Here is a 114,646-nt window from a genome sequence, read left to right as displayed (position 1 = left end):
CCCGCCTGATCGGCGAGTACGCCAGCGATCTGGCCGAGTGGACGCCGCCGTCCTCGCAGGTCGGGACCGGCTCCACGATGTCCGCCGGAGGCACGGCGCTTCACGCCCTCGTGACCGCGCTGCAGCAGCGTGCGCCGATGTCGCAGACTTCGCTCAGCGCAACCGACGCGCCGCCGGGCCAGGCACCGGCCGCGCTCGCGGAGGCGCGTCGCGTGTGGACGCAGGTGCGCACCGACAGCCAGCTGCGCGCCTCGCTCGACGACCTGCCCGGCGACGCCGGCCCGCTCAACTCCGGCAAGCTGGTCCACCGCGCCCTGCACTTCATGCGTGAGGTCTCGCCCGGCTACCTGCAGCACTTCATCGCCTACACCGACACGCTGTCGTCGCTGGAACGCCTGCAGCAGGACCTCGGCCCGCTCGCCGCCGATGGCGCAGACAGCGGCAAGCCCGCCAGCCGCACGCGAAACCGCAAGCGACGGAGCTGACGTCCGCTCAGGGATTGTGGGAGCGACATGCTCAGGCGCGTTCGCTGGTGATCACGGCGCCCTCGCGCATCACCAGCGTCACCGGCCTCTTCGCCACGACCTCCAGCAGCCGGCTCCATTGCGCATCGGTCAATCCGGCGGAGGCGCGAAGCCTGCGGTGCACGTGCAGCTTGCCGGATTCGTCGCGCCGCGAGGACAGCTCCGCGCTGAACTCGCCCAGGTCCCACCCCTTCTTCTCCGCATACATGCGCAGGGTGATCGCGGTGCATGCCGCCAGCGAGGCCAGGTACAGGTCGAACGGCGCCATGCCCCGATCCCGGCCGCCCAGCGCGGCCGGCTCGTCGGCGGTCAGCGCGTGCCCTCGGCTGGTGATGTGGTGGGCGTAGGACGTTCCTGTCGATACGACGTTCACATGGGCCATCGTGTGTCTTCTCTCTGTCGATGATGGGGCGCGGCCGCAGGCCGCCCGGGAGCAGCTCAGGCTGCGAACCTGCAGGCTAACGTCGGTAGCGCGCCACCCGGCGTTCCGTTTCCTGCGACACAGCAGCGCAGCGCATGGTGCTACCGGCACGGACACCGGAGTGACAAGGTAGCGGCTTTCGGGCAAGGCAGCGCATGCAACAACGCACGTGGGTGGCAGGGTCCATCGCCATCGGCGCGAGCGCCAGCGGGCAACGGGAGGCCAGAGCGCGCGCCGTCGTCCGCGCCCTCACGCACATCGAAGCCCGTTTCCATGAACCGCTCACGCTGGGCGGCATCGCCGCGGCCGCCCACGTCAGCAGGTTCCATTTCGCCAGGCTGTTCCGGCAGGAAGTCCGGATGAGTCCGATGCAATACGTGCGCTGGCGGCGCATCCTGGAGGCCAAACGCCTGCTTCGTGCTGGCCAGGTGCCCTTGACTCTGATCGCCACGGGCGTGGGCTTCTTCGACCAGAGCCATTTTTCCCGCGCATTCCGTTCTGCCACCGGGCTCACCCCGCATCAGTACGCGTCCCGTGGCGTCACCGAGCACGATGCGGGCGAGCCGGATGCTTCTCCCCCCGCCATTCTTCTACCGCCCTGGAGCACCCATGTCCCTATCCCCTGACACCCCCTTCGACTACGACCGCCTGATGCGAGCCAACCTCACGCGGGTGTTCGGCGAACGCGATGCGGCGCTGCGCATGCAGGCGATTCGCGAGCTGTATGCCGACGACGCCGTCCTGAACGAGCCGCACGCCGCCGTGCGTGGGCATGCGGCCATCGGCGATGCCGTCACCACCCTGCTCGCCAGCCTGCCACCCGCGTTCGTGTTCACCGCCGCGGGACCGGCCAGCGGCCACCATGGCGTCGGTCGGCTGCAGTGGTATTCCGGCCCGGCCGATGGACCGGCGGTCGTCACCGGCATGGATATCGCGCAGATCGAAGACGGCCGCATCCGCGTGCTCACGGTGTTCCTGGACGGGCCTGCGTCCTAGGCGGATGTGCGTGTTCGCGTTTCGCACGTGGAAACGTAAACGCGTGAACGTCTCGTGCCGGTGGCCTCCTCCCGAGTCGTGGCGCGTTGTCCTTGCAGGATGCCCCCGGGCCTGAAGCAGCGAGGATCGCCATGTCGGACGCCGATACCGCACGCGCGCACGGGCGCGTCCTGCCCGACACGATCCCGCCGGACGAACAGAGCGCCCTGCACGCACGCGAGGACGCGCTGCGTCGCGACGGCGTGCGCACGCCGCTGCGCTCCACCGTCGGCCTGGCCCTGTCCGGTGGCGGCATCCGCAGCGCCACGTTCTGCATCGGCCTGCTGCGCGGGCTCGCGCGAAACGGCGTGCTGCCACGGCTGGACTATCTGTCCACCGTGTCGGGCGGCGGTTATGCCGGCGCGGCGTTCGGCCGGCTGGTAGCGACGCTGGGACTGAAGCGCGCGCAGGAACTGCTCCAGCGCAACGACTCGATGGCACTCGCGTGGCTGCGTCGCTACGGCCGCTACCTCACCCCGCGCGGGGCGCGCGACTACGGCGCCGCGTTCGCCACCTACCTGCGCGCGGGCATCGCCATCCACCTGGAATTCGGCCTGATGGCCATGCTGGTCGGCTGCGTGGTGGTGCTGCCGCACTTCCTGCAGAACGACCTCAACCTGCTGTCGGCCGAACAATGGGAAGGCTGGGCCAGTGCCTGGTGGCCGCTGGCGGCGGCCTGCTGGCTGGCGCTGGTGCCCGGCAGCCTGGTCAGTTACTGGATGCTGCGCGACGTGATACCGGAGCCCGGCAAGCCGGAGCCCCAGGGCGCGCGCATCGCGTTCGGCGATGTCGTCGTCATCGTGGCCACGGCGGTGACAGCGGTCTGGATCGGCGCCGCGCTGTGGGCGCCGGACACCGGCTGGCTGCGCGCGCCACCACTGCTGGTGGCGCTGGTGCTGGCGCTCGCCAGCGTGGCCGTGCACGGGACGGTGCTGCTTGTCCGCTGCCTGCGCTCGCGCGGCGTTGGCCGCAGCGTGGCCAACGCCCAGCTGCGCAACCGCATGACGGCGCAACTGCGCCTGTTCAACCTGGTCACGCTGCTGTTGCTGGCGGCCGGTGCGCTGGATCTGCTCAGCTGGTGGTTCATGAACGTGCTGCAGTCCGGTGGCGCGTGGGTCTACGGCGGTCTGGGCGTGGGCGGCGTGCTGCTGGCCGTGGTGCGCGCATATGCCGATCCGCTGCAGAAGATGGCCAATGCCGACGAAGGTCCATCACTGGGCATCGGCCCCCGCCTGCTGGACCTGCTGGGGATCGGCGTGGCGCTGTTGCTGCTGCTCGCGTGGGTGACGCTGGTGCAGTGGTGGGTGTTCGATGCGGTGCCGGCGGTCGAGCAACTGCCGGTGCTCGATAACCGCGGCGGACGGCTGGGCCTGCTCGCCGCTGCGTTGGTGGGGTGGCTGCTGCTGACCGCTTGGAACGCGGAGACCGCCAACACCTCGTCGATGCACAACTTCTACCGCGCGCGGCTGACGCGCGCCTACCTGGGCGTGGGCAATCCGGCGCGGCATCTGGACGAGATGCCCACCCCGGGTCCGGCGGCACCCGACAATCCCGAACGCGTCTCCGACGTCACCGCCGTGGTGCCGGGCGATGACGTGCCGCTGGCCGATTACCGCCCGGAGCTGAAAGGCGGCCCGCTGCACCTGGTGAATGTCTGCCTCAACCAGACCCGCGGCGGCCGCAGCGGTCTGTACAACGCCGACCGCAAGGGCGAATCGATGGTCGCCTCGGCACGCGGGCTGGAAGTGGCGCGCGAAGGCACGCCGTTCCTGCTGCAATCCGGGCTGGACACGCTGGGGCGCTGGATCGCGATCTCCGGCGCCGCCGCCGCGCCCGGTGCCGGCGCGTACACCACGCGCGGCTGGGCACTACTGCTGTTCCTGGCCGGCGCACGCCTGGGTTACTGGCTGAAGGTCGGGCGCGCGCAGGCGTTCCAGCCAGCCTCGCGCCTGCGCGAAGCACTGCGTGGCTCCAAGGCCGGACGCCTGCTGTCCGAAGCGATGGGCCGGTTCCATGGACAGAGCGCGACCAGCTGGTACCTGTCCGACGGTGGCCACTTCGACAACACCGGCGTGCATGCGCTGCTGCGGCGGCAGCTGGACTTCATCATCCTGGCCGACTGCGGCGCCGATCCGCAGTACCAGTTCGGCGACCTGGAGAACCTGGTGCGCAAGGCGCGCATCGACTTCGGCACCGACATCGAGTTCTACACGCACGAGAGCGCCGGCCGGCTGCCGCTGCCCACCGATACCCAGATCAACATTCTGGCGCCGGAAGACCTGCGCCACCTGTACACCGCGCGCGGCGTGCTGCTGGCGCGCATCCGCTACCCCGAAGTCGACGGCGAACGCCGCGTCGGCACGCTGCTGGTGGTGAAGCCCAACCTGCACTGGGCGCTGGACAGCGACGTGCTGGCCTATGCCAGCCGAAATCCGCTGTTCCCGCAACAGCCGACGTCCGACCAGTTCTTCGACGAGGCGCAGTGGGAGAGCTACCACCGGCTGGGCGAGGACTTCGGCGACGCGCTGCATCCGCGCTGGCTGGCGCGCATTCCCGGCTGGTCCTCGCCGGTGGAAGGCGACGACGAGCTGCCGCCGCTGCGGCGCCTGCAGTTCCGCCCGGCCGAACCGGATGCGCAGGCGGTCCCGTTCTGGCGCGGCAACGCGAAGACGGCGGCGCTCGGGGCGACGCTGGGCCTGGGCGTGCTGGTGACGATGCTGGTGCCGCTGATGCAGGTGTTCGACCGCATCGAGGAAAGCCGGCAGGCGCAGGCGGACCGCACGCAGCAGCACCTCGATGTCGCCACCGAGGCGCTGGACCTGTGGGAAGAGACGCCGGACCAGCCGCCCTTCGCCAGCGATGCGCAGAAGATCGCGATGGCCGCGCTGTACCGACAGGTCGCCGACGTCCGGCTGGAAGACGCCGGCGACAGCGATGCCGGTGCGCTGGTCTATCGCGCGCAGCAACAGTGCAGCATCCTGCCCGGCCAGACGCTGGGCACGTTCTGCCGGCCGTCGACCGCGTTCGAGGACCGCGAGCGCTCGGGGCTGTGCGACTACGTGTGCACACAGCCGGGCACGCGCTACTACGGCTACTGGGGAAAGAGCCGCGACATCACCCCGCAGGTCGAGATGCCGCTGGACGTGTCGCCGACCGTCGGCGCCGTCGCGGGCGCCGCGGTGGGCGCGCAGCCCGTGCCTGCGCCACCACCACCGCCGGACCCTGTCCCCGTTGTGGGGACCGAGATGCCGGTTCCCGCACCACCGCCTCCGCCTCCTCTGCCCGCCGACACCCGCCTGCAGGCCTGCCGCCAGGGCGATCGCGATGCCACGCTCTACGTGCATGTCTATGACGAAGCCACGCGAGCCCGCGTGGCCACGGTGGCGCCGCCCGGCGCGGACAGCGGTGTGCGCATTCCCGGCATCGAGAACGTGGTGAGCTCGGCCACGGCGCGCAAGGCACGGCCGCCCACGCCCTACCGCACGCCCACGCTGATCGTGCACGACCTGCCCCACCGGCAGGCCTGTGCCGAGGCCGTCGCCGCATGGGTACAGCAGCAGATCGAACCCTGGTACGGCCCCGGCAACGCGGTGGCGATCGCACCCCTGCCGTCGCGCTTCAGGCCGGGCAAGGGCGTGATGGAACTGTGGCTGCCGCCGGTGGACAGCACCTACGGCGGCCACCGCGACATCTCCAAATGGGCCAACGAGGCACAGACCCGTTGAACCGGATCAGTCGCGCGGGTCGGACATCGCCGGATACATCAGATGGCGCTGGCGGAGGCGGAGGAAGTCCGCCAGCGGCGCCTGCCAGCGCGCTTCGATGGCGTCCAGCGTGTCGCCGCGTTCGATCGCCTGGCGCAGCCACGGCACGCCGGCCAGCCGGTCGAAGAACGGCGGTTCGCCAGGCAGGAAATCGAAGTCCTGCGGATGCTGGTCGTGCAAGGCCTTCAGCACCGCGATGCCGGTGCGGACCGGGCGGAACGCGGCACGATCAGTGATGTGCAGCTGCACGCCGCCACAGGCCTGGCCGGCGTGCTTGGAGAAGGTGGGCGTGAACCAGGTGGGGCGAAAGCGCACGCCCGGCAACGCCATCGCATTGAGCCGTTCGGCCAGTGCGCGCGCATCCACCCAAGGCGCACCGACAGTCTCGAACGGCCGCGTGGTGCCGCGTCCTTCCGACACGTTGGTGCCTTCCAGCAGGCCCATGCCCGGATAGACCAGCGCGGTATCCGGCGTGGGCATGTTGGGCGACGGCGGCACCCACGGCAGCGCGCCGCGCAGCGGTTCGTCGCCACGTCGCCATCCCTGCATCGTCACCACATGCAACTCGGCGCCGATGCCGAATTCGGCGTTGAACAGCGAGGCAAGTTCACCGATCGTCATGCCATGGCGCAGTGGAACCGGGTACAGGCCGACGAACGAGGCCAGTGCCGGCTCAAGCAACGGCCCTTCGACCAACACGCCGCCGAGCGGATCGGGGCGGTCGGCGACCACGACCGGGATGCCGGCGCGCTTCGCCGCACGCAAGACCCCCGCCAGCGTGTACGGATAGGTGTAGAAGCGCGTGCCGACGTCCTGGATGTCGAACACCAGCACGTCGATGCCGGCCAGCATCGCCGGCGTGGGTTCGCGATGCGCTCCGTACAGGCTGTGCACCGGCAGGCCGGTCGCGGCATCGCGCGAGGACGCGACCTTGTCGCCGGCCTGCGCGTCGCCGCGCACGCCGTGCTCGGGGCCGAACAGCGCCACGAGCGTGAAGTCCGGATGCGTGGCGAAGCGGTCCACGTCGCTGCGCAACCGGCTGTCCAGCCCGGTGGCGTTGGTCACCAGCCCGACCCGCTTGCCACGCAGCAGGTCCAGCCGCTGTTCCAGCAGCACCTCGATGCCCAGGCGTGGCGCCACGGCGTCCACTGCGGCAGCGGCCGCATACGGCGAGAAGGACGCCAGCGACAACAGCGCCAGCAGCACGCAGAAGCGGGCCGGGCGCAGTGCAGCATGCAGGAGACGATGGAACCGGGGCATAGTGTCACGACCGTTTGCTATCGTTGTCACGACGATAGCAGCCTGCGTCCGTCGCCGCGCCATCCGCCGGCAACGCCGCATTCTTCCGTTGTCAGGTGAGCGATCCGATGTCCCGTAGGGCGAAACGCATCATGCGCAGCATGTCTTTCCTTGTCATGGCCGGCGTGCTGGCCCCCGCGGCGGCCCAGCCCGCGTCCAACCGCCTGGGCGTGTCGCCCTCGGCGCAGTCGCAGGATTTCGTGGCGCACAAGCAGCAGTTCCAGTTGCACAGCCTGCTGACCGAGCAGCGCCATCCGCGCAGCTTCGACCTGAGCACGCGCATCGCCGCCGACACCGCCGATGGCCTGGCCTCGCTGCTGGCGGTGGACGAGGACATCGCGAAAGCGTTGCAGGACGTGGCCGACGATCCGGCGCGCCTGGCCTCGCTGGAAGCCGCATCGCGGGACATCACCCGCGCGCTGCGTGAAGGCCATCGGCTGTACTTCTACGGCACCGGCTCCACCGGACGCCTGGCCGAAACCATCGAAAGCGGGCTGTGGCGGCCGTTCTGGCAGCGCACCGCGCCGTCGCCGCTGATGGCGAGGATCGAAGCGCGCTATCCGGCGCTGGGCGAGCGCGTGCGCGGTGAGATCACCGGCGGCGACCGTGCGTTGATCGCCTCGCTGGAGGGCTTCGAGGACATTCCCGAGATTGGCCGCCTGCAACTGCAGGACAACGGCATCCAGCCGCAGGACCTGGTGTTCGCCGTCACCGAAGGCGGCGAGACCTCGGCGGTGATCGGCACCGCGCTGGCCGCCGCCGACCAGGCCGGCGCGGACGCGCGCCGCACGTGGTTCGTCTACAACAATCCGGACGACCTGCTGCGCCCGTTCGAGCGCAGCCGCCGCGTGCTGGACGATGCCCGCATCACCAAGATCCCGCTGCCGACCGGACCGCAGGCGATCACCGGCTCCACCCGCATGCAGGCGACGACGACCAGCCTGTACGTGCTGGGCGTGGTGCTGGAAGACGCCACCCGCGCGCTGCTGCGCGACGTACTGTCGGCCGACGAACTGGCCTCGCTGGGCTTCAACGACGCCGGCATCGCCGAGCGCCTGCGTGGTTTCACCGCCCTGCAGCGGACCACGGCAGCCGCGGCGCCGAAGCTGGCCGCGTGGACCGACCGCGAGGCCGCCAGCTACGCCAACGGCCACCGCAGCACCTATCTCGCCACCCGCGCGCTGATGCCGGTGTTCGTGGACGTCACCGAACGCGCGCCGACCTTCCGCCTCGGCCCGCTGGATCCGGTCGATGCCACCGAGCGCCGCTCGTGGATCCAGGTGTGGACGCCGGCCGCCGATGGCGCGCAGGCCTGGCAGGCGCTGTTGCACCGGCCGTTCCATGGCCTCGACAAGGCGCTGTACCTGCCGCCGTTCGAGAACGGCATTGACGATCCCTACCTGCGCCAGGCCGCGCTGCGCGGCCTGTCGAATGCGGGCGACGAACAGCAGGCGCTGTACGACCTGTCGTACTCACCGGCCAACATGCAGCGCAATGCGCCCGCGGCCGGAGACTCCGGCGCGCTGATCCTGCTCGGCGACGAAGCGCACCAGCAGGCGAACCGGCAGTGGCTGCAGGCCGCCACCCAGGCCGGCGCCGAACTGGTGCTGGTGTCGGTGTCCGCGCGACCGCTGGCCTCGGACGTGCTGCGCGATGTCGCGGCCCTGCCCCGTCCGGTGCCTGTGATCGCGGTGACCGTGCCGCAGCGCGACGCGTTCGAGCTCGACCAGACCATCGCCCTGAAGATGCTGATCAACGCGCACTCCACCGGCGTGATGGCCAAGCTGGGCCGCGTGGTGGGCAACACCATGACCAGCGTGCAGCCGGGAAACCTGAAATTGATCGGCCGCGCCACGTGGCTGATCCTCTCGCACGTCAACGGCACGCTGGAATCCTCCGCGTGGCGCGCCGCGCACGGCACGACGGCGCCGCTGTCGTATGCCGAAGCGAATGCGGTGCTGTTCGACGCCATCGAACAGCGCCGCAACGCGGTGGGCGCGGCCGGCCTGCCGGAAGTCGAACTGTCCGTGGTGGCCGTGCTGGAAGCCCTGAAAACGGACACGCCGGTGGACTGGGGCGCCGCCGCCGCGACGCTGCGAGCGCAGGGCTTGAACCGTTATCTGGCGCCCTACGCCACCACGCAGGAAACGGCACGCTGAAGCCGTGAAAGGGAGGAGCGACTCGCGTCGCTCCTCCACGCTGCTCCGATCAGCCCTGCTCTTTCGCCCGCGCGAACGCCGCCGCCAGCGCATTGTCGGCCGGCGGTGCGCTGGACTTGGCCGGTCCCGGGCCGCGCCGGTGGTCGCGCGACTCGCGCGAGGGGCCGCGCTCCTGACCGCGCGACGGACGCGGATCGTTCGTCCGCGCCTCGCGCGGTGCCTGCGGCGCCGGCGCGTCGTCCAGCCGGCGGGTCAGCGCGATGCGTTTGCGGGCCACGTCGACCTCCAGCACCTTCACCTTGACGATGTCGCCGGCCTTCACCACCTCGCGCGGGTCCTTCACGTAGCGGTCGGCCAGCGCGGAAATGTGGATCAGGCCGTCCTGGTGCACGCCGATGTCGACGAACGCGCCGAACGCGGCCACGTTGCTGACCACGCCTTCCAGGATCATGCCTTCGCGCAGGTCCTTGATGTCTTCCACGCCGTCGGCGAAGCGCGCGGCCTTGAACTCGGGGCGCGGATCGCGGCCGGGTTTTTCCAGTTCCTTGAGGATGTCGCGGATGGTCGGCACGCCGAACTTCTCGTCGGTGTACTGCTCGGCCTTCACCGCGCGCAGGAACACGATGTCGCCGACGATCTGCTTCACCTGCCGGCCGCTGCCGGCCAGGATGCGCTCGACCACCGGATAGGCTTCCGGATGTACCGACGACGCATCCAGCGGCTCGTCGCCGTCGGCGATGCGCAGGAAGCCGGCGCATTGCTCGAAGGTCTTGTCGCCCAGGCGCGGCACGCCCAGCAGCGCCTTGCGCGAGCGGAAGGCACCGTGCTCGTCGCGGAAGCGCACGATGTTCTCGGCCACCGTCGAGGACAGGCCGGACACCCGCGTCAGCAGCGCGGCCGAGGCGGTGTTGACGTCCACACCGACGGCGTTGACGCAATCCTCGACGCGGGCATCCAGTGCGCGGGCCAGACGGAACTGGTCCACGTCGTGCTGGTACTGGCCCACGCCGATCGCCTTCGGCTCGATCTTCACCAGCTCGGCCAGCGGGTCCTGCAGGCGGCGCGCGATGGACACGGCGCCGCGGATGCTGACATCGAGGTCCGGGAACTCCTTCGAGGCGAACTCGGAAGCGGAATAGACCGATGCACCGGCCTCGCTGACGACGATCTTCTCCAGCTTCAGTTCCGCCGCCTGCTTGATCAGGTCGCCGGCCAGCTTGTCGGTCTCGCGGCTGGCGGTGCCATTGCCGATGGCGATCAGCTCCACCTGGTGTTTCGCGCACAGCGCACGCAGCACATGCAGCGACGCGTCCCACTGGCGCTTGGGTTCGTGCGGATAGATCGTGGCGTGGTCGACCAGCTTGCCGGTGCGGTCCACCACGGCGACCTTCACGCCGGTGCGCAGGCCCGGATCCAGGCCCAGCACAGCCTTCGGTCCTGCGGGCGCGGCCAGCAACAGGTCCTTGAGGTTGTCGCCGAACACCGCGATGGCCTCGGCTTCGGCCTTCTCGCGCGCCTGGTTGAACAGGTCGAGCAGCAGGTGCATGTGCAGCTTGGCGCGCCAGGTCAGGCGGCAGGCATCCAGCAGCCACTTGTCGGCGGCACGGCCCTGCGCCGCCACGCCGGCATGCACCGCGACGCGACCTTCGGCCTGCTGGTGACCGGCCTCGGCCTCCATACCCGGGTCGAGGTCGAGCAGCAGGATCTCCTCGCGGCGCGCGCGGAACAGCGCCAGCAGGCGGTGCGAGGGAATCTTCGCCAGCGGTTCGGCATGGTCGAAGTAGTCGCGGTACTTGGTGCCTTCGTTTTCCTTGCCCTGCGCGACCTTGGCGCGGATCACGCCGACCTCGGTCATCCAGGCGCGCAGTTCGCCGACCAGCGCGGCGTTCTCGCCCCAGCGTTCCATCAGGATCGCGCGTGCGCCGTCCAGCGCCGCCTTGGCGTCGGCCACGCCCTTCTCAGCGTCGATGTAGGCGGCGGCCGCGACTTCCGGCACCTGGGTGGGATCGGCCAGCAGGCCATCGGCCAGCGGCTCCAGTCCCGCTTCGCGCGCGATCTGCGCGCGGGTGCGCCGCTTGGGCTTGTATGGCAGGTACAGGTCTTCGAGGCGCGCCTTGCTGTCGGCCGCTTCGATGTCGGCGCGCAGTTCGTCGGTCAGCTTGCCCTGCTCGTCGATGCTGGCCAGCACGGCGGCGCGACGGTCTTCCAGTTCGCGCAGGTAGGTCAGGCGCGTCTCGAGGTCGCGCAGCTGGATGTCGTCCAGCCCGCCGGTGACTTCCTTGCGGTAGCGGGCGATGAAGGGAACCGTGGCGCCTTCATCCAGCAGCGCGATGGCGGCCTTGGCCTGCGCGGTCTGTGCGCCGATCTCGGCGGCGATGGTGGCGGCGATGTGCTGGGCGATCTTGGGATTGCGGTCTTGCATTGCGTCCGTACTGGAAAACCCGATGGACCGGGTGGGACCCCGATTGTGGCAATCGGCGGCCGTGCTGGAAACGGGTTGACAGCACGGCCGGGAATCACCAAAGAAAACGGGCCGCTTGCGCGGCCCGTTCTGCATACGCGGCAACGATGGCTTACGAGCGAACCGGCAGCACGCGGACTTCGACGCGACGGTTCATCGCACGGCCGGCGTCGGTGTCGTTGCTGGCGACCGGGTAACGCTTGCCCATGCCGACGATCTCGAAGCGCTCACGCTGCAGGCCCTGGCCGATCAGGTAGTTGCCGACCGCCGACGCACGCTGTTCCGACAGGCGCTGGTTGACCGCGTCCGAACCGATGCTGTCGGTATGGCCGCTGACTTCCACGATGGTCTGGTTGTACTCGCGCAGCGTGGCGGCGACGTTGTTGAGCGCGGGATAGAACTGCGACTTCAGGTCGGCCTTGCCGAAGTCGAAGGTCACGCCGTCCGGCAGGTTGAGCTTGATGACGTCGCCATCGCGGCTGACGTCGATGCCGGTACCGGCGGTCTGGCGGCGCAATTCGGCCTCCTGGCGATCCTGGTAGGCACCGATGGAGCCGCCCGCCAGGCCGCCCACGCCCGCGCCGACCAGCGCGCGCTGGCGACGCTCGGTGGCGTCGCTGCCGCTCAGCAGGCCGGCGACCGCACCGATGCCCGCGCCGATCAGGGCGCCGGTGCGGGTACGGTTGGGGTCATTCGGGTCGCTGGTCTGGCCGGTGTAGCTGGCGCAGCCTCCCAGCATCGTCACGGTAAGCGCCGCGAGGGCGCCGGTCTTGAGCATCGCGTTCATGGTGTCTCCTGGGTGGCTTGCGGGTGAAGCGAACGGGGGGCAAGCCTAACCAGTGGAATGTTCATGCGACGCGATTTGACCCCTGTTCATTCAGGTGGCGGCGGGGATCAGGACAGCATGCCGCTGGCGGTCGGGGCGTCGAGCGTCCGCTCCCAGTCCCCCATCAGCGACAGGTACAGCAGCTTGTCGAACTCGGGGCCGAACCGGCGGATCACCGCATCCGGGTCGGGAATCAGCTTGGCGTCGGCGATCAGGCCGAAATGCACGCGTCCGTTGTAGCTGAGGATGGACACGCCGATGCCGATGGAACCGGTCTGCGGTACCCAGAACATCATGTCGCGGACCCGCGAGCCGCCCATGTACAGCGGCTGCTGCGGGCCGGGCACGTTGGTCGCCACGGCGGTCGCCTTGCGCGAGAACAGCTCCAGCGCGACGCTCTGGATCGCCGCTGGCGCCATGCCAAGCGCGGCAAGAAGTCCAAATGCAACAATGGCTTGCCGTGAATTCTTCAGGTCACGCATGCACTCTGCGACGCGTTCGAGCCGGCGGATCGGGTTGTCCTCGCCCACCGGCAGATCCAGGAACACCAGGCCGAAATGGTTGCCCAGCTTGCGCGCGTGCTCGAGCGGTCGCAGGTTGACCGGGACGGTCGCGCGCAGGGTCACGCCGTCCAACTGCTCGCCGCGTTCGATCATGTAGCTGCGCAGCGCGCCGGCCGCGGCGGCCATCAGCACGTCGTTGACCGTGCAGTCGCAGGCGCGCCCGACCGCCTTCACTTCCTCCAGGTCCAGCGGCTCGGCCCAGGCCACGCGCTTGCTGACACCCAGCTTGCCGCGCAGCAGGGTGGGCGGATCATCCGACAGCGACAGCGCATGCAGCAGTTCGCGGCCGATCTCGCCGCCCTCCTTCGCCAGCATCGTCGCCAGCGTGGGGTCCTGCATCATCTCCATGCCCTTGCCCAGCACCTTGCCGCCGATCTGCACATAACGGTCGATCGCGCCGACGCGACGCACGACCTCGGCGCCGTCCTTCTTCAGCCATGCCGAGCGCAGGTCCTTGCCGGCATCCGGTTTGCGGCTGGTATCGGTCAGCGACAGCAGCACCTGCACCAGCGCGATGCCGTCGGCATAGCTGTGGTGGATGCGCGCAACCAGCGCCGAACCGGTGCCGTAGCGTTCGATCAGGTGGAACTGCCAGAGCGGCTTGGTCTTGTCGAGTGGCGTGGACGCCATCTGGCTGGTGAAGCGTTCCAGCGCCTTCTTTTCGGATTTGGGGTCATGCCGGCCGGGCAGCGCGGAAATGCGCACGTGCCAGTCCAGGTCGAAGTCCTGGTCGGTGACCCAGGACGCCCCCGCCGGCGTGTCGACCGCCTTCTGCAGGAAGCGCGGATAAGCCAGAAAGCGCTTCTTGATCACCTGCTTCAGGCGATCGAGCGTCATCGGCTCGTCGAACATCAGCACGCCGGTGATCATCATCGGGTTGGTCGGACGACACATCCGCAACCAGGCGGTATCCACCCGCGACATCGGCTCGCGACGCGGCTTTGCCGGCGCCTTCTTCGTGGCCATGCATGTTCTCCTCTCCCGCACCGAGTGAAGCACGCGGTGCCGAAAGGCGTCAAACGCGGCTCAGCTCACGGTCTGGCGGTACGCCGCCAAAGCGCCATCGCGGCCGACCGCCAGATCGGCGATGGGATGGCGCGGATAGTCCGGCGCCAGCCGCGCCAGCACGTCCGGCTTCTGCCATGGCGCGAAACGCAGCGGCACGGGCAGCGCTGCCAGCTCGGGCACCCAGCGCGCGATGTAGGTACCGTGGGGATCGAACTTCTCCGCCTGCGTCACCGGGTTGAACACGCGGAAGTACGGCGCGGCATCGGCGCCGGTGCCCGCGGTCCACTGCCAGCCCAGCGTGTTGCTGGCCAGGTCGGCGTCCACCAGCGTGTCCCAGAACCAGCGCGCACCGTGCAGCCAGTGATAGCGCAGGTGCTTGGTCAGGTAGCTGGCCACGATCATCCGCACGCGGTTGTGCATGTAGCCGGTGGTCCACAGCTCGCGCAGGCCGGCGTCGATGATCGGGACGCCGGTGCGTCCGCGATGCCAGGCCGCCAGCGACGCCGGATCGACCTTCGCCCAGTCGAAATGCTCGAAGCGCGGGTTGAGGTTCTGCGTCGTCGTCTGCGGAAAGTGGTGCAGCAGGTGGTAGCCGAACTCGCGCCAGCCCAGCTCGCGAATGTAGCCGTCCATGTCGGCGCTGTTGGCGGCGGTGCGCACGCGCTCCAGCTCGGCGGTGATCCGCCAGGGGGCGATTTCGCCGAAGTGCAGGTAGGGCGACATCCGTGAGGTGCCGATGCGGTCGGGACGGTCGCGGTCGGTGCGGTAGCCGTTGAGCGCACCGTCGATGAAGACCTCCAGCGCCTCGCGCGCGCCGGCTTCCCCCGGCACCCACGTGTCCCAGAAGCCTGCATCCCAGCCGAGCGACGGCGAGAGTCGCCACGCCTCCAGCGGCTCGCTCTGCAGCGCGTCATCGAACGGCGGCAGTCGCGCCGGCGCCGTCCATGTTTCGGGAGCCCGCCACTGCGCCAGGGCCGCGCGCCAGAACGGGGTGAACACCTTGTACGGCGTGCCCTGCTGGGTGGCGAGGTCCCAGGGCTCGAACAGCAGCACGCCGTTGAAGCTTTCCACCTGCCGTCCGCGTTCGCGCAGCGTCTTCTTCAGCGCGGCATCGCGTGGCTGGGTGGCGGGTTCGTACTTGCGGTTCCAGAACACCGCCTGCGCGCCGGTGTCGGCCACCAGTCTGTCCAACGCCGCGGCGCTGGGGCCGCGCCGCCGCAGCAGGCGCGATCCACGGGCCTGCAGGTCGGCGTCGAGCGCCGACAGCGAGCGGTGCAGCCACGCGTTCGATGCGCCACCGGGCGCCCACTCGCCCTCCTCTTCCGGCGCATGCACGTACACCGGCACGGGCGTGAACCCCTGGTCGAGCGCCGCGCGCAGCGCCGGATTGTCATCCAGGCGCAGATCGTGACGGAACCAGACGAGGGCGTTCGGCATGCGGAAGGCTCAGTGGAAGAACAGGGCGTCTACGCGACGGGCGCGGTCACGGATGCATGGCGCGCGTACTCGCGCGGGATGCGCGCGTTCAAGCCGGTCAGGATCTCGTACGGGATGGTGCCCGCCGCCTGCGCCACCGCTTCGCACGAGATCGCCTGCTCCCCTTGCCGGCCGATCAGCACCACCTCGTCCTCGTTGTAGGCCGTGCCTGCGGGCCCCAGGTCGACCATCAGCTGGTCCATGCAGACCCGTCCGACGATGGGACGACGCGCACCGCGCACGAGCACCTCGCCACGCGAGGACAGCGAACGCGGATAACCATCGCCATAACCGATCGGCACGGTCACCACACGCGTATCGTCCGTCGCGTTCCAAGTGGCACCGTAGCTGACGCTGCGACCCGCTTTCACCACCTTGAAGTAGACCACTTTAGAGACCAGCGAAAGCGCCGGTCGCAGGTCAACGGTCGGGCGCGAGACGGGGTCCGGCAGCACGCCGTACAGCGCGATGCCCGGACGCACCATGTCCAGGCAGGTCTCCGGGAAATGCAGCACGCCGCCGGAGTTGGCCAGGTGGCGGATCGGCATGGGCGCACCGAGCCGGTCGAAACGCGCGCACGCATGCAGGAAGCGCTGCAGCTGTTCGTGCGTCATCGGCGATGCCGGGTCATCCGAACACGCCAGGTGCGAGTAGATGCCCTTTACCGTGCACCACGACGACGCGACGGCGGCGTCGATGAAGGCGCCCGCGTTCTCGCTGTGCACGCCGATGCGCTCCATGCCGGTGTCGACCTTCAGGTGGATCACCGCCTTGCGTCCCAGCGACGCCGCCGCCTGCTCCACCTGCCGCAGCTTGGTGATCGAGGACACGGTCACTTCCAGGTCGTGGGCGAGGAACTGCGCCACCTGCGGCGCGTGGATCCCGCCGAGCACCAGGATCGGCACCGTCACGCCGGCACGGCGCAGCGCGATGCCTTCCTCGACGAACGCGACGCCGAGTTGGTCGATGCCCTGCGACTCGAGATGAAGCGCCACCGGCACCAGGCCGTGGCCGTAGGCATTGGCCTTGACGATGCCCATCACCGGTACGCCGACATGGGTGTGGATCGCGCGCAGGTTGTGCGTCAGCGCGTCCAGATCGACACGGATGCGCGTGGGTCGGTCGTTCGCTTCGGGGCGGAGATCGTGGTCGGGGATCACGTGGGCAGCCGATGGCGTCATGCACAGATTGTAGCCCCGGCCGACGGATTCCCCAGCCAGCGCGATCCGTCACCACACGGCTACACTGGCACCGACGTGATGTTCCAGAGGGAACCGCATGAAACGCAACCAAGGGCTCATCCTGGCCGGCGTCGTGTTGCTGGCAGCCTGCGCGGGATGGTGGGCGTGGAGGCCTGCCGGCACATCACCGATGTCCGATGATGCGACGGGGTCACTCGCTGCGGAATCGCCTGTCCCGCGCATGGACGGACCCGGTGCAGGCGCGAGTGCCCCTGCTCATCCTGCGGGGGATCATTCGTCCCGCATCGCGACTTCCGACACCGGCAGCGCGGCCACCATGCCGGCACCTGTCGTACCGCGCGACGCTAATGCGGGGGCTGCACCGCGCCCGATCACACCCGAGGGCGAAGCGAGGATTGAAGCCCTGCTTGCCGGATTGCGACGCACCGACGACGCGACCGCCCGGGACTACGAACTGCTGGCGCGCTCGGAACCCTCAGACCCCGACACCTCTCCCCGCCTGGAGTCATTGATCCAGCAGGTCATCGACCGTCATGCGCGCGACCTTGGACAGCTGGACATCACGCGCCCACGCTGCAGCAAAAGCTTGTGCATGTTGGCAGCGGTCTCTCATGTGCCGCAGACCCGGCACGCCCAGGCCGATTACTCGCGTCTCACCGGCCACATGTTCGCCGAGCCGTGGTTCCGCGAGGCGTTCTTCGATCAACGGACGACCGTTCATGGGGACCGCCAGGGCGTGGTCTATGTGAGCTACTTCATCCGCAAATAGCGCGCTACTCGAATGCACCGATGTTGTCGTGGCTCAGGTTGTCGAAGCGGGTGTACTCGCCGAAGAACCGCAGCTTGCACGAGCCGGTCGGGCCGGAGCGCTGCTTGCCGATGATGATCTCGGCCAGGCCTTTGTCCGGCGAGGTTTCCTTGTTGTAGTAGTCGTCGCGGTAGATGAAGACGATCATGTCGGCGTCCTGCTCGATGGCGCCCGATTCGCGCAGGTCGGCCATCACCGGGCGCTTGTCCGTGCGCGTTTCCAGCGAGCGGTTGAGCTGCGACAGCGCGATGACGGGGACGTTGAGCTCCTTCGCCAGGCCCTTCAGCGAGCGCGAGATCTCGGAGATCTCGGTCGCGCGGTTCTCGCTGTTGCCGGGCACCGACATCAGCTGCAGGTAGTCGATGACGATCAGCCCCAGGTCGTGCTCGCGCTTCAGCCGGCGCGCCTTGGAACGCAGCACGTCGGGCGAAAGGCCGGGCGTGTCGTCGATGAACACCTTGGCCTGGTCCTTGAGGATGCGGATGGCGCTGGTGACGCGGCTCCAGTCCTCGTCCTCCAACTGGCCGGTGCGCAGCCGGGTGGCGTTGATGCGGCCGACCGAGGAGATCAGGCGCATCGCCAGCTGGCCGGCCGACATTTCCATCGAGAAGATCGCGACCGCCTTCTTGGACTTGATGGCCGCGTATTCGGCCATGTTCAGCGCCAGCGTGGTCTTGCCCATGGCTGGACGTGCGGCCAGGATCACCAGGTCGGTGGGCTGCAGGCCCGCGGTCATCATGTCGAATTCGGTGTAACCCGTCGGCAAGCCGGTCACCGTACCGCCGCTCTCGGAGCGCACGCGCAGGACTTCGAACGCGTCCTTCAGCGCGTCGTTCATCGCCACGAAGTCGGTGCGCCCGCGCGCACCCTGCTCGGCGATGGCGAACACCTTCTGCTCGGCCACGGCCAGCATCTCGTCGCTTTCCTTGCCCTCGGGCTGGAACGCGTCGTTGACGATCTCGGTGCCGACTTCGATCAGCTGCCGCATCACCGCCTTGTCGCGGACGATCTCGGCGTAGGCGGTGATGTTGGCGGCCGACGGCGTGGTGCTGGCCAGTTCCACCAGATAGGCGCCGCCCGCGACCAGCTCCATGTGGCCCTGCGACTCGAACCATTCGCCCAGCGTCACGGCGTCGAACGGCCGGTTGCGCTCGGCCAGTTCGCCGATGGCGCGATAGATCAGCTGGTGGTCGCGGCGGTAGAAGTCGTTGGGCGTGAGCTTGTCGTTGATGCGGTCGTAGGCTTCCGGTGCCAGCATCAGGCCGCCCAGCACCGCCTGTTCCGCTTCGATGGAGTTCGGCGGCACGCGCAGTTGTTCGATGCGCGAATCGTGCGGGTCGGTGCGGAAGCCGGTACGTGCAGGCATGGACAGAGACAACCAGATCGGAGGAACGCCGGACCGGACATGCTAGAGGCCCGGCCTGTGGGCTCGCGACGGAACAACCTGTGGATAAGTGACGCACGTTGACCGCGCGTCATCTCACCCGCTGCGACGGGACGGCCCGCCGGTCCGCAGAAACAGCACGGGCGCCTTTCGGCGCCCGTCTGTCGGCATCACGGAGATGCGCGGGGTGGATCAGGCTTCGGCCTGCACCACGACCTTGACGGTAGTCTGCACGTCGGCGTGCAGCTTCACGACGATGTCGTACTCGCCGATGTTGCGCAGAGCGCCTTCGCCCATGATGACCTCGCTCTTCTCGAGCGGCAGGCCGGCGGCGGTGAAGGCGTCGGCGATGTCGCGCGGACCGACCGAACCGAACAGCTTGCCTTCGGTGGCGGCGTTGGCGGTGATCGTGACGCTGGCGCCTTCCAGCTTGGCGGCGCGGGCTTCGGCGTCGTCATGCACGGCCTTGGCCTTGGCTTCGTACTCGGCGCGCTTGGCCTCGAACTCGGCGACGTTGGCGGCGGTGGCCGGCACGGCCTTGCCCTGCGGCACCAGGAAGTTGCGGCCGTAGCCCGGCTTGACGTTGACCTTGTCGCCCAGGACGCCCAGGTTGGTCACTTTCTGCAAAAGAATCAGTTCCATCGTGTATCTCCAATTCGTTAGCGGCCGCCATGCGCCCGCAACTGGTTGCTGTCCGAATGGACGGGATTTTTGAGGCTGGGAGTGACCAGAGAGGAGTGGGAAGTGAGGGAAAACCACTCACTTCCCACTTCTTGCGGCGCGAGCCGCCACTCACTTCTCCGCTCAGACGTCGTGGTTGTCCGTGTACGGGATCAGCGCCAGGAAACGGGCGCGCTTGACCGCGGTGGACAGCTGACGCTGGTAACGGGACTTGGTGCCGGTGACGCGGCTCGGCACGATCTTGCCGTTCTCGGTCAGGTACTGGCGCAGGGTGTTGAGATCCTTGTAGTCGATCTCTTTCACGCCTTCGGCGGTGAACTTGCAGAACTTGCGGCGACGGAAGAACTTGGACATGGGTGTGCTCCTCAGGCGGCTTCGGCGGTGTCGGAATCGGTCGAGGCTTCGGTACCGGCCTCGTCGTCGTCACGGCGGCGGCGCTCGCCACGCTCGGGCTTGTCGCCCTTCTCGTCCTTGTTCTTCATGATCAGGGACTGCTCGGTGTCCGGGCCATCGCGCTTGATGACCAGGTTGCGCAGCACCGCATCGTTGAAGCGGAAGCTTTCGACCAGCTCGCTCAGCACGGCCTGGTCGGCTTCGATGTTGAGCAGCACGTAATGGGCCTTCACCAGGTTCTGGATCGGGTAGGCCAACTGGCGGCGGCCCCAGTCTTCCAGACGGTGGATGGTGCCGTTGCCCGCCTCGATCAGCGCCTTGTAGCGCTCGATCATGGCCGGCACCTGCTCGCTCTGGTCCGGATGGACCAGGAACACGACTTCATAGTGACGCATCGTTTTTACCTTTCGGATGTGGGTCCGGCCAGGAAAAAGGCCGGACGGAACAGCCCCCCGATGCCCGGATCGGACACGGTGGGGCGAGGAACCGACGGCCAGGCTGGCCCTCGGGAGCCGGAAATTATGGCAGGTCAACCACTTAGGGGCAAGCAATGCCCCGGCGGGACGGTCAGGCGGCGTCGGCGGCCGTGGTGAAGCTCTCGCCGCAGCCGCATTCGGCCGCCGCGTTGGGGTTGCGGAAGATGAAGGTCTCCGACAGCCCCTGCTTGGCGAAGTCGATTTCGGTGCCGTCGACCAGCGGCAGGCTGGCGGCGTCGACGTAGATCTTCACCCCGGCGAACTCGAACACGGTATCGCCGTCGCGCGCATCGCGGGCCAGGTCGGCCACGTGGCCCCAGCCGGAGCAGCCGGTACGGGTCACGCCGAACCGCAGGCCCAGCGCAGCCGGGGTCTGCTCGACGAAGCGCTGCACGCGCTCGAGTGCGACCGGGGTCAGGGTGATGGCCATGCGTGTCTCCTGTGCAACGCGGACGATTATAGCCCCCGGCACGCCGGCGGCTGCGCGGCTCTTGTAAACTCCGCCTTCCCTAAATAAGTCTGTTATCGAAGGATTCAAGCCATGACGGTGGTGAGCGTCGAACATGCACTGGCGGGCAAGCTCCCGGCCGGCGGCGAAGTCACGGTGCGCGGCTGGGTGCGCACGCGACGCGATTCCAAGGCGGGCCTGTCCTTCGTCAACGTCAGCGACGGCTCCTGCTTCGCGCCCATCCAGGTGGTGGCGCCCGACTCGCTGGCCAACTACGAATCCGAGATCAAGCACCTGACCACCGGCTGCGCGGTCGTCGCCACCGGCACGCTGGTGCCGTCGCAGGGCCAGGGCCAGAGTTTCGAGATCCAGGCCTCGTCGGTCGAGGTCGTGGGCTGGGTGGAAGATCCCCTGACCTACCCCATGCAGCCCAAGCAGCATTCGCTGGAATACCTGCGCGAGTTCGCCCACCTGCGCCCGCGTACCAACCTGTTCGGCGCGGTCACTCGCATCCGCAATTCGCTGGCACAGGCCGTGCATCGATTCTTCCATGAGAACGGCTATTTCTGGATCAGCACGCCGATCATCACCACCTCCGACGCCGAGGGCGCCGGCCAGATGTTCCGCGTGTCCACGCTGGACCTGGTCAACCTGCCGCGCGACAAGGGCGGCGCGGTCGACTTCTCGCGCGACTTCTTCGGCAAGGAAACGTTCCTGACCGTCTCCGGCCAGCTCAACGCCGAGGCGTACGCGCTGGCGATGAGCAAGGTCTACACCTTCGGCCCGACCTTCCGCGCCGAGAACAGCAACACCACGCGCCACCTGGCCGAGTTCTGGATGATCGAGCCGGAGGTCGCCTTCAACGACCTGGCCGCCAATGCGCAACTGGCCGAGGACTTCCTGAAGTACCTGTTCCGCGCCGTGCTCAGCGAGCGTGCCGACGACCTGGCGTTCATCGCCGAGCGCGTCGAACCGACCGCGCTGACCCGGCTGGAGGCCTTCGTCAACTCGCCGTTCGAGCGCATCGACTACACCGATGCGATCGCGCTGTTGCAGAAGTCGGGGCAGAAGTTCGAGTTCCCGGTCGAGTGGGGCCTGGACCTGCAGACCGAGCACGAGCGCTGGCTGACTGAGCAGCATGTCGGCCGCCCGGTGGTGGTGACCAACTATCCCGAGCACTTCAAGGCCTTCTACATGCGCCTGAACGACGACGGCAAGACGGTCGCGGCCATGGACGTGCTGGCGCCCGGCATCGGCGAGATCATCGGCGGCAGCCAGCGTGAGGAACGCCTGGACGTGCTGGACGCGCGCATGGCGCAGTTCGGCCTGGATCCGGCGCATTACGGCTGGTATCGCGACTTCCGCCGCTACGGTTCGGTGCCGCATGCGGGCTTCGGCCTCGGCTTCGAGCGGCTGGTGGTGTATGTCTGCGGCCTGTCCAACATCCGCGACGCCATCGCCTACCCGCGCGCGCCGGGCAACGCGGAGTTCTGATGATCCTGTTCTTCGCCCTCTGCTTCGTCGGCGTCGCCATCGCCGGCTTCTGCGCGTTCGTCATCTTCTGGCCGCTGACGCTGGTGCATGTCCGCGACCGTCACGGCGCGCTCGGCGCGCAGTGGGGCGAAGGCGCCTTCCTCAAGCCGGTCGCGCTGCGCTGGCTGCTGTCGGGCGACTACCGCAGCATTCCGGACACGTCGCTGTCAGGCCTGGCCACACCAGCGCGCATCTCGCTGTGCGTCATCATGGTCGGGCTGGCGATGGCCGGCCTGCTGGCCCTGTGGGCGGAGGCGTTCGCATGACGCCTTTCCTCCGTGAAGACTGGTACCTCGCCTCGCTGGGCCGCACGCTGATCTGGGCACGCATGCGCGTGCTGGACGCCGGCACCGCCGAAGTGCTGGACAGCGACGGCAACACCCTGCCCTACGATAGCGAGGACAGTGCGCGGGCCGCGCTGTTCGATGCGGAGTTCGTGTCGTTCGACGGCCTGGACGAAGACGACGCGCTGGCGCGCGGCTTCTCGCTGGCCGGCGTGCGGCCGCCGCACGCCGACGACGATGCCGCACTGGTGCCGAAGATGGTGCAGTCGCTCGGTGCACGCGCCTGATTCCATCATGTATACGCCACGCGCGTTCGTCGAAACCGACCTGGTCGCACTCGACCGGCTGATCGCGCGCGATGCCTTCGTCACCCTGGTGACCGTCGCCGACGGGGTGCCGTGCATCAGCCACCTGCCCGTGCTCTATGCGCGCGAAGGCGACCGGATCGTCATCGAGGGGCACTGGGCGAAACCGAATCCGCAGGCGCGTCATGCCGGCCCTGCCCTGCTGATCGTGCATGGCCCGCATGCCTATCTGTCGCCGGGCTGGTACGCGGACAAAGAGGAAGCCGCACGCGTCCCGACCTGGAACTATGCGGTCGCGCACCTGCATGGCGTACTGGAGCTCACCGACGACACCGCCGAACTGGCGTCAATCGTCGATCGCCTCAGCCAGCTCAACGAAGCCCGGGTGGGCAACGACTGGCGCTTCGAGCACGACCGCGACGACCATGTCCGCCAGCTGCGCGGCATCGTCGGTTTCCGCTTCACGGTCGAGCGCGTGGAGTTGAAGTTCAAGCTCAGCCAGAACCATCCTGCCGCCAATGTCGAAGGCGCTGCCACCGCGCTGAGGCAGCTGGGGGGCGAAGACAACCAGGCGGTATCCGAGCTGATGCGCGAGCGCCTGGCCCGCCGGGCAGAATGATGTGGGAGCGACGTAAGTCGCGACACGATCACTTCACCCTCCACGATGGCCGGGAAAGCATCGCGACTCACGTCGCTCCCACAAGGCTAAACTCGCTCCACTTCCGCCTTGGATCCTTGCATGGACCTCAACCTCGCCGGCCGGCATGCCTTGGTTTGCGGTGCCTCCGAAGGCATCGGCCGCGCTGCCGCCCATGAGCTCGCCCTGCTGGGCGCGGACGTGACCGTGCTGGCCCGTCGTGCCGAGGTGCTGGCGGACGTCTCTGCTGCGCTGCCGCGCGTGGCCGCCGCACAGCACCACGGCAGTCTCGCCATCGACATCGCCGATGGCGCGGCATTGCAGGCAAAGGTCGGCGCACTCGTGGCCGCCCGTCCCGTCCACATCCTCATCAACAACACCGGCGGCCCGCCGGGCGGACGCGCCATCGAAGCCGTCGCCGACGACTATCTGGCCGCCTTCCTGCGCCACCTGCTGGCCAACCAGTGGCTCGCGCAGCTGACGGTGCCAGGCATGCGTGAAGCCGCCTGGGGCCGCATCGTCAACGTGGTCTCCACCTCGGTGAAGGAGCCCATCGCCAATCTCGGCGTCTCCAACACCGTCCGCGGCGCGGTCGCCAGCTGGGCCAAGACGCTGTCAAAGGAGCTGGGCGCGGACGGGATCACCGTCAACAACGTGCTGCCGGGCTACACGCGCACGCAACGGCTGGCGCAGATCCTGCACGACCGCGTGCAGGCCACCGGCAAGGACGAAGCCGCCATCAGCGCCGCCATGCTCGCCACCGTGCCGACCGGCCGCTTTGCCGAAGCGCACGAGATCGCCGCCGCCATCGCCTTCCTCGCCTCGCCCGCGGCGGCCTACATCACCGGCGTCAGCCTGGCCGTGGACGGCGGCCGCATGCAGTCGATCTGACCCCCGGGAACGGGGGGCTTGCCAGCCGGGTTAAGCTAGTAAGCATGGACCGCTTCGGCCACTTCATCGACGGCGAGATGCGCGCTGGCAGCGCCTGGCGTTCCGTGTTCGAACCGGCCTCGGGCGAGATCTATGCCGAGGTCGCCGACGGCAGCGAAAGCGATGTCCTGCTGGCCGTGCAGGCCGCCGAATCCGCCTTCCCCGCCTGGGCCGCGCTGCCCACCAGCGAACGGTCGCGCTGGCTGGAGACGCTGGCCCAGGCCCTGGAACAACGCCGCGATGCGTTCGCCGCGGCCGAATCCCGCGACACCGGCAAGCCGCTGGCACTGGCGCGGGACATCGAGATTCCACGCGCCATCGCCAACCTGCGCTTCTTCGCCCATGCCGCCACCCAGTTCGCCAGCGAGTCGCACCATGGCGAGGCAGGCTTGAACTACACCCTGCGGCCGCCACTGGGCGTGATCGCGGCGATCTCGCCGTGGAACCTGCCGCTGTATCTCTTCACCTGGAAGATGGCGCCCGCGCTGGCGGCCGGCAATACGGTGGTCGCCAAACCGTCCGAGATCACGCCGGCCACCGCCACGATGCTCGGAGAACTGGCCGCGGAGATCGGCCTTCCGCGTGGGGTGCTGAACATCGTCCATGGCGCGGGCCCGGCCGTCGGCGAACCTCTCGTAGTGCATCCCGCGATCAAGGCCGTGTCGTTCACCGGCAGCACGGCGGTGGGTCGGCGCATCGCCGGTCTGACCGCGCCGGAGCTCAAGAAGGTCTCGCTGGAACTCGGCGGCAAGAACGCCACTCTCGTTTTCGCCAACAGCGACTGGCGCGCGCACCTGGACACCCTGCTCCGCTCGGCGTTCCAGAACGCCGGCCAGATCTGCCTGTGCGGCTCGCGGCTGCTGGTGCAGCAGGCGATCTACGACGAATTCCGCGAGGCGCTGCTGGAGCGCGCCGCCACCTGGCAGGCCGGGCCGCTCGACGATCCGAATACCCGCCTGGGCGCGATGGTGTCGCAGGCGCACTTCGACAAAGTGCTGGCGTGCATCGCACGCGCGCGCGTCGAGGGCGGCCGCGTACTGGCCGGTGGCCATGCGCTGGACCGTCCGGGCTGGTACATCGCGCCGACCGTGATCGAAGGCCTGGGACCGGAAGCCGCGACCAACCGCGAGGAAATTTTCGGCCCCATGGTGACGCTGCAACCGTTCGAGGACGAGGCCCATGCGCTTGCGCTGGCCAACGCCGGCGACTACGGCCTGGCGGCGACCGTGTGGACGCGCGACCTGGACCGCGCCCATCGTCTGGCCGCGCACCTGCGCGCCGGCATTGTCTGGATCAACACCTGGATGACACGCGACCTGCGCACGCCGTTCGGCGGCACGGGGGCTTCCGGCCTGGGCCGCGAAGGCGGCCTGGAAGCCATGCGTTTCTTCACCGAACCCAAGAACGTCTGCATAGCGTTGCGCTGAGGAAGATAGAACCGAATGTCCGACCTGACCGAACTCGAGAAACTGCTGCAGAACAACCGCGACTGGGCCGACCGCATCAAGCAGGAGGACCCCGGCTTCTTCAAGCGCCTGTCCCAGCAGCAGTCGCCACGCTACCTGTGGATCGGCTGCTCCGATTCGCGCGTGCCGGCCAACCAGATCCTGGGCCTGGACCCGGGCGAGGTGTTCGTCCATCGCAACATCGCCAACGTGATGTCGCATGGCGACCTCAACGCGCTGTCGGTGGTGCAGTTCGCCGTCGACATCCTGAAGGTCGAACACATCCTGCTGGTCGGCCACTACGGCTGCGGCGGCGTGCATGCGGCGATGACGGGCCTGCGCGTGGGCCTGGCCGACAACTGGCTGCGCCATGTCGCCGACGTGGCGATGAAGCATGCGGACCTGCTGGAACAGGTGGACACCGAGTCGCTGCGTCATGCGCGCCTGTGCGAGCTGAACGTCATCGAGCAGGTGTTCAACGTCTGCCAGACCACGGTGGTGCAGGACGCCTGGGCACGCGGACAGCCGCTGGCGATCCATGGCTGGGTCTACAGCCTGTTCGACGGACGCGTGCGCGAGCTGGGCATGGACGTGAGCGCAGCGGACGAACTGCAACCCGCCTACCAGCGCGCCCTCGCGGGCGTGCCGCCCAAGGGCAAGCGCGATGAGTGAGGCCGTCCACGCCGATGCCGCGCCGAAGCCGGTCGGCCAGTACCCGCACGCGCGACGCGTGGGCGACCTGCTGTTCCTGTCCGGCATCGGCCCGCGCGATCCGGCCAGCAACGCCATCGTCGGCAACGTGCACGATGCGGACGGACGGCTGATCAGCTACGACATCGATGCGCAGTGCCGCGCCGTCTTCAGCAACGTGCGGGCGGTCCTGAAAGCCAGCGGTGCGCGCTGGGAAGACCTGGTGGACGTGACCGTGTACCTCACCGACATGGCGCACGATTTCAAGGCGTACAACCGGGTCTGGGCGGAGCATTTCCCCGACGCAGCCGCCGCGCCCTGCCGCACCACGCTGGGCATCACTGCCCTGCCCACGCCGATCGCCATCGAACTGAAGTGCATCGCGCACCTGCCGGAGCGCCGCTGAGATGCTGCCCAACCCGCTCAATTTCCAGGCCTGGATCGACGAGCATCGCCACCTGCTCAAGCCGCCGGTCGGCAACAAGGTCATCCATGACGGCGACTTCATCGTCATGGTGGTGGGCGGACCGAACGCGCGCACCGACTACCACTGGGATGAAGGCCCGGAGTGGTTCTACCAGCTGGAAGGCGAGATGGTGCTGCGCATCCAGGAGGACGGTGCGGTGCGCGACATCCCGATCCGCGCCGGCGAAATCTTCCTGCTGCCGCCGCGGGTGCCGCATTCGCCGCAGCGCATGCCGGGCTCGGTCGGGCTGGTGATCGAGCGCAGGCGCCTGCCGCACGAGGACGACGGCCTGCTGTGGTTCTGCGAGCGCTGCAACCACAAGGTCTACGAGGAGTACTTCCACCTCAACGACATCGAGCAGGATTTCTTCCGCGTGTTCGAGGCCTTCTACCGCAACGACGACCTGCGCACCTGCAAGGCCTGCGGCCACCTGAATCCCCGGCCGAGCCGCTACGAAATGCAGGCCGACTCGCAAGCCGACATCACCTGAGCTTGCACTTGCCCAATCTGGGCATTATCGTGCCCGATATGGGCATGAACGACATTTCCCGATCCGGCAAGGTGAGCGAAGCGGCCGCGCGCTACGCCACCGCCAGCCTGTCGAGCGCCCTGTTCACCACCACGCAGCAACGCGTGCTGGCCTGCCTGTTCGGCGAGCCGGGACGCAGTTATGCGGTCAACGAGCTGATCCAGGCCACCGGCGCCGGCAGCGGCGCCGTCCAGCGCGAACTGGCCCGCCTGGCCGGCAGCGGACTGCTGACCGTCGAGCACGTCGGCAACCAGAAGCGCTACCGCGCCAACCCCGACGCGCCGATCCACGACGAACTGGTGTCCATCGTCCGCAAGACCTTCGGCCTGGCCGAGCCGCTGCGCGAAGCGCTGGCGCCGCTGGCCGACCGCATCCACGCTGCGTTTCTTTACGGCTCGGTCGCCAAGGGCAACGACACGGCCCGCAGCGACATCGACCTGATGGTGATCGCCGATGAGCTGGCCTACGCCGAGGTGATGCTGGCCCTGCACCCGGTGGCCGAACGGCTGGGTCGACAGGTCAATCCCACGGTCTATGCGCGCGACGAGTTGCGCGCCCGGATCGACGCAGGGAACAGCTTCGTCACCCGCGTCCTGCTACAACCGCGGCAATGGCTGATCGGGGGCAGGCATGACCTCGCCGCTTGAGAACCTGAACGACGACAGTGGCACGCCTGCGCTTCTCCGCCAATGAGACCCCGCGTCGATGTGGCACCGACCGCAGTAGAATCCCCAAAACTCCCGGCCCACCGGAGCAACGCAGATGAACCCACCCGCCGCTCCTGCCCGCACGCCCAAGTCGGTACTGCGCGACGCCATCGAGGCCCAACCGGACGATGCCAGCTACGAGGAAATCCTGCGCGAACTGGCCTTCGAACGGATGCTGGAGCGCGGCCTGGCCGATGTGCGCGCTGGCCGCACGGTCCGCCATGATCAGGCGCTGGAAAGAATCCGCTCGTGGCGGAGCTGAGGTGGTCGACCGAGGCGTTGGCGTGGCTGGAAGCCATCCACGGGTACATCGCCGCCGACGATCCTTCCGCGGCGACCAAGGTAGTGGACGGCATCGTGCACCGGGCTGGACAGTTGCAGCACTTCCCCGACATGGGCGCGCGTCTGCGAACGGAAGCCGACGGAGACCTGCGCGTACTGCTGTACGGGCACTACCGCATCGCCTATCTGCACCAGGCAGACAACCGGATCGTGTACATCGTGGGTGTCTTCCATGGCGCGCTGGACATCGACCGCTATCTGCCATGACACCCGCATTCTCTCCATGCTGAAAATCGACACCCACGCGCATTTCCTACCCCGCGACTGGCCCGACCTGGCGGCCAAGTACGGCGACCTGCGCTTCCCGGTGATCCACCACGGCGACGACGGTCGCCACCGCATCTACAAGGACGGAAAGTTCTTCCGCGAGATCTGGCCCAAGACATGGGACCCGGAGGAGCGCATCGCCGACTACGCCCAGTTCGGCGTGCAGGTGCAGGTGATCAGCACGGTGCCGGTGATGTTCAGTTACTGGGCCAAGCCGCATCACGCGCTGGAACTGCACCAGGCGCTCAACGACCATACCGCCGCCGCCTGCCGCGACTATCCGCGCCACTATGCCGGGATCGGCACGGTGCCGCTGCAGTCGCCGCGGCTGGCCGTGCAGGAACTGGAACGCTGCATGGACCAGTTGGGCCTGCAGGGCGTGCAGATCGGCAGCCACGTCAACGACTGGAACCTGGACGCGCCGGAGCTGTTCGAGTTCTTCCAGGCCGCCAGCGAACTGGGCGCGGCGATCCTCGTGCATCCCTGGGACATGATGGGCGCGGCGTCCATGCCCAAGTACTGGCTGCCCTGGCTGGTGGGCATGCCGGCCGAGCAGTCGCGCGCCGCTTGCAGCCTGATCTTCGGTGGCGTGCTGGAACGCCTGCCCCAGCTGAAGGTCTGCTTCGCCCACGGCGGCGGCAGTTTCCCGTACACCATCGGCCGCATCGAGCACGGCTTCAACATGCGGCCGGACCTGGTGGCCACCGACAACCATCGCAATCCGCGCGACTATCTGGGCCGCGTGTACTTCGACTCCTGGGTCGCCGATCCGCGCGCGCTGCGCTACCTGCTCGACACCGTCGGCCACACCCGCGTCATGCTCGGCACCGACTACCCGTTCCCGCTGGGCGAACAGGAACCCGGCGCCGGCATCGCCGCGCTGGGCCTGGACGAGGTGCAGCAGGCACGCCTGTACCACGGCACCGCGCTGGAATGGCTGGGTCTGCCGGCGTCGAGGTTTTTGTGATGGCGCCTCCTGTAGGAGCGACGTCAGTCGCGACCGCACGGCACAGTGTTGCCAAGGCCTTCAGTATCTTCCTGGGGAACCAGCCCATCCGGCGTCATCTCCACCGACACTCCATGGTCGCGACTCACGTCGCTCCTACAGCCCACTGATCATTCCCAGATTCCACTCCATGACCGACCCGCTGTCCCGCACCCACATCATCGCCCTCGATGCCGCCGATCCGCTGCGCACGCTGCGCAACGAGTTCCTGATCCCGCGCCACAAGCACAACGACCAGGTGTACTTCTGCGGCAACTCGCTCGGCCTGCAGCCGAAGGGCGCGCGCACGTACATCAACGAAGTGCTGGACAAGTGGTCCACCGAAGCCGTCGAGGGTCATTTCACCGGCAACGCGCAGTGGATGACCTACCACGAACTGGTGCGTGATTCGCTGGCAGGCGTGGTCGGTGCGGAGCCGGCCGAGGTGGTGGCGATGAACACGCTGACCACCAACCTGCACCTGATGATGGTGAGCTTCTACCGTCCCACGGCAGAACGGCCGGCGATCCTCATGGAAGCCGGCGCATTCCCGTCCGACCGCCATGCGATGGAGTCGCAGGTGCGCTTCCATGGCTTCGACCCGGCGACCGACCTGATCGAAGTGGAACCGGACCAGCCCGATGGCACGCTGTCGATGGCCGCCATCGAGCGCGCGATTGCCACACACGGTCCGCGCCTGGCGCTGGTGCTGTGGCCGGGCATCCAGTACCGCACCGGACAGGCCTTCGACCTGGCCGAGATCGCCCGCCTTGGCCATGCGCAGGGCGCCATCGTCGGCGTCGACCTCGCGCATGCGGTCGGAAACCTGCCGTTGCGCCTGCACGACAGCGGGGTCGATTTCGCCGTGTGGTGCCACTACAAGTACCTGAACTCCGGTCCCGGCGCGGTCGCAGGCTGCTTCGTGCACGCGCGGCATGCGCACACCGACCGTCCGCGCTTCGCCGGTTGGTGGGGCCACGAAAAGGAAACCCGTTTCCGCATGGCGCCCGAGTTCGTGCCCACGCCCGGCGCCGAGGGCTGGCAGCTCAGCAATCCGCCCATCCTGGGCCTTGCGCCGCTGCGCGCCTCGCTGGAACTGTTCGAGAAGGCCGGCGGCATGGACGCGATCCGCACCAAATCGCTGAAGATCACCGGGCTGCTGGAAGCGCTGATCCAGACGCGGCTGTCGGACGTACTACAGATCATCACGCCCGCCGACACCACCCAGCGCGGCGCACAACTGTCGCTGCGCGTGAGTGGTGGCCGCGAGCGCGGGCGTGAGCTGTTCGAGTACCTACTGTCGGTGGGCGTCGTCGGCGACTGGCGCGAACCGGACGTGATCCGCATTTCGCCCGCTCCGCTCTACAACCGCTACATGGACGTCCACCGCTTCGTCGAGGAAGTCGAGACGTGGCGGGGGTTCTGATCGCACGCCAGTGAATCGTCGTCCCCGCGCAGGCGGGGACCCAGTGTCGTTGCTTCAATGGAGTTGCTTATGGAAAAGCAGCCGGCAACCTACATCCTGGCGAGCCGCACGAACGGCACGTTGTACGTCGGGGTTACCAGTGATCTGGTCGGACGTATCTGGCAACACCGTACGCATGCTGTACCCGGATTTACCCACCGACATTGCGTAACCCGGCTGGTATGGTACGAATTACATCCGACCATGGAAGCGGCCATCACGCGCGAGAAGCGAATCAAGAAGTGGAACCGGATATGGAAGATGAGGCTGATCGAAGAGTCAAATCCCTACTGGAACGATCTCTGGCCTGACATCACCGGTCAGAGCAGAGTCACTGGATCCCCGCCTGCGCGGGGATGACGGAAAGAAGCGTTGGACACAATCAAAAACACTCGCTCGATCACCATCATCGGCGCCGGGCTCGCCGGTGCGCTGCTGGCTACGCTGATGGCCCGCGCCGGCTGGCGGGTGGACGTGTTCGAGAAGCGTGGCGACCCGCGCGTGCAGGGCTATGCCGGCGGGCGTTCGATCAACCTGGCGCTGACCGAGCGCGGCCGCCACGCGCTGCGGATGGCCGACGCCGACGATGCGGTGATGCGGCAGGCGGTGATGATGCGCGGCCGCATGGTGCACGCCCTCGACGGGCGGCTGCAGCTGCAGCGCTATGGGCGCGACGACTCGGAGGTCATCTGGTCCATCCATCGTGGCGATCTGAACATCACCCTGCTGGACCTGGCCGAGCGCGCGGGTGCGACCCTGCACTTCCATCGCCGGCTGGACACCGTGGACTTCGATGCGCATACCGTCCGGTTCGGCGACGAACAGGATGGCAGCGTGCATGCCGTGAATTTCACTGCCCTGATCGGTGCCGACGGCGCCGGATCGTCACTGCGCGGCGCCATGCAGCGACGCGAGGATTTGGGCGAGCGTACGGAGTTCCTGGACCATTCCTACAAGGAACTGGAAATCCCGCCATCGGCCGACCGCGATTTCATGATGGAACCGAATGCGCTGCATATCTGGCCACGCGGACACTACATGTGCATCGCACTGCCGAACGATGAGCGCACGTTCACGGTGACGTTGTTCCTGCCCAATCACGGCGATCCGAGCTTCGCCAGCGTACGCACGGGAAAAGACGCAAAGGCGCTGTTCCTGCGCGATTTCGCTGACGCCGTGCCGCTGATCCCCGAGCTCGAACAAGACTGGGAGACCAACCCCACCGGTCTGCTCGCCACGCTGTACCTTGACCGCTGGCATCTCGGCGGCCAGGCGGTACTGCTGGGCGACGCGGCCCACGCCATGGTCCCGTTCCATGGCCAGGGCATGAACTGTGCCTTCGAGGACTGCGTGGCGCTGTCGCGGCACCTGCTGGCGTCGGACGACCTGGCCGCCGCCTTCGCCGCGTTCGAGGCCGAGCGCAAGCCGAATGCGCTGGCGATCCAGGAGATGGCGCTGGAGAACTACGTGGAGATGCGCGACAAGGTCGACGACAGCGGCTTCCTGCTGCAGCGCGAACTGGAACTGGCATTGCAGGAACGCCACCCGCAGCGCTTCGTCCCGCACTACACGATGGTCAGCTTCATGCGCATCCCCTACGCGCTGGCGCAGCACCGCAGCCACGTGCAGCGCGATCTGCTGGTGCGGCACACCGCAGGCCGGGCGTCGCTCGACGGCATCGATTGGGCGGCGGTGGATGCGGATGTGCGCGAGCGGTTGCCGATCCTCGCAGACGCCGCGGCGACGGCCCACTGACAGGTGACCGCCATGGCCGGCAGCGTCCACTTCCACGATGGCGCCTCGATCCACCCTCCGGCGCGCGTTCAACGATGCCGCCACAACGGCCCGGCACAATGACGTGCCGACGAAGGACTACGCATGGCGGGCACCTTTCTCTTCTACGATCTTGAAACCTTCGGCGCCGACCCGAGGCGCAGCCGCCTGGCGCAGTTCGCGGCGGTGCGCACCACGCCGGCGCTGGACGTCATCGACGAACCGATCAGCTTTTTCGTGCAGCCCGCCGACGACCTGCTGCCCTCGCCCATCGCCACGCTGATCACCGGCATCACCCCGCAGCAGGCGCTGCGTGACGGCGTCAACGAGGCCGAGGCCTTCGCCCGCATCGCCGACGACATGGGCCGGCCGGAAACCTGCACGCTGGGCTACAACAGCCTGCGTTTCGACGACGAGTTCGTCCGCCACGGTCTGTTCCGCAATTTCCACGAGCCTTACGAGCGCGAATGGCGCGGCGGCAACTCGCGCTGGGACCTGCTGGACGTGATGCGGCTGATGCATGCGCTGCGGCCGGACGGCATTGTCTGGCCGAAGCGCGAGGACGGCGCCACCTCGTTCAAGCTGGAGCATCTCGCGCTGGCCAACCGCGTACGCGACGGCGATGCGCACGAGGCGCTGTCGGACGTGTTCGCCACCATCGGTCTGGCGCGGCTGATGCGACAGGCGCAACCCCGCCTGTGGGACTACGCGCTGCAGCTGCGCGACAAGCGCTTCGCCGCACGGCTGCTCGACACCATCGCCATGCTGCCGGTCCTGCACGTCTCGCAACGCTATCCCGCGCACCGGCTGTGTGCCGCACCGGTGCTGCCGCTGACCCGGCATCCGCGCATCGACAACCGCGTGGTGGTGTTCGACCTGGACAGCGATCCGGCGCCGCTGCTGTCGATGTCGCCGGACGATATCGCGGACCGGCTCTACACGCCGGCCGCCGACCTTCCCGAAGGCGAACAGCGCATCCCGCTGAAGGAAGTCCACCTCAACCGTGCACCGGCGCTGGTGGCGTGGTCGCACCTGCGCCCCGCCGACCTGGACCGGCTGGGCATCGATCCCGTGCGCTGCGAGCGCCACGCCGCGATCCTGCGCGAAGCCGGTCCCGAACTGGCCGAGAAAGTGCGCCAGGTCTTCGCCGCTGAACGCGCTTTCCAGGCCGGCGATGTGGACGGATCGCTCTACGACGGCTTCCTGGCCGACGCGGACAAGCGCCGCTTCACCGACGTGCGCACCACCCCGCCCGCGTTGCTGGGCCAGCGCGATTTCGGCTTCCGCGATGCGCGGCTGCCGGAACTGCTGTTCCGCTATCGCGCGCGCAACTGGCCCGACAGCCTGTCCGCCGGCGAACGCCAGCGCTGGGACGACTACCGGCGCCAGCGCCTGGCCACGGACAGCGGGCTGTCCGAATACAGCTTCGAGCGCTTCGATGCGGAAGTGGCCGAGCTGCGGCGCACGCAGGCCGGCAGCACCGACAAACTGGCGTTGCTGGACAAGATCCAGCAGTGGCGCGACGACCTGCAGGCCAGCCTGTAACGGCAGGTCGAGGGCGATCTTGCCGGTTCCATGACACCGGCGTGTCTAGAATGGCGACCATGGCCACCTACTTCTCCGATGCCAGTTTCAAGTTCCTGCGCGGGCTGGCGCGCCACAACGACAAGACCTGGTTCGCCGACCACAAGGCGCAGTACGAAGACCATGTCCGGCAACCGTTCCTGCGCCTGCTGACGGACCTGCAGCCGGACCTCGCGGCGGTCAGCCTGCACTTCCGCTCCGAGCCCAAGACCGTCGGCGGTTCGCTGTTCCGCATCTACCGCGATGCGCGCTTCTCCAACGACAAGTCCCCGTACAAGTCCTGGCAGGGTGCGCGGCTGTACCACGAGCGCCACCGGCAGGTGCCCGCCCCGTCGTTCTACCTGCACCTGCAACCGGGCGAATGTTTCGTGGGCGCCGGGCTCTGGCATCCGGAACCGGATACGCAGCGCCGCGTCCGCCAGTTCATCCTCGACAACCCGGGCAGCTGGAAGAAGGCCGCACACGACCCCGCGTTCCGGCGTCGCTTCGAGTTCGAGGAGAGCGAGAAGCTGGTGCGGCCGCCGCGCGGCTTCCCGGCCGATTTCGCGTTCATCGACGACCTGAAGCACCGCAACTTCGTGTTCTGGCGCCCGCTGGACGATGCCACCATGACCGGGCCGCGCCTGCGCCAGACCGTGGCCGCCGACCTGAAGACGCTGGGGCCGTTCGTCGACTACCTGTGCGCAGCGCTGGAACTGGAATTCTGACCCGGAGATGGCACGGATGAAGAAGTGGCTCGTCGGCGGTGTACTGCTGGCCCTTATGCTGGGCCTGGCGACGTATGTGGTCGCAGGACCCTATCTCGCCTTGCACGGCATCCGCACGGCGCTGGCGGAACAGGACACGGCCAGGCTGCAGAAGCACGTGGATTTCCCCGCGCTGCGGGTCAACCTGCGCGCGCAGGTGGAGGATTACCTGGCGCGCCGGGCCGGGCCGGAAGTCGCATCCAACCTGTTCGGCGCGGCCGCGCTGTCGCTGGCCAACCAGGTACTCGGACGCGGCGTTGACACCCTGGTCACGCCGATGGGGATCGCCGCCATCCTGCAGGGACGGTCGACGTGGAAGCGCGCGATCGGCGAGACGGTCGGTGGCGATACCTATGCGCCACCCGTGCCGGCCGAGCCGCTGAAGGAGGCCGAGCACCGCTACGAATCGCTGTCGCGCTTCACCGCCACCGTGCATGACGGCGACGGCGATCCGGTGGTGTTCGTGCTCACCCGGCAGGGCCTGCGCTGGCGGCTGACCGACATCCGCCTGCCGCTCTGATCCCAGCCCGGGCAACGCGCCTCAGGCGTGGGCGGCGGCCGCGCCGGCCCACTGCACGCCAGCATCCGGAAGCGCCAGCCGGAACAGGTCCGCCACCGTGCGCACGCCGTCGAGCACGTCCGCGCGCGCCGCCTCTTCCGCGTCATCCTGCGGATCGGTATCGCCCCACAGGTGGGCCTGCAGCACGCTCTTCTTTTCGTACGCGTCGATCCGGGTGTATCCGCTCACCCGCTCGATCCGCTTGGTCCAGCTGCTCTGCCAGTAGAAATCGCGGCGGTCGGCGAAATGCTCGCAGCGGCGCAGGAAGTGCAGCGGCCACGCGGCATCCTCCAGCATATCCAGCCCCTCGGTGATGGTGAACGCGTAGATGCGCTCGCCGTCGTGGGCGAAGCGGGTTTCCGGCACCAGCTGGAAGTGCTCGGCGTCGGCGTCCGGCACCCACGCGCCCCGGCAGTACAGCCGCGGGCCGATGCGCGCATAGTGCGGCGACAGCACCTGCAGGTCCTCCTGTTCCGCTCGCGGACGGCGCATCACCCGGATCTTGTTGGGCAGCCAGTAGCTCACGTAGTGCAGGCGGCGGCCACTGTCGACGTAGGCCCAGAAGTCGGGCCCTTCCCCGCCGTGCTTGAGTACGCGAGAACCGGCCGCCGGCAGTTCGAGGTCGTAGATCTTCTCCTCCATGATCCGCTGGCTGCCCCATTCACGCCGGCGATGGACCAGATGCAGGCGACCTTCGCGCTCTTCCAGGCACACGACACGCTCCCCCCATGCTCCGCGCGGCTGCGGAGCGGCTTGTGCCTGTACCTATCGGGGAGCCCTCTGGCGCCCGGACAGGCCCAGCGGGACAGGCGTCACGGATTGGCGACGCCGTGCGGAACGTGACCGGCGGCGACGTGATGCCGCGCACTGTCGATGTTGTGTTGCGAGTCGTCGAAGAAAATGTCGGCGCCGAAGGCCTCCAGGAACGGCCCCTTGTGGCGCCCGCCCAGGAACAGCGCCTCGTCCAGCCGCACCCCCCATTCACGCAGCGTGCGTATCACGCGCTCGTGCGCCGGCGCGGACCGCGCGGTGACCAGCGCGGTGCGGATCGGCGAGCGTTCGTCGGCCGGGAACACCTGCTGCAGCTGGTGCAGCGCCGACAGGAAATTGCGGAACGGCCCGCCGGACAGCGGTTCGCGGGCGCGCGCCTGCTCGTGCTTGCCGAACGCTTCCACGCCCTGCTCGCGCGAGATCCGCTCGCTCTCGTCGCCGAAGATCACGGCGTCGCCGTCGAAGGCGATACGCAGCTGGTGCTCGTGCCGCAACTGCGGCGCGCCCGCCGGCAGGATGGTGGCCGCCGCGATGCCGTGCTCCAGCGAGCGCCGCACCGATTCGGGATTCGCCGACAGGAACAGGTCGGTGCCGAATGGCTTGACGTAGGGCCAGGTCGGCTCGCCCGCCGTGAAGGTGGCGCGCACGATGCCCAGCCCGTAGTGCTGAATCGAATTGAAGATGCGCAGCCCGGTGTCGGCGGAGTTGCGCGACAGCAGGATCACCTCGACGCGTGGCGCCTCGGCCGGCGCGCCGGTGTTCAACGCCAGCAGTTTGCGGACCACCGGAAACGCGATGCCGGGCGCGAGCACGTCGTCCTCGTGGTGGCGCTGGAAATCGCTGTAGACCTGCACGCCCTCGCGCTCGTACAGCGCGTGGCTCTCTTCCAGATCGAACAGGGCCCGCGAGGTGACCGCGACGGTGAGCAAACGGGGGGTGTTGTCGGCCATGCGCACAGTATCGGCGATCCATGGCGCAGCAGGCGAGACGGCTAGCTTCCCGGTGCGGCCGCGATGCGCAGTTGCGCCGGCGGCCCGCGGCGGTTGTCCGCGGTCACCGCACGCACTTCCACCACCAGGTCGATGTTCGCCTGCACGGCCGGCGGTCCGTCCTGCCAGAGGAACACGAACTCACTGCGCCGTCCGTCCACGCGTCCGGCCACCGGCTGGTCGGGGAAGATCGCCAGGGCGTCGTCGCCGACCACGCGGAACTCGAAGCCGAGTTCGCGCAGCTTGTAGTCGGTGCCGCGCGGCCATTCCACACTCAGCGTCAGCAGGCCGCTGGCATCGCAGGAGGCACGACCGTCCACCCCGCGCGTCAGGCTGACCAGTTCCAGCACGGGCGGTTTGAGGCCGGTGTCGTCGACCGCGGGCGCGTCGCCGCGTTTCGCGAACGCGGTGATGCCCGTCGACAGGTTGCAGGCCGTCACATCGGCCACCGCCAGCAAGGCGCACAGCGCCCACGCGCACTTCAATGGCATCGTGACCCCTCCCCGGGTGGATGCGAACCGAACCGCTACGGGGCGCTGGATAACATGTGTGACATGAGGCGGCAAGCCGCACTGCGGCGAAGCCCGGCGTCCATCGACGCACCGCGTCTCAGGTCATGAACTGTTCGCTGAGGATCCGCTCTTCGAGATTGTGCTCGCGATCGAACAGCAGCGTGACCGTGCGGTCGCGCGATTCGCGGATGGTCACTTCCACCACGTCGCGTACTTCGTGCGAGTCGGCGGTGGCGCTGACCGGGCGCTTGTAGGGGTCCAGCACGCGGAAGCGCACCTCGGTATCCGCCTTCAGGATGGCGCCCCGCCAGCGGCGCGGCCGGAACGGCGCGATCGGGGTCAGCGCGATGGTGTGCGAGCCCAGCGGCAGGATCGGGCCGTGCGCCGAGAAGTTGTAGGCGGTGCTGCCCGCAGGCGTGGCGGTCAGCACGCCGTCGCAGATCAGTTCGTCCAGACGGGTCTCGCCATTGAGGTCGATCTGGATATGCGCCGCCTGCCGCGTCTGCCGCAGCAGCGACACTTCGTTGTAGGCCAGCGAGGACGTAGTGGTACCGGACTCGGTGAGCGCCTGCATTTCCAGCGGACGCAGCTTGGCCGGCTCCGCGGCGGCGATCCGCTCGACCAGACCGTCCGAACGGTAGTGGTTCATCAGGAAGCCCACCGTTCCCAGCTTCATGCCGAACACCGGCCTGCCCAGTGCACCGTGGCGATGCAGCGTCTGCAGCATGAAGCCATCGCCGCCCAGCGCGCACAGCACGTCGGCCTGGTCGGGGGCATGCGCCCCATGCTCACGCCGCAGCGTGGCCAGCGCGTCCTGCGCTTCGGGCGTCGGGCTGGCGAGAAAGGCGATGCGCGGGTCGGACATCCGTGGCTCCATCATCTGGCTCGCACAGCGTACAGAAAAAAACGCCGGGAGCGCTTTTTGACAACGCCCAGCGTTTGCCCACCGGGTGGCAAGCATGGAGGGCGGCCAAAAAAGAGGCGGCCCGCAGGCCGCCTCTTTTCAACGCGGGATCATGACAATCAGCCCTGCGAAGCCAGCTGCCCCAACCGCTGCACCGCCACCGACGCAGTCGGATAGTCCAGCGTCTTCTGCGCCGCCAGCTCGTTGAGCATGTTGAGCGTGAAGCGCAGAGCGGCGTCATCGCGGCCGAGCCAGGCCTTGACCTTGGCATCGGCATGGCCGCCGGGCAGCGACAGCACTTGGTTGGCCAGCGTGCGCTGGTGGGCGGCCAGTTCGTCGCGCAGCACGCCGCGGGCGACCGCGTGCCAGCGGCCGTCCACCTTCAGGGCTTCGATCTGGTCCTGCAGCCACGGCAGGTGGAGCGCTTCGCCCAGGCGGTAGTGGACCTTGGACACTTCGACCGGCTTGAGCTTGCGCGCACGGGCCAGTTCGATGATGTCGCAGGACGGCTCCAGGTACGGCAGCGCCGCGATCTGGCCGGCCAAGGCCACAGGCAGCCCCTTGTCCTTCCACGCCTGCAGGCTGGCGTTGTACGCCGGGCGCAGCGAATCCGGCAGCACACCGTCGGCGGCCCGGATCTCGTTGAAGCCGTCGTGGTAACGCTCCACCGCCGTGGCGATCGCCGGGATCGGCCCCTGCCGGGTCAGCAGCCAGCGGGTGAAGTTGCGCTGCACCTGCCAGATCACCTGCAGGGCATCGATCTGCACCGACTCCGGCACCTTGCCGTCCAGCGCATCGATCTGGTTCCACAGCGCCCGCGCATCCAGCGTTTCGCGGGTGATGGTGAAGGCCTTGGCGACTTCCGCCGGCGAGCGGCCCGTGTCTTCCTGCATGCGCAGCAGGAAGGTGGCGCCCATGCGATTGATGGTGGTGTTGGTCACGGCCGTGGCGATGATTTCGCGCTTCAGGCGGTGCTTCTCCATCTCCGAGGCGTACTTCTTCTGCAGCGGCTGCGGGAAGTAGCGCTGCAGCTCCTTGGACAGGTACGGATCCTCGGGGATGTCCGATTCCAGCAACTGCTGGAACGCGACCAGCTTGGCGTACGACAGCAGCACCGACAGTTCCGGACGGGTCAGGCCCTGGCCGCGCGCCTTGCGCTCGGCCAGCTCCGCGTCCGACGGCAGGAACTCGATCTGGCGATCCAGCAGGCCCTGCGATTCCAGCGTCTGGATGAAGTGCTGCTTGGAACCCAGGCGCGACACGCTCATCCGCTCCATCAGGCTGATGGCCTGGTTCTGGCGGTAGTTGTCCCACAGCACCAGCTCGGCCACTTCGCCGGTCATGTCGGCCAGCAGCTTGTTGCGGGCGTCCATCGACAGCTTCTTCGCCTGCACCACGCCGTTGAGCAGGATCTTGATGTTCACCTCGTGGTCGGAGGTATCCACGCCGGCGGAGTTGTCGATGAAGTCGGTGTTGAGCAGCACGCCATGTTGCGCGGCCTCGATGCGGCCCAGCTGGGTCAGGCCCAGGTTGCCGCCCTCGCCCACCACCTTGCAGCGCAGCTCGCGACCGTCGACGCGCAGGCCGTTGTTGGCGCGGTCGCCGACATCGGCATGCGTTTCGCTGGCCGCCTTGACGTAGGTGCCGATGCCGCCGTTCCACAGCAGGTCGACCGGCGCCTTGAGGATGGCGCTCATCAGTTCGTTGGGCGTCATCGCCTTGACGCCGTCGGCGATGCCGAGCGCGGTGCGGACTTCAGGCGTGATCTCGATGGACTTGGCACTGCGCGGATGGATGCCGCCGCCCTTGGAGATCAGCTTGCTGTCGTAGTCCGCCCAGCTGGAGCGCGGGACCTTGAACATGCGGTCGCGTTCCTTGAACGACTTCGCCGCATCCGGATTCGGGTCCAGGAAGATGTGGCGGTGGTCGAACGCGGCCAGCAGGCGGATGTGCTCGGACAGCAGCATGCCGTTGCCGAACACGTCGCCCGACATGTCGCCGATGCCGACACAGGTGAAGTCCTCGGCCTGGCTGTCGCGGTTCATCGCGCGGAAGTGGCGCTTGACCGACTCCCAGGCGCCGCGGGCGGTGATGCCCATGCCCTTGTGGTCGTAGCCGACCGAACCACCGGACGCGAACGCATCGCCCATCCAGAAGCCGTGCGCGATGGCCAGGCCATTGGCGATGTCGGAGAACGTGGCCGTGCCCTTGTCGGCGGCGACGACCAGGTACGGATCGTCCTGATCGTGGCGCACCACGTCCACCGGCGGCACGATCCTGTTGCCGACGATGTTGTCGGTGATGTCCAGCAGGCCCTGGATGAACAGCTTGTAGCAGGCGATGCCTTCGGCCAGCACCGCATCGCGGTCGCCGCCCACCGGCGGACGCTTGACGAAGAAGCCGCCCTTCGCGCCGACCGGCACGATGACCGTGTTCTTCACCATCTGCGCCTTCACCAGGCCCAGCACTTCGGTACGGAAATCCTCGCGGCGGTCGGACCAGCGCAGGCCGCCACGGGCCACCGGCCCGAAGCGCAGGTGCACGCCTTCCACGCGCGGGCCGTACACGAAGATCTCGCGGTACGGACGCGGCTTGGGCAGGTCAGGCACCTTGGCCGAATCAAACTTGAAGCTGATCGTGTGCGCCGGCTTCCCGTCCTTGCCGACCTGGTAGAAGCTGGTACGCAGCGTGGCTTCGATCGCGCCCATGAAGCCACGCAGAATGCGGTCCTCGTCGAGGCTGGACACCCGGTCCATCAGCTTCAGCAGCGACTGGTGCGCCGCATCGACCTGCTGCTCGCGCTTGCCGCCGCGCGCCTCGACCAGCATGGCCAAGGTCTTCTGCGCCGCCTCGTCGTTCCCTGCCAACGGCTTGAGCTGCGCGGCGAAGCGCTCCTGGCCCTCCTTGACCTGCGCCTTGCTCTCGCTGCCGGTCGCCGGATCGAAGCGGGCCTCGAACAGTTCCACCAGCAGGCGGGCAAGCAACGGATAGCGGTTGAGGGTTTCCTCGACATAGCTCTGCGAGAACGGCACGCCGGTCTGCAGCAGGTACTTGCAGTAACCACGCAGCACGGCGACCTGGCGCCAGGCCAGGCCGGCGCCGAGCACCAACCGGTTGAAGCCATCGTTCTCGGCGTCGCCATGCCAAACACGGGCGAACGCGTCCTCGAACGCGGGCGCCAGGCGTTCCACATCGAACGCACCGCTCACCGCTTCGACTTCGAACTCCTGGATGTAGCGCGCACCCTGTGCGGTCTCCAGGCGGAACGGATGCTCGGAGATCACGCGCAGACCCATGTTCTCCATCAGCGGCAGCGCGTCCGACAGCGGGATGTCGGTTTCCTGCCGGTACAGGTTCAGGCGCAGGCGGCCCTGGCCGGGACGCTTGCGGCGCGACTCGTGCAGGCTCAGGCGCAGGTCGTTGGCACCGGACAGCGAGGCGAGATGTTCGACATCGCGCGCGGCGCCCTCCGGCGAGACGACTTCGATGTAACCGGCGGGAAGCGCACGTCCGTAACCGCCCGCAAGCAGCAGGCCCTTGGATTCGCCGTGGCGGCCGATCAGGGTTTCGCGCAGGTCGTCCTGCCAGTTGCGCAGCAGGTGGGCGATGTCGCCTTCCAGCGCGGAGGTGTCCACTTCGACCTGTTCACCGGCCTTCGGGCGGATGGTGATGTGCAGCTGCGCCAGCGGCGACTCGCCGAGCAGCACGCTGCTGTCGACGTACTCGCCACGCATGGCGTCCTTCAGCAGCGACTCGATGCGCAGGCGCACGTCGGTGTTGAAGCGCTCGCGCGGGATGTAGACCAGCGCCGAGTAGAACCGGCCGTAGCGGTCGCGGCGCAGGAACAGCTTGCTGCGCACGCGCTCCTGCAGGCCCAGGATGCCCATCGAAGTGCGGAACAGTTCCTCGTCGCTGGACTGGAACAGCTCCTCGCGCGGCAGCGTCTCCAGGATGTGGCGCAGCGCCTTGCCGCTGTGGCCGCTGGGCGACAGGCCGGACTTCTGCATCACGTACTCGTGGCGCTCGCGCACCAGCGGGATCTCCCACGGGCGGCGGTTGTAGGCGCTGGAGGTGTACAGGCCGATGAAGCGCTGCTCGGCGATCGGGTTGCCCTGCGCGTCGAACTCCAGCACGCCGATGTAGTCCATGTTGCCCGGGCGGTGCACGGTGGAGCGGCGGTTGGTCTTGGTGAGGATCAGCGCATCCACCGAGCCGCCCTGCGGCAGGTAGTGCGCGGCCAGCGTCTTGATGTTGCGCGGCGGCGTGGTGTCGCCCTCGCGCAGCAGGCCCAGGCCGCTGTCCTCGACGGCGGCGAGGATGCCGGTGCGCTTCTCGACGCGGTACTCGCGGTAACCGAAGAAGGTGAAGTGGTCGGCGGCGGCCCAGCGCAGGAACTCCTGCGCCTCGCGGCGGCCGTCGTCGTCCACCGGCATGCGGCGGGTGGCCATGTCGTCGGCCAGCGCCAGCATCTTCTCGCGCATGCTCGACCAGTCGCGCACGATGGCGCGGACTTCCTCCAGCACGTTGCGGATGCGCTTCTCGACCTGCGCCATCTCTTCCGGCGGCAGGCGGTCGATCTCCAGCAGCATCAGCGACTCGTGCTTGCCATCGCCCACCGCGGTGACCTTGCCGGCCTTGTCGCGGGTGAAGCGCACCAGCGGGTGGCCCAGCACGTGCACGCCCACGCCCATCTCCGCCAGCGCCATGCTGACCGAATCGACCAGGAACGGCATGTCGTCGTTGATGATCTGCAGCACGGTGTGCGGGGATTCCCAGCCGTGCGACTTCAGCGACGCGTTGAAGATGCGCACGTTGGCGGTGCCGGGCTTGCGGTTGCGCGCGAACGCCAACGTGTCGGCGGCGATCGCGGCCCAGCCGTCGGCGCTGTGGTGCGGATACTCGTCTTCTTCCATGCGCTTGTAGAACGCGTCGGCGAAGGTGCGCGCCTCGGCCTGCGCGGCGGCACCGGATACGCGCTTGCGGATCGCATCGAGGATGGGCGACAGCGAGAACGCCTCGCCCGCCTTCGCCAGCTGCCTGCCTTTCTCCCCCGCGGCCTTCGCCGCCTTGTCCGGTCGGACAGCCACCTTTCGGGTGGGCGTCGCCTTCGGGCTCACCGATGTGGTGGCCTTGCCGGCTTCCGGTTTGGACGTTTTCTTGGAGGCTTTTTTCGGGCTGCGCGCAGCGTTCATGCAGGAAGTGACTCAACAATTGGTAGTCGAATGGTCATTGTATCTCCCGACGCCATGACAAAACTTGCTGCGAGGCGGCATTGGCATCGCTTGCAATCGCGCGAGCGATTGTCTAGCGCGAGCCGAACGCAGCGGCGATCCGGATGCCATTCGGCGGATCGACGAGAACCACCCCAACATTCGGCAGCGCACGGAAGAGCGCGCCACCTCGTCACGCATTCTTCACAAGTGCCGCCGCCGGCTTTGTGCACGGAAATGCCGTGTTTTCAAGCCTGTCAAAATTCTGAACTGGACGGTATAGTCCAGTCCGATGCGAGCCTCCCCCACCCCTTCCGCGCCCGACCTGCGTCGCGCCCGCGTCCACCAGGCGGTGCGCGAGCTCATGGCCGAGCAGGGTTTCCGCATCAGCATGGACAGCGTTGCCGCGCGTGCCGGCTGCTCCAAGCAGACGCTGTACGCCCACTTCGGCAGCAAGCAGGAACTGCTGCGCAGCGTGATCGCCGAACACCAGGACCTGGCCACCGCGCGCCTTTCGCCGGCGGTGGAAGATCCGCGTACCGCGCTGCTGGCCTTCGCCACGCAACACCTGCGGCACCTGTGCGATCCGGCCATCGTGGCGACCAGCCGCCTGATGACGGCCGAAGCGCACCAATTTCCCGATGAAGCGCGCGATCTCTACCAGCAAGCCTGCGATACTCTCGTCCAGCGCCTCGCCGCCTGGCTGCAGCATGCGATGGATCAGGGCCAGCTGAGGCATGACGATCCGCACTACGCCGCGGAGCTGCTGCTCAGCATGATCGTGGGAATGGACTTCGACCGGCAGCGTTTAGGTGTGCCCCACCGTGCAGGCGACCGTGCGCGCCGCCGCTGGGCCGAGTTCTCGATCGACACCTTCCTGCGCGCCTTCGCGCCCGCCCCGGACACTCCTGCTGCCGCACGTCCCGACGTCCCTGCCGGACGGCGCATCCGCTCATCGCATTCCCTTCCCGCGTCTACAAGAAAAAGAAACGGAGTTTCCCCATGACCTCCCCCGTCCGCTCCCTCGTCCTTGCCAGCGCCCTGCTGGCGATCCTGGCCGCCTGCAGCAAGCCCGAACCGCAGCAGATGCCGCCGCCCGAAGTGGTGGTGGTGAGCGCCACGCCGCAGGACGTGCCCCTGCAGCGCGACCTGGTGGGCCGCCTGTCGCCGTACCGCAGCTCGGACGTGCGCGCCCGCGTCGCCGGTGTGGTGCAGAAGCGCGTCTATCAGGAAGGCAGCGACGTGAAGGAAGGCCAGGTGCTGTTCCTGATCGATCCCGCCCCCCTGCAGGCGTCGTTGAGTGCGGCGCAGGCCACCCTGGCCTCGGCGCAGGCCACCTACGCGAATGCGAAGGTGGCAGCGGATCGCGCGCGCCAGCTGGCGCCGCAGAAGTTCGTCTCCCGGTCCGACCTGGACAATGCCGAAGCCGCCGAGCGCAGCGCCGCCGCCGCCGTGCAGCAGGCCCGCGCCAATGTCCAGACCGCCCGCATCAACCTGGGCTACGCCTCGGTCACCGCGCCGATCTCCGGCCGTGCCGGCAAGCAGCAGGTCACCGAGGGCGCGCTGGTCGGCCAGGGCGACGCCACGCTGCTCACGACCATCGACCAGATCGATTCGCTGTACGCGAATTTCTCGATGAGCTCCAGCGAGCTGCAGACCCTGCGCCAGGCGCAGGGCGACGGCAAAGTGCAGCTGGCCGGCGACGGCCAGCGCACGGTGCAGGTGCTCCTGCCCGACGGCCAGGCCATCGACCAGACCGGCACGCTTGACTTCTCCGACACCGTCGTCGATCCGGCCACCGGCAGCGTCTCGCTGCGCGCCACGGTGCCGAACCCCGACCGCACGCTGCTGCCGGGTACGTTCGTCACCCTGCGCGCCACGCTGGGCGAACAGAAAGGCGCGTTCCTGATCCCGCAGGGTGCGGTGCAGCGCGACACCGCCAGCGCGTACGCGATGGTGATCGGCAAGGACGGCAACGTCGCACGCAAGAACATCACCGCCCAGCAGGCCATCGGCGCGAACTGGCTAGTCACCGACGGCCTGACGGCCGGCGACCAGGTCATCGTCGAAGGCCTGCAGAAGGTCAAGGAAGGCGCGCCGGCCAAGGGCGTGACGGCCGAACAGGCGGCCGCGAAGGCTGCGCAGGCCAAGCCCGCGCCGGCGGCCGGCAAGGCCGAGTAAGAAGGACCCGCCCCCATGCCCAAGTTCTTCATCAACCACCCGATCTTCGCCTGGGTCGTGTCGATCCTGATCTCGCTCGCCGGCGTGATCGCGATCCTCAACCTCGGCGTCGAGTCCTATCCGTCGATCGCGCCGCCGCAGGTCACGGTCAGCGCGACCTATCCCGGCGCCAGTGCCGAGACCACCGAGCGCTCGGTCACCCAGGTCATCGAGCAGCAGCTCACCGGCATCGACAACCTGCTGTATTTCAGTTCCAGCTCCAGCTCGGCCGGCCAGGCCTCGATCACCCTGACCTTCCAGACCGGCACCGACGCGGACATCGCGCAGGTACAGGTGCAGAACAAGGTCTCGCTGGCCACGCCCCGCTTGCCCAGCGAGGTCACCGCGCAGGGCGTGGTGGTGGCCAAGGCCAACGCCGGCTTCCTGATGGTGGTGGGCCTGCAGTCCGACAATCCGAGCATCGACCGCAACCGCCTGAACGACATCGTCGCCTCGCGCGTGCTGGACCAGATCTCGCGCGTGCCGGGCGTCGGCAGCACCCAGCACTTCGGTTCCGAGTACGCCATGAACCTGTGGCTGGATCCGGGCAAGCTGCAGGGCTACAACCTGTCGGCCACCGAAGTGCTGACGGCGGTGCGCGCGCAGAACGTGCAGTTCGCCGCCGGTTCGGTCGGTTCCGATCCCGCCCCCGACGGCCAGGCGTTCACCGCCACGGTCTCGGCGGAAGGCCGCTTCACCTCGCCCGAGCAGTTCGAGCAGATCATCCTGCGCGCCAACAACGACGGCTCGACCGTGCGCCTGAAGGACGTGGCCAGGGTGGAGTTCGGTGCGCAGAACTTCGGCTTCGACACCCAGTTCAACGGCAAGCCGGTCGGCGCGTTCGCCATCCAGCTGCTGCCGGGCGCCAACGCGCTGAACGTGGCCGACGCCGTGCGCGCCAAGATGGACGAGCTGGCGCCGAGCTTCCCGCAGGGCGTCACCTGGTTCTCGCCGTACGACACCACCACGTTCGTCAAGATCTCGATCGAGGAAGTGGTCAAGACGCTGATCGAGGCGGTGATCCTGGTGTTCCTGGTGATGCTGGTGTTCCTGCAGAACTTCCGCGCCACCATCATCCCCACGCTGGTGATCCCGGTGGCCCTGCTGGGCACGTTCTGGGGCCTGAGCCTGATCGGCTTCACCATCAACCAGCTGACCATGTTCGCGCTGGTGCTGGCCATCGGCATCGTGGTCGACGACGCGATCGTGGTGATCGAGAACGTCGAACGCATCATGGCCGAGGAGAAGCTGCCGCCGCGCGAGGCGACCATCAAGGCGATGGGCCAGATCACCGGTGCCGTCATCGCGATCACCGTGGTGCTGGCGGCGGTGTTCATTCCGTCCGCGCTGCAGGGCGGCGCGTCGGGTGAGATCTACAAGCAGTTCGCCCTGACCATCGCCATCTCGATGGCGTTCTCGGCCTTCCTGGCGCTGGGCTTCACGCCGGCACTGTGCGCCACGTTCCTCAAGCAGCACGAGCACGACAGCCACGAGAAGAAGAACATCGTCTTCCGCACGTTCGAGAAGTACTACGCCAGGATCGAGAAGACCTACGTGGGCCACATCGGCTCGGCCATCAAGCATGCGCCGCGCTGGATGATCGTGTTCGCGCTGCTCACCGTGCTGGCGGGCTTCCTGTTCACCCGCCTGCCCAGCAGCTTCGTGCCGGAAGAAGACCAGGGCTACGCGCTGGCCATCGTGCAGCTGCCGCCCGGCAACACGCTGCAGAAGACCAAGCAGGTGTTCAACCAGGTGCGCGGCACGCTGCAGCAGATGGAGGGTTTCGACGGCGTCATGGAAGTGGCCGGCTTCAGCTTCCTGGGCCGCGGCGAGAACGTCGGCATGGCCTTCATCCGCCTCAAGCCGTGGGACGAGCGCGACGTCACCGTGCCGGAGTTCATCCAGCAGGCCAACCAGCGCTTCTACGGCATCAAGGGCGCGCAGATCTTCGTGGTCAACCTGCCCACGATCCAGGGCCTGGGCCAGTTCGGCGGCTTCGACATGTGGCTGCAGGACCGCGCGGGCCTGGGTGAAGAAGCGCTGATGGCGGCGCGCAACCAGTTGCTCGGCGCGGCCTCGCAGGACCAGACCCTGATGGGCGTGCGCCCGAACACGCTGGAAAACGCCCCGCAGCTGCAGTTGCACGTGGACCGCGTGCAGGCGCAGTCGATGGGCATGTCGCTGAGCGACATCTACAACGGCATCCAGCTGATGCTGGCGCCGGTGTACGTCAACGACTTCTTCTACGAAGGCCGCATCAAGCGTGTGAACATGCGCGCCGATGCGCCATACCGCACCGGCGCCGAATCGCTGGCGCGGATCTACTCGCCGAGCAGCCAGCAGACCGACGCCAGCGGCGGCCGCGCGATGATCCCGCTGTCCAACGTGGTGCAGTCGTCGTGGTCGTCGGTGCCGCCGTCGCTGTCGCGCTACAACGGCTATTCGGCGGTCAACATCAACGGTTCGGCGGCGCCGGGCAGCTCGTCCGGCCAGGCGATGACGACGATGGAGAACATCGTCACCGAGCAGCTGCCGCAGGGCTTCGGCTACGACTGGAGCGGCATGTCGTACCAGGAGATCCTGGCCGGCAACAGCGCCACGCTGCTGATGGTGCTGTCGATCGTGGTGGTGTTCCTGTGCCTGGCCGCGCTGTACGAAAGCTGGTCCATCCCGGTGGCGGTGCTGCTGGTGGTGCCGCTGGGTGCGCTGGGCGCCGTGCTCTTCACGATGCTGCGGCCGGGCCTGTCGAACGACCTGTTCTTCAAGATCGGCCTGATCACCATCATCGGCCTGGCGGCGAAGAACGCGATCCTGATCGTCGAGTTCGCGGTGATGGAGCGTAAGCAGGGCAAGACGCTGCGCGACGCGGTCATCACCGCCTCGCATCTGCGCTTCCGCCCGATCCTGATGACCTCGTTCGCCTTCATCATGGGCGTGCTGCCGATGGCCATCTCGACCGGTGCCGGCGCCAACGCCCGCCACGCGATCGGCACCGGTGTCATCGGCGGCATGTTCTTCGCCACCTTCCTGGGCCTGCTGCTGATCCCGGTGTTCTTCGTGGCCGTGCGGCGCGTGCTGGGCGACAAGATGGACGAGCCCTCGAAGGAATACCTGCTGGAGCAGGAGAAACCGGCCTCGCGCTGAGTGCCGCCCCTCTCGCGAAAGCCCCGGCATGGCCGGGGCTTTTCGTATGCACCGGCCGCGGACATCCCGGTGCATCCGGTGTCCGCAACCAGGCGTACGGACACGGGCCGGCTGTCCCCGCCAGGGCTGATGCCCTCATGCACTTCTTGCGGCCGTCTCAATTCGTGATAATCCGCCGATTGATCCTGTCGATCACGCCCCACCCCGTTCGTCGACCTGACGATATCCCCCGACCTGCCGAAGACGCCCCATGACACGGAAAGACCCGACCGCACGGAAAACGCCCTCCACCCCCAAGCGCATGATCCTGATGCTGATCGCCGTGGCGGTGATCTTCGGCGGCGTGTTCGTCGTCAAGCATTTCATGAGCAAGGGCATGAACGACTTCTTCGACACCATGCCGCAGCCGGCCGCCGCCGTGACGGACTGGACGGCGAAGGAGGAGGAATGGATCGACGCGCAGCAGGCCGTGGGTACGTTCGTGGCCATCAACGGCACCGACGTCACCACCGAGGCCGGCGGCGTGGTGCGCAGCCTGTCGATCGATGTCGGCAAGCCGGTCAAGGCCGGCACCGTGCTGGCCCAGCTCAATACCGCCAACGAACTGGCGGTGCTGAAGTCGCTGGAAGCCTCCGCCAAGCTCGCCGCCGTCCAGCGCGACCGCTGGCAGGCGCTGGCGCGCGACAAGCTGGTCTCGCAGGCCGAAGCCGAGGAGCGCGCCACGGTGGCGGCGACCTCGCTGGCGCAGGTCGAGGCGCAGCGCGCCCTGATCGCGCAGAAGACCATCCGCGCGCCGTTCGACGGCGTGCTGGGCATCCGCAAGGTCAACCTGGGCCAGTACCTCAACCCCGGCGACGCCATCGTCAGCCTGCAGGCGCTGGACCCGATCTACCTGGACTTCACCCTGCCCGAGCAGCGCGTGGGCCAGGTGCTGCCCGGCGCGAAGATCCGCGCCACCGTCGACGCCCTGCCCGGCCAGGTATTCGAGGGCGAGGTCAGCGCGGTGGAGCCGCAGATCGACCCGGCCACGCGCAACTTCAAGGTGCAGGCCACGCTGGCCAACGGCGAGTACAACCTGCGTCCCGGCGCGTTCGCCCACATCGGCTTCGACACCGGTGACGCGCGCAAGGTGGTGGTGGTGCCGCAGACCGCGATCAGCTTCAACCCCTACGGCAACGCGGTGTACGTGATCCAGGAAGTGCAGCGTGCCGAAGGCGAGAAGGACATGCAGGGCAAGCCGCTGACCGGCAAGAAGCTGATCGTGCGGCAGCGCTTCGTCACCACCGGCGCCACCCGCGGCGACCTGATCGCGGTCGTCGAGGGCCTCAAGCCCGGCGAGCGCGTGGCCACCACCGGCCTGCTCAAGCTGCGCAACGATGCCGAAGTGGTGATCAACAACAAGGTGCAGCCGGTGACCGAGGCCCAGCCCACGCCCGAAAACCGTTGACGGAGCGCCGGCATGAAATTCACCGACATCTTCATCAACAAGCCGGTGCTGGCAATCGTCGTCAGCCTGTTCATCCTGCTGTTCGGCCTGCGCTCGTTCACCGAGTTGAACGTGCGGCAGTACCCCGAGCTGCGCAACGCCGTGGTCAACATCAGCACCACGTACTACGGCGCGGACGCCGACCTTATCCAGGGCTTCATCACCACGCCGCTGGAGCGTGAGGTCGCCAGCGCCGAGGGCATCGAATACCTCAGCTCGACCAGTTCGGCCGGCGTCAGCATCATCCAGGCCTACATCAAGCTGGACCAGGACCCGAACGAGGCACTCACCCAGATCGCCGCCAAGGTCAACAAGATGCGCGGCCAGCTGCCGCCGGAGTCCGAGGACCCGGTGATCGACCTGCAGCAGGGCCAGCAGATCGCGGCGATGTACGTGTCCTTCGCCAGCGAGACGCTCGACAACAACCAGATCACCGATTACCTGACCCGCGTGGTGCAGCCCAAGCTGGTGACGGTGTCCGGCGTGCAGCGCGCCGACATCCTCGGTGCCGGCACCTTCGCCATGCGCGTGTGGTTGAAACCGGACCGCATGACCGCGCTGCAGGTCACCGCCAGCGACGTGTCGACCGCCCTGTCGTCCAACAACGTGCTGGCAGCGGTGGGTTCGACCAAGGGCCAGATGGTCGCCATCGACATGACCGCGCGCACCGACCTGCGCAATGCCGACGAGTTCCGCCAGCTGATCATCCGCGAGCAGAACGGCGCCATCGTGCGGCTCGGCGACGTGGCCGACGTGCAGCTCGGTTCGGAGAGTTACGGCACCTCGGTCCGCATCAACGGCGAGGCCGCCACGTTCATGGGCATCTTCGTGTCGCCGGACGCGAACTCGCTCGACGTGATCCGCGACGTGCGTGCGCTGTGGGACGGCGAGATCGTCCCGCAGCTGCCGGAAGGCATCAAGGCAACGATTCCTTACGACAGCACCGAGCAGATCCAGGACGCCATCGACGAGGTGGTCAGCACCATCGTCGAGGCGGTCATCATCGTGATCGTGGTGATCTTCCTGTTCCTGGGCTCGCTGCGCAGTGTGCTGATCCCGGCGGTGACGGTACCGCTGTCGCTGGTGGGCGCGCTGTTCCTGATGCTGCTGATGGGCTTCACCATCAACCTGCTGACCCTGCTGGCCATGGTGCTGGCCATCGGCATCGTGGTGGACGACGCGATCATCGTGCTGGAGAACATCCACCGCCACATCGAAGAAGGCATGTCGCCGTACGACGCGGCGATCAAGGGCGCGCGCGAGCTCGCCTGGCCGGTCGTCGCGATGACCACCACACTGGTCGCCGTCTACCTGCCCATCGGCTTCCAGGGCGGACTGACCGGCGTGCTGTTCACCGAGTTCGCCTTCACCTTGGCCGGCTCGGTGCTGCTGTCGGGCGTGATCGCGCTGACGCTGACCCCGATGATGTGCGCCAAGATCCTCAAGCCGCACAGCGAAGGCGGCAAGGGCAAGCTGGAAAAGTGGCTGGACGAGCGCTTCGACAAGCTCAATGCCGGCTACCAGCGCCGCCTGCACGGCACGATGGAAACCAAGTCGGTGGTCGGCGTGTTCGGCATCCTGGTGCTGGTCTCGTGCGCCTTCCTGTACATGACGGCGCCCAAGGAGCCGGCGCCGCTGGAAGACGAAGGCTTTATCTTCTCCGTCGCCAGCGCCGACCCCTACTCCACCCTGGACTACGTGGAGCGCTACACCGAAGAGGTCACCTCCATCGCCAAGGGCGTGCCGGAAGTGCAGGACTACTTCCTGTTCAACGGTGGCTTCGGCGGCAGCGGCGGCGGCGCCAGTCCGATGGCGATGGCCGGTTTCGTGCTGAAGCCCTGGAGCGAGCGCGAGCGCTCGACCAATGCGGTGCTGCAGCAGGAACTGCAGCCGAAGATGAGTCAGGTCAGCGGCCTGAACATCTTCGCGCTGGTGCCCCCTTCGCTGCCCAGCGCGGGCGGCGACGGCGGTGGCGGCGAGTTCATCATCGGCGGCGTGGGCGAGCTGAGCCAGCTGGCCGACCTGGCCGACGAGATCCTGGTGAAGGCGATGGAGAGCAAGCGCTTCATCTTCCTGGACAAGGACCTGAAGATCGACAAGCCGCGCATCGAGGTCAACATCGACCGCGAGAAGGCGGCCAGCCTCGGCATCGACATGCGCACGCTGGCGGCCGACATGGCGGCCATGCTGTCGGGCGGCTACACCAACCGCTTCGCGATGCAGAACCGCTCGTACCTGGTGATTCCGCAGGTGCAGCGCAGCGACCGCCTCAATGCCAGCGACCTGGAGAACTACTACACCCGGACCCGCGATGGCGAGCTGATCCCGCTGTCGACGCTGGTGACGCTGAAGGAGAGCGCACAGCCGCAGTCGCTGAAGCGCTTCCAGCAGCTCAACGCGGTGTCGATCACCTTCGCCCCGCGTCCCGGCGTGAGCAAGGGCGAGGCGCTGGCGATCCTCGACCAGGCGGCCAAAGACGTGCTGCCGCAGGGCTATTCGGTGGATTACGCCGGCGAGTCGCGCCAGTTCAAGCAGGAAGGTGCGGCGATGCTGGTCACGCTGGCGCTCGCGCTGATCGTGATCTTCCTGGTGCTGGCGGCGCAGTTCGAGAGCTTCCGCGATGCATTGATCATGCTGCTGACCGTGCCGATGGCCATCAGCGGCGCGCTGCTGACGGTCAACGTGCTGGCGATCCTCAGCGGCATCCTCGGCTTCATGCAGATCGAAGCCTTTCCCGGCATGAGCATCAACATCTACACGCAGGTGGGCCTGGTGACGCTGGTCGGCGTGATCTCCAAGCACGGCATCCTGATCGTGGAGTTCGCCAACAAGCTGCAATCCGAGCAGGGCCTGTCCAAGCGCGAGGCGATCGAACAGGCTGCCGCCATCCGCTTGCGCCCGGTGCTGATGACCACCGCCGCACTGGTGTTCGCGATGATCCCGCTGCTGATCGCCAGCGGCCCGGGCGCCGCCTCGCGCTTCTCGATGGGCGTGGTGATCGCCTCGGGCATGACCATCGGTACGTTGTTCACGCTGTTCGTGCTGCCGGCGTTCTACCTGTACCTGGCGCGCGACCATGCGCATGACCGCGACAGCGAGAATGCGCTGCAGCATGACGACGGTGACGGTCTGCCGCCGGCGCCGGCGACCGGTCACTGATCGGCAGCGGCACGTTTGCAAAGCGAGAAACCCCGGCATCGCCGGGGTTTCTTTTTGCGGATCGAATGCAGGACTACGCCAGCCCGAGCTTGGTGACCCTCACGCTCGGGATTGCGCTTGTCGTTCCAGGCATCACCTCGACGGCATCCCGTGAAGCACGTCGCGCGTGCACGCCCCGGCTCAGAGCGGTGCGTTGGCCGTAGGCGCGACATAGGCCTGGCGTGCGGCCCTCACTTCATCGTGGTGATCGGACGCCCATTGCGCGAGCATTTCGATGCGCTCGAAGAACGATGATCCAAGCGGCGTCAGCGCGTAATCCACCCGCGGCGGTACCGTCGGGAACACCTCGCGCCGCACCAGCCCATCCTGTTCGAGACGACGCAGCGTCTGCGCCAACATCCGCGGCGAGATGTCCGCGATGCGCTTGCGCACTTCGGTGAAGCGCAGCGTGCCGCCCGCGAGTTCATGCAACACCAGCACGGTCCAGCGGTCGCCGAGCCGGTCCAGCACGTCGCGGATCGGGCAGTTCTCGGTGAGGATCAGGGATTGGCGGTGCAGCGTCATGGTCGACATCCGGTGCATGGTTACCGCGCGGTAACCGGGTTACTTCGGGCTCCCTGCTTGCGGCCACGGAAGCCATTACTACCATAGCGTAACCAACATCCTCTTCGTTACCAAAACAGGAAACGCCATGAACACCCCCGCCCCCACCTTGCTGGTCACCGGCGCGTCCGGACACCTGGGTGGCGCCGTCGTCCGCCACCTGCTGGACACGCTGCAATTCCCAGGCGAACGCCTCATCGTCACCACCCGCAATCCGGAAGCGCTGCGCGAGCTGGCCGCGCGCGGCGTCACCATCCGGACCGCCGACTTCGACCAGCCTGATTCGATGGTTGCCGCCTTCGCCGGTGCCGAGCGCCTGCTGCTGGTCAGCACCGACGCACTGATGGAACCGGGCAAGCGCCTGGCCCAGCATCGCGCGGCGGTGCAGGCGGCGGTCGATGCCGGCGTACAGCATGTCGTCTACACCTCGCTGCCCTCCGCCGATACCTCGCATGTTTCCTTCGCGCCGGACCACTGGGGCACCGAACAGGCCCTGTCCGCTTCGCCGCTCACGTGGACGGTGCTGCGCAACGCCTGGTACTTCGAGAACCTCGCCTATTCGGTGCCGGGCGCGCTGGCATCCGGCGAATGGGCCTCGGCGGCCGGCGACGGACGCATCGCCTACATCGCCCGCGACGACCTGGCCCGCGCCGCAGCGGTCGTGCTGGCATCGGCGGATACATCGAACCAGATCCTCACCTTGACCGGCGAACAGGCGTGGTCGGCGCGCGACGTCGCCACGCGCGTCTCGGCACTCACCGGCAAACCGCTTGCCGTCGTCGACATCACGCCAGAGACGTTGATCGAAGGACTGAACGCGCACGGTTTTCCGCCGGCGCTGGCCGAGGTGTTCGCCTCATTCGATGCCGCGACCGCCGCCGGCGATCTCGGCGAGGTCACGGACGACTATCGCCAGCTCACGGGCCGGTCGCCCACCGCGCTGGATGCGTGGCTGCCGGCGAATATCGACCTGCTGACCAAGGCGCACTGAGCCGGAAAAGAAAAACCCCGGCACGAGGCCGGGGTTCTCGGTATCACTAGGGGATCGACGATCAGGCCGGCTTGGCCGCCTTCTGCTTCGCGATCCACTGGTCCACGCGACGCTCCAGCAGGGTCAGCGGCAGCGCGCCACCGCCCAGCACGGTGTCATGGAAACCCTTGATGTCGAACCTGTCGCCCAGTTCGGTTTCCGCCTTCTTGCGCAGTTCCTGGATCTTGATCATGCCGATCTTGTAGGCCGTGGCCTGGCCCGGCATGATCAGGTAACGCTTGATCTCGGACTCGATCGCCGCACGCGGCACCGCGCTGTTGGCGTCGAAGTACTCCACCGCCTGCTCTTCCGTCCAGCCCTTGGCATGCAGGCCCGTATCCACCACCAGGCGGATCGCGCGCCACATTTCCGAGCTCAGGCGACCGAATTCGGAATACGGATCCTGGTAGGTGCCCGGCATTTCCTTGGCCAGCCACTCCGAATACAGGCCCCAGCCTTCCGCATACGCGGTCACGCCGTACTGCGTGCGGAACTTCGGCACGCCGGTCAGCTCCTGCGCGATCGAGATCTGCATGTGGTGGCCCGGCAGGCCCTCGTGGTACGCGATGACCTCCAGCTCCGGCTTCGGCATGGCGTCCATGTCGGACAGGTGCGCGTAGTACACGCCCGGCCGCGCGCCATCCGGCGTGCCCGGGAAGTAGTGCTGCGCGGCGCCGTCCTGCTCGCGGAACGGTTCCACGCGCTTGACCACCAGGTCGGCCTTGGGCAGCAGGCCGAAGTACTCCGGCAGCACCTTCTTGATGTTGTCGATGGCGCGGGTGGCGTCGTCGATGTAGGCCTGGCGGCCCGCGTCGGTGTTGGGATACTTGAACTGCTTGTCGGTGTCGATGAAGGCGAAGAACGCATCCAGGTCACCCTGGAAGCCCACCTTGTCCTTCAGCGCGGTCATCTCGCCCTTGATGCGCTCGACTTCCTTCAGGCCCAGCGCGTGGATTTCCTCGGCGCTCATGCCGGTGGTGGTCATCTGCCGCAGCTGGTACTCGTAGTACGCCTTGCCGTTCTTGTGGGTCGTGCCCACGCCGGTGGCGTTGACGGCGGCCTTCGGCAGTTCTTCCTCGCTCCACGCGATCACGCCGTCGTAGGCCGGCTTGAACTGTTCCAGCAGCGCCTTGCGGGCCTCGTCCTTCAATGCGGTGGCGCGGGCGGCGTCGATCTTGCCGGCCTTCACCAGCGCATCGGCCTTGGCCTGGGCGTCGGCCCAGATCGCCGAATCCTTGCCGGCCGAGAACGGCGTTCCGGCCACGACCTTCTTGGCCTGGTCGATCACGCCCTCGTAGGCGAATTTCGGCGGACGCACGCCCTGCGCCGCCGAGGCGCGCGCGCGCTCGAGCAACTGGTCAAACGCCCGCTGGGTGGCCTTCAGGCGGGCAATATACGCGGTGTAGTCGGACTCTTCCTCGACCTTGTGGAAGCTGATCAGGAAGGTGGGCCAGAAACCCTGCGCACCGTTCATCTGGTCGAACGCGTAGCCGTCCAGCAGGAACGGCAGGCCGTCGCGCGCGTTCTCGTACTGCAGCTTCCACAGGTCGTAGGAGAACTTGGTCTCGTCGTCGAGCTTGGCGTAGTCGAAGGACGTCTCCATCTCCTCGACGCTGGCCTTCTGCCAGGCGACTTGGTCGCGCTGCGCCTGTTCGGACATATCATCGACCTGGTCGTACAGGTCCTTGCGGCCCTGGAAGGTCAGCTGGATCGGGCTGAACTTCAGTTGCTCTTCGTACTTCTTCTCGAACCACTCGTTCAGGCGCTTGCTCTCGGCAGCGATGTCGGCAGCGGACGCCACCGGGGTGGCCGCATCGGCGGCCGCGCCGGCCGCGGGGGCATTGCCCTTGTCGCAGGCGGCCAGGGCCAGCGTGAGGGCACAGACGATCAGGGTTTTGCGCATCGGGGTCTCCAGGAGGAAAACGGGGGACAGACCCCCGCATCGGGCCACTCTAGCGGACCCCGCGCCGGTGGTCCCATGACGAAAGACGGGGGTCGGGACAACCGACGTCCCGGAACGGAGAACGCCGCCTTGCGGCGGCGTTCTGTTGGAGCCGGATGTCTGCGGTACTCAGCGCAGCCCGGTCTCGTTGCGCGCGATCACCAGTCGCTGGATCTCGCTGGTGCCCTCGTAGATCTCGGTGATCTTGGCGTCGCGGAAGTACCGCTCGATCGGCATTTCCTTCGAGTAGCCCATGCCGCCGTGGATCTGCAGCGCCTGGTGGGTGATCCACATGGCCGCTTCCGAGGCCGTCAGCTTGGCGATGGCGGCTTCGTTGCTGAAGCGCTGGCCCTGGCCCTTCACCCATGCGGCGCGCAGGGTCAGCAGCGTGGCCGCATCCAGCTTGCACTTCATGTCGGCGATCTTGGCCTGGGTCATCTGGAAGGTGCCGATCGGCGCGCCGAAAGCCTTGCGCTCCTTCACGTAGGCGATGGTCGCCTCGTAGGCGGCGCGGGCAATGCCGATGGCCTGCGAGGCGATGCCGATGCGGCCTGCATCCAGCACGCTCATCGCGATCTTGAAGCCTTCGCCTTCCTTGCCCAGCACATCCCCGGCAGCCGCCACGTAGTCGGTGAACTCGATCTCGCAGGTGGCCGAAGCACGGATGCCCAGCTTCGGCTCGGTCTTGCCGCGGTGGAAGCCGGCCTTTTCGGTGTCGATCATGAAGGCGGTGATGCCGCGCGCGCCCTTGTCCGGTTCGCTCATCGCGAACAGCACGATGTACTTGGCCACCGGGCCCGAGGTGATCCAGCTCTTCTTGCCGTTGATGACAAAGCTGCCGTCGGCCTGCTTCACGGCGCGGCAGCGCATCGCGGTGGCGTCGGAGCCGGACTGCGGCTCGGTCAGCGCGAAGGCACCGATCTCGCGACCCTCGGCGATGGCGCGCACGTAGGTCTGCTTCTGGTCTTCGCTGCCGAAGGTCAGGATGCCGTTGCAGAACAGCGAGTTGTTGACCGACACGATGGTGGAGTGCGCGGCATCGGCGGCAGCGATCTCGATCATCGCCAGCACGTAGGCGATCGGGTCCATGCCCGCGCCGCCGTACTCGGCCGGCACCTCGATGCCCATCAGCCCGTTTTCGCCCAGCAGCCGGATGTTGTCCAGCGGGAACTCACCGGTCCTGTCGTGATGTTCGGCGCTGGGTACGATCTTCTCCTGGGAGATCCGGCGCGCCACGTCCTGGATCATCAACTGCTCTTCGGTGAATGCGAAATCCACGGGTATCCCTCGACCATGTGTTAGATACCAATTGTAACCCGCGACCATGCGTGGGCGTATGCCGTGGGTTGACCGTGCGCGGGTCGCGCCTCAAAATATCTCTGTATCGCGATATGGAGATATTTATGGATCTGGAAGCCTGGTCTACCCGGCTCAAGGTGTTCGCCGACGCCACCCGGGTGCGCCTGCTGGCGCTGCTGGCGCGCGAGGAGCTCACCGTCGCCGAGCTGTCGGCGATCACCCAGTTGGCGCAGCCGCGCGTCTCCACCCATCTGGCCAAGCTCAAGGAGGCAGGCCTGGCCCGCGACCGTCGCGCAGGGGTGTCGGCGTACTACCGGTTCGACGAGGACAACCTGGACAGCGTGCAGCGCGAACTGTGGCGCAGCCTGCGCGATGGCAGCGACGATCCGCTGCTGCGGCAGGACGCCGAACGCATCGCCGCGGTCCTGGCGAACCGTGCCGCCGACCAGAACTGGGCCGACAGTGTGGCCGGCGACATGGAACGCCACTACTCGCCCGGCCGCACCTGGGAAGCACTGGCCCGCACCGCCCTGCCCCTGCTCGAGACCGGCGACGTGCTGGACATCGCCTCCGGCGACGGCGTGCTGGCCGAACTGCTGTCACCCCATGCCAAGCGCTACGTCTGCATCGACACCAGCACACGCGTGGTCGCCGCCGCCGGCGAGCGCCTGCGGCGTTTCCCCAACGTGGAAGTCCGCGAGGGCGACATGCATGCGCTCCCGTTCAAGGACGGCAGCTTCGACCTGGTCGTGCTGATGCACGCGCTGACCTATGCCAGCAAGCCGGCACAGGCCGTCGCCGAAGCCGCACGCGTGTTGCGCAAGGGTGGTCGCCTGTTGCTGAGCAGCCTTGGCAAGCATGAGCACAGGTCAGCCGTCGAAGCCTACGGCCATGTCAACCTCGGTTTCACCGAGAAGGAACTGCGCAGGTTCGCCGAGAAGGCCGGGCTGGACATCGCCAACGCCGAGACCGTCACCCGCGAGCGCCGTCCCCCTCATTTCGAAGTCATTTCCCTCACCGCCACCAAACCATGAAATCCCTGCCCTGGCTGAATCCCCAGCGCGCCGACCTTCTCGCGCAAGCCCTGGAACAGCGCATCCTGATCATCGACGGCGCGATGGGCACCATGATCCAGCGCCACGGGCTGCAGGAAGCCGACTACCGTGGGCAACGTTTCGCCGACGGCTGCGATGCCGAGCACCCGCATACGCACGGTCCCGGTTGCGACCATGACCTCAAGGGCAACAACGACCTGCTGCTGCTGACCAAACCGGAGGTGATCGCCGGCGTGCACACGGCGTATCTCGAAGCCGGCGCCGACCTGGTCGAGACCAACACCTTCAATGCCACCTCGATCAGCCAGGCGGACTACCACCTCGAACACCTGGTCTACGAACTGAACAAGGCCGGTGCGCAGGTGGCGCGCCTGTGCTGCGATGCCATCGAGGCCGCCACGCCTGACAAGCCCCGCTTCGTGATCGGCGTGCTGGGACCAACCAGCCGCACCGCGTCCATCAGCCCCGACGTCAACGACCCGGGTTTCCGCAACACCCACTTCGACGAGCTTCGCGCCACGTATCGCGAGGCCATCGAAGGCCTGATCGACGGCGGCGCCGACACGCTGATGGTGGAGACCATCTTCGACACGCTCAATGCGAAGGCGGCGCTGTACGCGATCGAGGAAGTGTTCGATGCCCGCGGCGGACGCCTCCCTGTGATGATCTCCGGCACCATCACCGATGCCTCCGGCCGCACGCTGTCCGGTCAGACGGCGGAAGCGTTCTACGCCTCGGTCGCGCACGGTCGCCCACTGTCGATCGGTCTGAACTGCGCGCTGGGCGCCAAGGATCTGCGCGAGCACGTCGAGACGCTGGCCACCGTGGCCGACGCCTATGTCAGCGCGCACCCCAACGCCGGGCTGCCCAATGCGTTCGGCGAGTACGACGAGACACCCGAGGAGATGGCCGCCACGCTGAAGGAATTCGCGCAATCCGGCCTGCTCAATCTGGTGGGCGGATGCTGTGGCACGACGCCGGCGCACATCAAGGCCATCGCCGAGGCCGTGGCGGGCATTCCGCCGCGCCGCCTGCCCGGGGATCGCCTGGAGCAGGCCGCATGAGTGCCCGCATCCGCCACACCCGCCTGTCCGGCCTGGAACCGCTGGTCATCACCCCGGACCTGCTGTTCGTCAATGTCGGCGAACGCACCAACGTCACCGGCAGCGCGCAGTTCCGCAAGCTGATCAAGGAAGAGCGCTACGAGGAAGCGGTCGAGGTCGCCCGCCAGCAGGTCGCCAACGGCGCGCAGATCCTCGACGTCAACATGGACGAGGGCCTGATCGATTCCGAGAAGGCGATGGACCGCTTCCTCAACCTGATCGCCTCCGAACCCGACATCGCGCGCATCCCGGTGATGGTCGATTCGTCGAAGTGGAGCGTGATCGAGGCCGGCCTGAAATGCCTGCAAGGCAAGGGCGTGGTCAACTCGATCTCGCTGAAGGAAGGCGAAGCCGCCTTCATCGAACAGGCCCGCAAGGTGCTGCGCTACGGTGCCGCCGCCGTGGTCATGGCCTTCGACGAGACCGGCCAGGCCGACACCTGCGCGCGCAAGGTCGAGATCTGCACGCGTGCCTACCGCATCCTGACCGAAGAGGTCGGCTTCCCGCCGGAAGACATCATCTTCGATCCCAACATCTTCGCCGTGGCCACCGGCATCGAGGAGCACGACAACTACGCCGTCGACTTCATCGAGGCGACCCGCATCATCAAGCGCACGCTGCCGCACTGCCACGTGTCCGGCGGCGTGTCGAACGTCTCGTTCTCGTTCCGCGGCAACGAGCCGGTGCGCGCGGCGATCCATTCCGTGTTCCTGTACCACGCCATCCAGGCCGGCATGGACATGGGCATCGTCAACGCCGGCGGCCTGCCGGTCTACGACGACCTGGACGCCGAACTCCGCGAGCGCGTGGAGGACGTGATCCTCAACCGGCGCAAGGATTCGACCGAGCGGCTGCTGGAGATTGCGGACCGCTACAAGGGCAGGAAGGGCGAGGTGCAGGTCGAGAACCTGGCCTGGCGCGACAAGCCGGTACGGGAGCGCCTGGCGCATGCGCTGGTGCACGGCATCGACGCCTTCGTCGACCAGGACACCGAGGAAGCGCGGCAGCAGGCCGTGCGTCCGCTGGACGTGATCGAAGGGCCGCTGATGGACGGCATGAACGTGGTCGGTGATCTGTTCGGCGCCGGCAAGATGTTCCTGCCACAGGTGGTGAAGTCCGCGCGCGTGATGAAGAAGGCCGTGGCCTACCTGCTGCCCTTCATCGAGGAAGAAAAACTGCGTACCGGCGATGTCGCCAAGTCGAACGGCAAGATCATCATGGCCACGGTCAAGGGCGACGTGCACGACATCGGCAAGAACATCGTCGGCGTGGTGCTGGCCTGCAACAACTTCGACGTGGTGGACCTGGGCGTGATGGTGCCCACGCAAAAGATCCTGGACACCGCCCGCGCCGAGAACGCCGACCTGATCGGCCTGTCCGGGCTGATCACGCCGTCGCTTGAGGAAATGACCCATGTCGCCCGCGAGATGCAGCGACAGGGCTTCGAGATGCCGCTGCTGATCGGCGGCGCAACCACGTCGCGTGCGCACACCGCGCTGAAGATCGACCCGCACTACAACGCGCCGACGGTCTGGGTGAAGGATGCATCGCGTGCGGTCGGCGTGGCGCAGTCGCTGATCTCGCGCGACATGCGCGCGGCCTTCGTCGCCGCCAACGACGCCGACTATGCCGAGATACGCGAGCGCCACCGCAACCGCGGCGACGCCAAGCGGCTGGTGTCGCTGGAGAAGGCGCGCGGGCAGAAGTTCAACGGCGGTTGGGACCACTACACGCCGCCCGTGCCGAACCAGCCGGGCCTGCATGTCTTCGATGACTATCCGCTGGCGGAACTGATCGACTTCATCGACTGGACCCCGTTCTTCCAGGCTTGGGAACTGGCCGGCAAGTACCCCGCCATTCTGACCGACGAGGTGGTGGGCACGCAGGCCAGCGAGTTGTACCGCGATGCACGCACGATGCTGGACCGCATCGTGTCGGAGAAGTGGCTGACGGCGAAGGCGGTGTTCGGTCTGTGGCCGGCCAACAGCGTCGGCGACGACGTCGAGATCCAGCCCCTTCCCCCGCTTGCGGGGGAAGGCTGGGATGGGGGCAACGCGGCAGCTCAGCCCCCACCTCAATCCTCCCCCGCAAGCGGAGGAGGAGGCGCAACACGCCTGCACTTCCTTCGCCAGCAGGTCGACAAGCCCGCCGACCGGCCGGATTTCTGCCTGGCCGACTTCATCGCGCCCAGGGACTCCGGCAAGCAGGATTGGATCGGCATGTTCGCGGTCACCGCCGGCATCGGCATCGACGCGCATGTGGCGCGCTTCGAGGCCGACCACGACGACTACAACGCCATCCTGCTCAAGGCATTGGCCGACCGCCTGGCCGAGGCACTGGCCGAACGCCTGCACCAGCGCGTGCGCAAGGAGTTCTGGGGTTACGTGTCCGACGAGTCGCTGGACAACGAGGCCTTGATCGCCGAGAAGTATGTCGGCATCCGCCCTGCTCCGGGTTACCCGGCCTGCCCCGAGCACAGCGAGAAAGGCACGTTGTTCCGCCTGCTCGATGCCGGACACAACGCCGGCATGTCGCTGACGGAAAGTTTCGCGATGCTGCCGACCGCGGCGGTGTCCGGTTACTACTTCAGCCATCCGCAGAGCCAGTACTTCGTGGTCGGCCGCGTATCGAAGGAACAGGCGACCGACTACGCCAGGCGCAAGGGCGTGGAACTGGCTCAGATAGAGCGTTGGCTGGCCTCAAATCTGGACTACGACCCCGAATAAAGAAACTCACCGGGCACCTCAACGTCACGGACGCCAGCGCGCCTTCCGAAGCCGAACCCGCATGGCACCCACTCCCCCTCTCCCGCCGGGAGAGGGCAACGGGTGAGGGCGAACCGCCGCGATCCCGCTCCCTCCCGGATGGTGGACAACCCCACCGTCGTCCCAGCGAACGCTGGGACCCCTCTTGCTCTTACGATTTACCGCGGCCCGCATGCGCAATGGATTCCAGCGTTCGCTGGAATGACGGGATCGCGGGCAGACCACCCACCTCCGTCGTCCCAGCGAACGCTGGGACCCATATTGCTCTTACGAATTACCGCGGCCCGCACGGGCAATGGATTCCAGCGTTCGCTGTAATGACGGGATCGCGGGCAGATCACCCACCTCCGTCGTCCCAGCGAACGCTGGGACCCATCTTGCTGTTACGAGATGCCGCGGCCCGCATGCGCAAGGGATTCCAGCTTCCGCTGGAATGACGAGCAAGAACGAGCATCAGCCGCCCTCGCGGGCGGAGCACGCGATGCCGACCGTAGCGTGCGCCATGCGCACGACTCGCGCTGTCTGCTGACCGTCACAGAACCACGACAGCTCGCGGCCAGTTCCCGCCAACCACACCTCCAGCCGACGCAACCGCTGTTCGACCGACCATCACCCACCGCTACAATGCGCCATGACACCGCCGGGCGCCGCCACTCCGCATCCCTATCCCGCCGTCCGGCTGTCCAGCTTCTACTTCTTCTACTACGCCGCGCTGGGCGCGTTCACGCCGTACTGGAGCCTGTACCTGGAGTCGCGCGGGCTGGGTGTCGCGGCGATCAGCGTGTTGATGAGCCTGTGGTACGCCACGCGCATCGTGTCGCCCAGCCTGTGGACCACGCTGGCGGCGCGTTCCGGGCATCCGATCCGGTGGCTGCACCTGGGGTGTGCGCTGGCGCTGGGCTGCTTCGCGCTGTTCCTGCTGCCGCTGGAGCACGCGGGCCTGTTCGCGGTGATGCTGGGTTTCTGCTTCGCCTACAACGCGGTGATGCCGCAGTTCGAGTCGATCACGATGTCGCACCTTGGTGCGCGCAGTGACCGCTACGGCCTGATCCGCGTCTGGGGATCGATCGGCTTCATCGTGGTGGTGGCGTCGTTCGGCTGGCTGATCGACGAACGGCGCCTCGGCGTGGGATCGCTTCCCTGGCTGATGCTGCCGGTCTTTGTCGGCGTGCTGGTGTCCGCGCTGGCGAACCGCTATGCGCACGAGCCCAGCCTGCCGGCGCACGCGGCGGACGACAGCTTTCGCGTGCGGTTGCGGAAGCCGCAGGTAATCGCCTTCTTCGTCGCGGCCTTCCTGACCCAGATATCGTTCGGGCCGTTCTATACGTTCTTCTCGATCTACCTGTCCGAACATGGCTACCCGACCGCGACGCAGGGCGTGCTGTGGACGGTCGGCGTGCTGGCGGAGATCGGGGTGTTCTTCCTGTCCAGCCGCATCTTCCGGCGCTGGGATGCCAGCCGCGTGCTGATGGTCGCCCTGCTCAGTGCCTCGCTGCGCTGGCTGGTCACCGCGCTGTTCCCCGACAGCACGCCGGTGATGGTGCTCGCGCAGCTGACCCATGCGCTGAACTTCGGCGCCTTCTTCGCGGCGGCCATGCAGCTGCTGGTGCGTTTTTTCCCGGGCCGGATGAACGGCCACGGCCAAGGCGTGTTCTATGGTTTGTCGTCCGGCGTCGGCGGCGTGTGCGGTGCCTTGCTGGCCGGCCAGCTGTGGCGCATCGGCGGCGAAGCCGCCTTCCTCTGCTCGTCGGTCATCGCGCTGATTGCCGCCTTCATCGTCTGGCGGTGGCTGGTGCGCGAGACGTCGCCCGCCTAGCCTGCCGTGCGCTGTCCGATCTCGTCCAGGAAATGCCGGATGCCGGCAGCGGCCGCCCCTGGCGCCATCTGGAACAGGAAATGCGGCGCATCGATCGTCGCCTGTCGGGCGTCGCGCGCGCAACGAAGGATCTGACGCCCGGCGTGTCGTCCGATCAAGCGGTCGCGCCCGGCCTGCAGATGAAGTATGGGGATCTGCAAGGCGGCCAATTCGCCTCGGACGTCGACACGCAACGCCGCAAGCGCACGTCGACGCAGGACGTCGTGCCGAACCGTGCGCATGGCGGTCAGGAACTCCACGCGCAGTGCCGGCGGCAATTCACCGCCGGCCAGCCATCGCTCGAGGATCGGAAGCGGTAGCGGGATGGCCGGCAGACGCTCCAGCAGCTGCGCGCCCATCCTGCTCGCCGGCAGGGGGCCGTGGACGAAACTCGCCGCCAGCACCAGTCCGCGAACACATGCCGGATGACGATGCGCCAACAACACGGCCAGAGGGCCGGCGAAGGACTCCGCGACCAGCACGACATGCCCGCTGGACGGCAACCTCGGTGCAAGCGCCTCGGCCAGTTCCGGGTAGTCCTTGAACTGCTCGCTGTCGTACGCCAGCACGTCGACGTCGGCGACATCCGCCAGCGCGCTCACCAGCGGCGCATACAGTCGTCCGGTACCGTCGAGCCCCGGCAACAGGCTAAGCCGTGGCCGGTCGCCCGCTGTCACCACACCAGGTCGTCAGGCACCTGGTACTGGGGATCGGCGTAAGGGTCGTCTTCGGCCGAGGCGTTCGGGTCGACCTTCAGGGCGATGGCGGGCGCGAAAATGGCTTCCGCCTCGGCCAGTACGGCCGCCGTGACCAGCAGGTAGCGTCCGTTCTGCTGCACTACGCCCAGCTCGCCGGCGTTCAATGCCTTCAACTGTTCGGCGGTGACATAGATGCGCTTGATCTTGCCGCCGTAGGGGAAATGCCGGGCGATGTCCGCTTCGGCATCGTTGAGGCCCTTGTCCTTGAGGAAGGCTTCCAGCTTGGCCTTGGCCTCACGGCGCACGCGCGCTTCTTCCTGCTTCACGCGCTCGGCTTCAATGCGCTCGTCCTTCTCGCGCTGGGCGCGGATGGCGTAGGCCTTGGCCAGGTCGATGTCTTCCTGACTGCGTTTCGGCTTGCCCGCACCACCCTGCGGCGGACGCGGCTTGCCGCCCTGGCCGGGTTTGGAATGCGCGCCGCCCTTGCCGGCCGGCCTCTGGGTGTCGCGGCGCGGATCGGGCCGGCGGTCGGGCTTGCGCTCGGGCTTCGGCGCGGGCTTGAAGCCCAGGCCCAGCAACTGGTCGCGGAGTGAATCGGTCATCGGTCTTTCGTGGGGACTGCTGAGCCGCAAGCGTATCAATAATGCGGCGGGGGTGGCTCGTTGGCGGGATCTTCGAACAGCGAAGTACGCACCTTGCCCAGTTCTTCCACCATGTGGCGCAGCAACAGCGCCGTGCGCTGGTTCTCCGCACGCGCATCCGCCAGCGCCTCGCTCAGTTCGTTGAGCGAATGCTCCTGGAATGCCAGGCGGGTTTCCAGTTCGACCAGACGCCGCTCCAGCGCGTCGCTGGGCAAGGGCAGATCAGCCTGCACGCAGGGATCTCCCGCGACCGATGCCGTAATAGGCCAGGCCTGCGGCCTCGACTTCGGCCGGGTCATACAGGTTGCGGCCGTCGAAGATCACGGCATCGCCGAGCGTCTCCTGCAGCCGCGCGAAATCCGGGCTGCGGAACTGCTTCCACTCGGTCACCACCACCAGCGCATCCGCGCCTTCGATCGCGTCGCGGGCGTCCTCGCACAACAGCAGGTCATCGCGCTCGCCGAAGATGCGGGTGGCCTCCTCGCGCGCTTCGGGATCGTAGGCGCGCACCTGCGCACCCGCTTCCCACAGTTCGGCGAGCAAGCGACGGCTGCTGGCCTCGCGCATGTCGTCGGTGTTGGGCTTGAACGACAGCCCCCACACGGCGAAGGTCTTGCCGCGCACGCCTTCGTCTTCGCCGCGGTCGTAGTGGCGCTGGATCAGCTCGAACAGATGGCCCTTCTGGCGCTCGTTGACCGACTCCACCGCCTGCAGCAGCTCAGGCGCATAGCCATGCTGCTGCGCCGTGCGGGCCAGGGCCTGCACGTCCTTGGGGAAGCAGGAACCCCCGTAGCCCGCACCGGGATAGATGAAGTGCCAGCCGATGCGCGGGTCCGAGCCGATGCCCTGGCGCACATGCTCCACGTCCGCGCCCACGCGCTCGGCGATGTTCGCGATCTCGTTCATGAAGCTGATCTTCGTGGCCAACATGGCGTTGGCGGCGTACTTGGTCAGTTCCGCCGAGCGTACGTCCATCACCACGATGCGTTCGTGGTTGCGGTTGAACGGCGCGTACAGCCGACGAAGTTTTTCCACCGCCTGCGGCTGCGATGCGCCGATGACGATGCGGTCGGGACGCATGCAGTCGTTGACCGCATCGCCCTCCTTAAGGAATTCGGGATTGGATACCACGTCGAACGCGACATCGACGCCGCGCGAGGCCAGTTCCGCCTCGATGCTGGCACGCACCTTGTCGGCGGTGCCGACCGGCACTGTGGACTTGTTGACCACCGTACAGGGGCGCTGCAGGTTGCGGCCGATCGTGCGCGCGACCGCCAGCACATACTGCAGGTCGGCGCTGCCGTCTTCGTCCGGCGGCGTACCGACGGCGATGAAGACCACCTCGCCATGCGCGATGGCATCAACCGCATCGGTGGTGAAGCGCAGCCGCCTGGCCTCGTGGTTCGCCTTGACCATCGGCGACAGGCCGGGCTCGTAGATCGGCACGATGCCCTGGTTCAGGCCATCGACTTTGGCAGGATCGATGTCGACGCAGACGACATCGTGCCCCACCTCGGCCAGGCAGGTGCCGGTTACCAGTCCGACGTAACCGGTACCAAAAATCGCTACGCGCATCAGCCCATTTCCATCAGTGAAAGTTCAGTGCTGAATACGGCGATTCGGATTACTGCAGGACACCCATCAGCTCGACATCGAACGTCAGCGTCGCATCCGGTCCGATCTTGCCGCCCGGCGCGCCGTTGGGGCCGTACGCCAGGCTGGACGGAATCCAGAAGCGGTACTTCGCCCCCACCGGCATCAGCGCGACGCCTTCGGTCCAGCCCGCGATCACCTGGTTGAGACCGAACTCGGCCGGCTCACCGCGCGCGTAGGAACTGTCGAAGACCTCGCCGTTGAGCAGCTTGCCTTCGTAATTGACCCGCACCCGGCTGGTCGGCATCGGACGCTGGCCGTTGCCCTGGCGCAGCACCATGTACTGCAGGCCGGAAGCGGTGGTGACCACACCCGGCTTGGTCTTGTTGGCGGCCAGGAATTTCGCGCCTTCGTCGCGGTTGCGCTGCGCGGCGCCGGCCTGGCGCTTGGCGAGATAGGCCTGCATCTCGGCCTGGGCCTGTTCCAGCGTCAGCAGCGGCGTGCCGCTCTTGGTGGCGACGGCCTTCACCGCCTGCGTCAGCACGGCGATGTCGATTTCGTCCTTGAACGGCACCAGCGACGGGCCGATCACGTAGGTACCGAGGAAGACGCCGACCTTGGTCTTGTCCACCGGCGGCGGCGTGCTGCCCGGCGGCATGCCGGGGATCGCCTGGCCGTCGGCCACGGCGAGATTGAGGCGAAGCAACTGGTCCGTGGCCTGCGCTTCCTGTTCGTTCATCGCCTTCGGCTTGCCCGCGAAGGTATCGCCGATGGCACGCTCGAACGCGCCCAGGTCCATGAACGGACCGACCGGCTGCAGCGAATTGCCCACGTCCACACCAATGGCGTAGCTCACCTTGTCGCGCTCGGACACCAGCGCGGTTTTTTCCTGTGCAGACACGCTGCCTCCCAGCATCGAAAACGAGATTGCCAACAACACGGCTGCGCCGCGGACCGACCGCTTCATCCTTTCTGCTCCTGGAACCTGCGCCGCGATGGCGGCGCCAAACCGATATTGTGGCATGCCCGCCGGCCACGAAGGCACTGCGTCAGCGCGTGGCGCGCGGCGCCTTGAGTTCGCGCTCGATCGCCGCGACCACGGCCGGATCGTCCGGCGAGACCTTGCTGGGGAAGTTCGCCACCACGAGTCCGTCCCTGCCGATCAGATACTTGTGGAAGTTCCAGCCCGGTGCGGTTCCCGTTTCTTTGGCCAGTGATGCGTACAGCGGCGTCGCCTTGTCGCCGGTCACCGCCACCTTCTCGAACATCGGGAACTTCACGCCATAGGTCAGCGTGCAGAACTCCTGGATCTCCTTTTCGCTGCCCGGCTCCTGCCCCCTGAAGTCGTTGGAGGGGAAGCCAAGCACCGCGAATCCCTGCGCCCCGTAGCGCTGATGGAGCGCTTCCAGCCCCTCGTATTGGGGCGTATAGCCACATTTGCTGGCGGTGTTGACGATAAGGAGCACCTGGCCGGCATACCGTTCCTTCAGGTTGACGGGCGTCTTGCCGGCCAACGGGCGGTAGCTGACATCCAGCAAACCGGCGGCCAATGCCGCTGCGGAGACCCCAAGAAGCACGAGAAACGCGAGCAATTTCAAAGATTTGGACTTCACGGCAGCACTCCACTAGTACGAACATGACAAGTATGCCTTCAGTTGGGTGACAAAACCCCGCGCCCCGGTTGACGGCCTGTGTTTTGGTGTTATAGTTGAATACAACACCACTCACCCAACTCAGGGGGGTACCCGATGAACCCGAAACTGACCCACACCCTGCCCAGCCTGGCCGTCGGCGGCCTGTTGCTGGCAGCGGGTGCCCTGGCGGCCATGTCCGGCGCCCGCACGTCCGAGGTGGATCCGGCCACGCTGGTGGGCGCGCTGGAGTCCGACGTCCGCGAGATCACCGGCGATGACAAATCCCCGCAGGCTCCCGCGCACAAGCGTCGTGCCCGTGCCTCCCTGTCCATGCCGTACTTCTCCTTCGGCCAATCCCTGCGTCCGAGGAGCTGAGCCATGGCGCCCATCCAATGGAGCGACGGTGCTCCCATCTACCGTCAGCTGAAGGATCGCGTGATCGCCATGATGCTGGACGGCATCCTGAAGCCGGGCGACGCCCTGCCCTCCGTCCGCCAGGTGGCCGCGGAGTACCAGCTGAATCCCATCACCGTCTCGCGCGCCTACCAGGAGTTGGCGGACGAAGCGCTGGTGGAAAAGCGCCGCGGCCTGGGCATGTTCGTCACCGACGAAGCCGCCAAGAAGCTTCGCGGCAGCGAGCGCGAGCGTTTCCTGACCGAAGAGTGGCCGGCCGTCGCCGAGCGCATCGAGCGCCTGGGCCTGTCCATCGAAGAGTTGCTGCAATCCAAGGGGATCAAGTGATGAATGCTGCAATCGCCAATACCGTGGTGTCGGCCCACGGCCTGCGCAAGGCGTACCGGAACAAGCTTGCGCTGGACAACACCAGTTTCGAGATCGAAGCGGGCAAGATCATCGGCCTGATCGGCCCCAACGGGGCCGGCAAGACCACCGCGCTGAAGGCCATCCTGGGCCTGACGCCGTTCGAGGGCCAGTTGAAGGTGCTCGGCCTGGACCCGCGCAAGGACCGCGACGAACTGATGAAGGATGTCTGCTTCATCGCCGACGTCGCCGTGCTGCCGCGCTGGATGCGGGTGAAGGAGGCCATCGACTTCGTCGCCGGCGTCCACCCGCGCTTCGACCGCGCCAAGTGCGAACGCTTCATCGCCAACACCCAGCTCAAGCCCAACCTGCGCGTGCGGGAGATGTCCAAGGGCATGATCGTGCAGCTGCACCTGGCGCTGGTGATGGCGATCGACGCCAAGCTGCTGGTGCTGGACGAGCCCACGCTGGGCCTGGACATCCTCTACCGCAAGCAGTTCTACCAGCGCCTGCTGGAGGACTACTTCGATGAGCAGAAGACGATCATCGTGACCACCCACCAAGTGGAGGAGATCGAGCACATCCTCACCGACGTGATGTTCATCCGCGACGGCAAGATCGTGCTGACCTCGCAGATGGAAGAAGTCGCGGAACGCTATACCGAACTACTGGTCAGCGGCGAGGCGGTCGAGCAGGCCCGTGCCCTGAAACCCATCGACGAGCGCGCCCTGCCCTTCGGCAAGACCGTGCTGCTGTTCGACGGCGTGCCAAAGGGACATCTCGCCGCCCTCGGTGAAACCCGTACCCCTGGCCTGGCCGACCTGTTCGTCGCCATCATGAAAGGAACCTACGCATGAACGCCGTGACATCGACATTGGGCAAATCCTCCAAGCCGGGCGCGTTCACGTGGTTGTTGAAGCGCGAATTCTGGGAGAACCGCGGCGGCTTCTTCTGGGCGCCGGTCATCACGGGCGGCATCTTCGTGGTGCTGAACGCGATCCTGGCGGTCATCGGCAGCATCGCCGCCCGCGGCGAGCTCAGCGGCGGGGGCTTCAGCATCGAAGAGGCGCCGGAAAAGGCCCACCAGATCGTCGGCGGCATCGGCGACGGCATGCTGCTGGGCGGCGTGGTGCTGGCGTGCGTGGTGCTGGCCTTCGTGGTGTTCTTCTACTCACTGGGTACGCTCTACGACGACCGCCGCGACCGCAGCGTGCTGTTCTGGAAGTCGCTGCCGATCTCGGACACGCACATGGTGCTGTCCAAGCTGGCCTGGGCACTGGTGCTGGCGCCATTGCTGGCGGTGGGCGTGGGCATCCTGATCGGCGTGGCGATGTGGCTGATCTCGGCCCTGACGATTTCGATCAACGGCCTGCCGGCGGGCGGCGCGGTGTTCACCCACTCGCATCCGCTGCGCATCATCGGTGGTGTGCTGTCCTCGCTGCCGGTCTACGTGTTCTGGGCCCTGCCGGCGGTGGGCTGGCTGATGTTCTGCTCGGCCTGGTCGCGCAGCAAGCCGTTCCTGTGGGCGGTGCTGGTGCCGGTGCTGGCCTGCGTGATCATCAGCATGACCGACATCCTGCCCGGCCTGGAAATCCGCCATGACCTGATCTGGTACACGGTGGTCTACCGTGGCCTGGCGAGCGTGATCCCCGGCGCCTGGTTCCCCACCCTGCCCGGCGGCGCGGCCAACCCGCATGCCGACTTCAACTCACCGGACGAACTGGCCAACGCCATCGACCTGACCCGCAGCTGGCAGGCCTTCGCCACGGCCGACCTGTGGATCGGCGCGGCGATCGGCGTGGCCCTGATCGTCGGTGCGATCTACCTGCGCCGCTGGCGCGAGAGCGAATAAGCCTCCCCGGGGCGGCGCCCCACCGCCGCCCGCTTTCCTTCGACACGACACGGGACCTCCCATGCACAAGAACACGCTTCTGATCCGTGGCGCCGGCATCGCCGCCGCCCTGATGCTGGCCGCCTGCCAGCCGGCACAGGACAAGCAGGACACCGCGCCCACCGGCATCGCCGCCGAGGCCATGGGCGAAGTCGCCAAGGGGCTGGGTGAAGCCAGCCAGGAAATGGAGAAGGCGCGTGCGGAAATCGCCACGGCCCGCGAAAAACTGGCCCGCGAAAACATCTCGCTCAACCGCAACGAAAGCCAGTCCCTGCCGAAGGCAGAGATCACGCCAGCCGGCGAGCTGTTGATCGAAGGCAAGCCGGTCGCCACCACGCCGGAACAGAAGGCACTGGTGCTGGCCTACCGCGGCGAACTGCTCGGCGTGGTCGGCGACGGCATGGCGATCGGCATGGAAGGCGCGCGCGTGGGCATCGATGCCGCCGCCTCGGCCCTGAAGGGTGTGCTGGCCGGCCAGTCCGGCGACGAGATCGGCCAGCAGGTCGGCGAACAGGCCAAGGCGAAGATCAAGCCGATGGTGGCGCAGCTGTGCACGCGCCTGCCGGGGCTGCTAGGCGCTCAGCAGGCCCTGGCCACCGCCCTGCCCGAGTTCAAGCCCTACGCCAGCATGGACCAGTCCGACGTGGACGACTGCGGCGATGCCAACGGCGACGGCAACTGGACCTTTTGAGCCTGCTGCCCCACGCGGCGCGTAGCGCGACAGCCGATCCCCGGGGACGCCGCGAACAAAGCGCGTCGCCCCCACCTGCGAAGGAGACCGACATGCATGCACCCCGCCTCCAGCGTGCCCTGATGCCCTTGCTGCTCGCCAGTCTGCTGCCGTTCGCCGCGCAGACGGCCAATGCGAGGGATACGAGCATCGACAGCGAAATCAGCGCCGACCTGGCCAGCGCACGCGATGAAGTACGGACCGAGTTGGCCGCCGCCCGCCGTGAGCTGGACACCGGCAACCTGCAGCTGGGCGACAACCTGCGCTTCGGAACATCCGGCAAGCGCATCGCCGACGAGGATCGCGTGCTGCCGAAGGCGGAAATCACCCCGCAGGGCGACTTCCTGATCGAAGGCAAGGCGGTCGCCATCGACGGCCAGCAGCGGCAGCAACTCCTGCGGTATCGCGGCCAGGTGATCGACATCGCCAAGGCCGGCATCGACATCGGCGAGCGCAGTGCGCAGGCCGCGCTCGAGGTGGTGGACCGCGGCCTCTTCAGCCTGATGGTCGGCGCCATGACCGGCAGCCTGGAACGCCGCGTCGAGAAAACCGTGAGGGAGACCGTCGAACCCGGCGTGCGCCAGATCTGCCACCGCCTGCCGGCGTTGATGGACAGCCAGCAGCGCCTCTCGACCAGTCTTCCGTCGTTCCGTCCCTACGCCACGCTGGAAGCGGACGATGTCGAAGACTGCGAGCGGGAGGTCCGTCGCGAATTCGCCACGCGTTGAGACCCCGTTGATTCCACCGGCAGCGCCCCGCCCTCGCGGCCGGCAGCTCCCGCCTGACCGACCTTGCTTCCCGAGACCCGCCGATGCGCACCGCCCTGACCGCTTCCCCGCTGCTCGCCCTGCTCGCACTCTCCGCGCCCGCGCTGGCGTCGGACAGATACTGCAAGCATGAAGCGCCCCGCCAGCTGACGCTCGATATCGGCGACGCCAGGACCGTGGTGTTCGAGGTCGGCCCGCATCATCTGAGCGTGGAATCACGCGCCGGCGCGCCCGCGGCCCTGGATGGCCGGGCCTGCAGCAGCCACGCCGACCGGCTTGCGCGCCTGAAGATCGAACAGCGGCGGGCCGGCGACAAGCTGGTCGTGCGGCTTTACCAGGACGGCAATGTCAGTGGCTTTTCGTTCGGCGGCAACTACGCCTACCTGCACCTGTCCGCGACCCTGCCCGACCACCTGCCGGTGCAGGTGAAGGTCGGCTCGGGCGAAGCCGAGGTCACGGGTGCGCCGGTGCTGAGCGCCGATGTCGGCTCCGGCCATGCCGTGGGCCGCAGCATCCGCGGTCTCGTTGCCGCCTCGGTGGGCTCGGGCGAGATCGATGTCCACGGTGCCGGCAGCCTGAACGTGGTGTCGATCGGCTCGGGCGAAGTCGAGGCGGACAAGGTGCGTGGTGCCACCCAGGTCGGCGGCATCGGCTCGGGCGGTTTCAGCCTGTCCGGCGGCGGCGACGTCGAGATCCGATCCATCGGTTCCGGCGGCGCCGAGCTGCGCGACATCAGCGGCAACGTCACGGTCGGATCGGTGGGCTCCGGCGGCGTGGACGTGCGCGATGTCGCCGGCAACCTGAGCGTCCGCTCGGTCGGCAGCGGCGACGTCGACCACGACGGCGTGAAAGGCCAGATCGACATCCCCAAGCGCCGTTGATTCCCGAGGAACGACCATGATCCGCACCCTGACCATCACCCTGTCCACCCTGTTGCTGGTCGCCTGCTCCAACGGCGGCGACAGCAACGCCAACGGCGACGCACGCGCGGAGAAATCGGCCGCCCTGTGGGGCCAGAACCTGAAGCTCGACGCGACCGGTCATCCGCGGGCCGAAGTGTCGGCGAAGGGCGACTTCATCATCGACGGCAAGCCGGTACCGGTCAGCGATGCGCAGCGCGCCTTGCTGGTCGCCTATCACCGCGAACTCGGCGGCATCGCCGACGCCGGCATCGCCACCGGCAAGGAAGGCGTGAAGCTGGCCGGCAAGGCGGTCGGTGCCGCGGTGAAGGGTATCTTCAGCGGCAATCCCGACCAGATCGACCAGCAGATCGACGCCGAGGCGAAGAGGGTGGAAGCCGAGGCGATGAAGATCTGCGACCGCCTGCCCGGCCTGTACAAGGCACAGCAGGACCTCGCCGCCGCGCTGCCTGCGTTCCAGCCCTACGCGGGCATGGAGCAGGACGACGTGAAGGAGTGCCGCACCTCGCACAGTGGCGCCCACGATGCCGGCGAAGAGGTCGGACGCGCCCTCGGCCGGGCGGTCAAGGGCGATGCGCCCGGAACGGCAGGCAATGCCGCCGCGGAAGCGGATGCGGCCGCCGCTCAGCCGGCCGATGCGCCTTCGCCCTGAGCGCTCAACTGCCGCGTGGTGCGCGGCATCGAGTCATCCTTCCTTTTCCCTTACGAGGTCCGCAATGAAATACGTCGGCACGATGCTGCTGGGACTGGCGATGACGGTGTCCACCGCGCAGGCGGCCGATACACCGGACCCCGCCCGCGAACAGGCCTTCCAGGACCACATCGCCTACGTCGCCACGTTCGCGATGCCGGTGCTGATCGAGAAATGCTCAGCGACGGATGCGGGCTACCTGCAGCGTGCGGCCCCGGCGTATTTCCGCTACGTCAACACGCACCAGGACCAGATCGAGCGCGGGCGGCTGCTGACGCTCGCCGAGTTCGCCCCGGGCGACACCCTGGTCGCGTACCGCGAGCGCACGCTGGCGCAACGACTGGGACGCCTGGACAGCGGCACGCCCGAACAGAAGCAGCAGATGTGCGAAGGCGCGCTGGCGATGCTGGGCGGGATGAAGATCCCCGGCGAGTGGCCGCCGCGCGACTGACGCGCGGCAGTCCTCAACCGCCACCGCCTCCCGGCTTGCCGTGGATGCCGCCTTTCGCCAGCAGCGCCGGATCCAGCAGTCGCTTGAGGGTCTTTTCCGGTAGGCCGGTGACCTCGCGCGCCACCTCCAGCACCGGCCGGTTCTGCTTGTAGGCCTGCTTGGCGATGGCCGCGCCCTTCTCGTAACCGATCACCGGATTCAACGCGGTCACCAGGATGGGATTGCGGTCCAGCGCTTCGCGCACGCGGTCGCCGCGCACGCTGAGCCCGGCGATGCAGTCGTCGGCCAGCAGGCGCGAGACGTTCGACAGCAACTGGATGCCGTCCAGCAGGTTGTGCGCGATCAGCGGCAGGGTGACGTTGAGCTGGAAGTTGCCGGTCTGCCCCGCCACGGTGATCGCGGTGTGGTAGCCCATCACCTGCGCGCACACCATCACCGTGGCCTCCGGGATCACCGGATTAACCTTGCCCGGCATGATGGAACTGCCCGGCTGCAGCGCCGGCAGTTCCACTTCGCCCAGGCCCGCCAGCGGACCGGAGTTCATCCAGCGCAGGTCGTTGGCGATCTTGGTCAGCGCCACCGCCAGCGCGCTGAGCTGGCCGGACAGCTCGACCGCGTCGTCCTGCGCGGCGAGGCCCTCGAACTTGTTGGCCGCGCTCTCGAAACGCGTACCCGTGCTGGCCGACAACGCCTTCGCCACGCGTGCACCGAAGCGCGGATCGGCATTGATGCCGGTACCGATGGCGGTGCCGCCCAGCGGCAGGCGCCGCACGCGCTTCAGCGTGTCCTCGATGCGCGCCTGCGCCGACGACAGCTGCGCCGACCAGGCCGAGAACTCCTGGCCGAAGGTCAGCGGCATGGCGTCCATCAGGTGCGTGCGGCCGGTCTTGACCACCTTGCCCAGCGCCTTGCCGCGCGCATCGATCACTTGGCGCAGATGCTTGATCGCAGGCATCAGGTCCTCCAGCACCGCCAGTTGCGCGGCCACGCGCAGGGCGGTCGGGATCGCATCGTTGGAACTCTGCCCGAGGTTGACGTGGTCGTTGGGGTGCACCGCCGCGGTGCCCGCACGCGTGGCCAGCGTGGCGATCACCTCGTTGGCGTTCATGTTGGACGAGGTGCCGGAACCGGTCTGGTACACGTCGATGGGGAAATGCGCGTCGTATTCGCCCGAGGCCACCGCCCGTGCGGCGTCCTGCACGGCCTTGGCGATGCCCTTGGGCAACAGGCCCAGCCCGGCATTGACCTCGGCCGCGGCGCCCTTGACCAGCCCCAGCGCGCGGATGAAGCCACGCGGCATCGGCCGGCCGGAGATGGGAAAGTTCTGCACCGCCCGCTGCGTCTGCGCACCCCACAGCGCATCGGCCGGCACGTGCAGTTCGCCCATGCTGTCGTGTTCGATGCGGGTGCGTGCGGCGCGGGGCTTGCCCGCGGCGGTCTTCTTGCTGGTCATCAACCGTCTCCTGGAGGGATTCACGGCGTGCGCACCGGCGCGGATGCCGGCGGCTGGCGGGGGCCACAGGATACGCCAGGCCGGTTCACCGCCTTCCCGGGGTAAAATGGAACGCTCCCTTTCAGCCGCCCTCCTCCCCATGTCGGATTCGTCCCTGCTCGCCCTGTCCCCGCTCGATGGCCGCTACGCCGGCAAGGTCGATGCGCTGCGCCCGATCTTCTCCGAGTACGGCCTGATCCGCGCCCGCGTGAAGGTGGAGGTGGAGTGGCTGCTGGCGTTGGGTGCCGAGCCGGGCATCACCGAGCTGCCCGCGTTCTCCGCCGCCGCCACGGCCAAGCTGCGCGCCCTGGCCGACGGCTTCAGCGTCGCGCACGCCGCGCGTGTTAAGGAGATCGAGCGCACCACCAACCACGACGTCAAGGCGGTGGAGTACTTCATCAAGGAGCAGCTGAAGGACGACGCCGAACTGGCGCCCGCGCTGGAGTTCGTCCATTTCGCCTGCACCAGCGAGGACATCAACAACCTGTCCTACGGCCTGATGCTGGAACGGGCGCGCCGCGAGGTGCTGCTGCCGACGCTCGACGGCGTGGCCGCGACGCTGCGCACGCTGGCGCACGCGCAGGCGGCGCAGCCGATGCTGTCGCGCACGCACGGCCAGACCGCCTCGCCGACCACGCTGGGCAAGGAGATCGCGAACGTGGTGGCCCGTATCGAGCGCCAGCGCGCACAGATCGCCGCGGTGGAACTGACCGGCAAGATCAACGGCGCCGTCGGCAACTACAACGCGCACGTGGCCAGCTACCCCGATGTCGATTGGCCGGCGTTCGCGCAGCGTTTCGTCGAAGGCCTGGGGCTGGTGTTCAACCCGTACACCACCCAGATCGAGCCACACGACAACGTGGCGGAGATCGGCGATGCCGCGCGCCGCGCCAACACCATCCTGATCGACCTGGCCCGCGACATCTGGGGCTACATCTCGCTGGGCTATTTCAAGCAGCGCCTGAAGGAAGGCGAAGTCGGCTCGTCGACGATGCCGCACAAGGTCAACCCGATCGACTTCGAGAACGCGGAAGGCAACTTCGGCATCGCCAATGCCCTGTTCGAGCACTTCAGCGCCAAGCTGCCTATCAGCCGCTGGCAGCGCGACCTGACCGATTCCACCGTGCTGCGTGCGCTGGGCACGGCGTTCGGCCATACGCAGGTGGCGCTGGATTCGCTGGCCAAGGGCCTGGGCAAGCTGGAAGTGAACCCGGCGCGCCTGGATGCCGACCTCGACGCCGCCTGGGAAGTGCTGGCCGAAGCCGTGCAGACGGTGATGCGCCGCCATGGCCTGCCCAATCCGTACGAACAGCTGAAGGCGCTCACGCGCGGCCAGGGCATCACCGCCGACTCGATGCGCGCCTTCGTCGAATCGCTGGACCTGCCGGCCGAAGACAAGCAGCGCCTGCGCGAGATGACGCCCGGCGGCTACACCGGCCTCGCCGAGCGGCTCGCACGGAACATCTGAACGGCCGACGCGAGGGAACGGCGATGCACCTGCTGATCAACATCGACGTTGCCGACCTGTCCGCTGCAGAAGCGCTGTACACCACGGCCTTCGGCCTGACCGCCGCGCGTCGCTTCGGCGACGACGGCGTGGAACTGCTCGGCGCGCAGGCGCCGATCTACCTGCTGCAGAACCCCTCCGGTTCGCTCGCGACCGCCGATGCGCCCCGCGACTACGCCCGCCACTGGACGCCCGTGCACCTGGACGTGGTGGTGGATTCCCTTGAACCTGCCCTCGCCCGCGCCCTGCAGGCCGGTCTTGCGCAGGAAACCGACATCCGCGAAACGAACTGGGGACGCATCGTCCGCCTGGCCGATCCTTGGGGCCACGGCTGGTGCCTGCTGCAGTTCGTCAACCGCGGCTACGACGAGATCGCCACATGACGCTCCGCACCACCTTGCTCTCCGCTTTGATTGCCCTCGCGCTTCCGGCGGCCGCACACGCTGCCGACACGCCCATCGCCAAGGCCTGCGCCGATGACGCCGGCTGGAACGACCCGGCCACGCCGCTGAAGGTGTACGGCAACACCTGGTACGTCGGCACCTGCGGCATCAGTGCGCTGCTGGTGACCTCCGACGAGGGCCACATCCTGGTCGATGCCGGCACGCCGCAGGCCGGTCCGCAGATCCTGGCGAACATCCGCGCTCTCGGCTTCAAGCCGGAGGACGTGCGCGCCATCGTGTTCTCGCACGAGCACCATGACCACGCTGGCAGCCTGGCCGAACTGCAACGCGCCACCGGCGCGCCCGTCTACGCCCGCGCACCGGCCGTGGATACGCTGAAGCGCGGCACGCCGGATCGCCGTGACCCGCAAATGGAGGTGGCGGAACCCATCGCCCCTGTCGCGCAGGTCATCACGCTCGCCGACGACGGCGTGGTGAAGGTGGGCGGGCTCGCCATGCAGGCCATCGCGACGCCGGGCCACACGCCGGGCGGCACCAGCTGGACGTGGCGGTCCTGCGAAGGCGATGCCTGCCACCAGATGGTCTACGCCGACAGCCTGACCGCGATCTCCGACGACGTGTACCGCTACAGCGACGACGCCGCGCACCCGGGTTACACCGCGGCGTTCCGCGCCACGCTGGCGCGCGTGGCCGCGCTGGACTGCGACATCCTGGTCACCCCGCATCCGTCCGCAAGCCAGTTGTGGGCGCGGATCGGTGCACGCGCCAACGCGCCGCTGGTCGATACCGGTGCCTGCCGCGCGTATGCGGAACGGGCCACGCAGCGGCTGGACAAACGCCTGGCAGACGAAGTCGCCTCCCCGCCCTCGCCTTGACCGGCCTCAATGACGACACGGCCATGGCCGTGGATGCTGGCTTTCCCTCCCCCGTCGCGACCGCCTGCCCATGAAGAACAAGACCGCCCGCCCGCCCAAGGACCTGCCGTTCGAGGTGGACGCCTCGCGCGCGCAGCCGCTGGGGATGCCGGCCGAGCGCTTCCTGCGCGACTACTGGCACAAGCGGCCGCTGCTGATCCGCAACGCCTTCCCTGATTTCGAAACGCCGGTGCAGCCGGAAGACTTGGCCGGCCTGGCCTGCGAGGAAGGCGTGCTGGCGCGCCTGATCAGCCTGGACCGGGCGACGGGTGCGTGGGACGTGCGTACCGGTCCGTTCCAGGAAGAGGACTTCCCCGGCCTGCCGCACCACGACTGGACCCTGCTGGTGCAGGACGTGGACAAGTGGGACGCGGACGTGCGGCAACTGCTCGAACAGTTCCGCTTCCTGCCGCGCTGGCGGGTGGACGACATCATGATCAGCTTCGCCGCGACCGGCGGCTCGGTCGGCGCGCACGTGGACCACTACGACGTGTTCCTGCTGCAGGCGCAGGGTGAGCGGCGCTGGATGATCGATGCCAGCGTGGCGATGGGCAGGCCGGCGCCGGACCTCGGCTTCCAGGACGACGTGGCGATCAAGCTGCTGCGCACGTTCGATCCCACGCACGAATGGGTGCTGTCGCCGGGCGACATGCTGTACCTGCCGCCGCTGGTCCCGCACCACGGCGTGGCGGAGAACGCCTGCCTGACCTTCTCGATCGGCATGCGCGCGCCGTCGTCGGCCGAACTGATCGGCGATTACCTGGATACGCTGATCGCCGAGGCCGACGACGCCCAGCGCTACCACGACGAAGACCTGACCGCGCCGCAGGACCCCAACGAGATCGACGCCCGCGCGATGGAACGCGTGGTCGAGGCGCTCAATGCGCTGCGCATGAACGACCCGGACTTGGTCGGCGACTGGTTCGGCCGCTTCATCACCACCTATCGCGCGTCCGGCGACGTGATGCCGGCACCGGACGCGCCCTCGCGCATCGAGATGGAATGGGACCTGCAGCAGGGCGCGCGCCTGCTTCGCCATCCGTTCTCGCGTTTCGCATGGCGCCGGCGCGGCAAGGGCGCGACCCTGTTCTGCAATGGCGTGGATTACGCAGTGCCGGTCAAGGACGCCCAGCAGCTGGCGGCACTGGAAAGCCTGGACGGCGCCACCTATGGCGCGCTCAGCGAGGCCGGTCGCGATGCCGTGATGGCACTGGCGGCCCAGGGTCACTACCAGCTGGCCCTGGAGGATGACGGGGAAGAAGACGCGTGAGCACAGGCCGGGACTACCGCATCGAAGCCGTCGACTACGCCACCGGCGCGGCGCCGCTGCACCAGGTCCGGGACGTGGTGTTCGTGCAGGAACAGCAGGTGCCGCGCGCGCTGGAACGCGATGCGCTCGATCCCCTCAGTCATCACGTGCTGGCCCGCGACGCAGCGGGGACGCCGATCGGCACCGCACGCCTGACGCCCGAGCACCGGATCGGCCGCATGGCCGTGCTGTCGGCCTGGCGCGGCCACGGCGTCGGCGACGCGCTGCTGGTGGCCCTGCTGGACGAGGCCCGGCGTCGCCAGTGGCCCGATGTCTCGCTGCACGCCCAGGTCACGGCCGAGACCTTCTACGCCCGCCACGGCTTCGTGCCGGAAGGAGAGCGTTTCTTCGAGGCCGGCATCGAGCACCAGGGCATGCGCAGGCAGCTGGCCGGCCCCGCCAGCATCGTCCATCGCGCCGAAGCCGTGGCCATCGCCACGGCCGTGGTGACCCAGGCACGCCGCACGCTGGTGATCTACAGCCGGGCGCTGGATCCGGGACTCTGGGATGCGCCGGTGGTCGTGGAGGCGTTGCGCCGCTTCGCCACCCGCCAGCGTGGCGCGCAGGTCAGCGTGCTGCTGCACGATGCCGGTACCCCGCAGCGGGCGCTGGCCCCGCTGATCGGCCTGGGCCAGCGCCTGCCCAGCGTGTTCGCCTTCCGCGAAGTGCAAGACCCGGTGGACCTGGCGTACACCGCCGCGTTCGTCGCCAACGACGACCACGGCTACTATCACCGCCCGCTCGGCCATCGCTTCGATGGCGAAGCGGGCCTGGCGCACGCCGGTCGCGCCCGCCAGCTGCGGGACGAGTTCATGCAGATGTGGGAGCGTTCGCGCCCCGTCACCGAGTACCGGGCACTGGGCCTCTAGCGTCATGCGGGCGGCCTTGTCCCGAGGGCCATCAGCGGCCCGTGATCTGCGTCTTTAGTCCAATCCGGTTACGCCCCGTTCCCGGCATGGGGGTATAATTTCCCGGTTTTCGTCCCTGTCAGTGCGGTATCGCGCAGTACGGACGCAAGCGCCCCTCGACTACCCCACTGCACGCCATCGCCATCGTGGACAACCTCCTGAAGCAGTTCGCGCAATCCTCGCAGCTCAACGGAGGCAACGCCTCCTACGTTGAAGACCTGTACGAGCAGTACCTCGTTTCTCCGGAAAGCGTGGGCCCCAAATGGAAGGCCTACTTCGATGGCTTCAAGGGCCGCGAGGCCGGCGACGTGCCGCATTCGGTGGTCATCCAGCAGATCACCGACGCCGCCCGCCAGGCCGCCAACAACGGCCATGTCGTGGCCGCCGGCGGCGACGAGCGCGAGCGCAACGTGGGCCGCCTGATCACCGCCTACCGGTCGCGTGGCCACCTGGGTGCCCGGCTCGACCCACTGGGCCTGACCCCGCCGGTCAACCCGCCCGACCTGGACCTGGCCTTCCACAACCTGTCCGAGCGCGATCTCGACAGCGAGTTCAGCACCGGCAACGTCGGCGGCAATTCGCGCATGAAGCTGCGCGACCTGCTGGCCCGCCTGAAGGCGGCCTACACCGGCCCCATCGGGGTCGAGTTCATGCATATCCCGGAAGTCGACCAGCGCCAGTGGCTGTACCAGCGGCTGGAGACGGCCGGTGGCCAGTTCGGCCTGTCGGACGACGCCAAGCGCCGCACCCTGGAGCGGCTGACCGCGGCAGAGGGCCTGGAGCGCTACCTGCACACCAAGTACGTGGGCCAGAAGCGCTTCTCGCTGGAAGGCGGCGACGCGCTGATCCCGCTGCTCGACACCATGATCCGCAGCGCCGGCGAAGGCGGGGTCAAGGACATCGTGGTGGGCATGGCCCATCGCGGCCGCCTCAACGTGCTGGTCAACACCCTGGGCAAGAGCCCGCGCAAGCTGTTCGACGAGTTCGAGGGCAAGTTCGAGCACGACAACAGCCTGGCCCATGCCGGCGACGTGAAGTACCACATGGGCTTCTCCGCCGACATCGCCACCCCGGGCGGCCCGGTCCACCTGGCGCTGGCGTTCAATCCCTCGCACCTGGAAATCGTCGACCCGGTCGTGGCCGGCAGCGTGCGGTCGCGCCAGGAGCGCCGCACCGACGCGGCGCGCCAGACGGTGCTGCCGATCATCATGCATGGCGATGCGGCGTTCGCCGGCCAGGGCGTGGTGATGGAGCTGTTCCAGATGTCGCAGGCGCGCGGCTTCGCCGTCGGCGGCACGCTGCACATCGTCATCAACAACCAGATCGGCTTCACCACCAGCAACAAGGAAGACGCCCGCTCCACGATGTACTGCACAGACGTGGCCAAGATGGTCGGCGCGCCGGTGTTCCATGTGAACGGCGACGATCCGGAGGCGGTGGTGTTCGTGGCGAAGATGGCCTACGACTTCCGCCAGCAGTTCAAGAAGGACGTGGTGATCGACCTGGTGTGCTACCGCCGCCACGGTCACAACGAAGCCGACGAGCCTGCCGCGACGCAGCCGGTGATGTACCAGACCATCCGCAAGCACGCGACCACGCGCGAGATGTACGCCGCCACGCTGGAAGCCGCCGGCGTGATCCCCGCCGAGGGCGGCAAGGCGCTGGCCGATGCCTACCGCAACAAGCTGGACTCGGGCGAATACACCACCGAACTCGCCAAGCAGAAGGACGACGAACTGGCGATCGACTGGTCCAAGTACCTGTCCGGCAAGCTGAGCGATCCGGTCGACACCAAGGTCAAGCGCAAGTCGCTCGACTCGCTGGCCAAGATCATCACCACCATCCCGGCCGGCGTGGCGCTGCACCCGCGCGTGGCGAAGATCTACGAAGACCGCGTGAGGATGGCCGCGGGCGAACAGCCGGCCGACTGGGGCTTCGCCGAGAACCTCGCCTACGCCACCCTGCTGGCCGAAGGCAACGGACTGCGCCTGGTCGGCCAGGACGCCGGCCGCGGCACGTTCTTCCACCGCCACGCGATCCTCCACGACCAGAAGACCGACAGCTACTACCTGCCGCTACGGCAGCTGGTGGAACAGCCGGAGCAGGCCACCATCATCGACTCGCTGCTCAGCGAGGAAGCGGTGATGGCGTTCGAGTACGGCTTCTCCACCACCGACCCCAACACCCTGTGCATCTGGGAAGCGCAGTTCGGCGACTTCGCCAACGGCGCGCAGGTGGTGATCGACCAGTTCATCGCCGCCGGCGAAGCCAAGTGGGGCCGCATCAGCGGCCTGACCCTGCTGCTGCCGCACGGCTACGAAGGCCAGGGACCGGAGCACAGCTCCGCGCGCCTGGAGCGCTTCCTGCAGCTGTGCGCGGTGGAGAACATGCTGGTCTGCGTGCCCACCACGCCCGCCCAGTGCTACCACATGCTGCGCCGGCAGATGCGCATGACCACCCGCAAGCCGCTGGTGGTGATGACGCCGAAGTCGTTGCTGCGCCACAAGCTGGCCGTGTCCACGCTGGACGAACTGGCCAACGGCGAGTTCCAGCACCTGATCCCCGACGCCGTCGCCGACGCCAAGAAGGTCAAGCGCGTGGTCGTGTGTTCCGGCAAGGTCTACTACGACCTGCTGGAAGACGCGCAGAAGCGCGGCCAGGACGACGTGGCGCTGGTGCGCGTGGAGCAGCTGTACCCGTTCCCGCGCGCGCAGCTGGCCGCCGAACTCAAGCGCTACGGCAAGGCCACCGAGGTGGTCTGGTGCCAGGAAGAGCCGCAGAACCAGGGTGCGTGGTACCAGATCAAGCACCACCTGCAGGCCTGTCTGGCCGACAAGCAGACCCTGCACTACGCGGGTCGCGCGCGTTCGCCCTCGCCCGCCGCCGGCCATTTCGCCGAGCACGTCGAGGAACAGCTCAAGCTGGTCGCCGACGCACTGGTCAACAAGCTCGGCAACGACAACGTCGCCGAATAAGCCCCCATTCTTTAGAACAACATCACCAGGACGTCCCATCCCATGGCCACTGAAGTCAAAGTTCCGGTTCTGCCCGAGTCCGTCTCCGATGCCACCATCGCCGCCTGGCACAAGAAGGTCGGCGACGCGGTCAAGCGCGACGAGAACCTGATGGACCTGGAAACCGACAAGGTCGTGCTGGAAGTGCCCTCGCCCGTCGACGGCGTGCTGAAGGAAATCAAGTTCAAGGAAGGCGACACGGTGACCAGCCAGCAGCTGCTGGCGATCATCGAGGAAGGCGCCGTGGCCGCTGCTGCGCCCGCCACCGAAGAGAAGAAGCCGGCCGCAGGCGCCGAGGAAGTGCAGCCGAAGGCCGCCGCCGCCAAGGCCGATGCCGCTGCGCCGTCCAGCACCAAGCCGGCACCGGCCGGCGCCGACGCGCTGCCGCCGGGCGCGCGCTTCACCGCCATCACCCAGGGCATCGACCCGGCCGGCGTGGAAGGCACCGGCCGTCGTGGCGCGGTGACCAAGGAAGACCTGGTCAACTACGCCAGCGGCAAAACCGCCGGCGTGTCCGGTGGCGCGCGTCCGGAAGAGCGCGTGCCGATGACCCGCATCCGCACGCGCATCGCCGAGCGCCTGATGCAGTCGAAGAACTCCATCGCCATGCTGACCTCGTTCAACGAAGTCAACCTGGCCAAGGTCATGGAGATGCGCAAGGAACTGCAGGACGACTTCGTGAAGGCCAACGGCATCAAGCTGGGCTTCATGAGCTTCTTCGCCAAGGCCGCCGCCAACGCGCTGCAGCGCCACCCAATCGTCAACGCCTCGGTCGACGGCAACGACATCATCTACCACGGCTACGCCGACATCTCGATCGCCGTCTCCACCGAGAAGGGCCTGGTCACGCCGGTGCTGCGCAATGTCGAGCGCATGGGCTTCGGCGACATCGAAAAGGGCATCGCCGAGTACGCCAAGAAAGCGCGCGACGGCAAGCTGGGACTGGAAGACCTGCAGGGCGGCACCTTCACCATCACCAACGGCGGCACCTTCGGCTCGCTGATGTCCACCCCGATCGTCAACCCGCCGCAGAGCGCCATCCTGGGCATGCACGCCATCAAGGACCGCGCCATCGTCGAGAACGGCCAGGTGATCGCTGCCCCGATGATGTACATCGCGCTGTCCTACGACCACCGCATCATCGACGGCAAGGACGCGGTGCTGTTCCTGGTCGACATCAAGAACCAGCTGGAAAACCCGCACCGGATGCTGCTCGGCATGTAATGCCGAGCAGCACGGGAATCGGGAATAGAGAGACGGGAATGGTCGAAAGCCATACCCATTCCCGGATCTCCGCTTCTTCCCATTCCCGATTTCCCATTCCCGATTCCCGTGTGAGCGAAAGCCAATGAGCGAACAACAACAATTCGACGTCGTCGTCATCGGTGCAGGCCCGGCCGGCTACCACGCCGCCATCCGTGCCGCGCAGCTGGGCATGAAGGTCGCCTGCATCGACGCCGCGCTGGGCAAGGACGGCAAGCCCGCGCTGGGCGGCACCTGCCTGCGCGTCGGTTGCATCCCGTCCAAGGCGCTGCTGGATTCCTCGCACCAGTACCACAACCTGACCCACCAGTTCGAACAGCACGGCATCAGCGTCAAGGACGCGAAGATCGATGTCGGCACCATGGTCGGCCGCAAGGACGCCATCGTGAAGCAGTTCACCGGCGGCATCGCGCAACTGTTCAAGGCCAACAAGGTGACGGCGTACTACGGCTTCGGCCAGTTGCAGCCGGGCAACCTCGTCAAGGTGAAGCAGCACGACGGCAGCGAGGTCGAGCTCAAGGGCACCAACATCATCATCGCCGCCGGTTCGGATTCCATCGAACTGCCCTTTGCCAAGTTCGATGGCGACACCATCGTCGACAACGTTGGCGCATTGGATTTCACCGAAGTGCCGAAGCGCCTGGCCGTGATCGGCGCAGGCGTGATCGGGCTGGAGCTGGGCAGCGTGTGGAAGCGCCTTGGCGCCGAGGTCACCATTCTCGAAGCCCTGCCCGATTTCCTAGCCGTCGCCGACAGCGAAGTGTCGAAGGTCGCCGCCCGCGAGTTCAAGAAGCAGGGCCTCGAGATCCGCCTTGGCGCCAAGGTGTCGAAGACCGACGTCACCGGCAAGGGCAAGAAGAAGGAAGTCGTGGTCACCTACAGCGACGCCGAAGGCGAGAAGACGCTGACCGTCGACAAGTTGCTGGTCGCCGTGGGCCGCCGCGCCGCGAGCAAGGGCTTGCTGGCCGAGGGCACGGGGGTCAGGCTCAACGAACGCGGCCAGGTGGAAGTGGACGCGCACTGCCATACCGGCGTCGATGGCGTCTGGGCCATCGGCGACTGCGTGCGCGGGCCGATGCTGGCGCACAAGGGCTTCGAGGAAGGCATCGCGGTCGCCGAGCTGATCGCCGGCCTGCCCGGGCATGTCAACTTCGACACCATCCCGTGGGTCATCTACACCTCGCCCGAGATCGCCTGGGTCGGCAAGACCGAGCAGCAGCTCAAGGCCGAGGGCGTGGCCTACAAGGCCGGCTCCTTCCCGTTTGCCGCCGTGGGCCGCGCCGTGGCGATGGCGGAGCCCAGCGGCTTCGTGAAGGTCATCGCGGACGCCGAAACCGATCGCGTGCTGGGCATGCATCTGGTCGGCGCCAACGTGTCCGAACTGGTGCACGAAGGCGTGCTCACCATGGAGTTCAAGGGTTCCGCAGACGATCTGGCCCGCATCTGCCACGCGCACCCGTCGCTGTCGGAAGCGGTACACGATGCCGCGATGGCCGTGCACAAGCGCGCGATCCACAAGGCCAACTGAGTTGGCCGGGGGTTCGGGAATGGGGATTCGCGACAGCAGATTCCCGCCCCCTCCCGGGTCCATGATCCAGGAGCGCCGGACATCCGTCCGGCGTTTCGCTTTTGACTCCACGAATCCCATTCCCCACTCCCGAATCCCGGCCTCATGAAATCCCTCTGCGTCTACTGCGGCTCCAACGCCGGCAACAAGCCCGCCTACACCGAACGCGCGATCGCCCTGGGCGACCGCATCGCCAAGGAAGGCATGCGACTGGTCTACGGTGGCGGCAACGTCGGCCTGATGGGGACCGTCGCCGATGCCGTGCTCGCCGCCGGCGGTGAGGTGGTCGGCGTCATTCCCGAACAACTGGTCAACTGGGAAGTTGCGCACAAGGGCGTGACCACGCTGGAAGTCGTCGCCAACATGCACGAGCGCAAGAAGCGCATGTTCGACCTCTCCGACGGTTTCGTCGCCCTGCCCGGCGGCTTCGGCACGCTGGACGAGATGTTCGAGATGCTGACCTGGCGCCAGCTCGGCATCGGCGACAAGCCCTGCGCCTTCCTCGACGTCGAAGGGTTCTACACCCCGCTGATGGGCATGATCGACCGCATGGTCGAGGAGCGCTTCCTGCACCCGGAACAACGCGCCGACCTGTGGCACGGCGACGACCTCGATGCGATGGTCGCGTGGATGCGCGCCTACACGCCTGCGCAGGCGGACAAGTGGATGGATGAGAAACGGCGAAAGTCGTTGCGGTGAGCCGTCCATCGTCCCAGCGAAGGCTGGGACCCATCTTGCTCTTGCTGGCAGCCAGGCGGCGACCAAAGGCAATGGATTCCAGCGTTCGCTGGAATGACGGCGGAGGGTTTTCGTGCGATGGACGAATTGTCGTCGTCCCAGCGGCTTTCAACAGACGTACGTCTGGTCACGCTTGGACCCATCTTGCTCTTGCTGGCAGCCAGGCGGCGACCACAGGCGATGGATTCCGGCTTTCGCTGGAATGACGGTGAAGGGTTTCCGTGCGATGGAAGAGCTGCCGTCGTCCCAGCGAACGCTGGGACCCATCTTGCTCTTGCTGGCAGCCAAGCGGCGACCACAGGCAATGGATTCCAGCGTTCGCTGGAATGACGGCGGAGGGTTTCCGCGCGATGGACGAACTGCCGTCGTCCCAGCGAACGCTGGGACCCATCTTGCGCTTGCTGACAGCCAGGCGGCGACCACAGGCAATGGATTCCAGCGTTCGCTGGAATGACGGTGGAGGGTTTCCGTGCGATGGATGAACTGTCGTCGTCCCAGCGAACGCTGGGACCCATCTTGCTCTCAAGGCTGCCTTCACCAAACACGCTACCGGCGGATTGCTGCTTGTCCGGGAACGATGAGGTAGGTTTATAGTCTCCTCGCTTGCGCTGACTGGCAAAGGAGAGCCTGCATGCCTAGGGAGCGGATTCCCTGTGTCTACATTCTGTGCAGCCAACCTCGCGGCACGCTCTATATCGGCGTAACGTCCGATCTTCCAGGACGCATCTGGCAGCACAAGCACGATCAAGCCGACGGCTTCACTCAACGCTACGGCGTCCATACTTTGGTCTGGTATGAAGTCCATGAGCAGATGGAATCTGCGATCCTGCGCGAGAGGTCCATCAAGGCATGGAAACGCCTCTGGAAGATTCAGCTCGTTGAAGCCACAAACTCTACTTGGCGGGATCTCTATCCCGACATTCTTTGAATGAAAGAGGTGCATAGACCATGACCCTGCCTTCCACCCCCTTCAACGCCTTCCGCATCCACAGCGACGACGCCGGTTATCGCGGCGGCATCGAGGCCATCGCGCTGGATGCCCTGAATCCCGGCGAGGTCGTCATCAAGACCGCGTACTCGTCGGTCAACTACAAGGACGCGCTCGCCGGCACCGGCGAAGGCAAGATCCTGCGGCGATTCCCGCTGGTGGGTGGCATCGACGTGGCGGGCCATGTGGTGGCCTCGACGGATCCGGCGTTCAAGGAAGGCGATGCGGTGCTGGTGACCGGCTCGGGCCTCAGCGAAACACGCGATGGCGGCTATGCCGAGTACGCGCGACTCGATGCGAAGTGGGTCGTTCCCCTGCCCGCCGGACTCAGCCTGCGCGAGAGCATGATCCTGGGCACCGCCGGTTTCACCGCTGCGTTGGCGCTCTACCGCATGCGCGACAACCGGCAGACGCCCGATCTCGGCCCGCTCGCCGTCACCGGCGCGACCGGTGGCGTGGGCTCGCTGGCCGTCGACATCTTCAGCAAGGCCGGCTTCGCGGTGCATGCCATCAGCGGCAAGCCCGAAAACACGGACTACCTGAAATCCATCGGCGCCAGTGAAGTCCTGGGCCGCGACGCGCTGGCGACCTCGCGGCCGATGGAGTCCGCGCGCTTCGGTGGCGGCCTGGACAATGTCGGCGGGCCGATGCTGGCCAGCCTGCTGGCGCAGACCGTGCCCTACGGCAACGTCGCCAGCGCCGGCCTCGCCGCCAGCGCCGACCTGCCCATAACTGTGATGCCCTTCATAATTCGGGGCGTGTCCCTGCTCGGCGTTGCCTCCGCCGGCACCGCGCGCGATATCCGCGAACAGGTCTGGCAGCACCTGGCCAGCGACTGGAAACCGCGCCACCTGGACACGATCTGCACGCGGGAAACCACGCTGGAAGGCCTGCCGGAGGTGTTCCGCACCATGCTGGACGGGCGTTCGTTCGGACGCACGCTGGTGCGAATGGGATGAACGGCACAGGCGGCGCGACGGGCGTCGTCCGTTGGCCTCCCAGCCCATTGTGTTGTCACCGACAAGGTCTAAAATCGACGGCGGGGAACACTGGGGATATCCATGGCAAAGATTCTGATCGTCGACGATTCGCCATCGCAGCTGCTGGGCATCCAGCGCATCGTCGAGAAACTGGGGCACGAATCCATCACCGCCGAGGACGGCGCAGCGGGCGTGGAAGTCGCCAAGCGCGAACTGCCCGACATGGTGCTGATGGATGTGGTGATGCCGAACCTCAACGGGTTCCAGGCCACCCGCACGCTGAGCCGCGAGGCCACCACCAAGCACATCCCGGTCATCCTGGTGACCACCAAGGACCAGGACACCGACCGTATGTGGGGTCTGCGCCAGGGCGCCAAGGCCTACCTGACCAAGCCGTTCTCCGAGGACGAACTGGCCGAGGTGATCGAGCGCATCTTCAACGCGCGCGAACTGCCTTCCGCACCGTCGGCCTGACGCGACATCGATGGATCGACAAAGAGCAGGCTGCGGCCTGCTCTTTTCGTTTGCGTGCCCGCTCAGCGTGGTGCGACGTAGCCGCCCGGCACGCCGCGCGGCGACAGCACCAGTTGCCACAGGTGCGAACGCCGGCTGCGGAAGGTGGCCATCGACGCCGCCAGGTAGAACCGCCACATCCGGCGGAAGCGCTGGTCGTAGCGTGGATCGAGCGCTTCCCACGCGGACTCGATATTGTCGCGCCATGCCTGCAGCGTCAGGTCGTAGTCGGCGCCGAAGTTGTGCCAGTCCTCCAGCACGAACCGGCCCTCGGCCGCGTGCGTGATCTGTGCCGCCGAGGGCAGCATGGAGTTGGGGAAGATGTAGCGCGCGATCCACGGGTCGGTGCGGTCCACCGAGCGGCTGCTACCGATGGTGTGCAGCAGGAACAGGCCGTCGGCGGGCAGGCAACGCCGCACCACGTCGAAGTACGCGGCATAGTTCTTCACGCCTACGTGCTCGAACATGCCGAGCGAAAACACCGCATCGAACGGCTCGTCCAGCGCGCGGTAGTCCTGCAGGCGGATCTCCACCGGCAGTCCGGCGCACAACCGGCGCGCGTACTCGGCCTGCTCGCCCGAGATGGTGACGCCGACACCTTCCACGCCATACCGCTCGGCCGCGAACTTCAGCGCTTCGCCCCATCCGCAGCCCACGTCGAGCACCCGCATGCCGGGCCGCAAACGGAGCTTGCGGCAGACCAGGTCGAGCTTGGCTTCCTGCGCGGCGTCGAGGGTGTCGGCATGGCGCCAGTAGCCGCAGCTGTAGACCAGGCGACGGCCCAGCATGGCGGCGTAGAGATCGTTGCCGAGATCGTAGTGGCGTCGCCCCACTTCGCCACTGCGACGCGGGGACTGGAGGTTGGTCAGGCGCGCCCGCAGTGCATCGAAGATCTCACCGGCGCGCGGCACCCGTTCGTCCAGGCGCGCCGCCAGCAGGCGGTACAGCAGGCCGTCGAGCGAGGCGGCGTCCCACCACCCGTCCATGTAGCTTTCGCCCAGGCCCAGCGAGCCCTGCCCCAGCACGCGTGCGTGGAAGCGCGGATCGTGGACCTTGAGGTCCCAAGGCCGTTCGCCATCGACCCGCACATCCGCTTCGGCCAACAGGGCTGCAATCCTGCGCTCGAAGCGGGCATGCGGCATGGCGGTCAGCGGGCGAACAGCTCCGCGTACGCCGGGGCGACGTGCGGCAGCAGCAGCGCCGATGACACGTCGACCGTCTGCGTGCCATCGGCATACGGACCCACCTGGTAGGGCGGGAACACGAAGCGCAACGCGGTAATGCGGCCTGCGGCGTCGAGCACCGGGATGAACTCGCTGAAGTTGGCGGCGTCCGGCTCGGTGCCTTCGTCGATCATCCGGAAGGTGCTCTTGATCAGCGCCGCGCGGTCAGTCGGCGCCAGCTCGTCCTCGTCCGCGCGGGTCACCACGGCGGTATGCAGCTGTTCGCGCACGTAGTCGCTGATGGCCTGCCAGCCTTTCGCGTCCGGGACCAGGGCGGCGGCGGTCAGGCGGGCGTCCTGCTTCGGCAACCAGACGAAGCGCGCGATGAGCGGCTGGCCATGCGCGCCGCCGGTGTAGCGGCTGCCATCGGCCGCCACCGCCACGATGTTCGGCGTATCCACCACCTGCTCGAAGGCCAGCGACAATTCGTAGGGGGCCGACGGCTTGTCGTTGCCGAACGCCTCGACGGCCTCCATCAGCTCGGCGCGCTGAGCGTCGGTATAGGCCGCCAGTGTCCGCGCCAGGCCGGGATGGCGGTTGACCGTCGCCGGATAGCTGATGCCCACGACATAGCGGTCGGTGGACTCGATGACATCCTTCAGCTCGGGCGGCGCCACCGGCGCTTCTGCGGGCGCGGCCGCGGGCACCTGCGGCTCGGCGGCGGTCGGCGGCGGGGTGGACTCGCGCTGGCAGGCGGACAGCGCCAGCGTCGCCATCAGGACGACGCCGATGCGACGGATCGGGTTGCGGGTATCGAGGGGGGATGACACGTACGGGCTCCTTCCGCGTGTGAGGGGCGTCATTCTAGGCTGCCGTACCCGGCACCTCCATCACGAACGTGCGTCGACCAGATCGGCGTACTCGGGATGCCGCTGGACGTACGCCGCCGAATAGGAGCACGCCGGCACCACGCGCCAGCCCTGGCGGCGCGCGTGGTCCAGCGCCGCCTTGACCAGCGTGGCGGCGATACCGCGGCCCCCGATCGCCTCGGGCACGCCGGTATGGTCGATGACCATGCGCCCGCTCCGTAGCGAGTACAGGAGCTCGGCCTCGTGGCCGTCCAGCCGGAGGGAGAAGCGGTGGGCGTCCGGGTCGTGATGGAGGTCGGGCGTGGGCGGGTCGGCGGTCATGGCAGCTCCGTGGTAGGGGACACCCCTACAGTGTGACCCAATGCCCGGCTGGCCCTGTGGCACAACTGGACGCAGCGCGTCACATTCATGCTTGTGAAAGAAAAGGACGGCTGCAGGAGCGTGACCGATATCGCACTTCCATAGTTGGCACGATTGCTGCGTGACATGGCACAAAGACCTGCATCTCGGAGTTCCGCCATGAGCCTGATCGACGCACTGCCCGATGTCTCCAACGCCAGCGACTTCACCCTGCTGGAGGGCCTTTACCAGCTGACCGTCACCGGCCACACCGATGCGTGGGAGTTCGAGAAACTCAACAACGCGGTGTACGAGCGCCTGATGTCGACCTATTCCGGCAGCGAGAACGCCGGCGTGCACGCCGTGCACTCGTTGATGGACTGATACCGCACGTCTTCCACCGGGTGCTCCGGCGCGGCGCAGGGGTCCACCTTCGGGTGTGACTGCCGCGCCGGAGTCCCGTCCCAGCTGCATCGACGATGCAGGCAGAACGACCATCCCTTCTTCCTCGACACCAACGTGGCGCTACTCGCCGCGATGGTCGCGCTTGCCCTGGTTGCGCCGATCCTGCGTGCCGGCGCTGCCCTGGATGGCCTTCATCCGGCTTTCTGCCGCGTGCAGCTCGTGCGCCTTGCCGGCGGCTTCGGCGGAGGCGAAGCCCGCTTCCGGCGTGGCGCCGTGAGTCTCCTGATCCAGATGCTGCCATGGTGCCGGGTGGCGATCATGTTCAAGCTTCTGTTCGAGCAGGCTGCGTGCGTTGGCCAACGCCTGGGCGGGTGTGATCTTCCTCGGTGCGCGCTTGCGCGCGACCTTCTTCGCCGCAGCCTTGGCTGCGGGGACTTGCCCCGCCGTGGTGGCCGTCTTCGTCGTCACGCGTTTGGCCGGACGCTGAGGTGCCGGCTTCTTTACTGCCTTGCGTGCGACCTTCTTGGTGGCGGTCTTCGCCGTCTTCTTCGCGGCGACCTTGCGTGTGGCCTGCTTGGCGACCGTGCGCGTCGCCGTTTTCTTCGCCGCCTTGCGGATTGTCTTGCGTGCCGCACCGGTCTTGCGGGCGACTTTCCTGGCGGCGGCTTTTGCGGGTGCCCCTTTCTTCGCGGTGGTTTTCTTCGCGGCGACCTTCTTCGTCGCCACCTTCTTCACTGCCTTGCGTGTTGCCGTTTTACCGGCTGCCGTTTTCCTGGCCGTCTTGCCGACGGTCTTGCTGGCTGCTGTCTTCCGGGTCGCCATGCGTTTCTCCACGGGTGGGACACGGCACCGGGATAGCACGGCCCACCTTCAATGCAGGTGAGCAAAGCCGCAATGGCGGCTTAACCGAAGCTGGGACGCGAGAGTTCCTGCAGGAAGTGGCCCACCACACCCGTGTCCATCACCACCAGGAACAGCACGCCATAGGCCGCACCGGCCAGATGGGCGCCGTGGTTGATGTTGTCGCCCCCGCGCTTGTCCATCCAGATGCTGTAGGCGATGTACAAGACGGCGAACACGATGGCCGGCATCGGGATGAAGAACACGCCGATCGTGGCCCAGGGCGCCAGCATGATGAAGGCGAACAGCACCGCCGACACCGCGCCGGATGCGCCCAGGCTGCGGTAGTTGGGGTCTTTCTGGTGCTTCAGATAGGTCGGCAGGATCGACACCACCAGCGCCGAGAAGTAGAACAGCGGGAACACCCATGGCCCGTGCTGCGCCGCCATCCAGGCTTCGATCTGGCGACCGAAGAAGAACAGCGTGAACATGTTGAAGAACAGGTGCCAGATGTCGGCATGGATGAAACCGTAAGCGACCAGCCGGTCGTACTGGCGATGGCGGTCGATCGCCGGCGGCCACAGGATCAGCCGCATCAGCAGCGAAGGCGTGCGCAAGGCGATCAGGCTGACCACGCAGGTGACCGCGATCAGCAGCAGGGTGATGGGAGCTTCCATCCTTCGTCCTCAGGCCGCCGTGCGGTAGTTGTCCTGCATCGGGTACGTGCGTGCGTACAACGCGAATGCGAGCGCCGCGACGAAGGCAAAGCCGGCGAAGAAGAACATCAGGAACGCGTTCTCGCTGAGCCCCGTACTGGCGATACGACCAAGCACCGCTTCGTTTCGCACGCCAAAATTTGTCAGCAACACCCACAGACTGCCAAAGGTACTGGTCAGGTACCAGAACGCCATGATCACACCCTTCATCGCGTGCGGGGCTTGGCTGTAAGCGAACTCAAGTGCGGTTGCTGACACCAGTACTTCACCAAAGGTCAGCAGCAGATAAGGCAGCGACTGCCAAGCCAGCGCCACGGGGTCGCCACCATCGATCCACAATTGCAGCACACCCGCGGCGATCCAAGCCACACCGGAGAAGGCGATACCCCACCCCATACGCTTCAATGCCGTAACGTTGAATCCCAACTTTCTCAGCGCTGGATACAGCACCAAGTTGTTGAATGGGATCAACATCATCACCAGCAGTGGATTCAGCGCCTGCATTTGCGAAGGCGACACAAACCACTCGCGAAGCATATCGCCTACCTTCTGCGGCAGCCAAGAGAAGGTGGGCATCACCATCTCTCGTCCCTGGATAATCCAGGTCGACGCTTTCTGATCAAACAGAGACCAGAACGGCGTAACCAGCGCAAACACGATAAGGATGCGCAAGACGGCGCGCACGCCGTCAACCGCAGTATCCGGATGCAGGCTGCGCGCACGCTCAAGCTGCATCGCGGCACCCAAGCCGCCCAATGCAATCACCAACCCCAATGCCAGACAGGCCGAGATGACAAAGCCGAAATCAGGCCACCATGAAGGGGCCGCTGATATCCAGGAAAGCGCCCACAACAGCAGCAATGCCACCGCGCCCAGCAAGCCCAGGAGCGCGACATACAACCCCCAGCGCCCTTCGCCTGGACGCTGAGCCTTAAGCGCCGTCGTCACGACCTTCAGAAAGGCATGCGGGTCGGCACCAGAGGGCGGCACGTGCACATACTTGTTCCGGCCCAGCCAGAAGATGACCGTCGCGATGAACATCAACACGCCGGGGATGCCAAAGGCCACAGCCGGGCCATAACGGTGCAACAGGAACGGGGCCAGCAGCGACGCGAAGAAAGAGCCGAAATTGATGATCCAGTAGAACGCATCGAAGACAATCTTGGCCTTGTCCTTGTTGCTCTGGTCAAACTGGTCTCCACAGAACGAGACCACAAGCGGCTTGATGCCGCCCGACCCCAAGGCGATCAAAAACAGACCGGCAAAGAAGCCTGTGCGACTTTCCTCGAATAGCGCCAAGCATGCATGGCCGGCACAGTAAATCAGCGAGAACCAGAGGACGGTGTTGTACTTGCCGAAATAGCGGTCCGACAGCCAACCGCCCAGCAACGGGAAGAAGTACACGCCAATGACGAAGCTGTGGAAGATGTCCTTCGCGTGCCCCTCGCGGTCGATGACCGGCAGATACGCCAGGATGATGCTGCCGACGAGGAATTCCACCAGGATGTTGCGCATCCCGTAGAAGCTGAAACGCTCGCAGGCCTCGTTGCCGATGATGTAGGGAATCTGGCGGGGCATGCGGCCCTGGCTGGCTTCAGCGGTCGTGCTCATCCGATCTTCCGGTGAAAAAGTCCCGGAAGGTTACCGTATCCCCCCGCACACGGTCGAACCGCCGCGCCGTCACCGTGAGGCGATCAGGGACTGGGACTGACCGCGATTGCGCGGCATCATGCGCCCCTGCCCTGTTCAGGAATTCCCGATGCTGCGACCGCTCTTCGCCACCCTGCTGCTGGCCCTGGCACCCCTTGCGAACGCCCAGACTCCGCTGACGACGGTGGCCGAACGCTCCGGCTTCATCGAGACCGGGCGTTACGAAGAAGTCACCACGCTGTGCGATGCCTTCGCGCGCCGCTATCCGAAGGCGGTCCGCTGCACCACCTTCGGCACCACCCCGGAAGGACGCCCGATGAAGGCGCTGGTCGCCTCCACCAGCGGCGCGCTGACGCCGGAACAGGCACAGCGGCGCGGGCTGCCGGTGGTGCTGGTCCAGGGCGGCATCCACGCCGGCGAGATCGATGGCAAGGACGCGGGCTTTCTCGCCCTGCGCGAGGTGCTGGAGGGCAACGCCGCCACGGGTGCGCTGGACAAGCTTGTGTGGGTATTCGTGCCGGTGTTCAACGTGGACGGCCACGAACGCTTCGGCGCTTGGAACCGCCCCAACCAGCGCGGCCCGAAGGAAATGGGCTGGCGCACCACCGCGCAGAACTACAACCTCAACCGCGACTACCTGAAGGCCGACACGCCCGAGATGCAGGCGATGCTGCACCTGGTGCAGCGCTGGGATCCGCTGGTGACCGTGGACCTGCACGCCACCAACGGCGCGCAGTTCGAGCACGACATCTCGATCCAGGTCGAGCCCGTGCATGCCGGCGACGCCGGCCTGCGCAAGGCTGGCCTGGCGCTGCGCACCGGGGTGATCGATGACCTGGCGAAACAGGGATCGTTGCCCCTGCCCTACTACCCTTCGTTCGTCGTGAACGATGATCCGACATCGGGTTTCGAGGACAGCGTGCCGCCGCCACGCTTCTCGCATGGCTACTACCTGCTGCGCAACCGCATCGCCATGCTGGTGGAAACGCATTCGTGGAAGGCGTACCCGGTGCGCGTGCGCGTCACCCGCAACACGGTGGTGTCGGTGCTGGAGCATGTCGCGCGCGAGGGCGCTTCCTGGCAGGCAGCGGCGAAACAGGCCGATATCGCGGCCGCATCGCTGGGTGGTCGATCCGAGCCACTGACCTACGTCGCCGCGCCCACTGCGCGCACCGTCGACTTCCGCGGCTACGCCTACACGCGCACGATGTCGGAGGTGTCCGGTGCACCGATGACGCGCTACGACGAAACCACGCCGCAGATCTGGAAGGTGCCGCTGAAGGACGACATCCGTCCCGGCATCGTCGTCGACGCGCCAGGCGCCGGATATCTGGTACCCGCCGCCGAAGCGTCGTGGGTGGCCGCCGTGCTGAAGACGCACGGCGTGGAGTACCGCCTGCTGGGTAAAGCATGGCAGGGTGACGCCGACGCCTTCCGTGCACGCAAGACCCGCTTCGGCGCCGGCCCGGTGGAGACCCACCAGCGCCTGACGGTGGAAGGCGACTGGCAGCGCGAGACGCGCGGCGTGCCGACCGGCTCGCTGTTCGTGCCGATCGCGCAGGCGAAATCGCGCCTGGTGATGGCGCTGCTCGAACCGCAGGCGCCGGATTCGCTGCTGGCGTGGGGGCGTTTCAACAACGCCTTCGAGCGCAAGGAATACATGGAAGACTACGTGGCCGAGACGGTGGCGCGCGAGATGCTGCAGGACCCGGCAGTGAAGGCCGAGTTCGAGCGCAGGCTGCGCGATGACAAGGCCTTCGTGGCGGATCCTGGCGCGCGGCTGGAGTTCTTCTACCGCAAGCATCCCTCATGGGACGAGCGTTACCAGCTGTATCCGGTGCTGCGCGTGGATACGGCGCCGTAACGCGGTATTGCTTCTGTAGGAGCGAAGTAAGTCGCGACCGCAAGCCCAACCTCCACGCGTAAAGCCGATGGTTCTCCTTCCGGGCGCGCTGCGGCGCGTTCTTGCCACTGCACGGTGTACTGCTATCGGGGCGCGGTCGCGACTGACGTCGCTCCTACAGAAAGAAGAAGCGCGCACTCAGCCCGGGCGCCGCACGCCATAGCGCGGCGCAGCAGTTCCATACGTGGTTTCAGTAACCGGCGCGCCCATCGCCGCCAGTGCCGCGCGTTGTTCCGGCAGCGGCGTACGCAGGGTTCCGTCCTCGTAGCGCGCCAGCGTCTGGAACGCAGGCAACGCCCATGCGCGTTCGAGCAGGCCCGCCACGCGCGGCCAGCGCGCTGCGTCCACCTGATAACGCACGAACGCGGCATTGCGGAAGAACGCCGCGATGCTGATGTCGGCGATCGAGACCTCGCCGAAGATCCAGCCCTGTGCCGGCAGCTGGGCCTCCAGGTAATCCAGCGCGACCGGCAGTTCCTCCTCGCGCGCCTTGCGTACGACGTCCTCGTCGGTACCTTCGTTGAACAGGAACCGGCGCACGCCCTTCTGGAAGAACATCCGCCAGACGATGACGTCGCCCAACTGGGAATCGCAGTATTCCTCCAGCCAGCGCGCCTTCGCCCGCTGGACCGGATCGGCCGGATACAGCGGTACGTCCGGGTACCGATCCTGCACGTATTCGCAGATGACGGTGGAATCGTTGAGCACCAGGTCGCCGTCGAGCAGCACGGGGATGCGGCGCAGCGGACTGAGCCGGCCGAACGCCTCGTCGCCGACGAACGGCGCGATGGGATCGATCCGGTACGGGATGCCCTTCAGTTCGAGGCACACCAGCACCTTGCGCACATAGGGCGACAGGTAGTTGCCGATGATCGTCAGCGGTTCGGTCATGCGCGGGCTCCGTGGGGACCGGGTGCAGCGTGCGCATGCGGCGCGCGGCGGTCAACCCAGCGCGGTGTCCAGCGCCATCATCAGGCAGAACCCGATCGCCAGGCCGAGCGATGCGATGGCCCCGTTGCCATGGCGGTTGGATTCGGGAATCACGCTGTGGCTGACGGCGATCAGCATGGCGCCGGCGGCGAAGGCCAGGCCCCACGGCAGCAGCAACGACGACACCGACACCGCCCACGCGCTGAGCACCGCCGCGACCGGCTCGGCCACGCCCGACAGCGCACCGATGAAGACCGCCTTGCTGCGCGCCATGCCGGCACTGGCCAGGATCAGCGCCACCACCAGGCCCTCCGGGATGTCCTGCAGCGCGATGCCCATCGCCAGGCCTTCCGCCCCGCGCAGGCCACCGCCGGCGGCCACGCCCACCGCCATGCCCTCGGGCACGTTGTGCAGCACGATGGCCAGCACGAACAGCACCACCCGCGACGGCACCAGATCGCGCTTCGCATCGCGCGGATCGTCCACCACGCCCCGGTCCAATGCCAGCAGGGCCAGCGCACCCAGCAACACGCCGGCGCTGACCAGTCCGGCAGCGCCCCACGCCGAGTACCCCGCGCGACCTGCCGCATCCAGCCCCGGCAGCACCAGCGAGAACGCCGTGGCCGCCAGCATCACCCCCGCGCCGAAGCCCAGCAGGCCATCCGCCAGTTGTTGTTGCAGGTGCTTCACCACCCACACCGGCATCGCGCCGAGCGCGGTCGCCAGTGCGCACAGACCACCACCCCGCAGCGCACGCCGCAGCCCGCTGCCATCGTCCACCGGGATCGTCGCCACCAGCCACAGGGCCACGCCCACGATCGCCAACGTAGCCACGACATACGGCCACGCGAACAGGGCGCGCGTCTGGGCGAAAGGATGCAGCACCCGGTTCATGCCGTCGTACTCCCTGCGCGGGGCAGTGGCGTCGGTCCCGATACTAGCCTCGCCTGCGCACCGACGCTCATCGCAAAACTGAATCGCTGCGATGGGTACAGCCCATCGCGCCTGGCCTCGGCCTGGCCACCGCGTTGGCGGCCCGGGGCAAGCCGACACCGTTCGCGCTTCTGCGACCGCGTGCCGGTGCTTCCCGCGTTGACGAACCATTACGTCCGCCATCGCTAAGCTGGCGGCCCGCCACCGCCACCAGGAGCGTGCGATGTTCCGTCCCTTGCTGACCACCGCCTGCCTGCTTGTGCTGGCAGGCTGCCAATCCCCGCCGGCCACGGCGCCGACGCCGGAAGCGCCTTCTGCGGCATCGCCCGCTTCGGCCGCGATCCAGGGCCGCGCGCTCTACATGGAGCGGATCGCGCCGCCGCCCGGCGCGATCCTCAGCGTGCAACTGGTGGACAACCAGTTGGCCGACACGCCCGCCGCCGTGGTGGCCAGCGCCGACTTCGCCGATCTCAAGGGTCCCCCGTTCGCCTTCACCCTGCCCTACGACCCGGCAAAGCTGCGGCCGAACGGACAGTACGGCCTGCATGCCGGCCTTCGCGACGCGCAGGGCAGGCTGTGGTTCGTCACCGACACGCGGGTGGCGGTGACGCCGGGCTCGGCAGCGCCGGTCGAGTTCCGCATGGTGCGCGCGGGCGCCGACCCGGTGGCGCCTGCGGTGGGCACGCCCTGGGAGCAGGCGAAGTCCCGCGGCAGCGTGTTCCGCGGCATCGGCACCGAGCCGGGCTGGTCGGTGGAAGTCGGCGGCGGCGCGACCCCGCGCCTGTGGGGCGACCTGGACTACGGCGAGCGCGCCATCGAGGTCGCGCAGGCGCGCAGGACGGCGCAGGGTTATGCCGGCAGCACCGGCGATGGCCTGGCCGTCTCGCTGACCACGAAGAAGGAAAGCTGCAGCGACGGCATGAGCGACACCGAATACCCCGCCTCCGCCGTGCTGACGGTCGGCGACCAGACCTATCGCGGCTGCGGCCGCTTCCTGACGGAATGATGCCTACATGAGTCGACGTTCCCGCGCACGCCGCCAGAGCCGCCAACGCCTTCCCCTGATCGCCTTCGTGATGCTGCTCGTGCTGGGTGCGGGCGCGTGGTGGTGGTCGCAACGCGACGATGCGCCCGCCCCATCGACCACCACCGCACTGGAAACGCCCGAGCCCACCCAGACCAGCGCCGTGCTGGCGCTGCCGCCGGTGGAGCAGACCCGTCCCGGCGCACTCGCCGGCGAGGTGCCCGACGTCGCGCCGCCTGTCGCAGCTGCCGCGCCCTCTGCATCGCGCAGCACCGGCGCACTGCCCGCCTTCCTGCCGCCGGAAGCCCAGCAGACCCTGACGCTGATCCAGCGCGGCGGGCCGTTCCCGCACCGGCAGGACGGCAGCGTGTTCCAGAATCGCGAAGGACGGCTGCCGCGGCAGTCGCGCGGCTATTACCGCGAGTACACCGTCGACACCCCGGGGCTGGACCATCGTGGCGAGCGACGCATCGTCACCGGCGGCCAGCCGCCGCGCGAGTACTACTACACCGACGATCACTACGAGAGTTTCCGCCGGTTCGAGATCGGCGGCGAGGCCACGCCATGAGCGACTCCGGCTTCGACCCCGGCCTGGCCGATCCCGCGCGCGCGGGCGTGTTCTTCGTCACCGAGGACGATCTGGACCCGTTGTCCGCCGTCGGCCGCGACGCCGGCCTGCTGGCCCGCCGCATCGACCTGTCCGGCTGCGACAGCAAGTCCGCGCTGCTGCTGCGCATCGCCACGGTGCTGGACTTCCCGCAAAGCTCGGGACGCAACTGGGACGCGCTGTCCGACAGCCTGCGCGACCTGTCGTGGCTGGACGCGCCGGGCTACGTGCTGCTGTTCGAACAGGCGCACGAACTGCGCGACCGCGCCGAGGACGATTTCGACACCCTGCTGGACATCCTGGACGAGGTCTCGCAGTTCTGGACCGCGAACGAGGTTCCGTTCTGGTCGTTCATCGCGCTGCCGGAAGAGGACTTCCCCGACCTGCAGTAGGGTTTCCCGGCGGTAGCCTCGCCGATCTGCGAAAATGCCGCATGATCGATTTCACCTCGCTTCCGCTGGCGCCCGGCCTGCAGCAGGGCGTCCAGGCGCTCGGCTACACCCGCCCCACCCCCATCCAGGCGCGCAGCCTGCCCGCCATCCTCGACGGCCGCGATGTCATTGCGCAGGCGCCGACCGGCAGCGGCAAGACGGCCGCGTTCGGACTGGGCCTGCTGCACCGGCTGGATCTTGCCACCGTGCGCACGCAGGCGCTGGTGCTCTGCCCCACGCGTGAGCTGGCGGACCAGGTGGCGCAGCAACTGCGCAAGCTGGCGCTCGGTCTTCCCAACCTGAAAGTGCTGACGCTGTGCGGCGGCATGCCGCTGGAGCCGCAGCTGCGCTCGCTGGAAGCGCACGACCCGCACGTCGTGGTCGGCACGCCCGGCCGCATCCAGGAACTGTTGCGCAAGAAGGCGGTGCACCTGGGCGGCGTGCGCACGCTGGTACTGGACGAAGCCGACCGCATGCTCGACATGGGATTCGAGGAGCCGATCCGCGAGATCACCGGCAAGACGCCGAAGGATCGCCAGAGCCTGCTGTTTTCCGCCACCTTCACCGATGCCATCCGCAAGATCGCCCGCAACACCCTGCGCGATCCGCTGGAGGTCACGGTGGATGCGCCGCAGGAACAGGCGGTGATCGAGCAGCGCTTCGTGCGCGTGGAGCCGGACCGCAAGCAGATCGCGCTGGCCGGCCTGCTGGCGCAGCGCGGCGTGGATTCGTGCGTGGTGTTCTGCAACATGCGCAAGGACGTGGACGAAGTGGCCGGCTCACTGCAGCACTTCGGTTTCTCCGCGCTGGCCCTGCATGGCGACATGGAACAGCGCGACCGTGACGAGGTGCTGGTGCGCTTCGCCAACCGCAGCTGCAACGTGCTGGTCGCCAGCGACGTGGCCGCGCGCGGGCTGGACATTGAGGACCTGGCGCTGGTCGTCAACTACGACATGCCCAGCGACGCCGACACCTACGTGCACCGCATCGGCCGCACCGGCCGCGCCGGGCGCGGTGGGCTGGCGATCAGCCTGTGCACGCCGCGCGAACTGCCGCGGGCCACGGTGATCGAGGAGCGCCTGGGCGCACCGCTGCTGTGGGACCGCAGCGTCCCGCCTGCGCCGAAGGCCAACACCGCACCGCCTGCCACGATGACCACGTTGCGCATCGATGCCGGCAAGACCGACAAGCTGCGCCCCGGCGACGTGCTGGGTGCGCTTACCGGCGACGCCGGCCTGTCCGCGTCCGCCATCGGCAAGATCAATGTGTTCGCCACGCGCACCTACGTGGCCGTCGCGCGCGAGAAGGCCGCCGCCGCGCTGTCGCGGCTCAACGCCGGCAAGATCAAGGGTCGCAGCTTCCGCGTGCGGAAGCTCTGAAAGCGCTCCGTCGTCCCAGCGTACGCTGGGACCCATTTGCTGTTGCTTTGCTGAAAGACGATGGATTCCAGCTTGCGCTGGAATGACGACAGCCGATCCGCAACCCTCATCTTGGTGACCACACAAACAAAAACGCCGGCGCTTGCGCACCGGCGTTTTCTTGAACCGTCGGGTTCAGCGCTGGATTACAGCGGCTGCACCTGGTCGGCCTGCATGCCCTTCTGGCCCTGCACGGCGACGAAGGAGACCGCCTGGCCTTCCTTCAGCGACTTGAAGCCATTGCCCTGGATCGAGCGGAAGTGCACGAACAGGTCGGGGCCGCTCTGCGGGGTGATGAAGCCGAAGCCCTTGGCGTCGTTGAACCACTTGACGGTACCGGTCTGACGATCAGACATCTTTACTAACTCCTGAAACATGGATGAAAGGACCACAACCCCGGCATATGACCGGGACGGGACTGGGTTTGCAGGCGTTGGTAAAGCGGGAAGATGTAGCAGATGTATCTACCGCATCAGGCTCACGATTCACGGTGACCCTGGCAAGCACAGTGGCGGCACTCTACCGGGGTTTTCAGGTAAAAGCGAATCCCAGTTGCCGCCAACCTGAACAGGGAGGTCCGGCAGCCCTGCCCGCCGGCGTAGCGCACGCACGGGTCGCCGCCCCTCGCGGCGTATGATGGCGCCCCTTCTGCCGGACCCCCGCCATGGCCCTCAAGTCCACCGTCGTCAAAGCCGAACTGCAGATCAGCGACATGGACCGGCACTACTACGGCGCCCACGGCCTGACCCTGGCCCAGCACCCGTCGGAGACCGATGAGCGCCTGATGGTCCGGCTGCTGGCCTTCGCCCTGCATGCCGACGACCGCCTGGAGTTCGGCAAGGGCCTGAGCAACGAGGAAGAGCCCGATCTCTGGCGCAAGGACTACACCGGCCTGATCGACCAGTGGATCGACCTGGGCCAGCCGGACGAATCCCGCATCCGCAAGGCTTGCGGCAAGGCGGGCGAAGTCATCGTGGTCAACTACGGCGGCCGCGCGGCCGACCTCTGGTGGGACCGGAATGCGGCCCTGCTTGCCCGTCACCGCAACCTGACCGTGCTCGACATCGCCGCGGAGACGGTCGATGCCGTGACCGCCCTGATGGTGCGCAGCATGCGCTTCAACGTGATGATCCAGGATGGCGAGATGCAGTGGATGACCGACGACCTCGTGGTCAGCGTGATCCCGTCCATCCGCCAGGCAGGCCTCGCCCGGGCTGCCTGACCGCATGGTGCCGACCCACGACGTCCTGGTCATCGGCGGCGGCGCGGCCGGCCTGATGACTGCACTGACCGCCGGCCAGCGTGGCTTGCGCGTACTGGTGGTCGAGCACGCCAACAAGGTCGGCAAGAAGATCCTGATGTCCGGCGGCGGCCGCTGCAATTTCACCAACACCGGCACCACGCCGGCCAACTTCCTGTCGGCCAATCCGCATTTCTGCAAGTCGGCGCTGGCGCGCTATACGCCGGCGGACTTCATCGGGCTGGTCGAACGGCACCGCATCGCCTACCACGAGAAGGAACTCGGCCAGCTGTTCTGCGACGTGTCCTCCAAGCTGATCGTCAAGCTGCTGGTGGACGAATGCCTAGCCGCCGGCGTGCGCATCGAGACCGGCTGCAGCGTGACGCGCGTGGAGCAGGCCGATGGCGTGTTCCGGCTGGAGACGACGCTGGGCCGCTTCGCCGCGCCGTCGCTGGTGGTCGCCACCGGCGGGCTGTCGATCCCGAGCATGGGCGCGACCGGCTTCGGCTACGACCTGGCGAAGCAATTCGGCCACGACCTGCTGCCGACGCGTGCCGGCCTGGTGCCGCTGACGCTCAGCGGCAAGCACCAGGAGCGGCTGGCCGACCTCAGCGGCGTCGCCTTCCCGGTGGAAGCGCGTTGCGGCAAGGCGCGCTTCCGCAACTTCATGCTGCTGACCCACCGCGGGGTCAGCGGGCCGTCGATCCTGCAGATCTCCTCGTACTGGCAACCCGGCGACGACCTGCGCCTGGACCTGCTGCCGGACCGCGACGCGCTGGACTGGCTGCAGGGCCAGCAGAGGCAGCGTCCCGATACCGAACTGAAGACGGTGCTGTCCGACGCACTGCCGCGCCGGTTCGCCCAGCGCCTGTGCGAGGTCTGGCTGCCCAACCGGCCGATGAAGCAGTTCAACGCGCCGCAACTCAAGGATGCCGCCGCCCTGCTTGCCGGGTGGCCGCTGGTCGCCAGCGGCACCGAGGGCTACCGCACGGCCGAAGTCACCCTGGGCGGCGTGGACACCGATGGCGTGTCCAGCAGCACGATGATGTCGAAGCGGGTGCCGGGCCTGTTCTTTGTCGGCGAGGTGCTGGACGTCACCGGCTGGCTGGGCGGGTACAACTTCCAGTGGGCGTGGGCCTCCGGCCACGCCGCGGGCATGGCCGCCTGACGCACTGCGGCGTTCCCCACGCGGCGGCCTTTGCTAGCCTTGCGGAAACCGGTGTCATCCAGGGGTTTCCATGACGTCATCGCTCGATACGGCCTTGCGCCGCCGTTTCCTGGCACAACTGGCCGGCACCTCCGGAGTCGCGCTGGCGTCGGCCTGCCTGCCGGCTGGGGCCACCACCGCGCAGGCCACGTCCGCGACCACCCGTAGCGGACGCATTGCCGGCCGCGTGGACCATGGCATCCATGTGTTCCGTGGCCTGCCCTACGGCGCCGATACCGCCACCCGGCGCTTCCAGCGCGCCCTGCGCGAAACGGCCTGGAGCGGCGTGCGCGATGCCACCCGCTTAGGCGCATCCGCGCCCCAGCGTGGCGATGCCGACGGACAGCCGGTCAGCGAGGACTGCCTGTTCCTCAACGTGTACACCCCTGCCCTGCGCGATGGCGGCAGGCGTCCGATCCTGTTCTACATCCACGGCGGCGGCTACAACAACGGCTCGGGCTCGCATCCGCTCTACGACGGCGTGAACCTGTGCCGGCGCGGCGACGTGGTGGTGGTCACCGTCAACCACCGGCTCAACGCGTTCGGCTATCTGTATCTCGGTGAGAGTGGCGACGGGCGCGTGATGGACGCCGGCAACATCGGCCAGCTCGACCTGATCGATGCGCTGCACTGGGTGCGCGAACACGCCTACGAGTTCGGCGGCGACGCCGGCAACGTCACCGTGTTCGGCCAGTCGGGCGGCGGCGCGAAGATCGCCACGCTGATGGCGATGCCGGAGGCCGACGGCCTGTTCCACAAGGCGATGACGATGAGCGGCCAGCAGGTCACCGCCGCCGGCCCGCGCGCGGCGGCGCAGCGCAGCGCGCTGTTTCTGGCCGAACTCGGACTGCGGTCGGGCGACATCGACACCTTGCTGGCGATGCCCATGGCGCGGCTGCTGGACGCCACCCGCGTGCGCGATCCCTCGCGCGCCGAAGACACCTCGCTCTATTTCGGCCCGGTGCTGGATGCGCGCAACCTGCATCGCCATCCGTTCTATCCGGATGCGCCCGCGCAGTCGGCGCGCATCCCGATGATCATCGGCAACACGCGCGACGAGACCCGCGCCTTCCTCGGCAACGACGAGGCGAACTTCTCCCTGACCTGGGAACAGGTGCCGCAGAAGCTGCGCGAGCAGCAGTACGTGGACCTGTCGCCGGAGGTGGTGATCGCCGAGTACAGGCGGCTGTATCCGGACTACACGCCGTCCGAGGTCTTCTTCGCGGCGACCACCGCGGGACGTTCGTGGCGCGGCGCCATCATCGAAGCCGAGGAACGCGCGAAGCAGGGTGCTCCCGCGTGGGTCTACCAGCTGGATTGGCGTTCACCGGTGGAAGGCGGCCGCTTGCGCGCCTTCCACACGCTCGACATCCCGCTGGTGTTCGACAACCTCGCCGCGGAAGGATCGAAGACGGGCGCCGATGCACGCGCCCGCGCGATGGCCGCCCGCATGAGCGCCGCACTGATCGCACTCGCCCGCCATGGCGACCCGAACCACGCCGGTCTGCCCGCATGGGCCCCGTACACGCTGCCGCAGCGGCAAACGATGGTGTTCGACGACGAAAGCCGGATGCAGAACGACCCGCGCGGCGGCGAGCGCAGCCTCTACCAGCGCGTGCCCTTCATCCAGCGCGGCACGATGTAGCGTGCACCGAGCGCACGACCGCATGGATGCGTGTCACCGCCATCGTGCGCGTGGCGCGCGCTACGACATGACCTCGGCGGCAATCTCGAAGGAGCGCAGGCGCTTGGCGTGGTCGAAGATGTTGGCGGTCAGCATCAGTTCGTCCGGACGATGGCGCTGGATGAAGTCGGCGATGCCCTTGCGCACGGTATCGCGGCTGCCGATCACGGCACAGGCGAGCGCCTGTGCAACGCCGGCTTTTTCATGCGGCTCCCAGAACGTCTCGATGTCGTCGATCGGCGGCGGCACCAGGCCGGCGCGGCCGCGGCGCAGGTTGACGAAGGCCTGCTGCTGGGTGGTGAACAGGTAGCGCGCTTCCTCGTCGGTGTCGGCCGCCACCACGTTCAACGCGAGCATCGCGTGCGGCTTGGCCAAATGCTTGGACGGGCGGAAGTCGCGGTGATAGAGCAGCAGCGCCTGGTCCATCGCATCCGGCGCGAAGTGCGATGCGAACGCATACGGCAAGCCCAGCGCGGCCGACAGCTGCGCACCGAACAGGCTGGAGCCCAGCAGCCACACCGGCACCTCCAGTCCCGCGCCCGGCACGGCGCGCACGGCCTGGCCTTTCTGCACCGGCGCGAAGTAGCGCAGCACCTCCTGCACGTCCTGCGGAAACTGATCGGCGCCGTCGAAGTAGCGGCGCAGGGCGCGCGCCGTGGCCTGGTCGGTGCCCGGTGCGCGGCCCAGTCCCAGGTCGATACGGCCCGGATACAGCGACGCGAGCGTACCGAACTGTTCGGCCACCTGCAGCGGCGAGTGGTTGGGCAGCATGATGCCGCCGGCACCGACGCGGATCGTCGAGGTCGCGCCGGCGACATGACCGATCAGCACGGCAGTAGCGGCGCTGGCGATGCCCGGCATGTTGTGGTGTTCGGCCAGCCAGTAGCGCGTATAGCCCCAGCGCTCGGCGTGCTGCGCCAGGTCGCGCATGTGGGCGAAGGCCTGGGTGGTGTCGCTGCCTTCGCAGACGGGGGCCAGATCGAGAAGCGAATACGGAATCATGGGAACACCGGCAATGACGATGCCATCGTCATGGGGTCGCTGCCCGCAGGATTCCACCGCAGGTCGCGGGACGCTGTATCCCGCTCAGCCCAACAGGTCGAACGGGCCGCCCTGCTGCAGCGCCCGCTGGTAGGCAGGCCGCGCATGGAGGCGCGCGAGGAAGCCGGCCAGGTTCGGATGGTCCGCAAGGCCGGTCCGCACCGCGGCGGCTTCCACCGGGAAGCTCATCTGGATGTCCGCCGCACTGAACTGCTCGCCGGCGAACCAGGCCGCCTTGCCGAGTTCGTGCTCCATGTAGTCGAGATGCAGCTTCACCTGCGGACCGACGAAGGTCCGCATGGCCTTGTCGGCGATCCCGCGCGCGACCGGCCGGGCGAAGAACGGCATCGGCGCCTTCTTCAGGCGCGAGAACACCAGGCTCAGCAGCATCGGCGGCATCGCCGAGCCTTCCGCGTAGTGCAGCCAGTAGCGGTAGCGGAGGTGCTCGGCACTGCCCGGCGACGGCGCGAACCGGCGCGCCGCGTCGTAGCGCTCCACCAGGTACTCGAGAATGGCACCGGATTCGGCCAGCACATGCTCGCCGTCCACCACCACCGGCGACTTGCCCAGCGGGTGGACCTTCTTCAGCTCCGGCGGCGCCAGCATCGTTTTCGCATCGCGCTGGTAGCGCACGACGGTGTAGTCCAGCCCCAGTTCTTCCAGCAGCCAGAGCACGCGCTGCGAGCGGGAGTTGTTGAGGTGGTGGACGGTGATCATGGGGGCGCTCCGCGGGGGAAGCTCATGCTACCGCGCCACCCGCCGTTGTAGGAGCGACGTCAGTCGCGACCGCATGTCGACCGCCACGCTGGAAACATGCCTGTGCCATAGACCCTTTGTACCTGAGGGCACGAGGAGGCCAAGCCGTTTGGTCGCGACTGACGTCGCTCCTACAGTGGGGCAGCGCGCTCACGAACTGCAAGACAGCATCGAGCAGCCTGCGCGTTCCCGTGCCCAGTCGGGGCGCCGTTGCGCAAACCGGTCGCGGCCGGGTTGGTCGTCGTAGGGCCGGCGCATGATGTCCAGCAGGTCGTGGACGCCGGTCAGGTCGCCGGCCTCCGCGGCATCGATCGCCTGCTGCGCCAGGTAGTTGCGCAGCACGTAGCGGGGATTGGCCAGGCGCATGCGTTCGCGGCGCGTGGCGGCGTCGAGCGCATCTTCGTCGCGGCGCCCCGCGTAGGCCGACAGCCAGTCACGCAGCGCGGGCGCCACGGCCTCGCGCTTCGCCGGATCGTAGAACGCCTCGTCGAAGGCGGACAGCGAGGCCTCCGACAGATCCGCGTCCATCAACGCGCGGAAGAACAGCGTCATGTCGATCTCGCCCTCCTGCAACAGCAACTGCAGCGCCTCCATGCGTTCGACATCGTCATCGCGGCAATCGGCCAGACCAAGCTTGCCTGCGATGGTGTCGCGATCCGCCCGCGTGTAGGCATCGGCGAAGCGCTGCAGTCCGTCCTGCAACGGCGCCGCGTCGGCGAACAGCGGCGACAGCGCCTGCGCGAAACGGCTCAGGTTCCAGCCGGCCACGCGTGGCTGCCAGCCGAACCGATAGCGCCGGCCCTGTGCATCGGTGGTATTCGGCGTCCAGTCCGGATCGTAGTGGTCGATCCAGCCATACGGGCCGTAGTCGATGGTCAGGCCCAGCACCGACATGTTGTCGGTGTTCATCACGCCATGGACGAAGCCCACCCGCATCCAGTGCGCCACCATCACCGCCGTGCGTTCGCAGACCTCGGCGAACCATGCCGCGTACAGCGCCTCGCCCTCGCCCGACAGATGCGGGAAGTCGCGCCGGAGGGTGAAGTCCACCAGCGCACGCAGCAGGTCCGTCTCGCCACGCGAGGTGGGCAGCTGGTAATGGCCGAAACGCAGGAACGACGGCGCCACGCGGCAGACGACCGCGCCCGGTTCGGGTTTCGGGTGGCCGTCGTAGAACATGTCGCGCACCACCGCCTCGCCCGTGCCAACCAGGCTCAGCGCCCGCGTCGTCGGTACGCCCAGGTGGTGCATCGCCTCGCTGCACAGGAACTCGCGGATCGAGGAGCGCAGGACCGCGCGGCCATCGGCGGTGCGCGAGTACGGCGTCGGGCCGGCGCCCTTCAGCTGCAGTTCCCAGCGCTGGCCGGCGGCATTGACCGCTTCGCCCAGGGTGATGGCGCGGCCGTCGCCGAGCTGCCCGGCCCAGTGGCCGAACTGGTGGCCACCGTAGTTGCCGGCATAGGGCTGCATCCCGGGCAGCAAGGCGTTGCCGCCGAACACCTGGGCGAATGCAGGCGATGCGACATCCGCATCGTCCAGTCCGAGCAACGACGCGACGTCGCGCGAATGCGCCAGCAGCATCGGCGCGACCACCGGCGTGGGCTCCACCACCGACCACAGCGCAGCGCGCACCTCGCGGCGGCGATAGCCCTGCTCGGGATCGCCCGGCAGTTCGCGCAGGAAGCGGTTGTCGAAACGCAGGGCGTCCAGGCCGCTCATGCGGCGTCCGCAGCGTCGTCCACCAGCGGCGTCAGGTCGGGGCGCAGCGCGACGCGTTCGTCGAACACGAAACAGGCGCCGTCGTAGCCGAATCCGCCCACCTGCTCGAAATAGCCGAGGATGCCGTCGTCCAGCTGCAGCACGTTGTCCATGCCGTCGGCCTGCATCCACAGCGCGGCCTTCTCGCAGCGGATGCCGCCGGTGCAGAAGCTGACCACAGTGGCGTCCCTCAGCGCATCGCGATGCGGTTCCAGCGCCGCCGGCAGATCGGTGAACTTGTCGATCGGCAGCGTCAGCGCGCCGGCGAAGGTGCCGTATACGATTTCCTGCTGGTTGCGCGTGTCCAGCATCACCACGCGACGGCCCGCGTCGTCGTGGCCCTGCTGCAGCCAGCGCGCCAGCGTGCGCGGCGCGACGACCGGCGCCCGCGCGTCTTCCGGCGTGCTGCCGGGACGGCGGAAGCTGATGATTTCCGGCTTGACCTTGACCTTGAGGCGCGCGAACGGCACCCGCTCGCTAAGGCTGTATTTCACCCGCAAGCCTTCAAAGCGGGGATCGGCGCGCAGCGGTGCCAGGAAGGATTCGATGGCATCCGCCTCGCCGGCCAGGAACAGGTTCAGCCCCTCGCCCGCCACCAGCACGGACCCGCGCAGGCCCTGCGCTTCGGCGCGGGCATGCAGGGTGGCGGCGACGTCCGCCGGCGCCTCGAGGGGGGTGAAGTGATAGGCGGCGATATTGGTGACCATATGGCGATTTTACCGCCCGTCGGCGCCCATCCCCTTCATTCAACCGGATGGTTGACAGTCTAGGACTACGCCGAAATACTCAACCACATGGTTGAACATGATGCCGCCCGCCTCGATGCCGTCTTCCACGCGCTCGCCGACAGCACCCGTCGCCGCATGCTGCGCAGCCTGCGCGGGCAGCCGCGCAGCGTGGGCGAGCTGGCGGCGCCGTTCCGGATCTCGCTGGCGGCCGCGTCCAAGCACATCAAGGTGCTGGAGCGCGCCGGGCTGGTGACGCGACAGATCCAGGGCCGCACGCACCTGTGCCGCCTGCAACCGCAGGCGCTGGCCGAAGGCGACGCCTGGCTGCGGCAGTACGAACAGTTCTGGACCGCCCGCCTCGACGCGCTTGATGCGGCGCTGCAGGCAGACGCCCCTTCCCCCAGTCCCCC

The 114,646-nt window shown here is 67.6% G+C and carries 104 protein-coding genes and 2 pseudogenes (1 of these 106 cut by a window edge); 66 read left to right on the top strand and 40 right to left on the bottom strand.

The features are described 5' to 3' along the window. A protein-coding gene (locus MMG85_RS00530; protein WP_241044054.1) for a DUF2894 domain-containing protein crosses the window boundary here: on the top strand, window positions 1–485 show its 3' portion. Its footprint begins 160 nt before the window's first position; 485 of the gene's 645 nt are visible here — the last part of the coding sequence; the start codon falls outside the window, past its left edge; the stop codon is at window positions 483–485. A gap of 31 nt (window positions 486–516) precedes the next feature. Here MMG85_RS00530 and MMG85_RS00525 read toward each other — a convergent pair whose 3' ends face one another. Next, window positions 517–906, bottom strand: a complete 390-nt coding sequence (locus tag MMG85_RS00525; RefSeq protein WP_241044053.1) for an OsmC family protein — start codon at window positions 904–906, stop codon at window positions 517–519. Window positions 907–1,100: 194 nt separating this feature from the next. Here MMG85_RS00525 and MMG85_RS00520 point away from each other — a divergent pair, with 194 nt between their 5' ends. From MMG85_RS00520 to MMG85_RS00510, 3 genes are all read left to right on the top strand, one after another. Further along, a complete protein-coding gene (locus MMG85_RS00520) occupies window positions 1,101–1,571 on the top strand; it encodes a helix-turn-helix transcriptional regulator (RefSeq protein WP_241044052.1) in 471 nt (156 codons plus the stop codon). Further along, entirely contained in the window at window positions 1,555–1,941 is a 387-nt protein-coding gene (locus MMG85_RS00515) for a nuclear transport factor 2 family protein (protein ID WP_241044051.1), read from the top strand. Before MMG85_RS00520 ends, MMG85_RS00515 begins: the two co-directional genes overlap by 17 nt. Before the next feature lie 131 nt (window positions 1,942–2,072). Then, complete coding sequence (locus tag MMG85_RS00510; protein ID WP_241044050.1) at window positions 2,073–5,705, top strand: hypothetical protein; 3,633 nt, start codon at window positions 2,073–2,075, stop codon at window positions 5,703–5,705. A gap of 6 nt (window positions 5,706–5,711) precedes the next feature. Here the strand turns inward: MMG85_RS00510 and MMG85_RS00505 are convergent, their stop codons facing one another. Then, complete coding sequence (locus tag MMG85_RS00505) at window positions 5,712–7,004, bottom strand: DUF1343 domain-containing protein (RefSeq protein ID WP_241044048.1); 1,293 nt, start codon at window positions 7,002–7,004, stop codon at window positions 5,712–5,714. Between the two features lie 140 nt (window positions 7,005–7,144). On the opposite strand from MMG85_RS00505, the gene MMG85_RS00500 reads away from it, so the two are divergent. After that, window positions 7,145–9,202: a hypothetical protein gene (locus MMG85_RS00500; RefSeq protein WP_241044047.1), complete on the top strand. Its 2,058-nt coding sequence runs from the start codon at window positions 7,145–7,147 to the stop codon at window positions 9,200–9,202. Between the two features lie 49 nt (window positions 9,203–9,251). Here MMG85_RS00500 and MMG85_RS00495 read toward each other — a convergent pair whose 3' ends face one another. The 5 genes and pseudogenes from MMG85_RS00495 to alr form a co-directional block, all read right to left on the bottom strand. After that, window positions 9,252–11,624 (bottom strand): Tex family protein, encoded by a 2,373-nt coding sequence (locus MMG85_RS00495; RefSeq protein ID WP_241044045.1) that lies wholly within the window; start codon window positions 11,622–11,624, stop codon window positions 9,252–9,254. Window positions 11,625–11,775: 151 nt separating this feature from the next. Further along, a pseudogene (locus tag MMG85_RS00490) lies at window positions 11,776–12,348 on the bottom strand (OmpA family protein); the annotation flags it as partial. A 209-nt stretch (window positions 12,349–12,557) separates the two neighbouring features. After that, the gene (locus tag MMG85_RS00485; RefSeq protein WP_241044043.1) at window positions 12,558–14,018 is read right to left on the bottom strand and encodes a wax ester/triacylglycerol synthase family O-acyltransferase; all 1,461 of its coding nucleotides are present in this window, start codon (window positions 14,016–14,018) and stop codon (window positions 12,558–12,560) included. 60 nt (window positions 14,019–14,078) lie between these two features. Then, on the bottom strand, window positions 14,079–15,497 hold the full coding sequence (locus MMG85_RS00480) for a deoxyribodipyrimidine photo-lyase (RefSeq protein ID WP_241044042.1): 1,419 nt from the start codon (window positions 15,495–15,497) through the stop codon (window positions 14,079–14,081). Window positions 15,498–15,526: 29 nt separating this feature from the next. Beyond that, window positions 15,527–16,717, bottom strand: coding sequence for an alanine racemase (gene alr, locus MMG85_RS00475; RefSeq protein ID WP_241044040.1), 1,191 nt, complete (start codon window positions 16,715–16,717; stop codon window positions 15,527–15,529). 97 nt (window positions 16,718–16,814) lie between these two features. Here alr and MMG85_RS00470 point away from each other — a divergent pair, with 97 nt between their 5' ends. Next, a complete protein-coding gene (locus MMG85_RS00470) occupies window positions 16,815–17,507 on the top strand; it encodes a hypothetical protein (RefSeq protein WP_241044039.1) in 693 nt (230 codons plus the stop codon). Between the two features lie 4 nt (window positions 17,508–17,511). Here the strand turns inward: MMG85_RS00470 and MMG85_RS00465 are convergent, their stop codons facing one another. From MMG85_RS00465 to MMG85_RS00445, 5 genes are all read right to left on the bottom strand, one after another. After that, the gene (locus MMG85_RS00465; protein ID WP_241044037.1) at window positions 17,512–18,912 is read right to left on the bottom strand and encodes a replicative DNA helicase; all 1,401 of its coding nucleotides are present in this window, start codon (window positions 18,910–18,912) and stop codon (window positions 17,512–17,514) included. 210 nt (window positions 18,913–19,122) lie between these two features. After that, complete coding sequence (gene rplI / locus MMG85_RS00460; protein WP_055943002.1) at window positions 19,123–19,572, bottom strand: 50S ribosomal protein L9; 450 nt, start codon at window positions 19,570–19,572, stop codon at window positions 19,123–19,125. A 162-nt stretch (window positions 19,573–19,734) separates the two neighbouring features. After that, entirely contained in the window at window positions 19,735–19,965 is a 231-nt protein-coding gene (gene rpsR / locus MMG85_RS00455; RefSeq protein WP_055942998.1) for a 30S ribosomal protein S18, read from the bottom strand. Window positions 19,966–19,976: 11 nt separating this feature from the next. Next, the gene (gene rpsF / locus MMG85_RS00450; RefSeq protein ID WP_241044035.1) at window positions 19,977–20,399 is read right to left on the bottom strand and encodes a 30S ribosomal protein S6; all 423 of its coding nucleotides are present in this window, start codon (window positions 20,397–20,399) and stop codon (window positions 19,977–19,979) included. 172 nt (window positions 20,400–20,571) lie between these two features. Further along, complete coding sequence (locus MMG85_RS00445) at window positions 20,572–20,910, bottom strand: iron-sulfur cluster assembly accessory protein (protein WP_241044034.1); 339 nt, start codon at window positions 20,908–20,910, stop codon at window positions 20,572–20,574. A 111-nt stretch (window positions 20,911–21,021) separates the two neighbouring features. Here MMG85_RS00445 and asnS point away from each other — a divergent pair, with 111 nt between their 5' ends. The 19 genes from asnS (at window position 21,022) to MMG85_RS00350 (ending at window position 36,136) form a co-directional block, all read left to right on the top strand. Continuing rightward, the gene (gene asnS / locus MMG85_RS00440; RefSeq protein ID WP_241044033.1) at window positions 21,022–22,422 is read left to right on the top strand and encodes an asparagine--tRNA ligase; all 1,401 of its coding nucleotides are present in this window, start codon (window positions 21,022–21,024) and stop codon (window positions 22,420–22,422) included. After that, the gene (locus MMG85_RS00435) at window positions 22,422–22,727 is read left to right on the top strand and encodes a hypothetical protein (RefSeq protein WP_241044032.1); all 306 of its coding nucleotides are present in this window, start codon (window positions 22,422–22,424) and stop codon (window positions 22,725–22,727) included. Before asnS ends, MMG85_RS00435 begins: the two co-directional genes overlap by 1 nt. After that, the gene (locus MMG85_RS00430; protein WP_241044031.1) at window positions 22,724–23,032 is read left to right on the top strand and encodes a hypothetical protein; all 309 of its coding nucleotides are present in this window, start codon (window positions 22,724–22,726) and stop codon (window positions 23,030–23,032) included. The genes MMG85_RS00435 and MMG85_RS00430 overlap by 4 nt, the downstream gene beginning before the upstream one ends. A gap of 7 nt (window positions 23,033–23,039) precedes the next feature. After that, window positions 23,040–23,669 carry an FMN-binding negative transcriptional regulator gene (locus tag MMG85_RS00425; protein ID WP_241044030.1) on the top strand — a complete coding sequence of 210 codons (630 nt, stop codon included), beginning with the start codon at window positions 23,040–23,042 and terminating at the stop codon, window positions 23,667–23,669. Window positions 23,670–23,789: 120 nt separating this feature from the next. Beyond that, window positions 23,790–24,578, top strand: coding sequence for an SDR family oxidoreductase (locus tag MMG85_RS00420; protein ID WP_241044028.1), 789 nt, complete (start codon window positions 23,790–23,792; stop codon window positions 24,576–24,578). 44 nt (window positions 24,579–24,622) lie between these two features. Beyond that, complete coding sequence (locus tag MMG85_RS00415) at window positions 24,623–26,044, top strand: aldehyde dehydrogenase (protein WP_241044027.1); 1,422 nt, start codon at window positions 24,623–24,625, stop codon at window positions 26,042–26,044. Window positions 26,045–26,068: 24 nt separating this feature from the next. Further along, window positions 26,069–26,734: a carbonate dehydratase gene (gene can, locus MMG85_RS00410; RefSeq protein WP_055943515.1), complete on the top strand. Its 666-nt coding sequence runs from the start codon at window positions 26,069–26,071 to the stop codon at window positions 26,732–26,734. Continuing rightward, window positions 26,727–27,158, top strand: coding sequence for a RidA family protein (locus tag MMG85_RS00405; RefSeq protein ID WP_241044025.1), 432 nt, complete (start codon window positions 26,727–26,729; stop codon window positions 27,156–27,158). The genes can and MMG85_RS00405 overlap by 8 nt, the downstream gene beginning before the upstream one ends. A 1-nt stretch (window position 27,159) precedes the next feature. Next, complete coding sequence (locus MMG85_RS00400; protein ID WP_241044023.1) at window positions 27,160–27,708, top strand: 3-hydroxyanthranilate 3,4-dioxygenase; 549 nt, start codon at window positions 27,160–27,162, stop codon at window positions 27,706–27,708. Window positions 27,709–27,752: 44 nt separating this feature from the next. Continuing rightward, window positions 27,753–28,394, top strand: coding sequence for a nucleotidyltransferase domain-containing protein (locus tag MMG85_RS00395; RefSeq protein ID WP_241044021.1), 642 nt, complete (start codon window positions 27,753–27,755; stop codon window positions 28,392–28,394). Between the two features lie 115 nt (window positions 28,395–28,509). Further along, window positions 28,510–28,716: a hypothetical protein gene (locus MMG85_RS00390; protein WP_241044020.1), complete on the top strand. Its 207-nt coding sequence runs from the start codon at window positions 28,510–28,512 to the stop codon at window positions 28,714–28,716. Then, window positions 28,704–29,003: a type II toxin-antitoxin system RelE/ParE family toxin gene (locus MMG85_RS00385; protein ID WP_241044018.1), complete on the top strand. Its 300-nt coding sequence runs from the start codon at window positions 28,704–28,706 to the stop codon at window positions 29,001–29,003. The genes MMG85_RS00390 and MMG85_RS00385 overlap by 13 nt, the downstream gene beginning before the upstream one ends. 16 nt (window positions 29,004–29,019) lie before the next feature. Next, window positions 29,020–30,030: an amidohydrolase family protein gene (locus MMG85_RS00380; RefSeq protein WP_241044016.1), complete on the top strand. Its 1,011-nt coding sequence runs from the start codon at window positions 29,020–29,022 to the stop codon at window positions 30,028–30,030. Between the two features lie 169 nt (window positions 30,031–30,199). Then, on the top strand, window positions 30,200–31,474 hold the full coding sequence (gene kynU / locus MMG85_RS00375; RefSeq protein ID WP_241044015.1) for a kynureninase: 1,275 nt from the start codon (window positions 30,200–30,202) through the stop codon (window positions 31,472–31,474). A gap of 69 nt (window positions 31,475–31,543) precedes the next feature. Continuing rightward, window positions 31,544–31,873, top strand: a complete 330-nt coding sequence (locus MMG85_RS00370; RefSeq protein ID WP_241044013.1) for a GIY-YIG nuclease family protein — start codon at window positions 31,544–31,546, stop codon at window positions 31,871–31,873. A 12-nt stretch (window positions 31,874–31,885) separates the two neighbouring features. Next, a complete protein-coding gene (locus tag MMG85_RS00365) occupies window positions 31,886–33,268 on the top strand; it encodes an NAD(P)/FAD-dependent oxidoreductase (RefSeq protein ID WP_277399672.1) in 1,383 nt (460 codons plus the stop codon). Between the two features lie 123 nt (window positions 33,269–33,391). Next, complete coding sequence (gene sbcB / locus MMG85_RS00360; RefSeq protein ID WP_241044011.1) at window positions 33,392–34,831, top strand: exodeoxyribonuclease I; 1,440 nt, start codon at window positions 33,392–33,394, stop codon at window positions 34,829–34,831. Between the two features lie 59 nt (window positions 34,832–34,890). Further along, window positions 34,891–35,577, top strand: coding sequence for a DUF2461 domain-containing protein (locus tag MMG85_RS00355; protein ID WP_241044010.1), 687 nt, complete (start codon window positions 34,891–34,893; stop codon window positions 35,575–35,577). Window positions 35,578–35,593: 16 nt separating this feature from the next. Beyond that, window positions 35,594–36,136 (top strand): DUF2939 domain-containing protein, encoded by a 543-nt coding sequence (locus MMG85_RS00350; RefSeq protein ID WP_241044009.1) that lies wholly within the window; start codon window positions 35,594–35,596, stop codon window positions 36,134–36,136. A 21-nt stretch (window positions 36,137–36,157) separates the two neighbouring features. Here the strand turns inward: MMG85_RS00350 and MMG85_RS00345 are convergent, their stop codons facing one another. The 5 genes from MMG85_RS00345 to MMG85_RS00325 form a co-directional block, all read right to left on the bottom strand. After that, the gene (locus MMG85_RS00345; protein ID WP_241044007.1) at window positions 36,158–36,889 is read right to left on the bottom strand and encodes a DKNYY domain-containing protein; all 732 of its coding nucleotides are present in this window, start codon (window positions 36,887–36,889) and stop codon (window positions 36,158–36,160) included. A gap of 98 nt (window positions 36,890–36,987) precedes the next feature. Continuing rightward, window positions 36,988–37,896: a 5'-nucleotidase gene (locus tag MMG85_RS00340; RefSeq protein WP_241044005.1), complete on the bottom strand. Its 909-nt coding sequence runs from the start codon at window positions 37,894–37,896 to the stop codon at window positions 36,988–36,990. 41 nt (window positions 37,897–37,937) lie between these two features. Continuing rightward, window positions 37,938–38,426: a hypothetical protein gene (locus MMG85_RS00335; protein WP_241044002.1), complete on the bottom strand. Its 489-nt coding sequence runs from the start codon at window positions 38,424–38,426 to the stop codon at window positions 37,938–37,940. Window positions 38,427–38,544: 118 nt separating this feature from the next. Further along, window positions 38,545–39,312, bottom strand: coding sequence for an NAD kinase (locus MMG85_RS00330; RefSeq protein ID WP_241043999.1), 768 nt, complete (start codon window positions 39,310–39,312; stop codon window positions 38,545–38,547). A gap of 158 nt (window positions 39,313–39,470) precedes the next feature. Continuing rightward, window positions 39,471–44,384 carry an NAD-glutamate dehydrogenase domain-containing protein gene (locus MMG85_RS00325; RefSeq protein ID WP_345778828.1) on the bottom strand — a complete coding sequence of 1,638 codons (4,914 nt, stop codon included), beginning with the start codon at window positions 44,382–44,384 and terminating at the stop codon, window positions 39,471–39,473. 469 nt (window positions 44,385–44,853) lie between these two features. Between MMG85_RS00325 and MMG85_RS00320 the strand changes: the two genes are divergently transcribed. The 5 genes from MMG85_RS00320 (at window position 44,854) to MMG85_RS00300 (ending at window position 54,570) form a co-directional block, all read left to right on the top strand. Next, a complete protein-coding gene (locus tag MMG85_RS00320; protein WP_241043996.1) occupies window positions 44,854–45,567 on the top strand; it encodes a TetR/AcrR family transcriptional regulator in 714 nt (237 codons plus the stop codon). Further along, window positions 45,564–46,742, top strand: coding sequence for an efflux RND transporter periplasmic adaptor subunit (locus MMG85_RS00315; protein ID WP_241043995.1), 1,179 nt, complete (start codon window positions 45,564–45,566; stop codon window positions 46,740–46,742). The genes MMG85_RS00320 and MMG85_RS00315 overlap by 4 nt, the downstream gene beginning before the upstream one ends. Window positions 46,743–46,757: 15 nt before the next feature. Next, window positions 46,758–49,925, top strand: a complete 3,168-nt coding sequence (locus MMG85_RS00310; protein ID WP_241043994.1) for an efflux RND transporter permease subunit — start codon at window positions 46,758–46,760, stop codon at window positions 49,923–49,925. A gap of 250 nt (window positions 49,926–50,175) precedes the next feature. After that, window positions 50,176–51,372, top strand: a complete 1,197-nt coding sequence (locus MMG85_RS00305) for an efflux RND transporter periplasmic adaptor subunit (RefSeq protein WP_241043993.1) — start codon at window positions 50,176–50,178, stop codon at window positions 51,370–51,372. A 12-nt stretch (window positions 51,373–51,384) separates the two neighbouring features. Next, window positions 51,385–54,570, top strand: coding sequence for an efflux RND transporter permease subunit (locus MMG85_RS00300; RefSeq protein WP_241043992.1), 3,186 nt, complete (start codon window positions 51,385–51,387; stop codon window positions 54,568–54,570). Window positions 54,571–54,750: 180 nt separating this feature from the next. Here MMG85_RS00300 and MMG85_RS00295 read toward each other — a convergent pair whose 3' ends face one another. Continuing rightward, window positions 54,751–55,134, bottom strand: a complete 384-nt coding sequence (locus MMG85_RS00295) for a helix-turn-helix domain-containing protein (protein WP_241043991.1) — start codon at window positions 55,132–55,134, stop codon at window positions 54,751–54,753. A 127-nt stretch (window positions 55,135–55,261) separates the two neighbouring features. Here MMG85_RS00295 and MMG85_RS00290 point away from each other — a divergent pair, with 127 nt between their 5' ends. Further along, window positions 55,262–56,164, top strand: a complete 903-nt coding sequence (locus MMG85_RS00290) for an SDR family oxidoreductase (RefSeq protein ID WP_241043990.1) — start codon at window positions 55,262–55,264, stop codon at window positions 56,162–56,164. Between the two features lie 61 nt (window positions 56,165–56,225). On the opposite strand, the gene MMG85_RS00285 is transcribed toward MMG85_RS00290, so the two are convergent. Both MMG85_RS00285 and MMG85_RS00280 read right to left on the bottom strand, forming a co-directional pair. Further along, window positions 56,226–58,106, bottom strand: a complete 1,881-nt coding sequence (locus MMG85_RS00285) for a DUF885 domain-containing protein (protein ID WP_241043988.1) — start codon at window positions 58,104–58,106, stop codon at window positions 56,226–56,228. Window positions 58,107–58,274: 168 nt separating this feature from the next. After that, window positions 58,275–59,423, bottom strand: a complete 1,149-nt coding sequence (locus MMG85_RS00280) for an acyl-CoA dehydrogenase family protein (RefSeq protein WP_241043986.1) — start codon at window positions 59,421–59,423, stop codon at window positions 58,275–58,277. Between the two features lie 125 nt (window positions 59,424–59,548). On the opposite strand from MMG85_RS00280, the gene MMG85_RS00275 reads away from it, so the two are divergent. From MMG85_RS00275 to MMG85_RS00260, 4 genes are all read left to right on the top strand, one after another. Then, the gene (locus MMG85_RS00275) at window positions 59,549–60,478 is read left to right on the top strand and encodes a metalloregulator ArsR/SmtB family transcription factor (RefSeq protein ID WP_241043984.1); all 930 of its coding nucleotides are present in this window, start codon (window positions 59,549–59,551) and stop codon (window positions 60,476–60,478) included. Next, a complete protein-coding gene (locus MMG85_RS00270; RefSeq protein WP_241043983.1) occupies window positions 60,475–61,563 on the top strand; it encodes a homocysteine S-methyltransferase family protein in 1,089 nt (362 codons plus the stop codon). Before MMG85_RS00275 ends, MMG85_RS00270 begins: the two co-directional genes overlap by 4 nt. Continuing rightward, window positions 61,560–64,328 (top strand): methionine synthase, encoded by a 2,769-nt coding sequence (gene metH, locus MMG85_RS00265; protein WP_241043981.1) that lies wholly within the window; start codon window positions 61,560–61,562, stop codon window positions 64,326–64,328. Before MMG85_RS00270 ends, metH begins: the two co-directional genes overlap by 4 nt. A 670-nt stretch (window positions 64,329–64,998) precedes the next feature. After that, the gene (locus MMG85_RS00260; RefSeq protein WP_241043980.1) at window positions 64,999–66,183 is read left to right on the top strand and encodes an MFS transporter; all 1,185 of its coding nucleotides are present in this window, start codon (window positions 64,999–65,001) and stop codon (window positions 66,181–66,183) included. Here MMG85_RS00260 and MMG85_RS00255 read toward each other — a convergent pair. The 6 genes from MMG85_RS00255 to MMG85_RS00230 form a co-directional block, all read right to left on the bottom strand. Next, window positions 66,180–66,866 (bottom strand): alpha/beta hydrolase, encoded by a 687-nt coding sequence (locus tag MMG85_RS00255; RefSeq protein ID WP_241043979.1) that lies wholly within the window; start codon window positions 66,864–66,866, stop codon window positions 66,180–66,182. The two genes, MMG85_RS00260 and MMG85_RS00255, sit on opposite strands and share 4 nt — an antisense overlap. Before the next feature lie 29 nt (window positions 66,867–66,895). Beyond that, the gene (locus MMG85_RS00250) at window positions 66,896–67,522 is read right to left on the bottom strand and encodes a DUF2058 family protein (protein ID WP_055942891.1); all 627 of its coding nucleotides are present in this window, start codon (window positions 67,520–67,522) and stop codon (window positions 66,896–66,898) included. 35 nt (window positions 67,523–67,557) lie between these two features. Continuing rightward, on the bottom strand, window positions 67,558–67,794 hold the full coding sequence (locus tag MMG85_RS00245) for a SlyX family protein (protein WP_055942888.1): 237 nt from the start codon (window positions 67,792–67,794) through the stop codon (window positions 67,558–67,560). Then, on the bottom strand, window positions 67,784–69,136 hold the full coding sequence (locus MMG85_RS00240) for a UDP-glucose/GDP-mannose dehydrogenase family protein (RefSeq protein WP_241043978.1): 1,353 nt from the start codon (window positions 69,134–69,136) through the stop codon (window positions 67,784–67,786). The genes MMG85_RS00245 and MMG85_RS00240 overlap by 11 nt, the downstream gene beginning before the upstream one ends. Window positions 69,137–69,185: 49 nt before the next feature. Then, window positions 69,186–70,121: an FKBP-type peptidyl-prolyl cis-trans isomerase gene (locus MMG85_RS00235; protein WP_241043977.1), complete on the bottom strand. Its 936-nt coding sequence runs from the start codon at window positions 70,119–70,121 to the stop codon at window positions 69,186–69,188. 82 nt (window positions 70,122–70,203) lie between these two features. Further along, window positions 70,204–70,752, bottom strand: a complete 549-nt coding sequence (locus tag MMG85_RS00230; RefSeq protein ID WP_277399681.1) for a glutathione peroxidase — start codon at window positions 70,750–70,752, stop codon at window positions 70,204–70,206. A 150-nt stretch (window positions 70,753–70,902) separates the two neighbouring features. On the opposite strand from MMG85_RS00230, the gene MMG85_RS00225 reads away from it, so the two are divergent. The 9 genes from MMG85_RS00225 (at window position 70,903) to MMG85_RS00185 (ending at window position 76,997) form a co-directional block, all read left to right on the top strand. Next, on the top strand, window positions 70,903–71,163 hold the full coding sequence (locus MMG85_RS00225; protein ID WP_241043976.1) for a hypothetical protein: 261 nt from the start codon (window positions 70,903–70,905) through the stop codon (window positions 71,161–71,163). A gap of 3 nt (window positions 71,164–71,166) precedes the next feature. Then, complete coding sequence (locus MMG85_RS00220; protein ID WP_055942874.1) at window positions 71,167–71,529, top strand: GntR family transcriptional regulator; 363 nt, start codon at window positions 71,167–71,169, stop codon at window positions 71,527–71,529. Next, window positions 71,529–72,404 (top strand): ABC transporter ATP-binding protein, encoded by an 876-nt coding sequence (locus MMG85_RS00215; protein WP_241043974.1) that lies wholly within the window; start codon window positions 71,529–71,531, stop codon window positions 72,402–72,404. The genes MMG85_RS00220 and MMG85_RS00215 overlap by 1 nt, the downstream gene beginning before the upstream one ends. Then, window positions 72,401–73,399 (top strand): ABC transporter permease, encoded by a 999-nt coding sequence (locus MMG85_RS00210; RefSeq protein ID WP_241043973.1) that lies wholly within the window; start codon window positions 72,401–72,403, stop codon window positions 73,397–73,399. Before MMG85_RS00215 ends, MMG85_RS00210 begins: the two co-directional genes overlap by 4 nt. A 61-nt stretch (window positions 73,400–73,460) precedes the next feature. Continuing rightward, on the top strand, window positions 73,461–74,129 hold the full coding sequence (locus MMG85_RS00205; RefSeq protein ID WP_241043970.1) for a YggN family protein: 669 nt from the start codon (window positions 73,461–73,463) through the stop codon (window positions 74,127–74,129). A 92-nt stretch (window positions 74,130–74,221) separates the two neighbouring features. Further along, window positions 74,222–74,896 carry a hypothetical protein gene (locus MMG85_RS00200; RefSeq protein ID WP_241043967.1) on the top strand — a complete coding sequence of 225 codons (675 nt, stop codon included), beginning with the start codon at window positions 74,222–74,224 and terminating at the stop codon, window positions 74,894–74,896. Between the two features lie 83 nt (window positions 74,897–74,979). After that, on the top strand, window positions 74,980–75,816 hold the full coding sequence (locus MMG85_RS00195) for a hypothetical protein (RefSeq protein ID WP_241043966.1): 837 nt from the start codon (window positions 74,980–74,982) through the stop codon (window positions 75,814–75,816). Between the two features lie 16 nt (window positions 75,817–75,832). Next, window positions 75,833–76,507 (top strand): DUF2884 family protein, encoded by a 675-nt coding sequence (locus MMG85_RS00190; protein ID WP_241043965.1) that lies wholly within the window; start codon window positions 75,833–75,835, stop codon window positions 76,505–76,507. Between the two features lie 64 nt (window positions 76,508–76,571). Then, window positions 76,572–76,997: a hypothetical protein gene (locus tag MMG85_RS00185; protein ID WP_241043964.1), complete on the top strand. Its 426-nt coding sequence runs from the start codon at window positions 76,572–76,574 to the stop codon at window positions 76,995–76,997. Between the two features lie 13 nt (window positions 76,998–77,010). Here the strand turns inward: MMG85_RS00185 and MMG85_RS00180 are convergent, their stop codons facing one another. After that, window positions 77,011–78,450, bottom strand: coding sequence for a class II fumarate hydratase (locus MMG85_RS00180; RefSeq protein WP_241043963.1), 1,440 nt, complete (start codon window positions 78,448–78,450; stop codon window positions 77,011–77,013). Window positions 78,451–78,589: 139 nt separating this feature from the next. Between MMG85_RS00180 and purB the strand changes: the two genes are divergently transcribed. From purB to pilH, 12 genes are all read left to right on the top strand, one after another. Continuing rightward, window positions 78,590–79,957 (top strand): adenylosuccinate lyase, encoded by a 1,368-nt coding sequence (gene purB / locus MMG85_RS00175; protein WP_241043962.1) that lies wholly within the window; start codon window positions 78,590–78,592, stop codon window positions 79,955–79,957. 23 nt (window positions 79,958–79,980) lie between these two features. Beyond that, window positions 79,981–80,379: a VOC family protein gene (locus MMG85_RS00170; protein ID WP_241043961.1), complete on the top strand. Its 399-nt coding sequence runs from the start codon at window positions 79,981–79,983 to the stop codon at window positions 80,377–80,379. Continuing rightward, entirely contained in the window at window positions 80,376–81,275 is a 900-nt protein-coding gene (bla, locus tag MMG85_RS00165) for a subclass B3 metallo-beta-lactamase (protein WP_241043958.1), read from the top strand. The genes MMG85_RS00170 and bla overlap by 4 nt, the downstream gene beginning before the upstream one ends. 70 nt (window positions 81,276–81,345) lie before the next feature. After that, window positions 81,346–82,584: a cupin domain-containing protein gene (locus tag MMG85_RS00160; RefSeq protein ID WP_241043956.1), complete on the top strand. Its 1,239-nt coding sequence runs from the start codon at window positions 81,346–81,348 to the stop codon at window positions 82,582–82,584. Further along, entirely contained in the window at window positions 82,581–83,492 is a 912-nt protein-coding gene (locus MMG85_RS00155; protein ID WP_241043953.1) for a GNAT family N-acetyltransferase, read from the top strand. The genes MMG85_RS00160 and MMG85_RS00155 overlap by 4 nt, the downstream gene beginning before the upstream one ends. Window positions 83,493–83,677: 185 nt before the next feature. Further along, window positions 83,678–86,506: a 2-oxoglutarate dehydrogenase E1 component gene (locus MMG85_RS00150; protein WP_241043952.1), complete on the top strand. Its 2,829-nt coding sequence runs from the start codon at window positions 83,678–83,680 to the stop codon at window positions 86,504–86,506. A 42-nt stretch (window positions 86,507–86,548) separates the two neighbouring features. Next, window positions 86,549–87,769: a dihydrolipoyllysine-residue succinyltransferase gene (gene sucB, locus MMG85_RS00145; protein ID WP_241043950.1), complete on the top strand. Its 1,221-nt coding sequence runs from the start codon at window positions 86,549–86,551 to the stop codon at window positions 87,767–87,769. Window positions 87,770–87,893: 124 nt separating this feature from the next. Beyond that, the gene (gene lpdA, locus MMG85_RS00140; RefSeq protein ID WP_241043948.1) at window positions 87,894–89,336 is read left to right on the top strand and encodes a dihydrolipoyl dehydrogenase; all 1,443 of its coding nucleotides are present in this window, start codon (window positions 87,894–87,896) and stop codon (window positions 89,334–89,336) included. Window positions 89,337–89,480: 144 nt separating this feature from the next. Further along, a complete protein-coding gene (locus tag MMG85_RS00135) occupies window positions 89,481–90,074 on the top strand; it encodes a TIGR00730 family Rossman fold protein (RefSeq protein WP_241043947.1) in 594 nt (197 codons plus the stop codon). A gap of 670 nt (window positions 90,075–90,744) precedes the next feature. Further along, window positions 90,745–91,041: a GIY-YIG nuclease family protein gene (locus MMG85_RS00130; RefSeq protein ID WP_241043946.1), complete on the top strand. Its 297-nt coding sequence runs from the start codon at window positions 90,745–90,747 to the stop codon at window positions 91,039–91,041. A 20-nt stretch (window positions 91,042–91,061) separates the two neighbouring features. Continuing rightward, on the top strand, window positions 91,062–92,060 hold the full coding sequence (locus tag MMG85_RS00125) for a YhdH/YhfP family quinone oxidoreductase (protein ID WP_241043945.1): 999 nt from the start codon (window positions 91,062–91,064) through the stop codon (window positions 92,058–92,060). A gap of 102 nt (window positions 92,061–92,162) precedes the next feature. Continuing rightward, a complete protein-coding gene (gene pilH, locus MMG85_RS00120) occupies window positions 92,163–92,555 on the top strand; it encodes a twitching motility response regulator PilH (RefSeq protein WP_055942820.1) in 393 nt (130 codons plus the stop codon). Window positions 92,556–92,617: 62 nt separating this feature from the next. Here pilH and cfa read toward each other — a convergent pair whose 3' ends face one another. From cfa to MMG85_RS00105, 3 genes are read right to left on the bottom strand one after another with little or no spacing between them, the layout of a single operon-like run. Then, window positions 92,618–93,736: a cyclopropane fatty acyl phospholipid synthase gene (cfa, locus tag MMG85_RS00115; protein ID WP_241043943.1), complete on the bottom strand. Its 1,119-nt coding sequence runs from the start codon at window positions 93,734–93,736 to the stop codon at window positions 92,618–92,620. Between the two features lie 5 nt (window positions 93,737–93,741). Beyond that, the gene (locus MMG85_RS00110; RefSeq protein ID WP_345778826.1) at window positions 93,742–94,587 is read right to left on the bottom strand and encodes a DUF4163 domain-containing protein; all 846 of its coding nucleotides are present in this window, start codon (window positions 94,585–94,587) and stop codon (window positions 93,742–93,744) included. A 60-nt stretch (window positions 94,588–94,647) separates the two neighbouring features. Then, on the bottom strand, window positions 94,648–94,947 hold the full coding sequence (locus tag MMG85_RS00105; RefSeq protein WP_241043942.1) for a GNAT family N-acetyltransferase: 300 nt from the start codon (window positions 94,945–94,947) through the stop codon (window positions 94,648–94,650). Window positions 94,948–95,145: 198 nt separating this feature from the next. Between MMG85_RS00105 and MMG85_RS00100 the strand changes: the two genes are divergently transcribed. Beyond that, entirely contained in the window at window positions 95,146–95,349 is a 204-nt protein-coding gene (locus MMG85_RS00100; RefSeq protein ID WP_055942808.1) for a hypothetical protein, read from the top strand. 141 nt (window positions 95,350–95,490) lie between these two features. Here MMG85_RS00100 and MMG85_RS00095 read toward each other — a convergent pair whose 3' ends face one another. The 3 genes from MMG85_RS00095 to MMG85_RS00085 all read right to left on the bottom strand — a co-directional run bounded on the left by MMG85_RS00095 (window position 95,491) and on the right by MMG85_RS00085 (window position 98,537). Beyond that, window positions 95,491–96,192 carry a hypothetical protein gene (locus MMG85_RS00095; protein WP_241043939.1) on the bottom strand — a complete coding sequence of 234 codons (702 nt, stop codon included), beginning with the start codon at window positions 96,190–96,192 and terminating at the stop codon, window positions 95,491–95,493. An 80-nt stretch (window positions 96,193–96,272) separates the two neighbouring features. Further along, entirely contained in the window at window positions 96,273–96,887 is a 615-nt protein-coding gene (locus MMG85_RS00090; protein ID WP_241043936.1) for a rhomboid family intramembrane serine protease, read from the bottom strand. Window positions 96,888–96,896: 9 nt separating this feature from the next. Further along, the gene (locus MMG85_RS00085) at window positions 96,897–98,537 is read right to left on the bottom strand and encodes an oligopeptide:H+ symporter (RefSeq protein ID WP_241043935.1); all 1,641 of its coding nucleotides are present in this window, start codon (window positions 98,535–98,537) and stop codon (window positions 96,897–96,899) included. Window positions 98,538–98,685: 148 nt separating this feature from the next. On the opposite strand from MMG85_RS00085, the gene MMG85_RS00080 reads away from it, so the two are divergent. Beyond that, window positions 98,686–100,440, top strand: coding sequence for a M14 family metallopeptidase (locus MMG85_RS00080; RefSeq protein WP_241043934.1), 1,755 nt, complete (start codon window positions 98,686–98,688; stop codon window positions 100,438–100,440). A gap of 177 nt (window positions 100,441–100,617) precedes the next feature. On the opposite strand, the gene MMG85_RS00075 is transcribed toward MMG85_RS00080, so the two are convergent. Together MMG85_RS00075 and MMG85_RS00070 are read right to left on the bottom strand one after the other, a co-directional pair. Further along, entirely contained in the window at window positions 100,618–101,370 is a 753-nt protein-coding gene (locus MMG85_RS00075; RefSeq protein ID WP_241043933.1) for a glutathione S-transferase family protein, read from the bottom strand. Between the two features lie 51 nt (window positions 101,371–101,421). Continuing rightward, window positions 101,422–102,303, bottom strand: coding sequence for a ZIP family metal transporter (locus tag MMG85_RS00070; protein WP_241043932.1), 882 nt, complete (start codon window positions 102,301–102,303; stop codon window positions 101,422–101,424). Window positions 102,304–102,565: 262 nt separating this feature from the next. Between MMG85_RS00070 and MMG85_RS00065 the strand changes: the two genes are divergently transcribed. The 4 genes and pseudogenes from MMG85_RS00065 to dbpA all read left to right on the top strand — a co-directional run bounded on the left by MMG85_RS00065 (window position 102,566) and on the right by dbpA (window position 105,783). Further along, window positions 102,566–103,348 (top strand): YbaY family lipoprotein, encoded by a 783-nt coding sequence (locus MMG85_RS00065; RefSeq protein WP_241043931.1) that lies wholly within the window; start codon window positions 102,566–102,568, stop codon window positions 103,346–103,348. Window positions 103,349–103,601: 253 nt separating this feature from the next. Continuing rightward, window positions 103,602–103,934, top strand: a pseudogene (locus MMG85_RS00060) (ribonuclease domain-containing protein); the annotation flags it as partial. Next, entirely contained in the window at window positions 103,931–104,365 is a 435-nt protein-coding gene (locus MMG85_RS00055) for a barstar family protein (protein WP_241043929.1), read from the top strand. The pseudogene MMG85_RS00060 and the gene MMG85_RS00055, both read left to right, overlap by 4 nt. 41 nt (window positions 104,366–104,406) lie before the next feature. After that, the gene (gene dbpA, locus MMG85_RS00050; RefSeq protein ID WP_241043927.1) at window positions 104,407–105,783 is read left to right on the top strand and encodes an ATP-dependent RNA helicase DbpA; all 1,377 of its coding nucleotides are present in this window, start codon (window positions 104,407–104,409) and stop codon (window positions 105,781–105,783) included. Between the two features lie 185 nt (window positions 105,784–105,968). Here dbpA and MMG85_RS00045 read toward each other — a convergent pair whose 3' ends face one another. Continuing rightward, window positions 105,969–106,178 (bottom strand): cold-shock protein, encoded by a 210-nt coding sequence (locus MMG85_RS00045; protein ID WP_055942770.1) that lies wholly within the window; start codon window positions 106,176–106,178, stop codon window positions 105,969–105,971. A 308-nt stretch (window positions 106,179–106,486) separates the two neighbouring features. Here MMG85_RS00045 and MMG85_RS00040 point away from each other — a divergent pair, with 308 nt between their 5' ends. From MMG85_RS00040 to MMG85_RS00030, 3 genes are all read left to right on the top strand, one after another. Next, window positions 106,487–107,044 (top strand): YaeQ family protein, encoded by a 558-nt coding sequence (locus MMG85_RS00040; protein ID WP_241043926.1) that lies wholly within the window; start codon window positions 106,487–106,489, stop codon window positions 107,042–107,044. 4 nt (window positions 107,045–107,048) lie between these two features. After that, on the top strand, window positions 107,049–108,230 hold the full coding sequence (locus tag MMG85_RS00035) for an NAD(P)/FAD-dependent oxidoreductase (protein WP_241043925.1): 1,182 nt from the start codon (window positions 107,049–107,051) through the stop codon (window positions 108,228–108,230). A 70-nt stretch (window positions 108,231–108,300) separates the two neighbouring features. Further along, the gene (locus tag MMG85_RS00030) at window positions 108,301–109,914 is read left to right on the top strand and encodes a carboxylesterase family protein (RefSeq protein WP_241043924.1); all 1,614 of its coding nucleotides are present in this window, start codon (window positions 108,301–108,303) and stop codon (window positions 109,912–109,914) included. 60 nt (window positions 109,915–109,974) lie between these two features. Here the strand turns inward: MMG85_RS00030 and MMG85_RS00025 are convergent, their stop codons facing one another. From MMG85_RS00025 to MMG85_RS00010, 4 genes are all read right to left on the bottom strand, one after another. Further along, window positions 109,975–110,955 (bottom strand): LLM class flavin-dependent oxidoreductase, encoded by a 981-nt coding sequence (locus tag MMG85_RS00025; protein ID WP_241043923.1) that lies wholly within the window; start codon window positions 110,953–110,955, stop codon window positions 109,975–109,977. Window positions 110,956–111,039: 84 nt separating this feature from the next. Beyond that, window positions 111,040–111,711 carry a glutathione S-transferase gene (locus tag MMG85_RS00020; RefSeq protein ID WP_241043922.1) on the bottom strand — a complete coding sequence of 224 codons (672 nt, stop codon included), beginning with the start codon at window positions 111,709–111,711 and terminating at the stop codon, window positions 111,040–111,042. Between the two features lie 189 nt (window positions 111,712–111,900). Continuing rightward, complete coding sequence (locus MMG85_RS00015) at window positions 111,901–113,460, bottom strand: protein adenylyltransferase SelO (RefSeq protein WP_241044278.1); 1,560 nt, start codon at window positions 113,458–113,460, stop codon at window positions 111,901–111,903. Between the two features lie 5 nt (window positions 113,461–113,465). After that, window positions 113,466–114,215 (bottom strand): sulfurtransferase, encoded by a 750-nt coding sequence (locus tag MMG85_RS00010; protein WP_241043921.1) that lies wholly within the window; start codon window positions 114,213–114,215, stop codon window positions 113,466–113,468. An 87-nt stretch (window positions 114,216–114,302) separates the two neighbouring features. Between MMG85_RS00010 and MMG85_RS00005 the strand changes: the two genes are divergently transcribed. Beyond that, on the top strand, window positions 114,303–114,646 hold a 344-nt coding region (locus MMG85_RS00005; RefSeq protein WP_241043918.1), incomplete at its 3' end, for a metalloregulator ArsR/SmtB family transcription factor.

The organism is Pseudoxanthomonas sp. LH2527, from assembly GCF_022539275.1.
GTDB lineage: Bacteria > Pseudomonadota > Gammaproteobacteria > Xanthomonadales > Xanthomonadaceae > Pseudoxanthomonas_A.
The sequence above is the reverse complement of the archived record's forward strand: the minus strand, read 5'-3'. Positions and strand labels throughout refer to the sequence as shown.

Coding starts and splice junctions, on each gene's coding strand:
- MMG85_RS00525 (WP_241044053.1), bottom strand. CDS start 906: ATGGCCCATGTGAACGTCGTATCGACAGGAACGTCCTACGCCCACCAC.
- MMG85_RS00520 (WP_241044052.1), top strand. CDS start 1,101: ATGCAACAACGCACGTGGGTGGCAGGGTCCATCGCCATCGGCGCGAGC.
- MMG85_RS00515 (WP_241044051.1), top strand. CDS start 1,555: ATGTCCCTATCCCCTGACACCCCCTTCGACTACGACCGCCTGATGCGA.
- MMG85_RS00510 (WP_241044050.1), top strand. CDS start 2,073: ATGTCGGACGCCGATACCGCACGCGCGCACGGGCGCGTCCTGCCCGAC.
- MMG85_RS00505 (WP_241044048.1), bottom strand. CDS start 7,004: ATGCCCCGGTTCCATCGTCTCCTGCATGCTGCACTGCGCCCGGCCCGC.
- MMG85_RS00500 (WP_241044047.1), top strand. CDS start 7,145: ATGTCTTTCCTTGTCATGGCCGGCGTGCTGGCCCCCGCGGCGGCCCAG.
- MMG85_RS00495 (WP_241044045.1), bottom strand. CDS start 11,624: ATGCAAGACCGCAATCCCAAGATCGCCCAGCACATCGCCGCCACCATC.
- MMG85_RS00485 (WP_241044043.1), bottom strand. CDS start 14,018: ATGGCCACGAAGAAGGCGCCGGCAAAGCCGCGTCGCGAGCCGATGTCG.
- MMG85_RS00480 (WP_241044042.1), bottom strand. CDS start 15,497: ATGCCGAACGCCCTCGTCTGGTTCCGTCACGATCTGCGCCTGGATGAC.
- alr (WP_241044040.1), bottom strand. CDS start 16,717: ATGACGCCATCGGCTGCCCACGTGATCCCCGACCACGATCTCCGCCCC.
- MMG85_RS00470 (WP_241044039.1), top strand. CDS start 16,815: ATGAAACGCAACCAAGGGCTCATCCTGGCCGGCGTCGTGTTGCTGGCA.
- MMG85_RS00465 (WP_241044037.1), bottom strand. CDS start 18,912: ATGCCTGCACGTACCGGCTTCCGCACCGACCCGCACGATTCGCGCATC.
- rplI (WP_055943002.1), bottom strand. CDS start 19,572: ATGGAACTGATTCTTTTGCAGAAAGTGACCAACCTGGGCGTCCTGGGC.
- rpsR (WP_055942998.1), bottom strand. CDS start 19,965: ATGTCCAAGTTCTTCCGTCGCCGCAAGTTCTGCAAGTTCACCGCCGAA.
- rpsF (WP_241044035.1), bottom strand. CDS start 20,399: ATGCGTCACTATGAAGTCGTGTTCCTGGTCCATCCGGACCAGAGCGAG.
- MMG85_RS00445 (WP_241044034.1), bottom strand. CDS start 20,910: ATGGCCATCACCCTGACCCCGGTCGCACTCGAGCGCGTGCAGCGCTTC.
- asnS (WP_241044033.1), top strand. CDS start 21,022: ATGACGGTGGTGAGCGTCGAACATGCACTGGCGGGCAAGCTCCCGGCC.
- MMG85_RS00435 (WP_241044032.1), top strand. CDS start 22,422: ATGATCCTGTTCTTCGCCCTCTGCTTCGTCGGCGTCGCCATCGCCGGC.
- MMG85_RS00430 (WP_241044031.1), top strand. CDS start 22,724: ATGACGCCTTTCCTCCGTGAAGACTGGTACCTCGCCTCGCTGGGCCGC.
- MMG85_RS00425 (WP_241044030.1), top strand. CDS start 23,040: ATGTATACGCCACGCGCGTTCGTCGAAACCGACCTGGTCGCACTCGAC.
- MMG85_RS00420 (WP_241044028.1), top strand. CDS start 23,790: ATGGACCTCAACCTCGCCGGCCGGCATGCCTTGGTTTGCGGTGCCTCC.
- MMG85_RS00415 (WP_241044027.1), top strand. CDS start 24,623: ATGGACCGCTTCGGCCACTTCATCGACGGCGAGATGCGCGCTGGCAGC.
- MMG85_RS00405 (WP_241044025.1), top strand. CDS start 26,727: ATGAGTGAGGCCGTCCACGCCGATGCCGCGCCGAAGCCGGTCGGCCAG.
- MMG85_RS00400 (WP_241044023.1), top strand. CDS start 27,160: ATGCTGCCCAACCCGCTCAATTTCCAGGCCTGGATCGACGAGCATCGC.
- MMG85_RS00395 (WP_241044021.1), top strand. CDS start 27,753: ATGAACGACATTTCCCGATCCGGCAAGGTGAGCGAAGCGGCCGCGCGC.
- MMG85_RS00390 (WP_241044020.1), top strand. CDS start 28,510: ATGAACCCACCCGCCGCTCCTGCCCGCACGCCCAAGTCGGTACTGCGC.
- MMG85_RS00380 (WP_241044016.1), top strand. CDS start 29,020: ATGCTGAAAATCGACACCCACGCGCATTTCCTACCCCGCGACTGGCCC.
- kynU (WP_241044015.1), top strand. CDS start 30,200: ATGACCGACCCGCTGTCCCGCACCCACATCATCGCCCTCGATGCCGCC.
- MMG85_RS00370 (WP_241044013.1), top strand. CDS start 31,544: ATGGAAAAGCAGCCGGCAACCTACATCCTGGCGAGCCGCACGAACGGC.
- sbcB (WP_241044011.1), top strand. CDS start 33,392: ATGGCGGGCACCTTTCTCTTCTACGATCTTGAAACCTTCGGCGCCGAC.
- MMG85_RS00355 (WP_241044010.1), top strand. CDS start 34,891: ATGGCCACCTACTTCTCCGATGCCAGTTTCAAGTTCCTGCGCGGGCTG.
- MMG85_RS00350 (WP_241044009.1), top strand. CDS start 35,594: ATGAAGAAGTGGCTCGTCGGCGGTGTACTGCTGGCCCTTATGCTGGGC.
- MMG85_RS00340 (WP_241044005.1), bottom strand. CDS start 37,896: ATGGCCGACAACACCCCCCGTTTGCTCACCGTCGCGGTCACCTCGCGG.
- MMG85_RS00335 (WP_241044002.1), bottom strand. CDS start 38,426: ATGCCATTGAAGTGCGCGTGGGCGCTGTGCGCCTTGCTGGCGGTGGCC.
- MMG85_RS00330 (WP_241043999.1), bottom strand. CDS start 39,312: ATGTCCGACCCGCGCATCGCCTTTCTCGCCAGCCCGACGCCCGAAGCG.
- MMG85_RS00320 (WP_241043996.1), top strand. CDS start 44,854: ATGCGAGCCTCCCCCACCCCTTCCGCGCCCGACCTGCGTCGCGCCCGC.
- MMG85_RS00315 (WP_241043995.1), top strand. CDS start 45,564: ATGACCTCCCCCGTCCGCTCCCTCGTCCTTGCCAGCGCCCTGCTGGCG.
- MMG85_RS00310 (WP_241043994.1), top strand. CDS start 46,758: ATGCCCAAGTTCTTCATCAACCACCCGATCTTCGCCTGGGTCGTGTCG.
- MMG85_RS00305 (WP_241043993.1), top strand. CDS start 50,176: ATGACACGGAAAGACCCGACCGCACGGAAAACGCCCTCCACCCCCAAG.
- MMG85_RS00300 (WP_241043992.1), top strand. CDS start 51,385: ATGAAATTCACCGACATCTTCATCAACAAGCCGGTGCTGGCAATCGTC.
- MMG85_RS00295 (WP_241043991.1), bottom strand. CDS start 55,134: ATGACGCTGCACCGCCAATCCCTGATCCTCACCGAGAACTGCCCGATC.
- MMG85_RS00290 (WP_241043990.1), top strand. CDS start 55,262: ATGAACACCCCCGCCCCCACCTTGCTGGTCACCGGCGCGTCCGGACAC.
- MMG85_RS00285 (WP_241043988.1), bottom strand. CDS start 58,106: ATGCGCAAAACCCTGATCGTCTGTGCCCTCACGCTGGCCCTGGCCGCC.
- MMG85_RS00275 (WP_241043984.1), top strand. CDS start 59,549: ATGGATCTGGAAGCCTGGTCTACCCGGCTCAAGGTGTTCGCCGACGCC.
- MMG85_RS00270 (WP_241043983.1), top strand. CDS start 60,475: ATGAAATCCCTGCCCTGGCTGAATCCCCAGCGCGCCGACCTTCTCGCG.
- metH (WP_241043981.1), top strand. CDS start 61,560: ATGAGTGCCCGCATCCGCCACACCCGCCTGTCCGGCCTGGAACCGCTG.
- MMG85_RS00260 (WP_241043980.1), top strand. CDS start 64,999: ATGACACCGCCGGGCGCCGCCACTCCGCATCCCTATCCCGCCGTCCGG.
- MMG85_RS00250 (WP_055942891.1), bottom strand. CDS start 67,522: ATGACCGATTCACTCCGCGACCAGTTGCTGGGCCTGGGCTTCAAGCCC.
- MMG85_RS00240 (WP_241043978.1), bottom strand. CDS start 69,136: ATGCGCGTAGCGATTTTTGGTACCGGTTACGTCGGACTGGTAACCGGC.
- MMG85_RS00235 (WP_241043977.1), bottom strand. CDS start 70,121: ATGAAGCGGTCGGTCCGCGGCGCAGCCGTGTTGTTGGCAATCTCGTTT.
- MMG85_RS00225 (WP_241043976.1), top strand. CDS start 70,903: ATGAACCCGAAACTGACCCACACCCTGCCCAGCCTGGCCGTCGGCGGC.
- MMG85_RS00220 (WP_055942874.1), top strand. CDS start 71,167: ATGGCGCCCATCCAATGGAGCGACGGTGCTCCCATCTACCGTCAGCTG.
- MMG85_RS00215 (WP_241043974.1), top strand. CDS start 71,529: ATGAATGCTGCAATCGCCAATACCGTGGTGTCGGCCCACGGCCTGCGC.
- MMG85_RS00210 (WP_241043973.1), top strand. CDS start 72,401: ATGAACGCCGTGACATCGACATTGGGCAAATCCTCCAAGCCGGGCGCG.
- MMG85_RS00205 (WP_241043970.1), top strand. CDS start 73,461: ATGCACAAGAACACGCTTCTGATCCGTGGCGCCGGCATCGCCGCCGCC.
- MMG85_RS00200 (WP_241043967.1), top strand. CDS start 74,222: ATGCATGCACCCCGCCTCCAGCGTGCCCTGATGCCCTTGCTGCTCGCC.
- MMG85_RS00195 (WP_241043966.1), top strand. CDS start 74,980: ATGCGCACCGCCCTGACCGCTTCCCCGCTGCTCGCCCTGCTCGCACTC.
- MMG85_RS00190 (WP_241043965.1), top strand. CDS start 75,833: ATGATCCGCACCCTGACCATCACCCTGTCCACCCTGTTGCTGGTCGCC.
- MMG85_RS00185 (WP_241043964.1), top strand. CDS start 76,572: ATGAAATACGTCGGCACGATGCTGCTGGGACTGGCGATGACGGTGTCC.
- MMG85_RS00180 (WP_241043963.1), bottom strand. CDS start 78,450: ATGACCAGCAAGAAGACCGCCGCGGGCAAGCCCCGCGCCGCACGCACC.
- purB (WP_241043962.1), top strand. CDS start 78,590: ATGTCGGATTCGTCCCTGCTCGCCCTGTCCCCGCTCGATGGCCGCTAC.
- MMG85_RS00170 (WP_241043961.1), top strand. CDS start 79,981: ATGCACCTGCTGATCAACATCGACGTTGCCGACCTGTCCGCTGCAGAA.
- bla (WP_241043958.1), top strand. CDS start 80,376: ATGACGCTCCGCACCACCTTGCTCTCCGCTTTGATTGCCCTCGCGCTT.
- MMG85_RS00160 (WP_241043956.1), top strand. CDS start 81,346: ATGAAGAACAAGACCGCCCGCCCGCCCAAGGACCTGCCGTTCGAGGTG.
- sucB (WP_241043950.1), top strand. CDS start 86,549: ATGGCCACTGAAGTCAAAGTTCCGGTTCTGCCCGAGTCCGTCTCCGAT.
- lpdA (WP_241043948.1), top strand. CDS start 87,894: ATGAGCGAACAACAACAATTCGACGTCGTCGTCATCGGTGCAGGCCCG.
- MMG85_RS00135 (WP_241043947.1), top strand. CDS start 89,481: ATGAAATCCCTCTGCGTCTACTGCGGCTCCAACGCCGGCAACAAGCCC.
- MMG85_RS00130 (WP_241043946.1), top strand. CDS start 90,745: ATGCCTAGGGAGCGGATTCCCTGTGTCTACATTCTGTGCAGCCAACCT.
- MMG85_RS00125 (WP_241043945.1), top strand. CDS start 91,062: ATGACCCTGCCTTCCACCCCCTTCAACGCCTTCCGCATCCACAGCGAC.
- pilH (WP_055942820.1), top strand. CDS start 92,163: ATGGCAAAGATTCTGATCGTCGACGATTCGCCATCGCAGCTGCTGGGC.
- cfa (WP_241043943.1), bottom strand. CDS start 93,736: ATGCCGCATGCCCGCTTCGAGCGCAGGATTGCAGCCCTGTTGGCCGAA.
- MMG85_RS00105 (WP_241043942.1), bottom strand. CDS start 94,947: ATGACCGCCGACCCGCCCACGCCCGACCTCCATCACGACCCGGACGCC.
- MMG85_RS00100 (WP_055942808.1), top strand. CDS start 95,146: ATGAGCCTGATCGACGCACTGCCCGATGTCTCCAACGCCAGCGACTTC.
- MMG85_RS00095 (WP_241043939.1), bottom strand. CDS start 96,192: ATGGCGACCCGGAAGACAGCAGCCAGCAAGACCGTCGGCAAGACGGCC.
- MMG85_RS00090 (WP_241043936.1), bottom strand. CDS start 96,887: ATGGAAGCTCCCATCACCCTGCTGCTGATCGCGGTCACCTGCGTGGTC.
- MMG85_RS00085 (WP_241043935.1), bottom strand. CDS start 98,537: ATGAGCACGACCGCTGAAGCCAGCCAGGGCCGCATGCCCCGCCAGATT.
- MMG85_RS00080 (WP_241043934.1), top strand. CDS start 98,686: ATGCTGCGACCGCTCTTCGCCACCCTGCTGCTGGCCCTGGCACCCCTT.
- MMG85_RS00075 (WP_241043933.1), bottom strand. CDS start 101,370: ATGACCGAACCGCTGACGATCATCGGCAACTACCTGTCGCCCTATGTG.
- MMG85_RS00070 (WP_241043932.1), bottom strand. CDS start 102,303: ATGAACCGGGTGCTGCATCCTTTCGCCCAGACGCGCGCCCTGTTCGCG.
- MMG85_RS00065 (WP_241043931.1), top strand. CDS start 102,566: ATGTTCCGTCCCTTGCTGACCACCGCCTGCCTGCTTGTGCTGGCAGGC.
- MMG85_RS00055 (WP_241043929.1), top strand. CDS start 103,931: ATGAGCGACTCCGGCTTCGACCCCGGCCTGGCCGATCCCGCGCGCGCG.
- dbpA (WP_241043927.1), top strand. CDS start 104,407: ATGATCGATTTCACCTCGCTTCCGCTGGCGCCCGGCCTGCAGCAGGGC.
- MMG85_RS00045 (WP_055942770.1), bottom strand. CDS start 106,178: ATGTCTGATCGTCAGACCGGTACCGTCAAGTGGTTCAACGACGCCAAG.
- MMG85_RS00040 (WP_241043926.1), top strand. CDS start 106,487: ATGGCCCTCAAGTCCACCGTCGTCAAAGCCGAACTGCAGATCAGCGAC.
- MMG85_RS00035 (WP_241043925.1), top strand. CDS start 107,049: ATGGTGCCGACCCACGACGTCCTGGTCATCGGCGGCGGCGCGGCCGGC.
- MMG85_RS00030 (WP_241043924.1), top strand. CDS start 108,301: ATGACGTCATCGCTCGATACGGCCTTGCGCCGCCGTTTCCTGGCACAA.
- MMG85_RS00025 (WP_241043923.1), bottom strand. CDS start 110,955: ATGATTCCGTATTCGCTTCTCGATCTGGCCCCCGTCTGCGAAGGCAGC.
- MMG85_RS00020 (WP_241043922.1), bottom strand. CDS start 111,711: ATGATCACCGTCCACCACCTCAACAACTCCCGCTCGCAGCGCGTGCTC.
- MMG85_RS00010 (WP_241043921.1), bottom strand. CDS start 114,215: ATGGTCACCAATATCGCCGCCTATCACTTCACCCCCCTCGAGGCGCCG.